We start from the raw sequence: 113,677 nt of genomic DNA, 5'->3' as shown, positions 1-113,677 counted from the left end.
CGGGCGGCCATCACCGAGGAGACGGTGGCCGAGCGCCGGTTCCAACTTGACATGCTGCCCCCCGACCTAGCCGGCCAGATCAAGGAGCTGGAGAACTATCAGTTCACCTCGTCGGAGGCCCAGCAGCGGTTTGACGACCTGGTGGAACAGCTCCGCCAGCAGCTCATGCAGAACTACGTCAACCAGATGACCGACGGCATGAACAACCTCTCGCCCGAGGACTTGGCCCGGGCCAAGGACATGATGGCCGAGCTGAACAGCCTGCTGGAGAAGCGCCAGATGGCCGATGACCAGCTTCCTCCCGACGTTTCCGATCCGGCCGAGCGCAATCGGATGCTGGACGAGCGCCTTCAATCAGACTTCGACAGCTTCATGGAGCGATTTGGCGATTTCTTTCCCGAGAACCCCCGGACGCTGACTGAGCTGCTGGAAGTAATGGCCCGGCGCATGGCGGCCATGTCGGCCATGATGGCCTCGATGACGCCCGAACAGCGGGCGCAGCTCCAAGGCCTGGCCGAGCAGCTGCTTCAGGACATGGACCTGCGCTGGCAGGTGGATCAGCTGTCACAGAATCTCCAATCCATGTTCCCCGATGCCGGCTGGGACCGGTCTTATGACTTCAGCGGGGCCGATCCGCTCGATTTCGCCTCCGCAGCCCAGATGATGCAGGAATTGGGCGACTTGGACCAGCTCGACAACCTCCTCAGAAGCGCCAACAACCCCGGAGCGCTAGCCGAGGTGGACATCGACCGGGCCCGGGAGCTGCTAGGCGACGAGGCGGCCCAAAGCCTCGAGCAAATGGCTGATCTGGCCAAGATGTTGGAAGAGGCCGGGCTGATCGAGAACCGGGAGGGGCGTCTGGAGCTCACCCCCCGGGCGATCCGCCAGATCGGCCAAAATGCCCTGTCGGACCTCTTCAAGAAACTCCAGCAAGACCGAGTGGGCCAGCACACCATGGACATGTTCGGCGGAGGTCACGAGCGGGAGTACCACACCAAGCCCTACGAATTCGGCGACCCCTTCAATCTCGACATCGAGCGAACCATCCGCAACGCCATCCAGCGCACCGGCGGCGGCACCCCGGTGGAGCTATCACCCGACGACTTCGAGGTGGAGCGCACCGAGAACATCGTGAGGTCGTCCACCGTGTTGATGCTCGATCTGTCGCTGTCGATGCCGATGAGGGACAACTTCCTGCCGGCCAAGAAAGTGGCAATGGCCCTCCACTCGCTCATCAGCTCGCAGTACCCCCGGGACTTCCTGGGTATCGTGGGCTTCAGCGAAGTCGCCCGGGAGGTCAAGCCCGAGCAGTTGCCCGAGGTGTCATGGGACTTCGTATACGGCACCAACATGCAGCACGGGTTCATGCTGGCCCGCCAGATGCTGGCCCGACACAGCGGCACCAAGCAGATCATCATGGTCACTGACGGGGAGCCCACCGCCCACGTGGACGATGACGGTCGGCCCTTCTTCTCCTACCCCCCGGCCCGGGCGACGGTGGAAAAGACCCTGGAGCAAGTGATGCGGGCCACCCGGGAGGGAATTCGCATCAACACGTTCATGCTCGACGCCACCTCCTACCTCACCAACTTCATCGAGCAGATCTCAAAGATGAACGGGGGACGGGCCTTCTTCACCACGCCCGAGACCCTGGGCGACTACGTGCTGGTGGACTTCGTGGAGCACAAGCGCAAGCTTTTGGGTGGCCGCCCCCTCTAGGCCGCGCCCTGTAGGGCAGCCCAGGAATTTATTGCCCGATTGAGAAATTTCTTCTTGCGTTTGGCGCGGTTCCATGCCAAGGTTACGTTATTGAAATTACAAGCACGTTGTTTCACGTCCCTAGGCTGATCAGGCCGAAGGCGGGAGGCGGCGAGCAGGGGGCGACACACGGCATGTCTAGGAGGGCTCAATGAGACTGGTAGAGACGACATCGAAGCAGTCGCAGACAGGCGAGGATGGCCGGGCGTGGCAAGCGCTGGCCAACTGCCTGGGGGTGGACCCCGACCTGTTCTTCCCTGAGCGGGGGGCATCCACCCGTGAGGCCAAGGAGGTCTGCCGGGCCTGCGTTGTGCGCGAGGAGTGCTTGGAGTACGCCATTGTGAACGGCGAGAAGTTCGGCATTTGGGGCGGCATGAGCGAGCGGGAGCGGCGCCGGGTCCGCCGGGCCCGGGGACTCACCCGAGTTCGGGAGCCGCTGAAAGCGGTGGCCGACACCTCAGGCGCCTGAGGCCCCCCGTGACGCGGGTAGGGCGGCTACCGGGTAGCCTTAGCCCATGAATCTCGGGGCAACGGAGTTGATCATCGTCTTGGTCATCCTGCTGGTGCTGTTCGGTGGGGCCAAGCTCCCCAAACTGGCCCGCTCGCTAGGTCAGGCCCAGAAAGAGTTCAAGCAGGGTGTCACCGATGGCAACAAGGGTGACGACAAGCCTGGAGAGCAGTCTTCGGGCGATACCGGCGAGCAGCCCAAAAACTCGTAAACTCCCCCTCTCATGAACTCAGCCTCTTCGTCCGAAGAGCTCGTGATGTCGCTGGGCACACTGTGCGTCAACCCCTTCGAGTTGTCGTTCGACGAGCTTGACTCCTCCCTTGTGGCCACCGCTGCCGCTGGTTACACCGGTATCAGTGTGTGGCCCTTCGCCTTGGGAGCAGCCGGCGTCGACGTCGCCTGGCTGGTCGACCGGCTCCAAGAACTCGGATTGAACCATCCGGTGGCCGAAGCGGCCTTCGGCTGGCTGAATCCCGACCGCGACGCGGCCGCCGGAGAGGTGGCCCATCTGAGCGAGTACGCCAGTGCGGTGGGCAGCCGGGAACTGGTGGCCGTCACCATGGAGCCCTCGCTACCGCCCATGGACGACGTGGTGGCCCGATTTCGAACCCTGTGCCAGGAAGCGGCGGAGGTCGGCTTGCTGGTGAGCATGGAGTTTCTCCCCTGGACTGGGATACCCGATCTGGCCACCGCCTGGGAGATCTTGCAGCGAGCCGACTGCGACAACAGCGGCATCATGGTCGACACCTGGCACTGGTACCGCCAGCCCGGCGGCCCCAACCCCGATCTGCTGCGCCAGATTCCCGCCGAGAAACTGCGGGTGGTCCAGCTATGCGACGCCACCGCCGAATTGCCCGACGACATGGACATCGCCACCGAGACCATGACTGCCCGCCTGCTCCCCGGCGACGGCGCAGTCGACTTTGCCGAGGTCCTCGGCATCATCACCGGGTCTGGTGCCAACCCGATCTGGTTCCCCGAGGTTTTCAGCAGCACCCTGGCCGCGGCCGGTCCCCAGACCATGGCCCCCCAAGTGCTGGACGCTTCTCGCTCGGTATTGGTGTAGCGACGCCCTCAGGCGGCGGCTTGGCGCAGCAACCGGCGGCGCTGTCGCTCGGAGCGGCCGCCCCACACTCCGTGTTTGATTCGGTTACACAGGGCGTAGGCCAGGCAAGCATCCTGCACCAAGCACTCCTGGCAGATTTTTTTGGCCTTTTCCACCCCGAGCCCATCGCTCGGGAAAAAAACGTCGGGCGACTCATCGACGCACCGGCCGTAAGCCATCCAGCTCTCGCTCATGGGACCTCCATCGGTTACATGCCCCCGCATGTATGACGCCCCACCGCAGCCAAAAGTTCCCTCCGAAGAGGAATTTCAAGAGCTATCGGCCGTCCGATAAGTCAGCATAGCGGTGGATTTGATCCCTGGGGAGTCGCCCAAGCCCAGCTCGGGAGAGCGCATTCGGGATGTCGCCGAACGGCGGCTAAACTGGAACGGCCCCAAATCCCACAGGAGCAACAAAATGATTGACACCATGGATGCCCTGCCCGAGCCGCCAGCAGGGAATGTCAAGGTGGTTTACATGGGACCAGTAGCGCCCCATTGGGACTTCATGTCCGACTTCGGCGATGCCGGCCACCTCGAGCAGTTCAAGGCCCGGGCCGAGGCTCGGCTGCTGTTGCTTCCCCCCCACGATCCGCAGTTCCGCCGGAACCGGGAGCGGATCAACCGGGACGCCGAGCGGGAGAACCTGCTCATTGAATGGGACTTGGGTTACGACGAAGAGGAAGAGGAGAGCGAAGCGGACGAGGGGTAGACCCGTGAGCAGTGGGACATGATTGCGGAATCCATCGACACCGAGGCTGAGTCTGGTCGATTCATCAACCGCGAACTGTCCTGGCTGGAATTCAACAGCCGCGTTCTGGCCCAAGCCGAAGATGCCTCGGTGCCCCTGCTGGAGCGGGTCAAGTTCTGCGGCATCTGGAGCTCCAACCTCGATGAGTTCTTCCAGGTTCGGGTGGCCGGCCTCAAAGACCAGCTGGCCGGCCAGTTCACCGGCACCACGCCTGACGGGCGCACCGCGGCCCAGCAGCTCTACGAGATCCGCATCGAGGTGGACGACCAGATGGACCGGGCGGCCCGCTGCCTGAGCGGACTGACCGTCGAGTTGGCCGACGCCGGCATCGAGATTCTGAACTGGGATGACTTGGACCACGAGGACCGAAAGTTTCTCTCCGGCGAGTTCGACGACCGCATCTACCCGGTTCTGACCCCATTGGCGGTAGATCTCGGCCATCCGTTCCCCTACATCTCCAATTTGTCGCTGAGCTTGGGCGTGCTGATGATCGACCCGGCCGACGGCCATCAGCGGTTTGCCCGCCTCAAGGTCCCGGCCACATTCGGGCGGTTCATCCAGCTCCCCGACGAGCATCGGTTCGTGCCCGTCGAGCAGGTGGTTGCCGCCCACCTCCCAACGCTGTTCCCAGGAATGGAGATCACCGAGACGGTGGCCTTCAGGGTGACCCGCAACGCCGACTTGGCCGTCGACGAGGGCGAGGCCCAAGACCTGTTGGCCGCGGTGGAGGTTGAGCTGCGCCGCCGCCGGTTCCGCAGCGTGGTCCGCCTGGAGGTGGAGCACCTGGTGTCATCGGAGATCCGCAACCTGCTCATAGAGGAGCTCGACATCGAGCGCGATGACGTGTACGAGGTGGACACCCTGTTGGAGCTGTCCAGCCTGTGGGACCTGTTCGCCGTGGACCGGCCCGATCTCAAGAACCCGTCGTGGCAGCCGGTCAATCCCCTCCCTTCCAAGGCACCGAGTGATCAGCCGATCGACCTGTTCGCCCGCATCCGCGAGGGCGACATCTTGGTCCATCACCCTTACGACTCCTTCACCGCTACCGTGCAGGAGTTCATCTGGCAGGCGGCCAACGATCCCAAGGTGCTGGCCATCAAGCTCACCTTGTACCGGACGTCGGGCGACAGCCCGATCGTGCGATCGCTCATTCGAGCCGCAGAGAGCGGCAAGCAGGTGGCGGTAGTGGTGGAGCTCAAGGCTCGCTTCGACGAGGAGGCCAACATCGAATGGGCCCGCCGATTGGAGCAGGCCGGCGTCCACGTGGCCTACGGGCTGGTGGGTCTCAAGGTCCACGCCAAGACCTGCCTGGTGGTTCGGGAGGAAGCCGACGGCGTGCGCCGCTACTGCCACATCGGCACCGGGAACTACAACTCCATCACCGCCCGGGTGTACACCGATCTCGGGCTATTCACCGCCGATCCCGAAGTCGGGGTCGACCTGACTCAGCTGTTCAACTCGCTGACCGGCTACGGCCGCGACATCCAATTCCGCCGCCTGGTGCCCGCGCCCCAGGGCCTGCGCCCGACGGTGACGGAGCTGATCCGCAACGAGGCGGCCCGCGGCCCTGAGGGTCGGATCATCATAAAGATAAACAGCCTGGCCGATGCCGAGATGGTCGAAGCCCTGTATGAGGCCTCCCAGGCCGGGGTGGAAATCGATCTGATTGTGCGGGCCATCTGCTGTCTGCGCCCCGGGGTGCCCGGCATGTCCGACACCATCAGGGTCCGCTCCCTCATCGGGCGCTATTTGGAGCACAGCCGCATCTACTACTTCGGCAACGGCGAGGGCATCGATGCCCCGGCCTACTACATCGGGTCGGCCGACCTCATGCCCCGGAACCTCAACCGCCGAATCGAGGCTCTGGTTGCGGTGGTCAACCCGGACCTGCGCCGTCGGCTCGACCAGGTGCTGGAGTTCAATCTCAGAGACGATGAATTGGCCTGGGATCTGATGGCCGACGGCAGTTGGCAGCGGGTTCCCTCCAGTACGGGATTCGAGGCCCACACCGCTTTTGAGCGCCTGGCCGCCAGTCCCGCTCCCTAACAGGGTGTTACATTAGCCCCTGGGGTATCCGCATTTTCGGCGGGTTCACGCCCTAACGTTATATTTCGTGCGTTTCGGAACGGTAGCGGTCATCCTCGGCGGCGGCGGCCTAGTCACCCGCCACAACGACGGGGAGTTGGAAGTTCTGATGGTCCATCGTCCCAAGCACCTCGACTGGTCGCTGCCCGCTGGCAAGCTTGACCCCGGTGAGACGTTGGCCGAGTGCGCGCTGCGCGAGGTTCACGAGGAAACCGGCTACGTCTGCGAGTTGGGTAGAGAGCTAGGCATGGTGGACTACACCGATCGCCGGGGTCGGACCCGCCAGGTGCACTACTGGGAAATGGACGCCATTGCCGGAAGTTTCACCCCCAATCCCGAGGTGGACGCCATCGACTGGGTACCGGTGGTGGAGTCGTTGAACTATTTCAGCAACGAACGCGACCTCAAGATGGTGAGCGCATTCTTGGCCTTAGTGGGCGACAGCGTTTTGGCCTGATCGCGGCCTCTTCAAGGATTCCTTAACTGTTCACCTTCCGTTCAGACAGTCGCGACTAGCCGGCAATCCGACTGGCCTACTGTCTTGGCGACTCAGTGGTGGGTTTCAAGGGAGAATGGTTGCGGCGTCTGAGATTCGTCATGCCAATCATCGGAATTGTGGCGGTGTTAGCTCTGGTAGCCGGGGCGTGTAGTCGCGGCAGTGGCCGAGGCGCCGGCAGCGGCATCACCGGGCGGGTGACGATCTCGGGTTCTTCGACGGTGGAGCCGATATCGGTGCGGGTGGCGGAGTTGTTCGAAGATGTGGAGTCCGGAGTGGCAGTCACGGTCGACGGCCCGGGCACCGGAGACGGATTCAAGCTGTTCTGCGCCGGGGAAACCGATATTTCCGATGCTTCTCGTCCGATCAAGGACAAGGAAATCGGCGAGTGCGCGGAGGCGGGCATCGAATTTGTCGAGCTGCGGGTGGCCATTGACGGCATCGCGGTCATGACCAACGAGAACAACCCTGTGGATTGCGTGAGCTTTGCCGACATCTATGCGCTGGTGGGCCCCGAGTCCACCGGATTCAGGAGATGGACAGACGCGCAAGCTCTGGCCTTGGAGTTGGGGTCGTCCTCCACGCTGCCCGATGGATCGCTGGACATTTATGGTCCTGGTGAGGAGTCGGGCACATTCGACAGCTTCGTAGAGATCGTGCTGGAGCACATCGCCGAAGAGCGAGGCCAGGACGCCACCACCCGTCCCGACTACAACGCCAATGCCGATGACAATGTGATCATTCAAGGGCTGCAATCCAGCGACAGCAGTCTCGGCTGGGTCGGGTATGCCTTTACCGCCAACGTTCAAGGGGTGAAGTTGCTAGACGTCGACGGTGGCGATGGTTGCAAGGCCGCCAGCCCTGATGCGATCGCCACCGGGGAATATCCGGTGGCCCGGTCGCTCTACATCTACGTGAACAAGGCCAAGGCTGAGGCCAGTCCAGCGGTGACCTCCTTTGTGGACTTCTACCTGAGCAATGGGGGCTTGGGCACCGCGGTCAGCGACGTGAAGTACGTGAACCTCACCGAAGAAGACAGGATGGCATCTCGAGCTGAATGGTCGGCCCGATGACGGATACCGGGAGGCTCACCGTCGAATCCCTGACGGCCAATCCTCGGCGGGCTCGAAAGGAGCGGGCCATCCGCAACTCCTTGGGGGTCACCGCACTGGTTTCGGTGCTCATCTCCGGCCTCATTATCTGGTCGCTGTTCTCTGAGGCATGGACGTTCATGGTCGAAGTGAACTGGGGCTCGGTTTGGGACATCGGCTGGTTCCCCCGCCGGGGCATCTACGACATCAAGACGCTGATCGTGGCCAGTTTCATCGTCACCGGTGTCGCCATGATCGTGGCCACTCCGCTGGGACTGGGGGCGGCCATTTTCCTGTCGGAATATGCCCGTCCCGGTGTCCGCCGCACGCTCAAGCCCATCCTGGAGATCTTGGCCGGGATCCCAAGTGTGGTTCTTGGATTCTTCGCCTTGGAGTGGATTGCCCCTAACGTGGTCAAGACCCTCTTCAACGGGCCGGCGGCTGGCTCGCTGCTCGCCTCGGGCATCGGAGTAGGGGTGCTCATCATTCCACTGGTGGCGTCCATCTCCGAAGACGCCATGAATGCGGTGCCCATGTCGTTGCGGGAGGCATCCTCTGGTTTGGGGGCTCGCAAGATGACCACCACCGTCCGGGTGGTGATCCCGGCCGCGATCTCCGGGTTGGTGGCCTCGTTCATCTTGGCCGTATCCCGAGCCTTGGGCGAGACCATGGTGGTATTTCTGGCCGGGGGTGCGTCCCAAACCGCCACCTATACCGACAGCGCCTTAGACGGAAGCCTCCCCATGACTGCGGCCATGGCCTCACTGGCCCGGGGCACCGACAACGTGGTAGGCGAAGGCCTCACCTTCCAGAGCCTCTTCTTTGTGGGCCTCGTGTTGTTCGTGATGACCTTCGGTTTGAACATCGTGGCCAACCGGTTCGTCCAGCGGGTGCGGGAGCAGTACTGATGGCGGTCGGCAGGCTGGTTGGCCCTCGCACCAGCAAATTGATGGTGCAGGCCATGGAGCGACGGGCATTGGACATCAGAGGACGGGTGTTCCAGGCCACCTTGTTGCTTACCTTGGCCATCTCGCTCTTCATTCTCGGCGTGTTGATCGTGGACGTAGTAGTGGACGCCTGGGGCGTGCTCACTGGCCGCCCCGGAGGGTTCTTGAACGGAACCATGCGGTCGGTCTCGCACGATCACAAGCTGGGCGTCCACCAGGCCTTGGTGGGCACGTTCTGGATCGCGGTGTTCGTGGCCGTGCTGGCCTTCCCATTCGGCATCGGCGCGGCCATCTGGTTGGAGGAATACGCCCCCAAGAACCGGTTCACCCGATTCATCGAGTTGAACATCCGCAATCTGGCCGGCGTGCCCTCGGTGGTCTACGGCCTGCTCGGCCTGTTCTACTTCGTGAACACCCTGGGCGATCTCACCGGGGGCAAGTCCATCGCGTCGGCGGGCATCACCCTGGCCATCTTGGTGCTGCCGATCGTGATCATCACCGCCCAGGAGGCCATCCGGGCGGTCCCGCAAGGACTCAAGGAGGGGGCTTACGGCGTAGGCGCCACCAAGTGGACCATGATCCGCAGCCAGGTGCTGCCCTACGCCTCACCGGGCATATTGACCGGGACGCTGTTGTCCATGTCCCGGGGTATCGGCGAAGCCGCCCCGATTCTCCTTGTCGGCGCGGTCACCGGTCGCCTGGGCACAGATCCGGCATTCTTGGACTTCAGCGCCATCAACGCCGAGGCGTTCATGGCCATGCCGGTGATCATCGTGGAGTGGGTGCAGAACTCGGGCCGCGATCCGGGCTTTGCCGAAGCCGCTGCGGCAGCCATCGTGGTGCTGTTGGTATTCGTTATTCTGATGAATGCGGCCGCCATCTTCTTGCGAAACCACTTTGAGAAGAAGAGAGGGTGATTCGTGGAAGCAGTCACTGAGACCATAGGGACCGACCAGATGGAGCAAGCAGAACCGCAAGCCGCCCCACGCCTCAGTCTGGATCTCGACCGCACAGCACAAGCCGACGAACCAGACGCTGCCGACGTGGTGTTCGAAGTCGAAGACCTGAACGTGTACTACGGCGACTTCCGAGCCGTCCAAGACGCCTCATTCACGGTGTACGAGCACGAGATCACCGCCATGATCGGCCCCTCGGGCTGTGGCAAGACCACGGTGTTGCGCTGCTTCAACCGGATGAACGATCTCATCCCCATCGCCCGCGTCGAGGGCCGGGTGGACTTCCGCAACGTGTCCATATACGACTCCCGGGTAGATCCGGTGGAGGTCCGCCGCCGCATTGGCATGGTGTTCCAAAAGCCCAACCCGTTCCCCAAGTCGATCTACGACAACGTCGCCTTCGGCCCCCGGGTCACCGGGATGGCCAAGAAGAAGGGCGATTTGGACGACATCGTGGAGCGGTCACTGCGCCGGGCCGCTCTGTGGGACGAAGTGCAAGACCGGCTGAAGGACTCTGCCCTGGGGCTGTCGGGCGGCCAGCAGCAGCGCCTGTGCATCGCCCGGGCCATCGCCGTCGATCCCGATGTGCTGCTGATGGACGAGCCGTGCTCGGCCCTCGACCCCATCGCCACCACCCGCATCGAGGATCTGATGCAGGAGATAAAGGACGACTACACCATCGTGATCGTCACCCACAACATGCAGCAGGCCGCCCGGATCAGCAATCGCACGGCGTTCTTCACTGCTCAACTCGATTCGGTCACCGATCAGCGGTGCGGGCTACTGGTGGAATACGACCGCACCGAGACCATCTTCTCGAATCCCTCCGATGAGCGGACCGAGAACTACGTCACCGGGCGGTTCGGCTGAGCTCCGGCCCGGAGCCCGAGGTGGGGGAACTGCGCAAGTCCTTCCACGATGAACTGGACGAGATCCAGGCCGGCATCGTGCGCATGGCCGCGCTGGTCACCGAGTCCGTTCCCCGGGCCACCGAGTCGCTGCTGGAATCCAATCTGGAGCTGGCCCAGCAGCTCATCACCGCAGATGACGAGCTCGACTACCTGTCGGTACACCTCGAAGAGCGATGCCATCAGGTGCTGGCCCTTCAGTCTCCGATGGCTGGCGACCTGCGGGCCCTCAGCACCGCTCTCCGCCTGAACGCCGAGTTGGAGCGGTCGGGCGATTTGGCGGTCAACATTGCCAAGGGCACCCGGCGCATTTACGGCACCCGCTACGACGCCACCCTCCGGGGCTTGCTGGTGAGGATGAGCGAGGAGGCGTGCCGGTTGGTGCGGTTGGCCATCGACTCCTATGTCGACCGCAACGCGGGGTTGGCCGCGGCCTTAGACGACATCGACGACCAACTCGACGGTCTGAACCAGGACTGCGTACAGGCGGTGTTCCAAGCCCACAACGACGGCACCATCGATCTGCAAGCCGCCGTTCAGCTCTGTCTGATCAGCCGGTACTACGAGCGCATCGGCGACCATGCGGTGAACATCGGCGAGCGGGTGGTGTACATGGTCACGGGATGGCTTCCCGAGCACACCGGGTCGGCCCGATTGAAAGACCGAGAGCACTACCGCATCGATGAGGCTGGCGACGAGGCTGGCGAAGAAACCAGCGAGGAGTGAGCATGGTGCCGCTCGTCGCCATTGGCCCAAGGCGAGGACGGACCACTAGATGATCGTCGCCATCGTTGTGGTGACTGCCGTGGTGGTCTTGGCCATAGTCGGGGCGGTGGCGTGGCGCGAGCACCGGCATTTTGTCGACGCGGAGGAGAGCCGCCGCCGCGACGACGAAATGCAGCGCCGCCATGAAGACGAGGTGGCCGACAGCGAGGCCCGACTCAGGCTTTCGCTGGACGCCATCACCCAAGGGGTGGTGATGGCCGATGCCGAGGGCAATGTGCTCTACCGCAATTCCTACGCTCGGCAGTTCACCGAAGCTCGCCATGGGGAGGCGTTGGTAGAAGCCGCCGTCGCCGAGCTGTTGATCGAGGCTGCTCAAGGAAGCGTGGTGGAGCGGGAAGTCGAGCTGTTCGGACCCCCGCGGCGCTGCCTGTTCGTGAGCGCCATGCCGCTCAAGCTCGAAGGCCGGAACTACGGCTCGGTAGCCCTGATCGACGACATCACCGAACCCCAGCGGCTCGACGCCATGCGCCGGGACTTTGTGGCCAACATCAGCCACGAGCTGCGGACCCCGATGGGGGCGCTCAGCCTGTTGGCTGAGACCCTGGCCACCGAGACCGATCCCGAGGTGGCCTCACGATTGGCCATGAGGGTGCAGGCCGAGGCCATCCGGCTGTCCGACATCATGGACGATCTGCTGGAGCTCAGCCGGATCGAGAGCGATGAGGCGTCTGAGCGGACACCGGTTGCCATACAGCACGTGATCAGTGACGCCCTCTCCCGGGCCAGGCCCACCGCCGAGGAGAAGGAGGTTCCTATCGAAACCGCCCTCCCGGCCCTGGATCTGGTGGTTCAGGCTGACCGTCGCCAGCTCACCTCAGCGGTGTTCAACCTGCTGGAAAACGCGGTCAAGTACTCAGAGGCAACCTGCCCGGTCAGGGTCATGACCCGGTTGGAAGGCGATTGGGTGGAGGTGGAGGTTCGCGACCAGGGTTACGGCATCCCGTTGCGCCACCAAGAACGTATTTTCGAGCGTTTCTATCAGGTGGACCAGTCGCGGGAGCGCACCGACGGCGGCGTGGGCTTAGGCTTGGCCATCGTGCGCCATGTGGCCACCAACCACGGGGGCGAAATCCGGGTGGAGTCCACCGAAGGAGAGGGCTCGACCTTCACGCTGGCGGTACCCATGGGAGTCCAGCCATGAGCGGTTCGATACGGGTTCTCGTCGTCGAAGACGAGGAGTCGTTCGTGGAGGCGCTGACCGTGGGGCTGTCCCGCGAAGGATTCACCGTGAACGTGGCCCGTGACGGCAAGGACGCCCTCGACTATTTCGACGCATATTCCCCCGACATCGTGCTGCTCGACGTGATGCTGCCCCTGGTGTCCGGGGTCGATGTCTGCCGCGAGATTCGGGCCCGCTCGCAGGTACCCATCATCATGGTCACCGCAAAGGGCGAGGAGATCGACGCGGTGGTGGGCCTGGAGGTGGGGGCCGACGACTACGTGACCAAGCCCTATCGCCTGCGAGAGCTGATCTCCCGCATGCGCTCTTTGCTGCGGCGGTCCCGTTGGACGGCGGAGGGCGAGGCGTTCCGGGGAGACGTCGTCGAGGTGGGCGATGTGGCGGTCGATCCCGAGCGCCATGAGGTGTTCGTGCGGGGGCAGCCGATCGAACTGCCGCTGAAGGAGTTCGACTTGTTGGAGTTGCTTTTGACCAACGCGGGCCGGGTGCTGACTCGTGACGCGCTGATCGACCAGGTGTGGGGCAGCGACTATGTGGGCGACACCAAGACGCTCGACGTCCACATCAAGCGGCTTCGGTCCAAGATCGAGGACGACCCCTCCAACCCCTGCCGCATCGTGACCATCCGCGGCCTGGGCTACAAGTACGCCACCGGCGTCTCGGCTGAGACCGCGCCGCCCTAGTGTCCACCGTTATCTTCGTAGTGTGATCAATACCCCGTTCTTGCGGCTGGTGCGGGTTCATGCCCTCGGTGCCGTGGGCGACGCCATGATCGCCATCGCATTGGCGGGTTCGCTGTTCTTCTCCATTGATCCCAGTGCGGCCCGGGTTCGGGTCACCCTCTACCTGCTGCTCACGATGGCCCCGTTCGCGGTGGTCGGGCCATTGATCGGGCCGGCACTGGACCGATTCCGGGGTGGCCGTCGCACCATGATCTTCGCCATCAACGCAGGTCGAGCGCTGGTGGCCTTCCTGATGATCTCCAACATGGATTCGCTGCTGCTGTTTCCCATCGCTTTCGCCATGTTGGTGCTTCAGAAGAGCTACGGCGTGGCCAAGGCTTCCATGGTGCCGCTCATCTTGCGGAACGAGCAGCAATTCGTGGGGGGCAATGCCCGACTGGCGCTGGTAGGGGGCGTGTGCGGCTTTATCGGCGCGGGTCCCGCGCTCTTGGCCAATTGGCTGGGAGGGGCGCCGTGGGCCGCAGGCATGGCCATGGTGGTGTACATACTGTGCGCCCTGTCGTGCTTGTCGCTGCCCCTCAGCCGGGTGGCGCCCGGCAAAGCTGACGACCAAGAGGCGACCGAACTCCGTGGCGGGGGCATCCGCAAGGCGGCGTCGGCTACCGGCACGCTTCGGGGCATCGTCGGGTTCACGACCTTTTTGGCCGCGTTCGCCTTGCGGGGTGGTGCCGATGACGTGAACCTCTCCGGGGTGGGCAAGGCATTCGGGGCCGGAGTCCGCCATGCCCTCCATGGCGATGTGGCCTCTGACGCCAACCCGGCCTGGAAGCTGGGGCTGGTGGCGGCCGCCCTGGTCTGCGGGTTCTTGATCGGTTCGCTTCTGGCCCCCAAGCTGCGGGACCGGATCCGCGAGGAGGTGATCATCGCCAGCGCGCTGTTGGCCCTGTTCCTGATCGGCCTGGTGGCCGCCTTGGGCGGGGGCTACGGGTCCACCCTGCTGCTGGCCCTGGGAGTAGGCATCACCGCCAGTGCCGGCAAGCTGTCGTTCGACTCCATCGTCCAGCGAGACGCTGAGGGCGCCGACCACGGCCGCTCGTTCGCCATTTTTGAAACCCGCTTTCAGATCTTCTGGGTGCTGGGAGCGCTCATCCCCGTGATCATCCCCATTTCTGCCCGCGTTGGGTTCATCCTGATTGCGGTTGCCGCCGCGGTCGCCGCGGTGTTCTTCTGGCTTCAGCCCGCGCCTAGAGATCTGTCTGGTCGGGCAGGTCGATCCGGGCCAGCCACAAGCCCGGAGCATCAACCTCAGCGGGGGTAGGCAGTTCCCGCTCGGAATGCCACAGCCGGGCCAGGCCGTCGGTGCCCGCCCGCTCCATTACCCCGCTGGCGAAGGCTGAACCGCGGTCGTATTGGTCTTGGGTGAGCTCGAGGCCGAACATCCTCTCTATGAAGCGATCGGCCTGGTCAGCCGTTACCCGTCGCCGCCTCAGGGCTTCGCTGAGGCGCTGGTAGGAGCCGATGAGACCGTGTCCGATGCTGTCCATTGTCCAGTCGACATAACCGGCGATCACTGTGACCAGGGCAGTGATCTGCGGAAGCAAAACCCGCTGCGCCGGCGACTGGATCGCCCCCAGAATGATCTCGGGGTTGCCCAGCACCGACTGGAGATCTCCCATGGAATCGGGATTGCCCAAGTCTAATTCGCTCAGCCGGCTCTCCAGCGCCGCCGGATCAGCCTCGAAGCCTCGTACGTAGTCGGCCAACAGCTCATCGAGGCGCCGGCTCACGTGGGGAATCGACAGCACGGCATGGTGGGTCAGCTCGCTCAAACACACCCAGAGCCGGAGGTCGGAGGCATCCAGGCTCCATTCCTCGGCCAATGAGTCGATGTTGGCCGGTACCACCATCAGCTTCGAGCCGTGGCGGGGAATTGGCAGGTCGTATTGGCCCAGGCTCCGGCGGGCGAGGTTGCCCACCATGCTTCCGGCGGTCATGCTCAGCATGACCGGGCCGATCATCTTCATGATCTGGCCGAACATGGCTTGGGCGGGGTCGAATGACGCCTCTTCGGCCTCCACTCGGCCCGACACGTCTCCGATGGGCTCTAGGAGATGCTGGTAGGCCTCCAGCGTGGCGGTTGCCCACTGGGTCCGGGTCACTGGCACGATCGTCGCCGCCTGACTGTCGCGGGTGGTGGACAGGCCGGTGGCGTTGGCCACCTGGAGTTCGGCCACCCGACCCAGCTCCCCTAGCGCGATGCGGTCGGACGGGTCGACGTTGGGCTCAGACTGCCCCTCGGTGGCCACCGCCACCGCGAACTGGCGGGCCGTCTCCCAAGTGGTCGAGGCCTGCTGAGAGAAGAGCTTGCCCAGGTCTCCGAAAATCGGCATTCCCTTGAAGGGGTTGAAGTCCTCGGGCGAGTCTGGATCGCTCACACTCTGAGGTTATCGGCCATTGTGTCGACTGCTGTCCTTCCCCGTATCCTCAATGAGTGGCCGAGTCTGCTCTGATTTCTGTGGCGGTGGCTGGTGCGTGCAGTCCGCTTGGTCGCCGAGTGGGCCGCCGTCTGGTGGACCATTGCCGGGTCGACTCGGTGGTCGGCCTCGACCTTCGCCCCGATCCCGGCATCGCCGGGTTGGATTACGTGTCGGGCGACATCGCAGAGCTGGATCTAGAAACCCTGCTGGCTGACGTGGATGTGCTGGTCCATTTGGTGTCGGCGCTGGAGCCGTGGTCGGATGGGGAGTCGGTCAGCACCCGAGATGCCGAGGTAACCCGTCGCCTCTTGGAGGCCGCCGGTGCCGCCGGGGTCGGTCGATTGGTGCTGATGTCCACGGCCATGGTGTATGGCGCCTGGCCCGACAATCCCGTGCCGCTCACCGAGGCTTCGGTGCTGCGCCCGCTTCCCGAGTGCAGCTTTGCCGTCAACAAGGCGGAGCAGGAGCGGTTTGCCGGGCAATGGGCGGAGGAGCATCCCGAAGTGGACCTAGTCACCTTGCGGCCCACGGCCAGTTTGGCCGAAGAGCATGTGGGCTGGGTGTTCCGCTCTCTGCGGTCGGCGGCCAACCTCAACGGGGAAAGCGAGGTGCCCGTTCAGTTCCTCCACATGGACGACTTGGCGGCTGCCGTGGAGTTGTGCGTGGTGGGCGACCTGACGGGGGTGTACAACGTTGCTCCCCAAGGCTGGATCAGCAGCGGTACAGCCCTCGACCTGGCGGGCCGGACCCACCGGTTCAATATGCCCGAGCAGCTCTTGCGCCGTCTGACGACGTGGTGGTGGAAGAAGGGACCCGCTCAGTCCCGCACCGGTGCTCTGTCGCTTGGCAACGGCTCGGCGCCCCCAAGCCCCGGCCTTCTCCGCTATGCCCGATTTCCTTGGGTGGTAGCCAGCGACCGGCTGCGGGCCGCCGGCTGGTCTCCCCAGTTCACCAGCGAACAGGCCTTTGTCTCCGGGCACAAAAGCCCTCCGTGGGGCATGCTGGATTCCCGCCGCCGCCAGCAGATTGCCCTGTTCGGCACGGTGGCGGGGGGTTTGGGCCTTGCATGGGGGGTGCTGGCCTTTGCCCGCCGGCTCATTCGCCGCTGATCGCGGCCGTGTTGGAAACCAACCGGAGGGATGGGTTTACACTCAGTCTGTGAACCCGCCTGAATCCGCTGAGACATGGGTCGGACTCAGCGAAACGCCGCTGCCATTGGACCGGGTTCACGCGTGGGTGGGGCGACCGGATTGCGGCGGCATCGTTGTGTTCAGCGGAACAGCCCGCGACCACTCCCAGGGCCGGCCGGGGGTGACCGTGCTGGAGTACGAGGCCTACGAGGAGCAAGTGATTCCCCGCCTGGAGACATTGATCGACGAGGCTCGGGCCCGGTGGCCCGACATCGGCCGGGTTGCGCTTTTGCATCGGGTGGGCCGCGTAGAGATCGGCGACTCGGCGGTGGTGGCCGCAGTGTCCGCGCCCCATCGGGAGGAGGCCTTTGCCGCCGCCCGATTCTGCATCGATGGTTTGAAGGCCACCGTTCCCATTTGGAAGAAGGAGGCCTGGCAAGGAGGCGAGAGTTGGGGCTTGGAGGCCCAGCACATCTCTGACGCCGCAGCCCTCCACCCATCAGGCGAATCGGTCAGCTGATCCATGGCTCGAGACCTGGCCATCGACCTAGGCACGGCCAACACGCTGGTGTATGCCCGCGGCCAGGGGATCATCTTGAACGAGCCCTCGGTGATCGCGTTGAACCGCAAGTCCAACGAGGTGCTGGCCATGGGGCGGGATGCGTGGCAGATGATCGGCCGAACCCCCGCCCACATCGTGGCCGTGCGCCCGCTACGCAAAGGGGCCATCACCGATTTCGAGGTGACCCAGCGCATGATCCGCCTCCTGCTGATGGACGCAGGTGTCAACCGGTTCAGCCGGCCCAAAGTGGTGATCTGCGTGCCCTCGGCGATCACCGCGGTGGAGCGCCGGGCGGTGGTAGAGGCCGCCCGACGGGCGGGAGCGGCCGAGACCCGGCTCATCGAGCAGCCGCTCGCCGCGGCCATCGGGGCCTCGCTGCCCATTCACGAACCCATCGGCAACATGGTGGTGGACATCGGAGGGGGTACCAGCGAGACGGCGCTGATCTCCATGGGCGGGGTGATCTCCCTCAAGGCCATCCGAGTGGGCTCGTTCGACATCGACGCCGCCATCCAGGCCTATGTGCGGCGGGAGTTCGGCATCGCCATCGGCGAGCGCACCGCCGAGGAGGTGAAGATCACCATCGGCTCAGCGGCCTACGTCCCCGGCGAGTGCAGCGCCGAGGTTCGAGGCCGCAATCTCATGAACGGCCTGCCAGAGACCATCGTCTTGTCTCCCTTTGAGGTGCGCACCGCGATCGCAGAGGTGGTCACCTCCGTGGTCGACGCAGTGGTGGACTGCTTGGTGGAAGCACCGCCGGAGCTGTCTCAAGACGTAATCACCCGCGGTATCCACTTGGTGGGCGGCGGCTCGCTATTGCGGGGCTTGGCCGACCGGCTGTCTCAGGCCGCGGAGGTCCCCGTCAGCCTGGTGGATGCTCCCCTGGAATCGGTGGTGGTGGGGGCAGGGCGTTGCCTGGAGTCCTTCGAAGACGTCCAGGCGATGTTTATGGAGTGATTTGGGTTCATGGAGTGATTTGGGGCCTAATCGGGATTAGCCAGCAACTCGGCGGCGTCCCGTGTCTGCCAATCCCGATCCTGGGAGGCCCGGTGGATAGCCGCTTCCACTTCACGACCGTCAAAGGGAGCTAGGGCCAGCACCGCTCGGCGGCGCACGGCCACCCGGTCGGTGGTCGCCGCCAATATGGCGTGGAGTCCGTCCGGGTGGCCGATGGCCCCCAACGCGGCCACCGCCGCCTCCCGCACCAGGGGGTTCGAATGGCCGGTGGCCAGTTCTGACAATCGGGCCACGGTGTCGATGCCCTCCGGCCCCCGCTCCCCGCAGGCCCAAGCCGCAGTCTCCACCACATCATCGCTGGGGTCGCCCAACAGGGGTGCGGGCGACACCTTCTTGCGTCCAACGGTCAAGGCAGCCGCCCGCATCCTCACCTTCGGCGCCGGATCGAGCAGCGCCTCGTGCAGCTCGTCATCGGCCAGCGCCCCGATCCGGGCGAGCGCTCCCAATGCCGACGCCCGCACACCGGGGTCGACATCCTCCAAGGCTGCCCTTGCTGCGGATTCGTCGCCGGAGTGCCCGGCAATCACCACGTCGCGTCGGCGCAACTCTTGGGGGCCTTCCCCGGGTTCGGTCACACCAGCGTTTCCAAAGCAATCGTGAAACCGATGAAGAAGAGTCCCACCATCATGGTCAGGCCTGCTCCCATCAGCACGACCACAAAAAACAGGCCGACGCCGGCCCGCAACCGCTGCCACCATCGAAATCGGGCCCCTTCGCCGTAGTCGGCTCGGTAGGAGGCCAGCACATCTCGCTCGGCCCGGATCTCACGCCACGCCACCCACCTGCGCTGCCACCGGCTTTTCAGCGTTGCCCAGGTATCGTCGGAGAAGGAAATCCGAATGCGCGACCAGTCGACCACAGAGTTCTCCAGGATAGTTCCACCCACCGAAGATCGGGTGCTGCTATGACCCGCGACTCCGCATCCTTTGCTGAGTTAGTGCCAGAACCGGCGCCGGGTGCTGGGCCGTCGTGGTGGCGGCGCAACGCAGCCTGGCTGGTGCCGGTGGGGGTGGTTCTCCTCTTGCTGTTGATCACCTCGTTGGTGTTCACCTTCTGGCGAACCGATCAAGTGGCGGTGCGCCCCGGTTCGGTGGAAGAAGTGCCGTCGCGAGTAACGGTGTCGGGGGCCGACGTCTACCCGCCCAACAACGAGATTTCCCTGGTCACCGTGCTGGTCAGCCAGCGGCTGACCATCTGGCAGCGGATCGGGGCCGAATTCGAGTCGGGCGTGGACATAGAGCCCGAGCGGGCCTTCACCGGCGACGGCACCCGCAGCGAGCTGCGCCGGCTCAATGAGATGAGAATGGAGACCTCCCAACACACTGCCGTGGTGGTGGCGCTGGAGCACTTGGGCTACGAGATCCCCCGCCACGCCTCGGGGGTCATCGTGTCTGAGACCCTGAGCGGGGCGCCCGCCGCGCAAGTCTTGGAACGAGGCGACGTGATCGTGGGCATCGACGGCGTACCCGTTGGCGATTTGGGGGACTTGGCCGAAGTATTGGCCCTTCGCGAAGCCGGTCAGATGGTGGAGTTGGACGTGGAGCGGGCCGACGACGGCACAGTGAAGTCGGTGGTGCTGGAACTCATCGAATCTTCCGACGAGCCCGGCCGGGCGCTCATCGGCGTTGGAGCGCGGGAGCGAACCGACTTGGGAGAGCTCCCGGTGGAGATAGAAATCGACAGCGGAACGATCGGCGGGCCGTCGGCCGGGTTGGCCCTCACCATCGGCATCATCGACCTTCTGACCCCCGGAGAGCTGACCGGCGGACGTCAGGTGGCGGCCACCGGCACGATCTCGTTTGACGGCTCCGTGGGCGCCATCGGCGAAGTGGACCAGAAGGCCATCGCGGCGGATAGGGCCGGTGTCGACTTGTTCTTGGTCCCTGTCGCCAATCTGGGTGACGCCCTCGACCACGTCAGCGGCGATTTGCGGGTGGTGGGTGTGGGCACTCTCCAAGAGGCTTTGGACGCATTGGCCGGGAACTAAACTCCCATCGATGGCCGAACGCCTCCCCAGCGAGACTCCCTTTGAGCGGTTAGACCCTGGCCAGGTGTCCGCGCAGAGCTTTGCCGTCACCCGCAAGGGGTTCGACAAGGGGCAGGTGCAGGCCTATTTGGTGTCGGTGGGCAACCAGATAAAGGCCGGCCAACAGCAGATCAGAGACCTTCGGGAGCAGGTTGCCCAGGCAGACGAAGAGCCCGAAGTCGAGTCTGAGTTCAGCTCGGAGGGGGTCAAGCTGCTGGACAGCGATGTGGAGGCATCCAGGCGCCAGACCCAGGCTGAGGCCGGCGAGATGGCTACAAGGGCCCGTCGGCTGGCTGAGCAGCTTCAGGCGACGGTGGCGGAGCTGCGATCCCAGCAGGAATTCTCGGGGGCTGAGGAGCTGGCCGATCTGTTGGAGCAGGCGTACGAGCAGGCTCAAGCGGTGGCCGGGCTGCTTCAGGAAGCCCGAGACCAGGCCGAGGCCGAGGTCGAACATGGCCGGGATCAAGGCAGGGAGATCGTGGAGCAGGCCAAGGCTCTCCGGCTCACTGTGCTGAGGGATATGGCCCGCCGCCGCCAAGCGGCCCGAGCCCAGGTCGAGCGGCTTCGTGCCGGGCGCGACAAGCTCATTTCGATTCTGAGCGACGCCCGCTCCTCCATCGACCAGTCCATTGATTCGGCCAAGCTGTCGTTGGCCGAGGCCAAGCTCTTGGCCGATGCCGCGGCCCGCCGGGTGGAGGACGAGGCCCAGCCCACCGACTTGGCCCTGCTCTCAGAGCTGGACGATGCCGAGAATGTGGGAATGATCCCCGAGCCCGACTCCACCTCCGAGTCACCGGCCCAACCAGAGCCCGTCGAGAAAAGGGAGGCGAATGCGGATCCCGATGTCAAAGAAGGTCCCGAAGCCCAAGAAGGCGTGACTCTGCTGCCCTCCACCGACCGCGATCCGGTGGAGGCCGCGGCCGAACACCCCGCACTGGCCAGTGCCGACGACAGCCACGACGTAGACGCCATTTTCGCCCGCCTTCGTTCCCAGAGAGATCAGCCTCAAGAAGATCGCGAAACCGCGCCCGACGCTGCCGAAGCTCCAGTCGGTAAAGACTAGTCTCCATTCGGTATGCGAAATCCCCGAGATGTGTTCAGGCCGCGCCCGCCATCTCGCCCGCGGTTCACGCGCCGGTCCAAGATCATCGCCGGGCTCATCCTGGTGCTGTTGCTGGCCGCCATCTTGTCCTTGCGGGGGACCGCCCGCATGTGGACCGACTACCTGTGGTTCGACTCGCTGGGCCACGGAGATGTCTGGACCGAGATCCTGGTCTACCGGATCATCTTGTCGGTCATATTCATCGTCCTCTTCTTCCTGCTGCTCTACTCCAACCTGGCCATTGCCGACCGCCTGGCCCCCCAAACCCGACCGCCGGGGCCTGAAGAGGAGCTGCTCCGCCACTACCACGATGCCGTAGGCCATCGCCGCCGGTTGGTCAGCGTGGTGTTGGCCGTGCTGTTCGCCCTCATTGTGGGCGGCGGCACCGGCGGGGAGTGGCAGAAGGCCATGCTGTTCTTCAACAGCGTGGACTTCGGCATCGAGGATCCCCAGTTCGGCTACGACATCGGCTTCTACGTCTTCCGCTTGCCGTTCATCCAGTTCCTCATCAGCTGGGTGTTCCGAGCCCTGATCATCGTGACGGTCCTCACCGCCATCGCCCACTACGTGAACGGCGGCATCCGGGTGCAGACCACCGGACAGCGGGTCACTCCCCAGGTGAAGGTCCATCTTTCGGTTCTTTTGGCCCTGATCGCCCTGGTTCGGGCCGTGGGCTATTGGTTCGACCGGTTCGGCCTCAACTTCTCTTCTCGGGGACCGGTGGACGGTGCCTCCTTCACCGATATCAACGCCCAGCTTCCCGCCATCAACCTGTTGCTGTTGATCTCGGTGCTCTCGGCGGTTCTGCTGGTGATCAACATCTGGCAGCGGGGCTGGGTGTTGCCGGTTACCGCCGTGGGTCTGTGGGTGATCGTGGCCATCGTCATGGGCGCGATCTACCCGGCCATCATCCAGCGGTTTAGGGCCGAACCGGAGGAATCCCAGAAAGAGGCCGTCTACATCGAGCGCAATATCGAGGCCACCCGCCACGCGCTGGGCTTCGACAAAAACCCCGGCGACGACAACACGGCCGACAACGTGACCACCATCGCGTTCGACCCCGACACCTCGATTACCGTCGAAGAGCTGTCCGGCAATCCCAGCGTTCGCAACATACGGCTGTTGGACCCCGACATCGTGCCCAACGCCTTCCAGGTGGAGCAGTCGGAGCGCACCTTCTACACCTTCAACAGCGAAGTCGACGTCGACCGCTACGAGATCGACGGCGAGATCACCGAGGTGGTGATCGGCGCCCGCCAGCTCAACGTGGCCGACGTCCCCCAGCAGTCGTGGGAGGGTCGCCACATCCAATACACCCACGGCTATGGCGTGGCGGTGGCGCCGGTCAACTCGGTCACCACCCAGGGGTCTCCCGACTTCACGGTCGGCGACGTTCCGGTGGTCACCAGCCCCGATTTCGAGTTGAGCCGGCCGCAGCTCTACATCGGCGAGAACCTCACCGGCTACGCCATCGTCGGGGCCTCGATTCCCGAGGTGGACTACACCGAGGCCAACGAGACGGTTCCCTTTGTCTACGACGGCGAAGCCGGAGTTGACATCGGCAGCTTCTTCCGCCAATCCGCGTTCGCCCTGCGTTTCGGCGACATAAACCCGCTTATTTCCGGCTTTGTGGACAGCGACTCCAAGATCATCTTCAATCGCGACCTGCGCCTTCGAGTCCAGAACCTGGCCCCGTTCCTGGAGCTGGACGCCGATCCCTATCCGGTGGTTTCCGAGGGCCGGGTGTTCTACATCGTCGACGCCTACACCACCAGCAACCGGTATCCCTACGGCCAGACCCCCGACATAAGCGACTTGCCGTTGGAAAGCGGGCTGCGCAAAGACTTCAACTACGTCCGCAACTCGGTGAAGGTGGTGGTCGACGCCTTCCACGGCACCACCACTTTCTATGTGATCGACCCCGAAGATCCCATCATCCAGGCCTGGCGCAAGATCTTCCCCGGATTGTTCGAGGACTTCGACAAGATGCCCCTCGATCTCAAGAACCACCTGCGCTATCCCGAGGACCTGTTCCGGGTGCAGACCTCCATGTGGGCTCGCTACTTCATCGACGACCCCGAAACCTTCTACGCCAACTCGGTGACCTGGGCCGTGGCCCAGGATCCGGGCACCCGCATCACCGCCCGGACCTTCGTCGATGAGTTGACCGAGGCCATTGCCGCCGAGGAGACGGCCACCGCCGCGGCTACCCGCCAGCTCGAGCGGAGAATCCGGCCGTTCTACCAGCTGCTCCAGCTCCCCGGTGAGGACGACTTGGACTTCGTGATCTTCCGAACGTTCGTGCCCGTGTCCGGGTCGGGCGACGACGAAGACGAGCGCAAGGAGCTGACCGCGTTCATCGCCGCCAAGAGCGATGTCGGCGAAAACGGAGACTTGGGGGAGTACGGGCAGCTTGTGGTGTACACCGTGCCGGGCACCAGCATTCCCGGCCCCAGCATCGTGGACGCCAAGATCCAAGCCGATACCGAGATCGCCGACGCCTTCACCCAGTTGAACCAGCAGGGCTCAACTGTGCTTCAGGGGAATCTGCTGATGATCCCGGTGGGCGACTCGCTGCTGTTCGTGCGCCCGGTGTATGTGCAGGCCACCGGGGAGACCGAGCTTCCCCAGGTGAAGCAGGTGATCGCCGGCGTCGGCAACGACGACGACTTCATACTCCGCATTCGCCCGACGCTCAACGAAGCACTGGCCGCCCTGACCGATCCCAACGGTCTCTCGGTGCTTCCCACCCAGCCGACGGCACCCGAACCCGACGCTGGTGAACCCGCGCCCACCGCGGTGCCAACGCCATCCGATGAGGCGCCCATCGACGACGACACCCGTCGGGCTTTGAGCGAGCTCATCTCCGAGCTGCGGGCCACCCAAGAGTCCATTGACGAGGATCGCCAAACCCTCGACGGCCTCATTGAGGAACTGGAGTCGCTGCTGGACTCCTCTGGCGGCTAGTCGAGCAGGATGTTGTCGGGGCCCGCGAAAACCAGCTAGTCGAGCAGGACGTTGTCGGGGCCCGCGAAAACCAGCTAGTCGAGCAGGACGTTGTCGGGGCCCGCGAAAACCAGCTAGTCGAGCAGGACGTTGTCGGGGCGGGGCGTGCCCTGTTCTTCCAGCAAGAAGTAGTAGCCCATCAACACGGTCTGGCCGTCGGTGATGCTCTCGATGTTGCCTTCGGCGTCCATGTTCAGGTTGGCGCCCCAGATGGCGAAGAACACCTCGGTGGTCTCGGTGTTGTCGTCGGGGGTGTACAGGGTGTGGATCGAGCCGGCCGGCTCATAGAGAAACGACCCGGCCCGGTTCAGGAAGTCGCTCTCCTTGTACCCCCAGGCCCCGGCGCTGGTGTAGGCGAACACCTGGCCGGTGTGCTTGTGGGTTTGCACCGAGTAGCCCGGCGGGAACTGGTTCTTGATAACCCACAGCCCCTCGCTCTCCTTTATCTGGAGCACCTTGAGGCCGATGCCGTCTGGTCCGTAGGCCCAGGGGAGATCGTCTTCTCCGATGTGCTGGGCGGTGGGGGCAACCATCATGTCAAGCATGGGGGAATCTTACGCCCCTGCCCCGCAAACGGCCCTAGCGTCTAGTCGATCTCGGTGCGGGTGAGCCGCCAGGAGGTGTAGATCAGCCCGGCGAAGCCTATGGCCAGCGGCACGATATAGGACGCCAGCGTGGACCGGTCGGCCAGCCGCATGCTCACGTCGGTGGCGTCAGACAGGATGCTCATCGGGTAGCTGCGCACCGAGAGGCGGGCGAACCAGTCGCCCAGTCGGGACATCAGTAGCTCCCAGATGGCGATATAGCCCAAGCCGATCAGCAGCGACCGTTTAAATCGCAGCCCGAGTGCCAGGAAAAGCCCCGAGTAGGCGAACACCGCCAGGGCAGTGGCCACCGCGGTGGCCACCAGCAAGTCGCCCACTCCGGTGATGGCCGCGGCCACGGTCATTACCGCCACCACGATGGGCCCCACCACGCTGAGCACGGCGGCGAAGGCCGCGGTGGCAACGCTGTGGCGGGGAACAGGCCGCAGCCACACGTACACCAAGGTGCGGTCTTCCACCAGGTTGCCCAGCGCCGCCGAGCCCAGCGCCAAGGCGATGAACGGGGCGAAGACATTGGTTCCGAAAGTTCCCATGCTCCGGGTGGCCACTTCTACCGGGTCGTCGGCGGCCCGGGCCACGAAGGCCAACAGGATGGCCACCCCGCTCAGCCCGGCCAAGGCCAGCAACCGGCCGGTGCTGATCTGGCTGCGAATCACCACTCGGTAGATGTGGGAGTTCACTGTATTTTCCGATGCGTTGTCACTGGGTCTCCCAATGCCTCATCACTGGCCCACCAGGTATCGGAAGACGCTCTCCAAGTCGTCGTCGAGCGGGCGCAATTCCAGCAGCGAGGCATTCTGGTCGCGGGCGGCCGGGGCCACGGCCCGACGGAACGCCGTTGGATCCGAAGTGTCGACCACCACCAAGTTGTTGGCTTCCAGACGGCATCCGGAGATCACGCCGCGGTCCAACAGCGCGATGGCCAGCGCCCGGGGCTCATCGGTGCGGATGCTGATGCGCAGCGGCCGGTCGTCCATAAGGTTGCGGATCTCGCGGAAGTCGCCTTCGGCGGCCAGCCGCCCCTGGGCCATCACCAACACCCGAGAGCCAAACCGCTCCACCTCGTCAAGCACGTGGCTCGACACGATCACGCACTTGCCCTCTGATCCCAGCCGGTGGAAGAGCTGGATCATCTCCCTCCGCTGTCGGGGGTCGAGGCCGGTGAGGGGCTCGTCCAAGGCGATCACCAGGGGATCGTGGACGATGGCCTGGGCCAGCTTGATGCGCTGGCGCATGCCCTTGGAGTATGTGGACAGCTTCCGGGGATCGTCGGGGTCGAGCTCCACCGTCTGGATGGCCTGTCGGGCGGCCTCGATGGGATTGCCGACGTGGTGCAGTTGGGCGGCCAGCTCCACAAACTCTCGACCGCTCAGGTAGTCGAGCAGCGACTCCTGCTGAGGAGCCATGCCGATACGGCCCAGAACGGCAACGTCGGCGCGGGGGTTCTGGCCCAACACGGTCACCGCTCCGTTGGAGGGCTTGGCTAGGCCGCACATCATCCGCAGCATGGTGGATTTCCCCGCGCCGTTGGGGCCCAGCAGGGCGGTAACCCCGGCGCCGATGGAAAAGCTCACGTCGGACACAGCCACCAAGTCTCCGAACCACTTGGACACGCTGGTGGCCTGCACCATGGGCGGAGGCGCGGCTTGTTTGGAACTGCTAGCACCCGGCGGTGGCGGAAGGCCGGCTTGGACCTGGCTCATCCGTTGACCTCGATCCGCTGATAGCGCCAGCGAGCGAACGCTCCGAAGGCAACGATGAGCCCGATGAGGGTCAGGTATATAGCCCAGGTGTCAACGTCGCCGATGGGCGGTCCTTCGTTGTTGGACTCGCCGAAGATGCGGTAGACGGTCTCCAAGGGCAAGGCGACCAAATTGAGCAGGGCATACGAGTCGCCGATTTCCGCGCCTTCGGAGAGCCCGTCGCCTACCGCCGAGCTGGCCAAAAGACCGACAAAAATGCCCACGCTTGCCAGAGCACGCCGGCTGGTGAGGCTGGACAGCGCCAGCGACAGTGCAGTCCAGAATGCAGCCAGCGCAACTCCCGACGCCAAGATTCGACCGAGATCGGTCAGCCAGCCGGTAACGCCGTCGGGTCCCGCGTCAGCCAGGGTGTAGGCGATCAGCATCAACAGCGGTGGCCCCAAGGTCATCGTGCCCAAGACAGCCGCAACGGCGGCAAACTTGGCCATCAGGTAGGTGTCCCGATTCAGCGGTGAGGCCAGATACAGCCCCAGCATGCCGCTCCGGCGATCGGTGCACACGGCCTCCGGGGCCACGAACGCGGTGAAAAGGAAGAGGGCGCCGGTGATGGTTCCGTAATAGTCAGCGGTGGAATCCAGCCCCAGTTCGTCGCCTCGGGGCAAAAAGGCCGCGATTCCGATGAACACGATGGCGGGTATGAACGCGATCAGCAGGGCGAGTGCGGGGAGAACCTTCTGCCAGTTGGACCGCTTCAGCCCCAGCACCCGCTGCACGGTGTGGTAGCTCAGGTTCATCATGGCCCGCCGGGTTCCGTGCCGGGGCCCGTCGTAGGCCAAGTAGCCGCGGTCGTGGATACGGGCCTCGGTCATTGGGAGGCCTCGATGAAGACGTCTTCCAGCGTGGTGCGCCGGGGCTCCAGTCGGCGCAGCCCCAGCCCCAGATCGGCCACCAGATCTCGAATCAGGTCGGCCGCGGCATCGACACCGGTCACCGTGAGGGTGTGCCCTTCCACGGCTGCCTCCGCACCCCGAGCCGCTAGTGCTGTGGCCAGCGGTTGGGGATCGGAGTCCAGTTCTATCCGTATCCCCGCGGTGGCCGACCCCAGGTCGTGCAGGGCACCGCTGTGGCCCACCACGCCGTTGGCCAGAATGACCACCGAGTCGCACACCCGCTCCACTTCCTCCAACAGGTGCGACGACAGCAGGATGTCGATGCCGAATTCGCTGCCCACCCGGCGGATGAGGGCCAGCATGTCGTCGCGCTGCACCGGGTCGAGGCCGTCGGTGGGCTCGTCGAGCAGCAGCAGGTCGGGGTCGTGGGCCAGGGCCTGGGCCATCTTCACCCGCTGGCGCTGGCCGGTTGACATGGTCCCGACGGGGCGGAACCGCTCCTCGCCCAAGCCCACCTGCCACAGGGCGTCGCTGGCCCGCTCGGTGGCCGCCCGTCGGGGCAGGCCGTGGAGTTGGGCTATGTGGCGCACCAGGTCGGAGGCCTGCACGTCGCCGGGCAGGTCATGGTGCTCGGGGGCATAGCCCAGCCGGGCTCGCAGCTCAGGCCCGCTCTGGTCGGGGTCCACCCCCAGCACGTTGAGGGTGCCGCCCTGGCGGGGGCGCAGCCCCAACACCAGCCCCATGAAAGTGCTCTTGCCTGCACCGTTGGGCCCCAGAAGCCCGGTGATGCCCCTCCCTATGTCGCAGTCCAGCCCCTGGAGAACGTGGTTCGAGCCGTAGCTCTTCTGCACCCCGCGGGCGGAGATAACGACGTCGGACACTGGGCGAAACCCTATCCCTGGTCTGACCCCGTTAGGTCGTCGGGGGTGGGGAAGTGGCAGGCAACCGGGTGTCCGACGCCCAAGTCCAACAATTCGGGGTCGTATTCGGCGCAAATCGACTGGGCTTTCCAGCACCGGGTGCGGAATCGACAGCCCGTCGGAGGGTCGGCCGGATTGGGCACATCGCCCTCGAGCACTATTCGCCGCCGCTGGCGCTCCCGGGGCGGATCGGGGACAGGCACGGCCGACAGCAGGGCCTGGGTATAGGGGTGGGCGGGAAGCTCGTAGACCTCCTGTGCAGTGCCGACTTCCACGATCCGTCCCAAGTACATGACCGCTACCCGATCAGAGATGTGGTGGACCACCGACAGGTCATGGGCCACAAACAGATAGGTGAGATCGAGCTTCTCTTGCAGGTCTTCCAGCAGATTCAGGACCCCGGCCTGCACGCTCACGTCCAGGGCCGATACCGGCTCGTCCAATATCAGCAGATCGGGCGATAGGGCCAGAGCACGAGCGATGCCTATGCGCTGGCGCTGGCCTCCGGAGAATTCGTGGGGGTAGCGATTTCCGTGTTCGGGGTTCAGGCCCACCAGTTCCAACAGTTCTGCTACCCGATCGCGGATGTCGTCGTCGGTACGGTGGACCCGGAGGGGCTCGGAGATGATCGACGACACCGTCATCCGGGGGTCCAGAGAGGCCATTGGATCTTGGAAGACGATCTGCATGGCGCGGCGGCGGCTTCGCATCTGCCGCCGGTCCAGCGATGTCAGTTCCGCTCCATCGAAAGTCACTGATCCCGACGTGGGTTCTGCGAGCCGGAGGATGCAGCGGGCCACGGTGGACTTTCCCGAGCCCGACTCGCCCACCAGCCCCAATGTCTCCCCCTTGTCGATGTGCAGCGACACTCCGTTGACGGCTTGGACCGTGCCCACCGCCCTTCGCCGTAGGCCCTTGGCTCGAATGGGAAAGTCCTTGAACAGCTCCCTCACTTGCAAGAGGGCGTTGTCAGCCGGCGTGTACTGGGGATGCCGGGGGAAGGTTCGGTCGAGCGGCTCGAGCCGAATTTCCACCGCAGTCGCAGGCTCGGCCCGCGCTTGGAAATCCTCGGTGCGGATGCAGGCCGAGGACTGTCCGTGCTCGCCAACCGCCTTCAGATCAGGCACATCATGGGTGCAGGCATCTCTAGCCCAATCGCAGCGGGGTGCGAATGCGCAACCCGGCGGAGGGGCCAGCATCGACGGCGTAGTGCCGTGGATGGGGGTGAGCCGCCGGTTGGCCGCCGAGTCCAGCCGGGGAATCGAGCCCAGCAGCCCGGCGGTGTAGGGGTGGGTCGGCTGGGCGAACAACGGGTCCACCGGGCCGGTCTCGGCCAGCCGCCCGGCGTACATAACCGCCAGGCGGTGGGCGGTTCTGGCCACTATGCCGAGGTCATGGGTGATGATGACCAGGGCCGAGCCCGTGGCCTGGCGGGCCCGCTCCAGCACTTCCAGCACCTGGGCTTGGATGGTGACGTCGAGCGCGGTGGTGGGCTCATCGGCGATCAGCAGGTCGGGGTCGTTTGCGATGGCCATGGCGATCATGGCCCGCTGGCGCATCCCTCCCGACAGCTCGTGGGGATAGGAGTCCACCCGCTGGGAGGCGTTGGGGATGCCCACCAGGTCGAGCAGCTCCACTGCCTTCGACCGGGCGATGGCCGCCTTGGTCCGCTGGTGGATGCGGACCCCTTCGGCGATCTGGGCCCCGACGGTCATCACCGGGTTCAGCGAGGTCATCGGATCTTGGAACACCATGGAGATGGCCGACCCCCGAAGCCGCTCGAGTTCCTTGTCGGCCATGGCCAGCACGTCGCGGCCTCGGTAGGAAACCGATCCGCTCACCCGGGCGTTGGGCGGCAGAAGGCCCAATGCCGCCATCACGCTCACCGACTTTCCCGAGCCCGATTCGCCCCCAATGGCCAGCACTTCGTTCTCAAAGACGTCCCAGCTCACCCCCCGAACCGCCTGCACGTTGCCGTCGGGAGTGGGGAATGTCACCTCCAGGTTCCGCACCGACAGCACCGGCACGTCGCCTCCTGAACTGGCATGGTCGGTCATCGTCGCTGCTCCCGGCGGGGGTCCAGGGCGTCGCGCAGGCCGTCGCCCACGAAGTTCACGCACAACACCAGCACCACCAGCACCGCTCCTGGCAGATAGAAGAGCCACCACCGGGTGCGGGCGGCGTCGCGCCCCTCGTCCACCAGCGATCCCAGCGACACCTCGGGGGGCTGGATGCCGAAGCCCAAGAAGGCCAGCGCGGTCTCCAGCAGGATGGCGGTGGCCACCGTGAGGGTGGCGTACACGATTATCGAGCTCATGGCGTTGGGGATGAGGTGGCGGAAGATGATGCGGGTGTTGGACGCTCCCAGGGCCTCGGCCGCCTCGATGTACTCCTTCTCCCGGATGGAGAACACCTCGCCCCGCACCACCCGGGCCAAAGGCGCCCACAGGAACAGGCCGATCACCACGGCCACGAACATGAGGGAGCTGCCCCCGCTGGCCCGAGTGCGGGTGCCCAGCACCATGAGCACCGGTAGCAGGGGAAGGATGAGCAGAAAGTCGACCAATAGCCCCAGAGCGCCGTCCACCCGGCCCCGGAACCACCCCTGTACCGCGCCCAGCACCGACCCCAGCACGGTGGCGATGCCGGCCACCACCAAGCTGACGTGGACCGACACCCGCAAACCCCGCATTGACTGGGCGAACATGTCGTGGCCGATGGTGTCGGTGCCGAACCAGTGGTCGGCCGACGGCCCCTGCGACAAATCGGGCGACAGGTCTTTGTAGCCCCATCCGGTGATGGGCTCGGCCAGGTAGCTGAACAGATAGGCCACCACCAGCACTATGGCTGCGGCCACGGCCAGCCGATGGGCGAGGAAGCGGCGAAGCACCAGCCGCCATTGCGAGCGGGCCTCCGTCTCAGCCACCGGGTCGGAGAGGAAGTTGACCGTTGCGTCAGCCATCACGCACCCTCGGATCCAAAAAGCCGTAGGTCAGATCGGTCAGCAGATTGACGATGATCACCGAGATGCCCACCGCCAGCAGCCAGCCCTGGGCCACGGCGACGTCGCCGTTCAGCAGCGAGTCCAGGAACAGGCGGCCCATGCCCTTCCAGTTGAACACCACCTCGGTGACCACCGTGCCGCCGATCAGGGTGCCGAAGGTGAGCCCGGTGTAGCTCACCACCGGGAGCAGGGCGTTGCGGAGGGCATGGTGGGTGATGACCCGCCGCCGGGGGACCCCCTTGGCTCGGGCGGTGCGGATGTAGTCGCTCTCCAGCACATCCAGCATGGCCGAGCGCTGGAATCGGCTGGTGGCGGCCAGTTGGATGGCGATCAGGGTGAGCGCCGGGAGGATGATGTGGCCGGCCCGGTCGGCCCAGGTGCCCCAGAAGTCGGCGTCGAGCCGGGGCGACTGCTCGCCGATTGTGAAGAAGATCCGCCGGCCCCACCAGTCATTGAATCGGATTCCCAGGTCTTTGAGCACTGCGCCCAGCCAGAACACCGGCATGGCGAAGAACAAGAAGGCCAAGAACGTGGAGATGTTGTCGAACGCGCCGTACTGGCGGACCGCGCTTACCACCCCCACAGCCACCCCGATGATCACCGAGACCACGGTGGCCGCTATCACCAGCCGCAGGGTGACCGGGATGGCTTCGCCCAGCAGCGTGGTGACCGGTCGGCCGTTGTCGGTGGAAGCGCCCATGTCGCCGGTGGCCAGATCGCCGAGCCAGCGGCCGTAGCGCTCGATGAGGGGCTTGTCGAGGCCCAGGCTGGCTTCCAGCCGCTGCACTTGCTCGGCGCCGCCGGGTTGGGAGAGCAAGAAGACCCGTTGCTCGGCGATGGGGTCGACCGTGGCGACTAGGAGGAAGGCCACCAGGGTGGCGAAGAATAGGACGACGACGGATATGAGCAGCTTGCGTGTCGCGAACCCGAGCATCTGATTAGAACGCTACCTATACCAGCCTCCGGCGTAGCGGCGGGCTGTTTCCAACGGGGCCGTGGTGGCGGGTCCTGTCGCCTGACGGCGGCCTGGCGTGCTTCGCGTGCGCCAGGTCCGCCTCCGGCGCCACCCCCCACCACGACCCATTTTGTGGCCCGCCGCTCCGCCTAGCGTTCTCCTGGCCCACTCTCTCTTTAGGGAGAGAGAGTCCACTCCTCGAGGTTCCAGGTGAAGCTTTCCAGGGTGGGGTTGTCTTGGATGTTCTGGATTTTGTCGTTCCAGGCCAAGAAAAAGGGCAATTGGTACACGGGTGTGTTGGGCAGGGTCTCCCACATCAGGGCGTCGGCCTGGTTCAACAGCTCGGCTTGGCGGTCGAGGTCAAGGGTGAAGGTGGCCTCTGTGAGCAGCTCGTTGACCCGGTCGTCAACGTAGGCACCAGGGTTGCTGTCGCTGCCGGTTCCGAACACTTGGAGGGCCGATGTGGCCGGCAGCGGGCCTCCCACCCAGGCGAAGATCACCAAGTCGAAGTCTCCGGGGGGACCGGGCGGGTCGTTGTTAGAGCCGAACACCGGTCCGAAGATCTCACCGCCGGGCAGGTTGTCGATGGTGATTCTGATCCCGGCTTCACCCAGCTGGTTCTGCACCAGCTCCTGGAACTGCTCCCGGCGATCATTGCCGCCGGTGGTGCGGATGCGCAGGCTTAGCTGGCGGCCGTCTTTGGCGTACACGTCGCCGTCGAGCTCCCAGCCGGCTTCTTCCAGCACGGCTCGGGCCGCGGCCACGTCTCTTTGCTGGAACTCGGACGGGGTGTTGTCGACGTACTGGGCTTGGCCGTTCATGAAGATCCGGTTGCCCAGCGGCTGGGCCGACTCCGAGAACGGCCGCATGAGCGCGGTCACAATCAGCTCACGGTCGAGCGCCAATGCGATGGCCCGGCGCGCCTCCTCAGGAACGGTGGCGGTGTTGAACGTGATGTGCTCCCAGGTGGGGCCGAAGGTGATGGAGGAATCCACCCCGCCAATGCCGCCGATCTGGGCCACGAGGTCGACCTGGGGCTGGGGGTAGATCACGTCGACCTCGCCGTTCTCCAGCGCGAGGGGCAGGTTGCCCACGTCGCTGATGAACCGGAAGGTGACCTCGTCGATGTGGGGGCCCTCGCCGAACCAGGTGGGGTTGGCCACCAAGGTCAGATCGCTGCCCGGGTTGTACTCGTCCATCACGTAGGGGCCAGCGCCCACGCCGGGGTCAGTCCGGAATCCATCGCTCCAGTCGCGGCCCAGGTGGGCAGGCGGAAACGGCCCGGAGAACAGCAGGATGTACTCCACGAAGGGCTGGCCCTCGGGCCAGCTCAGCCGGACGGCCTTGTCGTCCACCACCTCGAGCTCGGCGCTGTCGAAGCCCTGGGTGGCCGCGCAGTCGTCTTGGGGGTCGTTGCAGTTCTCGAAGTAGAACACCATGTCGTCGGAGCTCACCGGGGTACCGTCGCTCCACGTGGCGTCGGCCCGCAGCCGGTACTCCACCACCAGCGGATCCTCCTGGATGATGGTGGGGAGGGTTTCGCAGAAGTACGGCTCGAAGCTGAAGTCGGGCCGGGTGCGCACGCAGGTGGGGTAGATCGCCCGGGTGATCTGGCGGCCGGCGAGGAGGTTGTCGCCGGCGGTCAAGTTATTGAAGTTGGTGATCTCCTGCTCCAGCCCGACGACAACGCTGGTGGGCTCGTCGTCGGGAGCCGGTGCGGGGGTCGCGGTCGCCGCCGGTGCCTCTGAGGACTCTTGCTCTGCGGGCTCTTGGGACGCCGGAGTCGACGAGTCGTCGTTGCCGCAGGCGGTGGCCACCAGGGTGAGCGCCAGCAAGATGACGAGCCCGCGCCTCCAGCGGATGGTGTGTATCGGTCGCGTATTGCCTTTCACGACGTGCCACGCTATCGGGAAGGCGCAGGTAGAAGAACCTTGTTCACGGATTGTCACCGGGGCCGATAGCATGAGGCCGGAGGGAACACATCCGGGTGCCCGGCGGTTGTAACCTCAACCGGTAGCGAAGGAGAGAGCAGTGACATTGGAAACCGTCCGCAACCCAGCGGCCCTAATCGAGATCACCGAATTGGTGGATCGACTGCTGGACGCCATCGATGGGGAGCTCACCAGCCGCTCCCGCGTGGTAGACGGACTGTTGGACCTGCGCCTCGCCGCTGCCGAACTCCCTGATGTGGTCGCCCAAGTCGACGACTGCCTCGCCACGCTTCCCGGCAACACCACGGTTACGAACCTTTGGTGGATGGAGACGTTGGCCGACCTCCGCACCGCCGCTTCTAACTGATCCACCGGTTGGCGGCGGATTTAGCAGTCCTTTCGGCGTCTGGCGGGTCCTGTCACCGGAAGCGGCCTGGCCGTCGGTGCGGCCAGGTCCGCCACCGGCGCCACCCCCCAGACGCCTGGATATTGCTCTCGTCCGCTGGCACACCTCTGCCACCGTTCAGCGGTGCGGACCTCGGCTGCACTGAATGAATTTGGGGGGTACTCTCAGGTAGGGAACGGGAGGTGGCGAGATGAGTGATTCCTCTACGGCGGTGGTGGGGAGCAGGCTGCTTCGAAAGGAGGATCCCGAGCTGCTTACCGGGGAGGCCCGGTTCGTGGACGATCTCGACCTCACCGGGGCGCTTTGGGTGGCGTGTGTGCGGAGTCCTCATGCTCACGCCCGCATCAACTCGGTAGACCTCAGCGGCGCTTTGGCGGCCGATGGTGTGGTGGCCGCCTATTCGGGGGCCGATCTGGCTGAATCCTGGGGGCCGTTGCCGTGCGCGTGGCCGGTGACCGATGACATGAAGAACCCGGCCCACCTGCCCATCGCGGTAGACAAGGCCAACTACGTGGGCGACGTGGTGGCGGTGGTGCTGGCTGATGATCGCTATGGGGCGGTGGATGCTGCCGCCCTGGTGGAGGTGGACTACGAGCCGCTCGACGCGGTGGTCGACCTCGAGGACGCCCTGGCCGACAGCAACGTCATCCACGAAGACCTGGGCACCAACGCCTCCTACACCTGGGAGCTGACCCCCGATGCCGACGCGGTGGAGGCCGCGTTCTCCGCCGCGGATCATGTGGTGTCGGAGCGCTACATCCAGCAGCGGCTCATACCCGCGGCCATGGAGCCCCGAGGGGTGGTGGCCGTTCCCGCGCCGTTCGGGGGCGACATCACCATCTACTCGGCCACGCAGATCCCCCACATCCTCAAGGTCATGGTGGCCCTCACCCTGGGTCTGCCCGAACAGAAGGTGCGGGTGGTGGCCCCTTCGGTGGGAGGCGGTTTCGGCTCCAAGCTGAATGTGTACGCCGAGGAGATCATGTGTACTGCGCTGGCGCTGCGCCATGGCGTGCCGGTGCGCTGGACCGAGGGCCGATCGGAGGCCGCCGGTTCCACCATCCAGGGCCGGGGCCAGATCCAAGACATCGAGCTGGCCGCCGACGCCGAGGGCCGCATCAGCGCGGTGCGGGTGAAGCTGGTGGCCGACATGGGGGCCTACCTCCAACTCGTCACCCCCGGTGTGCCCTTGCTGGGCGCCTTCTTGTACCACGGCTGCTACGACATCCCGAACTACTCATTCGTGTGTACGGGCGTGTTCACCAACATGACCCCCACCGACGCCTACCGAGGAGCGGGCCGCCCCGAGGCCACCTATGCCATCGAGCGGGCCATGGACTCGCTGGCCGCGGCCGTGGGGGTGGACGCGGCTGAGATCCGGCGGCGCAACTTCATCGGCCCCGAGCAGTTCCCCTATTCGTCGGCCCCCGGGCTGGTGTTCGACAGCGGCAACTACCCCCAGGCCCTGGAGCAGGCCTTAGAGCTGGTGGACTACGAGGGACTGCGGGCCCAGCAGGCCGAGCGCCGGGCGGCAGGGGACAGTCGTCAACTGGGCCTGGGCCTGTCAAGCTACGTGGAGATGTGCGGTTTGGCCCCCAGCCGGGTGCTGGCCTCGCTGAACTATGCCGCTGGCGGCTGGGAGTCGGCCACCGTGCGGGTTCTGCCCACCGCCAAGGTGCAGGTGGTGACCGGCACGTCGCCCCACGGCCAAGGCCATGAGACGTGCTGGTCGATGATCGTGGCCGACCAGCTGGGCGTGGACCCCGACGACGTGGAGGTGCTGCACTCTGACACCGCTATCTCTCCGTTGGGGCTCGACTCCTACGGCTCCCGCTCGCTGTCGGTGGGCGGCACCGCGGTGTACATGGCCGCCGACAAGGTGATCGACAAGGCCAAGCTCATCGCCGCTCACCAGATGGAGGCCAATGTGGAGGACTTGGAGTTCTCCGACGGCACGTTCCGGGTGAAGGGCCAGCCCGATGCCGAGATGCCGCTGGCCGCGGTGGCCTTTGAGGCCTTCACCGCCCACAACCTGCCCGACGGCATGGAGCCCAACTTGGAGGGCCACATGACCTGGGACCCGCCCAACTTCACCTTCCCGTTCGGGACCCATGTGGCGGTAGTGGAGGTGGACACCGAGACCGGCGAGGTGGAGATGGTGGACTACGTGGCCGTGGACGACTGCGGCAACCAGATCAATCCCATGGTGGTGGAGGGCCAGATCCACGGCGGCATCCTCCAGGGAGTGGCCCAGGCGCTGTGGGAGGAGGCCGCCTTTGACGCCGAAGGCCAGCCCCGCAACGTGAGCTTCCTGGACTATCTGGTGCCGTCGCCGGCTGAGACTCCGTCATTCCGCACCGACTCCACGGTAACCCCCAGCCCCACCAACCCCATGGGAGTGAAGGGCATCGGCGAGGCCGGCACAATCGCCTCCACCCCGGCGGTGATCAACGCCATCGCCGACGCGCTGGCACCTATGGGAATTTACGACGTAGAGATGCCGGCCACGCCCGAGCGGATCTGGGAGCTGATTTCCGGGTCGCAGTTGCAGGAACCGTCTAGTAGCCGTTGGAGCCTGAGAGGGCTATTGCGGCGTTGATCAGGCCGAGGTGGGAGTAGGCCTGGGGGTGGTTGCCCAAAAGGCGCTCGCTGGCCGGGTCGTATTGCTCGGGGAGCAGGCCGGTGGGACCGCACAGGTCGAGGTAGCGGTCGAATAGAGCCCGTGCGTCTTCTAGCTGGCCGATTAGAACGTAGGCCTCGATCAGCCACGACGTGCAGATCAGAAAGCCGCCCTCGGTGCCGGGCAGCCCGTCATCGTGGCGGTAGCGATACACCGTCTGGCCATCGCGCAACTCGCTTTCCACCGCTTTGAGGGTGGACACGAACCGGGAGTCACTGGGGGGCAACAGCCCGCTCAAACCGATCCACAGCAGGCTGGCGTCGAGGTCGGTCGAGCCGTAGGCGGTGGTGTAGGAGCGGCGCTGCTCACTCCACCCGTTCAAGATCACGTCGGCGGCGATCTGGTGGCGAAGGGGGCGCCAATACGGGGCCAGCTCGGGGTCGATGCGCTCGGCGATCTTGATGGCCCGGTCCACCGCCATCCAGCACATGACTTTGGAGTGGACATGGTGGCGGGGAGGGCGGCGCTCCTCCCAGATGCCGTGGTCGGGCTCGTGCCAGCGGGTGGCCACCGCCCCCACCACTGCTTTGACCACCTCCCAGTGCCGGTCGGTGAGGGTCACTTCGGCGTCGCACAGCCGCCAGGCCAGATCGACCACTGGGCCGAACACGTCGAGCTGCACTTGGTGCTCAGCCGCGTTGCCTATCCGCACCGGGCGGCTGCCGGCGTATCCGGCCAGCTCGGGCAGCACCGCCTCGGGCAGGGCCTCGTCGCCCACCAGCGGATACACCGGACGAAGCTGCTCGGGGCTGGGGAGGTGCTCCACTCGTTCGAGGATCCAATCGAGCAGGTCGCCGGCCTCCGTGCTGCTGCCCAGGGCCAACAGGGCAGCTGCGCTCATGGCGGCGTCTCGGGGCCAGCAGTAGCGGTAGTCCCAGTTGCGGACCCCGCCCATCACCTCGGGCAGACTGGTGGTGGCTGCGGCCAGCATCGCTCCCGAGGGCTGGTGGCACAGTGCCTTGAGCACCAGCGCCGATCGCTCCACTTCCTCGCTGGCCACCGGCGGCAGCGTCAGCTTCTGTGCCCAGTTGCGCCAGTGCTGCTCGGTGGCTTGTCGGCGGTCGGTTTCGGTCAAGTCGGTGCGGAGGGGCCGGCCGTGGACGCCGAGGCGCAGCATCAACTCCAGAGGTGTCCCGTCGAGCTGGACGTCGGCGACTGCCGTCTGGTGGGGGCCTTGGTCGACGATTTCCCAGCTCACTCCGGGCGACAGCAAGACCATGGTCTCGGCCGCCCCCCACACCTCTAGGCCGCCGTCGATCACGTGCAGTCCGGTGGGGGCTCGGCCGAAGTCCAGCCGGGGGGCGAATTCGATGCGGATCCGACCGGTTCCATCGATGGCCCGGATCAGGTTGGTGCGTCCGGCCGGCTCGGTGGGGCGCTGGTCGGAGCAGTCCAGGTAGTCGGTGACCGTCACATCCGACCACCGGGTCTCGGTGATCATGGTGCCGTTGAGATAGCGGTGGGAGATGGGCGGACTGTCGTCGGGGCGGCTGACCGAGAAGTGGCCCGCTCGGGCTCCGCCCAGCAGACCGGCGAACACCGCGGGGGAGTCGGCTCTGGGATGGCACATCCAATTCACCGAGCCGTAGGCGGTGACCAGCGCCACCGTGCGCTGGTCGCTGAGCAGGCTGTGGCGCTCGATGGGCAGGGCGTGTTCGCCCATGAGCCATGCCCGGCGCCGCTCGGCCAATGAGGCGAGCATCTGAGCCACCGACTGGGGGTCGTCCAACCGAGCTCGGGCCAGGGTCTGGCCGTGGCCGACCTTGAGGCCGAGGTCGGGTCCGGCCAGTCGGGCGAATGCGTCTTCGTCGGTGGCGTCGTCGCCGGCGAAAACTACTGCTTCGGCTGACACGTCGGCCCTAAGCCGGTCTAAGGCGTCGCCCTTGTTGAGGTTGAGCACCGACAGCTCCACCACCATCTTGCCGGTCTTGAGGTGGATGCCCTTCCACTTGCCGGGGCCCTTGAGCACATCGGTGACCGCGGCCCCGGCGATCTCGGGGTCGGCCTTGCGATAGTGGAAGGCCACGCCGGCCGGCTTGGGCTCGATGATGAATCCGTGGTCGCGCCGGGCGATGTCGTTCAGTGCCTCCACCACCCGGTCGCGCAGATCCCGCTGTTCGGCAGAGAGGTGTTCGGCGAAGCCGACGTCGAACTCGGTGCCGTGGCTTCCCACCAGGTGGATCTCCTCGGGCAGGCGGCTCAGGGCGGCCAGATCCCGCAGGGCCCGCCCCGAGATCACCGCCACATGGGTGTCGGGCATGGCGGCCAGCTGGCGCAGCCCGGCCACCGACTCCCTGAGGGGTCGGGCCTCATCGGGGTTGTCGATGATGGGGGCCAGCGTGCCGTCGTAGTCGCAGGCCACCAGCAGCACAGGCACCCGGGCTAGCTCCCGCAGCCGGGCGTCCACCTCTTCGGGGGTCATTATGTAACCAGCCCGGCTGTCCTCGGTCATTCGCAGCCCTCCAGGCGGGCCAAGAACCGCTCGGCCCATCGCTGGGCGGTATTGGACCGAACGAGACGCCTCATGGTCCGCATGGCCGGCTCGGCTTCGGCTTGGGGGCGGTGGGCTGCGGCCTCCATGGCGGACTTCAGCCCCTCGACGTCGTGGGGATTGATCAGCTCCGCGGTCCGCAGCTCTTGGGCCGCCCCGGTGAACTCCGACAGCACCAGCACGCCGGAGTTGTCGGGGCGACAGGCCACGTATTCCTTGGCCACCAGGTTCATCCCGTCGCGAAGCGGGGTTACCAGCATCACATCGGCGATCAGGTACATGGCCACCAGCTCCTCGATGGGGTGGCTCTGGTGCAGATAGTGGACCACCGGGCTGCCCATGACCCCGAAGTTCCCGTTCACGTCGCCCACCAACTGCTCCACCGCTTGGCGGACCTCGGCGTAGCCGGTGACCTGAGAGCGGCTGGGCTCGGCGATCTGCACCAACACGCAGTCGTCCACCGACAGCCTCCCCTCGGCCAATAGCTCCCGGAAGGCACGCAGCCTCACCTCGATGCCCTTGGTGTAGTCGAGGCGGTCGACTCCCAGCAGCACGGTGGCGGGCGAGCCCAGGGATTGTCGGATTTCGGTCGCTCTTGCCTGTACCGCGGGGTCGGCGGCCAAGCTGGCGATCCGGTCGGTGTCGATGCCGATGGGGAAGGCGCCCACCTGGGTGGCTCGGCCGTTGTGCTGGATCAGCTTGCCGGTGGTCTTGGCGCCCGTGATCCGGGCCACCGCCCGGCAGAAGTTGTCGGCGCCCAGCGGGGTTTGCAGGCCGATCAGATCGGCGCCCAGCAGGCCGTTGATGATCTCGGCTCGCCACGGCAGCCGGATGTAGAGCTCGCGGGCCGGAAACGGGATATGGAGGAAGAACCCGATCCGCAGATCGGGCCGGGCCTCTCGCAGCAGGCCGGGAACCAGCAACAGGTGATAGTCGTGGATCCACACGGTGGCGCCGGGGGCAGCAAGGTTTGCAACGGCGGCGGCGTAGCGCTGATTGACTGTTCGATAGGCGTCCCACCAGGTGCGGTGGTACTCGGGGGGCACGAGGGCATCGTGGAACAGGGGCCACAGGGTGGCGTTGGAAAACCCCTCATAGAAGAGTTGCAGCTCTCCTTGGCTGACCCCTACCGGGTGGCACTGGAAGCCGTCGACCTCGAAGGGCTCGGTCCCCGGTCCGGGAACGCCGGTCCAGCCCGCCCACACCGCGTCGGGATTGCCCGACATGACCGGTCGCAGTGCCGATACCAGCCCTCCGGGGCTGGGAACCCACTTGGCCGTATCGCCCTCCCACACCCGCCTGACTGGGAGCCGGTTGGCCGTGACGACGAAGCTCCACTTCTGGTCTTCTGCGGCCACGAGGTCAAAATATCGCGCTGCCAACCGGCAACAGAGATTGTTATGCTGATTGGCGAGGTGGCCCCGTCCCGGGTGGCCGAGTCCGATTTTGGCGGTTCGGGACGGGGCCGCTCTTTACGTTATCGGGCAAGTGCGTCAATTCATCTAATTGACTGAAAATGGGTGACATCAGTCGAGGATCATCAGCTGGTCGGGCAGCTCTCGGTCGTCGGCCACGTCGATCACCACTCGGCTGAGGGCGCCGGTGAAGGGGAATTGGCCGCTGTAGCGGGGGCTGGGGGATGGGGCTTTGGTGAAGCCCACGCTGATACCCACGGCGTGGATGTGGGTGTTGTGGGTGACGGGCATGGCCACCGAGGCGGCTTCTTCGCCGTTTACCAATAGCCGGCCGGTGCCGGCGTAGCTGCCGGTGCGCTCGAAGGCGGCGGTGACAGTGACCGGCCCGGTGGGCAGTTCGGCCGAGGTCTCGACCACATAGTGGTCCCAGGCCATGTTGTAGTCCCACACCAGATGGCCGTTTTGGATGAATAGGGAGAATCCCGAGGCCACGTCGCCGCAGGCCAGCAGCGTGCCATCGTCGCCATCGGCCCGGGTCAGCTCCGCGGTGATCTCGTAGGACACGTTCTTGAGGTCGGGGCAGCCGTCGCTGGGGATGTAGGCCCCCGGGTAGTACACGAATCGGGAACGGCTGGTGATGGGCCGGGGCTTGGGCACGTGGAACCGCTCCAGGATGCGGTCGTCAAGGGGAAGCACCTGATAGGCCCGGGCCGCCTCCCACCACCGGCCGATGAGGGCGGCGAGTCGCTCGGGCTCGTCGTCGGCCAAGTCTTGGGCCTCGGAGAAGTCCTCGTCGAGGTGGTACAGCTCCCAGCGGTCGTCGTCGAAGCTCTCCCCCTGGATGTGGCGGGTCACCGCCTTCCATCCGTCGGCCCACATGGCCCGATGGCCCAGCATCTCGAAGTACTGCTCGGCCTTGGCGGTGGGCGCGTCGGCGTCGGCGAATGAGTACATCATGCTGGTGCCCTCCATGGGCATCTGGTGCACGCCGGCCACCTCGGCGGGCGGCTCCAGGCCGATGGCCTCCAGCAGCGTGGGGGTGATGTCGCTCACGTGGTGGTACTGGGTGCGCACCGAGCCACCGTCGGCGATCCCGTCGGCCCAGGAGATGATGAGCGGGTCGCGCACCCCGCCGGCGTGGGTGTTCTGCTTGTACCACTTCAGCGGGGTATTGCCGGCCATGGCCCACCCCATGGGATACGCCATCCAGGAGTTGGGCCCGCCGATCTCGTCGATGTCGGCTAACTGCTGGTGAATGGGGCGGGGTTCGAGGCCGTTGATGAAGCGCATGCTGTTCTCGTGGCCTGACGGACCGCCCTCCTGGGTGGCCCCGTTGTCGGACAGCAAAACGAACACGGTGTTGGTGGCCTGGCCGATCTCGTGGAGCCTGGCGACGAGCCGGCCGAGGTGCTCGTCGGTGTGGGTGAGCATCCCGGCATAGGCCTGCTGCATCCAGGTGGCCAGCCGCTGCTCGTCGGCGCTCAGCTCCTCCCACTCGGGAACGCCGGGGTTGAACGGGGGCAGGTCGGTGTCGGCGGGGATGATGCCGATGTCTTTCTGCCGGTTGTACCGCTCTTCTCGAATGGCGCCCCAGCCGGTGTCATAGCGGCCGTCGTAGCGGTTTATGTAGGGCTTGGGGACGTGGATCGGGTAGTGGCCGGTGCCGAAGCACAGATACAAGAAGAAGGGCCGCTCGGGCCACGCCGATGTCTGGGCGGTGACCATGGCGATGGCCTGGTCCACCAGATCCTCGGTGACGTGGTAGTCGGGCTGGTCGGGCCGGTCGATGTGATGGTTGTCGGCCACCAGATCGGGGTCCCATTGGTTGGTGGCACCGTCTAAGAAGCCGTAGTAGCGATCGAATCCCCGCTGGAGGGGCCACTGGTCGAAGGGACCGGCGGGGGTGGTGTCTTCGATGGGGGCCAGGTGCCACTTGCCCACCGCGAAGGTGGAGTAGCCCGCCGGTCGGAGAATCTCGGCCAGCGTGGCCGCCCGGGCGGAGATGCGCCCGGTGCAGCCGGGAAAGCCGGTGTCCCAGTTGCTCACCACCGCCATGCCCACCGAGTGGTGGTTGCGGCCGGTGAGCAGGCATGCCCGGGTGGGGGAGCAGATGGCGGTGGTGTGGAAGTTGTTGTAGCGCAGACCGGTGGCGGCGAGGGCGTCCATGGTGGGGGTGTCGATCTCGGAGCCGAAGCAGCCCAGATCGGCGAAGCCGACGTCGTCTAAGACGACCATGACGATGTTGGGGCTGTTGGGGGGCGGGGTTACTGGATCGGGCCACCAGGGGGTTGATTCAGCCACCGTGTTGCCGACGACGCCGCCGTATGTCTGAGCATCAGAAGTCATGCCAGGTTGCTAGCACATTGGGGCCGCCCCGCCTACGCTTGTGCTGCCCCCCTCTCTCATTGAGGGGGGGGTCAGAGTGGAGTGATATCTATCCTGCGTTGGCTGGCGTTTACGAGCATGTCCAGGTCGTCGGGGTCGGAGGTGATGATCTCGTCGCCGTGATCGGCCATGGCCACCAATGCGGCGTCGACGGCGTCGGAGAGGCCGCTGTGGGCCAGCAGCACCCCGGCCTGTCGTCCCAGCTCTTCATCCAGAGGGACTATCTCCACCGCTCGCAAGGCACGGGCCAGCCGGGTTTGGCCTCGGGTTCCCCCTCGCCACACCTGGGCAATGACGCCGCCGTGGGTCTTCAGCGGGATCCCCGATTGCTGAGCGTCCTTCAACCACCGGTCCATCGGCTGGTTGCCGCTCTCTATGGCAATGAACGCGCCCGCATCGAGGAGGACGCTCATTCGGCTTGCTGAGCCAGGAGCCGTTGGCGCTCGGCCATCTTTCTCTCGCCCTCCTGCCTCCAGAACTCCGCCGCCTCTAGGTCGCGCTGTCTCTGCTCAGCGATATCCTCGTCGGTGACGGGACCATGCAAGGCTTCGAATTCCGCGATCAGCTCGTCGAGTGCCACCAGTCGGTCGTCCCTGGCCAGTTGCTCTGCCATGGCCTGTGAGATCCACTCGCTCACCGACCGGCAGACGCCCGCCTGGACGGCTGCCTTGGCGTGGTTGAGAAGGTTTAATTCCACCGTGATGGTGACTCGCTCCTTCGGCATTCAATTATCATACATTTGTATGAGGAAGATGCAATAGATCTGGCTCTTGTCACCCCAATGCCAGAGCACATCGCCCTCCAAGACACCCCTGAGGTATTGGCAAAGGGAGGGGGAGGGGGTCCCAAGTAGGCTTCTTTGGTGCCCGAGCGACTGCTGAACGAACGGCTGGTGGAGTTTGGGACGACGATTTTCGCCGAGATGTCGGCGCTGGCTCTGGCCACGGGGGCCATCAACTTAGGGCAGGGATTTCCCGACACCGACGGGCCCCAGGAGGTGGCGGATGCCGCGGTGGCGGCCATTCGGGCCGGCCACAACCAGTATCCGCCGGGGCTGGGGATTGCCGATTTGCGGCTAGCGGTTTCCGAGCACCAGAAGCGGTTCTACGACCTGGATTTCGACCCCGACACCGAGGTGCTCATCACCGCTGGGGCCACCGAGGCCATCGCCGCGGTCATGCTGTCGCTGTTGGAGCCCGGCGACGAGGTGGTGTTGTTCGAGCCCTACTACGACTCCCACATCGCCGGCATCGCCATGGCCGGGGCCCAGCGGCGGTTGGTGACCCTTCGGCCTCCCCACTACCGGTTCGACCCCGACGAGCTGGCAACGGCCATCGGCCCCCGCACCCGGATGATCGTGGTGAACTCGCCCCACAATCCCACCGGCAAGGTGTTCGACCGGGGGGAGTTGGAGCTGATTGCCGAGCTGTGCCGCCGCCACGACCTGCTGGCGGTGACCGACGAGGTGTACGAGCACCTGGCCTACGACGGCGAGCACATTCCCCTGGCCACGCTGCCGGGGATGCGGGAGCGCACGATCACCGTGTCGTCGGGGGGCAAGACCTTCTCGTTCACCGGGTGGAAGATCGGCTGGGTGTGCGCGGTGCCCGAGCTGCGCGATGCAGTGACCACCACCAAGCAGTTCTTGACCTTCGTGAACGGAGCGCCGTTCCAGCACGCCATGGCGGTGGGGCTGCGGCTGGGCGACGACTACTTCGACGGTTTGCGGGCCGGACTGATGGCTCGGCGCGATCAGCTTTCTGGCGGATTGGCCGCCGCCGGGTTCGAGGTTTACCGCCCGGCGGGCACCTACTTCGTGACCGCCGATGTGCGCCCGCTGGGCTTTGACGACGGCATGGCCCTGTGCCGCAAGCTGCCCGAGCTGTGCGGCGTGGTGGCCGTGCCCAGCGTGGTTTTCTACGACAACGAGGATGAGGGGCGCCACCTGGTGCGATTCGCCTTCTGCAAGCGCCCCGAGGTGCTCGATGAAGCGGTGGAGCGGTTGGCCAAGTTGGGGGCCGGCTCATGAAAGTCGCCGCTGTGCAGCACGACATCGTGTGGGAGGACCCTGAAGCCAACTTCGAGCGATTGGGCCCCAAGGTTGCCCAGGCCGCGGCCGACGGCGCCCGGTTGGTGGTGCTGACCGAGATGTACTCCACCGGGTTCTCCATGGCCTCCGACCGGGTGGCCGAGGCTCCTGACGGCCCCAGCGTTGGCTTTTTGGCCGACCAGGCCGCGGCCCACGGCGTGTGGGTGTGCGGATCGGTGCCGGTGAGCGACCAGTCGAAGGCCGAGCTGCCCTTCAACCGGTTCGTGCTGGCCGGCCCCGAAGGGGTGGCCGCGGTCTACGACAAGATCCACCCGTTCTCTTACGGGGGCGAGCACGAGCACTACGCCGCGGGAGCCGAGCGGCTGACCGTGACCGTGGATGGGGTGAGGGTCACCCCGTTCGTGTGCTATGACCTGCGGTTTTCCGACGAGTTTTGGACGCTGGCCCACGACACCGACTGCTACGTGGTGGTGGCCAACTGGCCGGCGCCCCGTCGGTCCCACTGGTCGGCGCTGCTGATGGCCCGGGCTATCGAGAACCAGGCTTACGTGGTGGGGGTGAACCGGGTGGGCACCGGAGGCGGCATCGACTACCAGGGGGACTCGGTGGTGATCGACCCGTTCGGCGTCGAGGTGGCCAGCGCCCCTGAGGGCCAAGAGGCCGTGCTGTACGCCGACATCGACCTCGCCCGGTTGGAGCAGGTCCGATCTCGCTATCCGTTTCTCGCCGATCGGCGATAGGCCGCCGATAGCTCACCCTTGACTACCGATTCCCAGCCGCTGCTCACCGCCCGCTTCGTCGCGCTTTGTCTGTGCGGCGTCTTCTACTTCGTGGCCCTGGGGTTGGTGTATCCGGTGCTTCCCGGATTCGTGGAGAACGATTTGGGCGGAGGGCCCGTGGCAGTGGGGCTGGCTGTCGGCGGATTCGGACTGTCGGCCGCGATTTCCCGTCCAATCTTCGGTCCATTGGGCGACTCGAAAGGGCGTCGCTACGTGGTGGTGTTGGGCTGTGTGCTGGTGGGCCTCGGCATTCTCGGCAACCTCTGGGCCACATCGGTCGCAGTGGCGGTGCTATTCCGGTTGCTTACCGGACTGGGGGAGGCAGCCTTCTTCGTGGGCATCGCGGCCGCGGCCCAAGACATGGCCCCAGAGCACCGACGAGGTGAGGCCATCTCCTATTTTTCGGTGACGATCTATACCGGATTGGCTGGCGGGCCACTTATCGGTGAGCAACTGGCCGAGTCGGTGAGCACCGACGCAGTGTGGGTAACCGGTGGCGCGTTGAGCGCCATCGCCACTGTGCTGGGGGCGGCTTCAATTCACGGCCGCCCCGACGACGCCCCGACGGGGTGGCCAACTTCGTTCATTCATTGGCCCGCCACCCGGCCAGCCCTGCTGCTGGGATTTGGGCTGATGGGCTACTCCGGATTCTTGGCCTTCATCGAACTGCATGTGGTGGACATCGGCTTCGACCGATCAGGGGTGGTGTTCGCCACCTTCGCGGTGATCATCATCAGCATGCGGATTCTGCTGGCTCGCTTGCCCGACCGGCTGGGGCCGCAGCGCACCAGCACCATGTCGTATCTATGCTCGATCTCTGGCCTGTGGATCCTGGCTATTTGGCCACAGGTCCCCGGTGTTTTCATCGGCACGGTGTTCTTGGCCATGGGTCAGACGTTCCTCTTTCCCGCCCTGTTCGTGATGGCTGTGCAAACTGCGCCGGCCAACAAGCGCAGCCAGGCCATCGGCACCTTCACCATTGCGTTCGATCTTGCGATGGGCCTGGGAGGACTCGTCATGGGTGCCGTCGTGGGTCTCGCATCGCTTTCGTGGGCGTTCTTTTTCGGCGGGTCGCTATCGCTAGTGGGGCTGGTGGTGAGCCGCACCTTGGTGAGACCGCAGCCAGGAGCCTTTGTGTGAGGTCGCCTATTGACATCGGGGGCCCGGCGTAGGAGAGTTGGCCCCTTCCCCCTGAGCTTCCCCCTTCTCGCGCCGCGCGCGCCCCCGAAGGCCCGAAGGGAAGTTCAATGCGAGGCTCTGTGCTATTGGCTTCGGCTGCTGTCTGTCTTCTTGCCGCGTCGAGCCCTGCTAAGGCCGGTGCCGGGACGGTTTTTGGATGGCAGCAGCCGGACGAAGGCACCTCGGTCGAGACGGATGACGGCGAGGTGGAGATCGGGGTATGGATCGAGGTGGACGTGCCCGGGGCGTTGGACCCCGCCCCGAATCCCGCCGACCCCTCGAGGCCGCCGTGCTATTTCCGACAGGGCAGTCCCACCGAGCTGGACGCCTGGTTGGACAACGGCTACGTGGTCGCTCCCAACCCCGATGAGGTGTATGTGTTCAAGCTCTGCGAAACCGACGACCAAACGCAGCTCGTCACATTCTGGGTGTACCGGCCCGCCCCGCCGCCACAGCCCCCGCCGCCCACATTCAAAGAAACCACCCGGCTGCGCAACGAGGCCTGGGGGCAGCTGGCCATCCCCGAGCCGACCACGCTGACCGCTCCTGCTGAGATCGCCATTGTCCAGCTCCCCACCTACGTGTGGGTTTCGAACGCTGATCGCACGCCGGTGTCGGACACGGTTACCACCACCCTCGATGGCCATGAGTTGAGCCTCACCGTCACCGCCTCTCCCCGTCGACTGGGATTTCTGCGGATTGACATGGGCGACGGGAACACGCTGTGGTGCGACGCCGACGACGTGGTGGCCTTCGACCACTCCCGGGACCCGCTGGACCAGCCTTCCGATTGCTTCCACTACTACCGGCAAGCTTCAGTCAATCAGCCCGATCTCCGCTATCAGGTGGCGCTCACCGCCTTCTGGGAGGTCTCTGTGGTGTGCGTGTTCAACGGCGGATCCTGCGCCAATCCGCCTCCCGCCGTTCCCACCCAGGCGCTTGCCGCCCAGCCCCACCCCATTGGAGTGGCCGAGATCCAAGCCCTCGCCAGCCCCGGCTAGCCCCGCCTCCTAAGCGACTCGCCTGACCCCCTGGGCGACCGCCGGGTTGTCACCGACGAACCATGGAAAACCAGGTGACAGCCCGGCGGGAGGGGGGTAGAGTAATCAGTCCACTCGACGCGGGGTGGAGCAGTCTGGTAGCTCGTCGGGCTCATAACCCGAAGGTCGCGGGTTCAAATCCCGCCCCCGCCACTACGTTGTCCAGCTGACTCCTTTGGGCGAGCGGGGCCAGCAGGTGATTGTTCCGTCAGTGGTGATGGCGCAGGTGTGCTTGTCTTTGACTGTGATTGAGCTGTAGGCGCTGGTTGCGGTGTCGGGAGGGTTGCCCCGGGGGTCGCCCCAGCAGGTGATGGTGTCGTCGGTGGCGAGGGCGCAGCCGTGGCGATCTCCAACCTCGATCGCGGTGTAGTTGCCGGAGGGGGCATTGGTTCGCCCGTAGCGGTTGTGGCCCCAGCAGGAGATCGAGCCGTCGGTGGCGATGGCGCAACTGTGGAGCGAGCCCAGCGAGATCGTGGTGTAGGTGCCGGCGGGCACTCTGGTCTGTTTGTGGGAGTCGTCGCCCCAGCACGCAAGAGTGCCGTCATCGGCGATGGCGCAACTGCGGGTGTCGTCTGCGGCGATGGCCGTGTAGGTGCCAGTCGGCGCGTCGCTCTGTCCATCGGAGTCATCTCCCCAGCACGCAACGCTGCCGTCGGTGGCGAGGGCGCAGTTGTGATCCTCACCGGCCGCGATGGCGGTGTAGGTGCCGGTGGGGGCGTCGGTCTGCCCGTTGCGGTTGTAACCCCAGCAGGCGATGGTTCCATCGGCCTTGAGTGCGCAGGTGTGATCGTATCCGGCTGTGAGGGCGGTGTAGGTGCCGGTGGGGGCGTCGGTTTGGTCCAATGCATTGTCGCCCCAGCAGGTGATGGTGTCGTCGGTGGCGATGGCGCAGCCGTGGTAGGAGCCGAGAGCCATGGCCTGGTAGGTGCCGGTGGGGGCGTCGGTCTGATCATGATCGTTGTCGCCCCAGCAGGTGATGGTGTCGTCGGTGGCGATGGCGCAGCCGTGATAGTCGCCGAGGGCCACGGCGGAGTGGGGGCCTGCCGGTGCCTCCGCGATTGCGTTGGGGTCGAATCCCCAACACGTCACCGAATCGTCGGTGGCGATGGCGCAGGAGTGACTCACGTAGGCGGCGACCGCCTTGTAGGTGCCGGAGGGTGCGTTGGACTGCCCGCTGGCATTCGAACCCCAGCAGGTGATGGTGTCGTCGGTGGCGATGGCGCAGGCGTGGTTCATCCCGGTGGCGACCGTTTTGAAGGTTCCCGCCGGCGGGCTGGCTTGCCTGCTGGTGTTCTTGCCCCAGCAGGTGATGGTGTCGTCGGTGGCGATGGCACAGGAGAACGCGTGGCCGGCTCGGTACTCCTTGTAGGTTCCCGCCGGGGCCTTGGACCGCTGATGCCAGTGGTGTCCCCAGCACTTGATGGTGTCGTCGGTCCGGATGGCGCAGGTGTGGACTTCTCCGGCGTCGATGGCCTTGTAGGTTCCCCCCGGCGAGTTGGTCTCGCCCTCGTCGTTGTAGCCCCAGCAGGCGATGGTGCCGTCTGTTCGGAGGGCGCAGACATGCTCCCAACCCAAGGTCACGGCCGTGAACGTGCCCGCCGGTGCCATGGCCTGGCCGAAGGAGTTGTAGCCCCAGCAGGCCATGGTGTCGTCGGTGGCGATGGCGCACGTGGTCCGGCCATCGGCCGCGATCTGCTTGTAGGTGCCGGAGGGCGCATCGCCTTGGCCAAACGAGCCGTCCCCCCAGCAGGCGATGGTCCCATCGGTCCTTATGGCGCAGACGTGGATGGAACCGGTGGCCACCGCCTGGTAGGTGCCTGCTGGCACAACGTCTTCCCCGTGGGGAGTCGCTCCCCAGCAGGCCACGGTGGCGTCGGAGCGCAGGAGGCACGTGTAACCGGAGCCCGTGGACAGCCCCGTGAAGTCCTCGCTTTGGGGTTGGGCGGCGGGCTCTGGCATGTCATGGGCGGCGAGGTGGTTCTGGGAGTTGTCGCCGATCCACATCGTGGTGTCGTCAGACCACAACCCCCAGGGATTGCGGGAATCGGTGGTGTCGAGGCTGTCGATGTCCTTGGTGGCGTCGCGGCTGCCGTCGGCGAGGCTGTAGGCATAGACCTTGTCGTCGCCGCTATCGACCACCCAGAGCGTTGTGCCGTCGGACCAGATGCCGCGGGAGTGGGCGTTGCCCGAGGCGTCGAGGTCGTCGATTTCTTTGGAGGCGTCGCGGCTGCCGGTGGCAAGGTCGTATGCGAAGACTTTGTCTTGCCCATCGTCGGCCACCCAGAGCGTGGTGCCGTCCGACCAGATCCCCATGGGGCGGTTGTTGCCCGCCGCATCGAGGCCGTTGATGTCTTTGGTGGCGTCGCGGCTGCCGTCGGCCAGGCTGTAGGCGAAGGCTTTGTCGTCGCCGCCGTCGGCCACCCAGAGCGTGGTGCCATTGGACCAGATGCCGCGGGGGTGATTGGCTCCCGCGGCATTGAGGTCGTCGATGTCTTTGGTGGCGTCGCGGCTGCCGTCGGCCAGGCTGTAGGCGTAGATCTTGTCTTGGCTGCTGTCGGCTACCCATATGGTGGCGCCGTCGGACCAGACGCCCCGGCTGGCCCGGTTGGCCGCAGCCAACGCAATCGTGGTTTCCGCCGAATCCGAGTCGTCGGTTTCCGTCTGTATCTGCGGCTCGGGTGGCGCGGCGGGGGTGTCGGCCCGCCGGTAGACGGATCTCAAGCTGAGCCCGTGGGCGTTGCGGGCCTTTATTCGATACACGTAGGAAGTCGATGCCTCGACGGTCGAGTCGGTGTAGGTGGTGGCCGCCGAGCCGGTGTCGTCCTCGATAACAGAGAACACACCCGCCGGTTGAGTCGCCCGATGGCGCCGCAAGATCTGATAACCGGTGATGGTCGAGTCGCTGGGATCAGCCCAAGACAACGTCACCGAGTTGTGGGCAACGCTGTCAATCACCGGGCGGGCCGGTGTGGCCGGCACACTGCCGCTCTGGGCTGAAACCGGCCACGACGCCAACGCGAGCACCGAAGCCAGCAAGGCCAGCGCCAAACCCGAACGTCTAATGGGGAGCCACACCGCCACCAGAACATAGTAGCAACCACTATGTAGAGTGGCCCACGGGACCCGGACAGGTGTGGTTCTTGAAAGGCCATTAGGGTGACTCGGTGGACGATGCCGGGGCTGTCTACGACGACGGGTTCTGCTTGGACAACGGGCTGGCGGGTGAGGCGCTGGCCATCGCGTCGGCCAATCCCAAGAACTTCTACCAGGCCATTTCCGATACGGCAGCGATGCCGCGTCTCGACCTCTGGGCCAAGCTCTTTGTGCCTGATGGGGCTGGGCCGTTCCCGGTGGTGATCGTCGTTCCCGGCAGCCTGGGGCTCCAGGCTCACCACTTGGCCCACGCATCGACGATCACCGATTCGGGTATCGCAGCATGCGCCATTGATCCCTTCGGCCCTCGGAATGTCGTTTCCACGGTGGACAATCAGATCCAGTACTCGTTTGCGGCCAGCGCCTGGGATGTTCTGGCCACTGCCGAGCTTCTGGCGACCCGACCCGAAATCGACGCTTCGCGAATCGGAGCCCAAGGCCACAGCCGAGGCGGCTCCGCTGTTCTGAGCGCCGCGTCGGTGCACCTGTCATCGGCATCCGACGCCCCGCAACTCGCCGGCGTGTACGCCGCCTACCCCTGGTGCGGCCACCAGTTCCTCGATCCCGCCGTCGGGAGCACCCAGGTCCGCGCCATCATCGGTGATCTCGACGACTGGTGCTCACCCACCCAAGTCCAAGCCCACATCCACTCCATCCGGGTGGCAGGCGGCGACGCCAGCGTCCGGATCTTGCCGAACGCCCACCACAGCTTCGACCGCACAACCCCCCTGGAGCACGAACCCGATGCTGCTGTGGCCCCCAATGCACCCACCGTTTACATCGCCGACGACGGCGCCTTCATCCTCCCCACCTCCAATGTGCCTGACCCGGCCCTAGTCGATCTCGACGGCTTCCTCTACGCCGCCAAAGCCGGCTTCGGAGTCCGCGGCGCTCACATCGCCGGCACCCCCGACCTCGCCCCAGTATTCGTCGAAGACATGATGACGTTTTGGGCCAGCGTTTTGGCTCCGAACGTGGAATAGCCCTTGGGACTAGGGATTCTGGACATCAGTCACGTTTGTCTGCTGAGGAGTGCAGCCAGTCGCTCATAACGGGGGTCTTCGTCCCCGACGATCCGCCCAGTCCAGCGGAGTGCTTCGGCGACGTTGAAGTAGGTGCCAAGGGCGATCATGGATTCGATGTCGACCCAGTCCTTCGGTCGGTCGAATACCGCCTTGCAGACGCTGAGGTGAGTGGCGGAAAGCACGCGAATGGTGTGGTTGGCGAAAGGAACTGCCACGGCCGCTTGGTCGGCCGCGTCGTGGAATGGGTCGTAGGAGAAGAAGAGATCGATGGGTGTGTTGTCCCACATGATCCGGACTTGGCCATGGCTGGTCGCTGTCTCGGCCGCCTTGGTGATCTCGACTCCAAGCTGGCTGATTGGGTCGAGTACCTCAGCGGCCCGCTCAACAGGTACGAAGACGTTCACATCGATGTCGATAGTTGCTCTTGGCTCGGCGTGATAGGCGAGCGAAATCGCTCCGCCGAAGGCATGGGGGATGTCGCCTAGAGCACTGTCGATAGCGAGAACTTTGTCGGGCAGCGACAGCCGGGTCATGACGAGTCAATTCGAGGATAGGCGAGCGGCGTGCGATTGCGGTGTCCGATGGCGTCGGCCAAGAGAAGTACATCTATGAGTCGGGAAGCATGTTCTTCGAGGCTCGCGGGCGGTGGAATGTCGGGAGGCTCGGATGCCAATCGGAGTTCCAGACGGCCACCGGCAGCAGCAACCAATCGGCGGAGGGTGCGGGTGGTTGGGTCCCGTCTTCCATGCTCATAGGCAGATATCACCGGTTGGCTTGTACCGGCACGCGTCGCCAACTCCGCCTGGCTCAAGCCCTTGCGCCGCCGCGCCTCCCGAAGCAATTCCGCCGGTTTCACAACCAGCAGTATATATCGACTTGTCTATGCAAGTGCTCTTATGTGTCCTTGTGCCATTATGTTGCTCGTGGCTCCAAATTTGGAAAAGAGAGTATTCGGCATCGATATCGACGGGTTCTACAAATGGGCCATGGGGGATCTCGTCGACAACCGGAATCGGGGGATCTTCGCGGAGTGGTTGGTAGGGCAAGCGCTCGGAGCTATCGGCGATGGCGAGGTGCGCCATGAATGGGATGCGTACGATTTGCTCTACGAGGAGAAGGTCAAGGTCGAGGTCAAGGCATCGGGACTGAGTCAGACGTGGAATCTGTATGAGCCGTCGAAGCCCAATTTCAACATTGCTCCGAGATGGCGACACTGGGTGGCCGAGACTGACGATTGGATCGTGCACGATCGCCCTGTGAGGTTCGCAGATGTGTATGTGTTCTGCCTCCATGAGCCGGTGCCGGCAACAAATGAGAACGTCTTTAGCCCAACATTTTGGAAGTTCTGGGTGATCTCAACGCAGAAACTCGACGAGGAGCTTGGGGATCAGAAGACCGTTGGTCGCGCGACGCTGGATCGGTTGGTCGAATCGATCCAGTGGTCAAAAATAAAATCCAAGGTTGACCGCCTGGAATTGGCGTAAGAGTTCGGAGCGCCTACCAGAGTTCGTCGAGGTATTGGGTGGTGCCGGGGATTGTGGGGATGAAGGGGGCTAGGAGTTCGATGCGGGCGCCACGGGCGGCGACGTCGTCGGCGAGGGTGGCGAAGGCGTCCCAGCAATCTTCGGGGTCTTGGTCGCAGAAGTAGAGGCGGAGGACTTCGGGGTGCTCGCCGGTGAGGGGCGGCAGACCGCCTTCTTTGCTGACCTGGACGAAGTCGATGATCTGGCCGATGAGGCTGCCCTCGGCGAGGAGTTCGGGGTCGCGATCGGCGCGCAGGGCTGAGGCGGCAGCAAGCACAGAGTCGGTGCTGTCGCCTCGAATCCAGGCCACCACCATGCCCGCATAGGGATGGTCGAGGGCGATCTCCGGCGGAATCGGGGCGGGTCCCCGGCCCGCCGAGCCAACAAGGTCGTAGGCGGCGGTGCTGATGTGGTCGCGGTTGGGGTTCATACGTCCGGAGGCGAACAGGTCGGGGCCGACTGCAAACGAGTAGCCGAAGGTGTCGGCGTCACGCCCCTCCTCCATCCAATAGAGGGCGATGAACGAGCCGTTGTCCACCGGATCGGCCACCGCGCCATCGGCGGGGAAGCGCAGATCCTTGAGTCGCCTCGTGGCCACGTAGCGCCGATAGGCGAAGCAACCGGGAGCGGCGGTCATGGCCGCGTAGGCATGGTCGTGCTCGTACCAGCGGTTGTACTCGTGCAGTCCCTCGCCGCGATGCGGCTCGATGAAAGTGATCATCGAGTGGCCGAGATGGATCTGGCTGCCAATTGCCAGGGTCGAATCAGACATGTCGTCGCCTCCTGTCGCTGCCGAATGATACGGCCCCGCCCACGATCCCTCCGCAACATCTAGGTGCTCGCCGTTGATGTTGCAGAATGGGCCCCAATGGGAATCAAGAGTGAAGACGAGCGAATTCAGCCCGCATTGCACTCCCTGCTGTTGGGGGACGCAGAAGGGCTCCAAGCCGCTCTCATTGCCGACCCGCCGGTAGTGACCCTCAAAGTCGAGGGGAACACGCTCTTGGAATGGACCACCCAGCCGGGAGTCGCTCCGCCATCCCCACAGGTTGTTGACGTGCTCATTGGTGCTGGTGCTGAGCTGAACCGGGCCCTCAACTTGGCCGGTTGCTGGAACCTGCCGGACCTCTGCGAGCAGCTCCTGGCCGCCGGTGCCGATCCCGTAGCCAGGGCCGACGCCGACATCACACCCCTTGAATCGGCCGCAATGCACAGTTCTATTGAGGCCGCCGATGTGCTTGTTACCGCTGGTCTGCATCGGCACTCACTGTGGCTCGCTGCCGCTTGCGGTCTGCTGGACAAAGTCAAGCGCTGGGTATCTGCTGACGGGGCACTTCTCGATGATCCGGGTATCCACCGTCCGAACTGGGTCGATGTCGGCCGACCGGCTGGCAAACCTCCCACCGTTGAGCCAGAAGAGATCCTGGGTGAGGCATTCGTCTTTGCTGCGCTCAATGACCGGCGCACTGTTGTGGACTATCTCCTCGGCGCCGGTGTCCACATTGATGTGCGCCCCTACCGCAACACGACCGCACTGCACTTCGCCATTCAATTCGGCCGTCTCGAAATGGTTCGGCGCCTACTTGAACGAGGAGCATCGACGGCCCTTGTTGACGACATCTACAGCTCTGACGCTGCCGGATGGGCGCAGGCCTGCGATGACGGAAGCGAGCGAGCAGCCACCATTCGAGAGTTGGTGGGCGCCACTTGAAATCAGGCCCTCAAGGTAGAGGCATGGGAAAAAGAGGGAATCTGTCATCCAGTGGGCCGTTGTAGGGTTCCGCGGTGGTTTCTGTGAGTCCGTGGCTGCTCGAAGACGGCGTGCTGCATCTGAACCACGGGTCGTTCGGGGCAACGCCAGCTCCGGTGTTGGAGGCACAGGAGAGGATTCGCCAGCGATTTGAGGCCAATCCCACCAAGTACTTCGTGGGCGGTGAATACCAAAGCGAATTGGACGCCGCCCGCCGGGTGGTGGCCGACTTCGTGGGGGCCGATGAGGCGGGGTTGGTGTTCGTGAACAACGCCACCACCGGGGTGAACGCCGTTTTTCGGTCGCTTGAACCCAGCCTTGCCCCGGGCGACGAGATCCTGGTGGCCGACCACGAATACAACGCCTGTGTGAACGCGGCGCTGGTCTCAGCGGCGAGGGCAGACGCCCGTGTTGTCACAGCCCAGGTGCCGTTTCCGCTGGAATCCTTCCAGCAGGTAATCGATGCTGTGCTCGGAGCCGTCACCGAGCGCACCCGGGTCGTGATGATCGACTCGGTGACTTCTGCGACGGGGCTGGTGATGCCGGTGTCCGAACTCACCGCCGCCCTTGAGCCCGAGGTGGCACTGCTGGTGGACGCGGCCCATGGCCCCGGCATGTTGGACTTCGACGTCTCTGCGCTGGGGGCCTCCTATGTCACGGCCAACTGCCACAAGTGGATGTGCGCGGCCAAGGGAGCGGCGTTTCTGTGGGTGCGAGAAGACCGCCGCGAGGGCATGTACCCCCCAGTGATCAGCCACGGCTACAACGACGCCTGGCCATCGAGCGAGAGTCACTTCCACGCCCAATTCGACTGGACCGGAACACAGGACCCGAGCGCCTGGCTCACCGTCCCCGTCGCCCTCGACACAGTGGCCGCCATGCACCCCGACGGCTGGCCCGGTGTCCGAGCCGCTACCCGAGCGCTGTGTTTGACGGGCCGAAAGATCCTGCTCGACGCTCTGGCAATCGATCCGCCGGCGCCCGAGAACATGATCGGCTCCATCGCCTCGGTGCCCGTCCCGCCCGCCGACAACTCCGGCTCGGAGATCTTCGATCCGCTCATGGCCGCTCTGGCCGACAACCACAACATCCAGGTGCCGGTGTTCACCTGGCCCGAACCCCCCGAGCGCCTGCTCCGCATCTCCGCCCACCTCTACAACGAGGAATGGCACTATCAGCGCCTAGCCGACGCCCTCCTCACCGAGCTCGGTACCTAACTCAACTGGGAAAGGCGAGCCACAAAACCGAAAGCAGGACCCAGGACGAGACCACCAGCCAATACGTAACCGGTTGGTCGCGGCGGGTGACGCGTTGGACGAAGCTGCTCTCCCCGGTGGCGATATCAAATGCGGCCCAGGCCAAGAACAGCACGGCGAAGAGCCAGATCTGCTCGGTTAGCGCAAATGCCCACAAAGCGGCAACGGCGGTCCATGTGGGCCACAACCGGAGGGATCTGGTTTGAGTTGGCCGTGCAGAAATCGGGATCACTTGATCGCCTCCGTGTGGACAGCGGGCGGCTCGATGGCGTTGATCCGCCAGTTGAGGTAGTGGCCGAAGTCGGTAACTACCCGCTCCGCGGGAACAAGAAGTCCAGGCTCAAAGTCGCCGATGGCACCACGCTGGCCTCTCTCGCAGATCGCTTTGTCCTCGGGCAGGAAATCCGGGAGGGAGTAGGCCGCCGCGTTGGTGGCTAATTGGCTGGTCCAGCGCCTGAACCGGCCACTACTGCGGTCTTGGGGGTCTGCGGCGAATGCCCCGCCAGTTCGGACCGTGCAGCGCTGAGTGTCGATCGGGTGAACCGTCTGCCAATAGAAGCCGCCGGCGTTGAACACGCCTACGAAGTTGGGTGGCAGGCTGATCAGCAGGTAGTCGTCCTGGTTTTCCACCTTGCCGCCGGTGGCAGTAGCCCTGGCCGAGCCTGCGATGTAGTAGGCGTCTTTGGTTGGCGTGTAGGGATCGAGCGTCTTGGGGTGCACCTGGAACAAGTGGTAGCTCTCCATTGCATTCACTATCGCCAGCTTCCAGTTGCATTCCCACACCTGGGTGTCCTGCTGGTCTGAACGGTGGGCCATTTGGTCGATCCCGTGTGCGACCGCGTGGGGCTCGATGGCTGCGAAACGCTTGGTAAGCGGCTCAACATCAGGATTGAGGCTCACAAACACCAAGCCGTGCCAAGACTCGACTCGGTAATTCGGCAAACAGTGCGCAGCCTTGTCGATGGCGTCCTTGGGCGTGAACGGAACCGACAACAGCCGGCCGTCGTCGTTGTAGGTCCAAGCATGGTACGGACACTGGATTCGCTTGGCGTTTGACGGCCGATCAACGAGCAGAGTTCCCCGGTGAGCGCAGAGATTCGACATCGCCGCCAATTCGCCCTGCTGATTGCGCCACAGCAGGACTGGCTGGCTGCCGATGATGACCGGAAGCTGATCGCCTTGAGCGCTTACATGATCCTCGGTGGTGACGAACACCCAATCTCCGTGCCAGATGCTGTCCATCTCGGCCTTGAGGAAAGAAGGGTCCCGATAGGCGATGTTGGGCAAGGCGCGGTCGGGAGCAAACGTCAGCGTGGTGGAACTCACAGGGTTCAATATAGCAATATTGCCGTATAAGTCCAACGGTCGTTGATAATATACGACATCGTTGTAAATCTGTGGGGGAAGAGCAAAACGGCCTTATGAGCACTGTTCCAACTCGAGCCCTTGTCCTGTCGGGGATTGGCCAGGACGGTCAAGTATCAGCTGAGCCGTTGTTTGTCATGGCTTCCCTACTCGGTCATTCCGATAAGGCAATGCGCGACTGCCTGGGCCGGCTCGTCAGGGAAGGTCTCCTAGCTCAATCCGGAGGACGGGGCCGCTCGGCGGAATATCAGGTGACCGAAGTGGGACGGGCCGCGCTTGATGTGGATCTCGGCTGGTCTGCTTATGCGCACCGCGTCGATGCCGGACTCGAACCCTGGGACCGACATTGGCGGTTGGTCGGATTCGGGATTCCAGAGAGGCGTCGGGGTGCCCGTGACGCGATTCGCAATCTCCTCGTCGAATTTGGGGCTGCCCCACTCCAGTCGGGGCTCTACGTCCACGCTTACGACCTGACTGACTTCGTTTTGCAGCTTGCCAACCACCTCAAGGTGTCCGACGCCGTGACGACTTTCGCCTCCCGAACGATCCGAATTGGGGAGGAATTGTCCGACGAACTTCTTGTCGATCGGCTTTGGCCATTGACTGACTTGACGGGCCGATACGACCTGGTTGCCCGGCAATTGGGATCCATAGCCGAGCGGGCCTCAGTCACAGACGGTGACCACATCGCCGCTTCGATGCTCTCGGCCATCGTCGCCACTGAAGAGGTCATGCGCGACGATCCACAATTGCCATGCGAACTCCTTCCTGACCGTTGGTCTGGCGCTGAGGCGCGGCAGGCATTCTTGACCGCTCACTCAGCAGCCAGCGCCCATAGTGAGCTATTCCGCAATTCCCAGTTGATGCAGTCCTACATCCACGAGATTGATCGCGCCCTCACCGAGACGTCAGGCGCCTTTTGGCAACGGTGGTTCCCCCGCCTCGTCAATGCCTATCAAGCCAGACTGCCGCCAGCAGCGACCCGCTGACGTAGAGGTTCCGGGTTGCTCAGCGGTGGCGGACGAGGCCGAACGGGAAGCGACCTTCGATGAAGTACGTGGACGATAAGAACACCGGTCGCCCCTCGCCGTCTAGGTGGTTCTGCACCAGTACGAGATAGGAGGCATCTTCCGGCTGTTCCCCCCAGCCGATGTCTTCGCCGTGAGCAGCATGGAGCTCGGTTGTTGCGACGGCGACATGATGACCGTGTCGACCGAGCAACGCGAAGACCGACCCCGTGATGTCAGAGGGGTCCGGTGCACCGCCCAGGTGGTCTACCGGGATGACGTCGTACGAGAAGGCCACGACTTCGGCATCGGCGGTCAAAGCCCTCTCGATCTCCACCACCTCTGCCGACGGGCTGAGCTGTAGCTCCTCGGCTTCCTCCTTGGAGATGTCCCTGATCGAGATGCTCCGATAGCGCATGCCGGGTTCGAGGCCGCGTCGACGAATCGTCTCGGTCATGGATTCGAGACGACGGATGTCGGCCTGGTGATCATGCCCGGTCGCGACGACGACTGTGCCGGACCCATGCCGTGTCACCGTTAGCCCGCGGCTCTCCAGGTCCTGAAGAGCCGTGCGAACCGTGCTTCGGGACACCCCGTAGTGGGTGGCCAGTTGATGCTCACCCGGCAGGCGTCTACCGGTTGGCCATTCGCCGCATTCGACGCGCTCCCGCAGGTCCCGCGCTACGCGGTCCGATTGGGTCATTGCGATCCTCTATGACGTGGTTGTCGCCCGGCAGTCACACCACTCGGATGTTGCCGCCGTCGATCGGGATTTGTGCGCCGGTTGTCGCCGCGAACGTGTCGCTGCAAAGTTCGGCTACGACAGCAGCAACGGACTTCGAGCTAACCGTTGTCCCGAGCAGATTGCGGGACTTGTACTCCTCGACGGTCAGTCCATGCTGTGCCGCCCGGGCTTCGAGGGTCTCATCGTTCCAAAGCCCGGTGTCGAACACGGCGTCGGGGTGGACGACGTTCACGCGGATGCCCTCTTCGGCCCACTCGATGGCCGCGACCCGCGCTAGTTGGGTCACGGCCGACTTGGACGCGGAGTAGGCGGCTGCGCCCGGTCCGGGGGCAGGGACGTTCTTTGATCCGATTATGACCACCCGCCCACCGATGGGCGAGAGCGCCAACAGGTCGTGAGTCGACGAGAGCAGTTGCGCGATCGCGTCGACGTTCACGGCTTGGACTGATCGCCAGTCGGCGAAGTCGAGGTCTTGAATGGGCGCTGACGGGCCGAAGATGCCCGCCGCGGCAACGACGATGTCGACCCCGCCGAACCGTTCAACTGCGTCGTCGATGGCCCGTTGCTGGGCGTCTGTGTCGGTGACATCGACCTCTCGCCCGAGCCAGTTCGGGCCTTCGAAGGCGCACTCGACAGCCGGTGAGGAGTCGAAACCAGTTACGGCGCAGCCTTGTGAGAGGAGGGCGTCGGCACAAGCCCGGCCAATTCCCGATGCGGCCCCGGTGACGATGGCGGCGCAGCCGGTGAAACGGGCCTTGGGACCGTCGAGGGCGAGCTTGGCCTGCTCGAGCGACCAGTATTCGACTTCGAAGATTTCTTCGGGCGGGAGTGCGACGTAGCCGCCGAGGTGGTCTTCGGCCCGTTCGAGCACCGGCATGGTGTGGGCGTAGATCTCAGCCGAGATGGCCGATGCCTTGGCGGTGTCGCCAATACCGAGGAGGCCGATTTCGGGGTCGACCAGGACCCGGGGCGCGGGGTCAAGCATCTTGAGTGGCTCTTCGGAGCGGGCTGCGTTGTCGTTGAAGTAGCCCCGGTAGGCCTCTGCATAGGCGTCGACGTCAGTGCCGACCACTGCTGTTCGCTTGGTTCTCAACACATGGTCCGGGGTCAATGGGCCCCGGTTGGCCAGGCTGTCAAGGTCTGGTCGAGCCACGAAGCGGGCGACTTGCGGCGTCCAGTGTCGACCCACGATGAGCGGCTTTCCGGCGACCTCTGAGAGTTGCCGGCGAAGATCGGCGAGGCGAAGGCAGCTGCACGGAGGTGGCGATTCGGTCGTTGGCGCCGCCATCGGCGCGTGTTCATCGAGCCATGCTTCGGCGCGGGAGATGAGCTCCACGTGGCGCTCGTACGCCCCTCTCGTCGTGTCGGCAAAGGTGAACAGACCATGGTTGAGAAGGACTATCCCGGAGTAGCGGTCGTCATCCCACATCTGCGACACGACCTTTGCGAGGTCGAAGCCCGGCATGACGTACGGGATGATGAGCACTTCCGGTCCATAGACGTCTCTGACCGTGGCCTCCCCTTCGGCCGTGTTGGTGAGGGTGACGATCACATCGGCGTGGCTGTGCTGCACCGCCTTGTGGGGAATCAGGGCATGGAGGAGCGTCTCAACCGATGGGGCGGGTGCCGCAGGGTCCAGGCAGGCGGCCGAGAGCTCTCGCATCATGTCCACGTCGCTTAGCGAGTCGAGGGCAAGCAGCTCGAGGAGGCGGTCGTGTCGGAGCGGGGCGAAGCCCGCTCGCTCGATCGTGGCCAGATCCCAACCCGACCCCTTCACGTAGAGCGCGTCGATTTCCTGGCCTGTGAGGTCGTGGAACGGCTTTTTGACCGACGTGTTCCCGCCACCATGCAAAACGAGAGCTGGGTCGCGGCCCAGCAGCTGAGACCCATGGACGCAGGCATCGAGGTCGTCGTCGTGTTCGCCGCCAGCGCTCGCCGACGTCCATCTGTTCTCCATGAGGCCCTCGCGACCGACCAACAATGCCTACTTGTCAGACAAATTAGGCGTTCGCCTGATGTGATGTCAACATCGGGTGCGAGGCTGCTCAGCTCATGAGCAACCGAACATCGGGGTTGAGATGTCCGTGGCTGTGCGAGTACCTTGGCCGTAGTTGTCAGACAAATAAAGGGGCGGGTCTTGACGCGTACTGTGGATTGGGTTGAAGACGCGGTGGAGATCATCGACCAGACGATGCTTCCGGGCTCGGTACAAGTACTTCCCCTCGCCACAGTTGCCGATGTGGTGGCGGCCATTGAACGGCTCTCCGTTCGGGGAGCTCCCGCGCTGGGAGTCGCGGGTGGTTTCGGCGTTGCGCTCGCCCACCGTGAGTCGGCCGGTGATCCCGCGCGGCTGGAGGCCTTGCTCAACGACCTAGAGAACGCTCGCCCTACGGCAGTGAACCTCGCGCGTATGGTCCGCCGCGTCGCCGAATTTGCTCCCCAGGGCTTCGACGCAGTGCTCAATGCCGCCTTTGAAGTCCGGGACGAGGAGATCGCGGCATCTCGCGGTATGGCAAGGCGAGGCGCCGATCTCGCTGCGCAGTTTGTGGATGGCCGGCCGCTAACGGTGATGACGATCTGCAACACAGGAGCGCTCGCCGCCGTAGAGGGCGGTACGGCGCTCGCGGTCGCCGAGGAGCTACACAAGCGAGGCCTATTGGAGGAGGTTGTCGCGCTGGAGACCCGGCCACTGCTGCAAGGCGCCCGGCTGACGGCCTGGGAACTCGCCCAGATGGACGCTCCGCACCGGCTCATCGTCGACAGCGCTGCTGCATCGGTGCTGGCCAGCGGCCTTGTCGACGTTGTCTTGACCGGCGCTGACCGGATCGCCGCCAATGCCGACACCGCCAACAAGATCGGTACGTTCGGTCTTGCGCTCGCCGCCGCCGATGCTGGCGTTCCCTTTGTGGTGGTGGCTCCAGAATCGACCATCGACCTCGAAACAGCCTCGGGCGCGTCAATCCCGATCGAGGATCGAGGGGCCCGTGAAGTTATCTCCTACCCGCTTGAAGGCACGGCTCCGCCTGAGACCCAAGTGATCAATCCTGCGTTCGATGTCACTCGGGCTGAGCTCATCACGGCAATCGTCACCGAGCGACGAGTGGTGGACCTTTCCGGGGGAGAGACACTGACTGGCTAACTGCGATCCTGAACCGCCGAGGTGACGGCGTTTTGCGGTCACCTCCCTCAGTAGGTCAATACATGATGGTGCGGGTTAGGTGGTGGGGCCAGAAGGTGGCGTGGTAACTCTTCCAGAGCCGGAAGTCCACCTGGGGGATCACAAGCGACTGCGAGGGCGGGCGAATCTGATTGTTTGCGTCGGTGAGCAGGGCAGTGGCGTACAGGGTATGAGCCCGGATCTCCACTTCTTCGGGACTGTCGGCGGGGATCAGCTCGCCTCGGTTGATGGCATCTTCCAGTTCAGCGGAGTAGGACAAAATGCCCATGAGCCGCAGGGCGACGGGAACGATGTAGTCGGCGAACGCCGTCATCCGGTCCAGATCGGCGACTGCGAAGGCACCTCCGCTGGCCAGCGCCATGTGCAGTTGCCAGAGCCAAAGTTGGGCCAGCTTGTGCAACTGCACCTCATGGCCGTCGTGGGAGCTGACGTCGTTGAACCTGGGAAACTCGGCCACTAGCCGCTCCAGTAGGCCATTTCCGTTGGCGTACATGGCTGGCGCACAGTCGGCGACGAAGCGGTGGGCACTGCCGTCGTAGCGGTCGGCCAGGATGCGGCCCGCCGTGTTTAGGATCTCGACGCGCTCATCCAGCATGGGGATTTCGATGTTTCCGCTGAACACGCGGTTCAGTTCGGCCCGACTGATCTCGGCCAGGAAGGCGCCATTGGTCAACGGCACACCGTCGTCCAGCGCCTGGTTTACGCAGGCGAACATGCCCTCGCTGTCCGACCAGGTGCGGCCCCGATAATCGGCGGCGAACTTCACCTCGGAGTCGAAGTCGGTGAAGGCGAAGTTCATGACCGCATAGAAGAAGGAGGTATCGATGATCTCCGCCGGGTCAGTCCGGTCGCTGAAGGCACCGTCCACCCGGCCAGACGGAAAGGCGAACTCCTCAAAGGCCATCCATGAGGCCACTTCCTCGATGGCCTCGACCGAGGTGTGGACGTGTCGAGAGCGATCGACCACCCCGCGTACCGACCGCAACACCGGCGAGGACCATACTGGGGATTCGGGCATTTCTCGCTTCTCCTCGACGCATCAGCGTAATGCCAGTCGTTACGATTTTGACTGGTTCGCATTGAGGGACATGCATGGATTCAGTTCGCTTTAGCTTTGACGGAGATCAGGCCTTGGCCGCGGTCACGGGCCGTGAAGGTGGCGTGAGCACGGGCGAGTTGGGCAGTCTTAACCTGAGCTTTGAGGTGGGAGACGACCCGGCACGGGTCATCGCCAACCGCAAGATCGCGGGCGACGAGCTGGGCTTCGACTTCCGCAACCTCGTGGTTCCCCGTCAGGTACACGGGGTACGGGTCAAAGTTGTAAGCGAGCACGACAGAGGCCGGGGCGCCGACTCATCGGAGTCCGGAGTGGCCACCTGTGATGCGCTGGTGACGAGCACGCCGATGATCCCAATGGCCGTCTTGGTGGCCGACTGCGCGCCGGTGGTGCTCTACGACCCGGCACAACCGGCCATCGGCATCGTGCACGTGGGATGGCGGGGGGCCATCGGGCGGATTGCGCAAAAGGCGGTGGAGACGATGGCACGGGAGCTGGGATCTCGGGTGCGAGATATCCAGGCGGGCATCGGCCCGTGCCTGCAACCGCTCTCCCTCGAAGTCTCCATGAACGAGGCCATGCAGGCTGAGGGGGAGTTCCACCAACAGCCGGTGGTGCTCTACGACGCCGGGGAGAAGCCGCACCTGGACATTCCGTACATGGTCAAACAGCAGTTGCTGGATGCCGGTGTATGGCTCAAGAACATTGAGGACTCCAGAATGGACACCCTGGACGCCCAGCGCTTCTTCTCGCATCGCGGGCAGTCGGGCAGGGCGGGACGGTGCATAGGGGTGGCCATGCTGCGAGCCCCCTAGACGGACCGCGGTCAGTCTGGGATCAAGACTCCGGGGTTCATTAGGTTGTCGGGGTCGAGGGCGGCCTTGACGGAGCGCAGGACTTTGACGCCGGCGTCGCCGAGCTCGTCGGCCAGCCAGGGGCGGCGGACGCGGCCGATGCCGTGATGGTGGGAGATGCCAGCACCGCAGTCAGTGGCCGCCTGCATGGCTGCGGCCCAGCAGGCGTCGTAGACCGACTGGTACTGGTCGGGATCAGACGGCTGGGCGGCGAAGGTGAAGTAGAGGTTGGCTCCGGATTGGTAAGCGTGTGATGTGTGGGCGGTGGCAGCGATAACCGTGGGCACCGCGCTGATGGCCTCGATGACCGCTTCGTAAAGCCGAGCGAGGTGACGCCAGCTGGTGGCCACCTCGATGGTGTCGGCCACTAGGCCCTGTTCGAAGAGCTCGGTCCAGGTCGGCACGGTGTTGCGGTGCTCGAACCAGTGATCCACTGCCCCGGGATCGGCCGGTTCTCCACCGCCCGCCTGGCACAGCTCGGCCACTGCGGCGGCCTCCAGCACGGCGTGCCCGGGCGGACCCTCGTGCAGGAAGATGGCCACGCAGCGGCCCTTGGGCACGTGGTCGCGGAAGTGGCGGCGCGACTCGCCGGCGTCGTAGAGGCGCACTACCGGGGGCCGCCAGCCGGGCACGATCACAGTGCGCATCGCGTCGATCCCGGCACCAATGTCCTCGAAGTGGAAGGCTTGGCGCACTCCCGGCTCGGGAAGCCGCCGCAGCGAGAACGTCACCTCGGTGATGATGCCGAGCGTCCCCTCGCTGCCCAGCAGCAGCTCACGAAGATCAGGCCCGGCCGACGCCCGGGGAGTAGGGCGCGACCGGTAGATCGACCCGTCGGGCAACACGGCCTCAACCGCATACACGATGTCCTCGATGTTGCCGTAGGCGGTGGAGTACTGGCCTGACGCCCGGGTGGCCACCCAACCGCCCACTGAGGAGATCTCGATCGACTGGGGCCAGTGTCCGATGGTGAAGCCGTCTTGCCGCACCCGGTTCTCAGCGTCGATGCCCATCGTGCCAGCGCCGAAGGCCGCTAGGCCGTCCACCGAGTCGAGCCATGCCAGCCCGCTCAGGCGCTCGGTGCTGATCACCACCGAGTCGGATGAGGCCATCACGCCGCCCACGCAGCCCGATCCGGCCCCTCGGGGAATCATCGGCGTGCCGTGGGACCGGCACAACTGCACGGCCGCGGCCAGCTGTTCAGTGCTTGACGGTGCCGCCACCGCAGCCGGCAGCACCAACTGTCCTTGCCACTGGTCGAATTCGGAGCGGGGCCAGGTGTCGCGGGCTCGGCTGTGGCGGGCTTCGTCGTCGAGGTGGAGATCGTCGCCCAGCAGGCCGGCGAGTTCGTCAATCAGCGCCATCAGGCGTCCGCCTTGAATTTTAACTCGCTGTCAAAGCGGTCCCGAACGGCATCGATCTCTGAGATGGTGCGGTTTTCGTCCCACCCCAGCAGGTCGCCCATCAGCAAGGCCGCCGGGACGACAAGGTCGTCTCGTTCGGCGGGCGTGTACCAGGCGGCCCGGGTACGGCGATAGACCAGGTCCTCCAGGGTCAGCGCACCGTCCACCTTTACCGCCCAGACCACCTCTCCGGCTACCACCCGGCCGCTAGGGACGATGGGCTGGTGGCCCAAGGCCAGCACCTGGTTGGTTTCGTCCCCATAGAGCCGCACCAACCGGTCGGCTAGCGGCCTTTCAAGCCCTTCGGCGGCCGCTACCGATGCGGCACAGGCATCGAGGTCCGATGAGAGGTTGCCGCCGGGGATCGGATCGGGGCCCGGATTCGGTCCCAGCGATCGGCCCAACCGCTCCGCCACACAGTCGAGCACCGTCATTGCCATGGTGCGAAAGCCGGTGAGCTTTCCGCCGGCCACGGTGATCATCCCCCCGCTTCCTACCCAAACCTCTTCTTTGCGGGAGATCTCGGTGGCCTCTTTTCCCTGTTGGGCCACCAGCGGGCGCACGCCTGACCAGGCGGCCACCACGTCGTCGAAACCCAGCGGCTCGACATCGAAGTAGCGCTTGAGCGGTTGCAGCAGGTATTCGACATCTGCCTGATCGATCTCGGGCCACAGAAGCTGTTTGCCCTGGTAACTGGTGTCGGTGGTGCCGATGGCCACCGCGTCGCCCCGGGGCAGCACGAAAACGCTCCGTTTGTCGGGTGTCGACATGATCACCAAGTTCCGCACCGGCAGCCGAGCAGCGTCGACCACCACGTGCACACCCTTGGAGGGATGGAGGCGATCAGTGGCGGCCTCCTGCTCGAATCGGGCCAGGTGCTCCACCCACGGACCGGCGGCGTTCACCACCGCTTCAGCACGGATCTCCACCCGGTCGCCGCTCACTTCGCACGCCGCCGCCACCCCGTCTACTTGACCGTCCTCCCAGATCACGTCCACCACCGGCAGTCGGCTGGCCACAATGGCCCCGACCCCGACCGCGTCGCGCAGCACGGCCAACACCAGCCGGGCGTCATCGGTCATGTACTCCCGGTAGGCGCAAGCCCAGGGGTATTCGTCCCTCCTGAGACTCGGCTCTTCCTCCGCCAAATCTCCTTGATCCCAGCTGAGGTGGCGGTCGGCGTCGTCTACCGCTCCGAGCTTCTCGTAGGTACCGATACCGGCCCGGACTTTCATCAGGCTGGCCCGGTTTCGGGCGGGCACCACCATCCAGCACGGCTCAGCCAGATGGGGCGCCATCTGGTGGACGGATTGGCGCTCCCTCGCGGTCTCCCGCACCAGTCCGACCTCACCCGTAGCCAGGTACCGCAGCCCGCCATGGATCAGCTTGGACGAGCGCGATGAGGTCCCGGCGGCAAAGTCGTCCTTCTCCACCAGAGCGACCCGCAGACCCCGCCGGGCCGCATCCCGGGCCACCCCCGCCCCGGTGATTCCCCCGCCGATAATCACCAAGTCGAACCGCTCTCCTTCCAGCCCAACCAACAGAGCAGATCGCGAGCTCGGCGTGAGAGATGTCGAAGGGGCGGGCTCAGACATAGCCAGCCAAATCTATGCCGCCCCAGCGCTCACAGGGAGGTGCCGGGCCGGTAGTCCACTACCAGTTCTTCCAGTAGCGGGAGGGGATGGGGCCTTCTTGATCCTGGTACTTGGAGCCGGCCTCGGCTGATCCGTAGGGGTTCTCGGCCGGCGTGGTCATGGCGATAAAGGAGATCTGGCCGATCTTCATCCCGGCATACAGGGTGATGGGCAGGGTGGCCACGTTGGACAGCTCCAGGGTGAGGCGGCCGTTCCAGCCAGCGTCCACGAACCCGGCGGTGGAGTGGATCAGCAGCCCGAGGCGGCCCAGCGACGACTTGCCCTCCAGCCGGGCCACCAGATCGTCGGGAATCCGCACCCGCTCAAGGGTGGAGCCGAGCACGAACTCTCCGGGGTGGAGGATGAACACCCCGTCGGGCTCGATCTCCACCGGCTCAGTGAGGGCGTCCATATTCTTCTTGACGTCGATGAGCCCTTCGGTGTGGTTGCGGAACACCCGGAAAAAGCGGTCGATGCGCAGGTCCACCGACGACGGTTGGATGGCGCCGTCAGCCAATGGCTCGATCTCGATGCGGCCCTCCGCTAGCTCCTTGCGGATGGATACGTCGGAGAGGATCACGCTTTGGGGGCGAAGAAGCTCCGCACCAACGGCTCGTAGTGCTCGAGGGGCGGTGTGGGGTATGCCGGGTCGAACGCGGGCATGTCGTATTCGGCGCAGAACTCAGCGCAGCGGTCGTAGTGGGGGTGGTCGGCGTAGGCGTCACGGCTGTTGCGGTCGAGGCCCACGTGGTGCCAGAAGTAGTAGCCCTGGAAGACGCCGTGCATCTGCACCATCCAGAGGTTCTCCTCCGACACGAATGGCTTGAGGATGGCCGCGGCCAGATCGGGGTGGTTGTAGGGGTTGAGCAGGTCGCCGATGTCGTGGACCAGCGAGCACACCAGATACTCGTCGTCCCGCCCGGCCTTCTCAGCCCGATGGGCGGTCTGGATGCTGTGGGTCAACCGGTCGACGGCGAAGCCCTGGGGTCCGGTGGCCAGATCCCGCATCTCCCGAAGTACCCGGTCGGCCAGTCCTTGCTCCAGGTAGTGGTGGGCCGAAGCAGTTGCCGCCCAATCTTCGGCGGTGGACTCGTCCATGCGGGTGAACGTGGCTTGAGTCAGCGTTGCCATGCCCGAAGCCTACGCCAACTATTGCGGTTTCACTGCCCCGAATGGCGTCTCTTGACCGTTAGATTGCAGTGCTGATGAGAGCGGTGGTGTTCGAGGGCGGCCAGGCAACTGTCGGCGAGGTTGACAACCCCCAACCGGGACAGCGGCAGCTGTTGGTGGAGGTTCGGGCCGCGGGGCTGAACGGCGCCGACTTGGCTCAGGCCAAGGGCGGTTACGCCCCGCCGCCAGGAGCGCCAGCCACCGGCGGTTTGGAGATGGCCGGCGAGGTGGTGGCTGCTGGTGAGGGCTGCCAGCGGTTCTCGGCCGGCGATCGAGTCATGGCGGTGGTGCAGGGGGGCGGGCAGGCCGAACTCTGTGTGGTGGACGAGCCGCTGGCCATGTCGGTTCCCGAGTCGCTGGACTGGGAGAGCGCTGGGGGATTCCCCGAGGTGTTCGCCACCGCCCACGACGCCCTGTTCACCCAGGCCGGTCTGGCCATGGGCGAACGAGTGTGCATTCACGGCGCGGCCGGTGGGGTGGGAGTGGCCGCGGTGCAGCTGGCCGCGGCCGCTGGGGCAGAGGTGACGGCAACCGTGCGCAACCCCGATTCCCGCCGCGCAGTGGCCGAATTGGGGGCGAACGCCATCGATCCCGCCGATTTCGTAGACGCCGGGCCGTTCGACGTGATCTTGGAATTGGTAGGCGCTCCCAACTGGCCCGCCAACCTGAAGGCCCTGGCCACCGAAGGGCGCATCATGGTCATTGGTGTGGGCGCGGGAGCGGAGGTGTCGCTGAACCTGGCGCTGCTCATGGTCAAGCGAGTACGCCTGTTCGCATCCACGCTGCGCCCCCGCTCTTTGGATCAGCGGGCCGCAGTGGCCCGTGGGGTGGAGCAACACGTGCTGCCGCTGGTGGAATCCGGCCGACTCCATGTCCCCATCGCCCGGACTTTCCCGCTGGCCGAGGCGGCCGAGGCCTACGAGTACTTCGCCACCCCCGGCAAGCTCGGCAAAGTCGTCCTGGTTCCGTAGGGGGCGATCTCCGATGACAGCGGGAACTTGAGGCATCGGTGCGGCGTCTAAATCGCATGACCAAGCTGATCGGATTGCTCGCGCTGCTTTGCTGCTTTGCTGCGGCCTGCGGCTCCTCGGACTCGCCGGCTGCCGGGCCTACTCTGCAGCCGACTGCCGATTCGACACCGCTTTTGACCCCTTTGCCAGCGCCTGAACCCACGCCGACTTCAGCGTCAACGCCGGATTCGACCCCGATGTCCACGTCTACTGCGGCGCCAACAGTAATTCCAACTCCGGTGCCGACGCCGACAGCCCTTCCAACTCCGGTGCCGACTCCCACCCCGACAGCCATTTCAACCCCGGTGTCCACCCCGACGCCCGTCCCGACCCCGGTGTCCACTCCGGTGCCCACCCCGACGCCCGTCCCGACCCCGGTGCCCACCCCCATGTCGACGCCGGTACCCACGCCGATCGCGGTTGAGGAACTGGTCACCGAACGCGAGCCCGCCGATCCGAATGCGCCGACCGAGGCTTGGGTGGCGGGAGTCAACGCCGCCGGCTGGGACTTCCACCAGCACTTGGAGGGCAACGCCGTCTCCAGCCCGATGAGCATCGGGGTGGCCTTCAGCCTGAGCCGGGCAGGAGCATCGGCAGACTCGGGTGCGGCTCTTGACAGGATTTTCGGATTCCTCGAGGCGGGCACCCACCAAGCAGCCAACTCCGTCGATCTCATGCTGGCCAAAGCCTCGGTGGAGACCACCACCCTGGAGGTGGCCAACCGGCTCTTTCCCGACGACGGGTTCTCGCCTCGCCGCGAATTTCTGAACGTCGCCACCGCCCATTACGGTGCCGACCTCCAGCCCGTCGATACCTCCAATGCCGCGGCCGCCGCCGACACCATCAATGGCTGGGTCTCGGAGCGAACCCGCGGGCTCATCCCCGTCATCGTCAACCCCGGCACCGTCAAAGACCAACAACTGGTTCTGGTAAACACCGTCTACCTCAAGGCCGACTGGCTGTTCCCGTTTCCGGCCGAATACACGACTGACCGCCAGTTCACCACCGGCAGCGGCCAGACCGTAACCACGCCCTTCATGCGCGATCGAGCGCCGGTTCAGCGTCGCTTTGTCCGGATGGAGAACGCCGACGCGGTAGAGATGCCCTATCGAGACGGTGAGCTGGCCATGTGGCTTGTCGTCCCCCACGACCCCGACGGCCTCGCCGCGGTGGAAGAGTCGCTGGACGCTGAGGCGCTGACCGGGTTGGCCAGGACTGCTCAACAGGGCACGGTCGATGTGACCATGCCCAAATGGGAGCAGACCCTTCCGCCCTCCGACCTGTTCGAATGGCTTTGCCCGCTCGGATTCTGCCGGGGAGCAGGCCTGGACGGCATCGCCCCCGGCATCTTCATTTCCGCCGCACTCCATGGCGCCAAGGTGATCGTTGACGAGAAGGGCACCGAAGCGGCCGCCGCCACCGCGATAGCGGGCACGACATCGCTGCCCCCCGAACCCGAACTCACCGTTGTCGCCGACCGTCCCTTCCTGTGGGCCATCGTCCACCAACCCACCGGAGCAATCCTGTTCGTCGGCCGCCTGGTCAATCCTGCTCAGTGATCAAAATGGTCCGATCAAGCGCCGCTCTCCACAACCTCGGTTGCGGTGCTCAATTGCGACTGGACAAGTAGTCGAGCACCTCCTGCTCGGAGACGACGTCGGCGTACTTGGCGTCGAGGTCGAACAGGTTGGCCTCGTGGACGCGCTGATCTCGGTCGCCGCAGGCGTCTTTCACCACGATGGGCACAAACCCATGCTGGCAGGCGTCGAGAGCGGTGGCCCGAACGCAGCCGCTGGTTGACACGCCGGTGATGATCAAGGTGTCGGTGCCCAGGGAAGTCAGCGTGGAGGCCAGCGACGTGCCGAAGAACCCTGAGGCGTACTGCTTGACCACCACAACCTCGTCATCGGCTGGTTCCAAGCCTTCGCCGTAGTGGCCCAGGGGGTTGCCCCGAACGAAGCACTCCAATGCGCCCACCTTGCGGAAGAAGATCCCACCGTCGGCTCCGCCGGGCTGGAACTCCACCCTGGTGTGCAGCACGGGGATCTGAGCCGACCGGGTGGCGGCCAGCAATCGGATGCACGACTCTCGGGCGTCTTCCACACTGGCGTACAGCGGTGAATCGGGGTCCAGATAGGCCTGGCAGAAGTCCACCACCACAAGGGCGGGATGGTCACCGAAACCCAGTCGGTTGCTGAATCCGGCCTGGCGGTAGTCCTCAGACAGTCGGTCATCAGTCATGCCTTCCCACCCCCCATCAATCGATTATCCCATTGGCTCGGAGCTGGCCGATGGCGTCGTCGTCGAGTCCGAGAATCCCTCCGAACACCTCTTCGTTGTGCTCGCCCAGCGTCGGACCCGACCACTCGATTGCTCCAGGGGTGTCCGACAGCTTGGGCACCACGTTCTGCATGGGGATTGAGCCGAAGTCGGGGCTGTCCACCCAGGCAATGGCCTGACGGTCGGCGAAGTGCTCGTCGGCCAACATCTCAGGGGCTCGATACATCTGTCCGTTGGGAACAGCGTGCTCGTTTAGCAGCTGGTGCAGTTCTTCGGCATCAAGGGTGGCTGTCCACTCGGCGATCAGCTCGTCGAGCTCGAGTTGGTTGTCGCCGCGGGCGAGATGGGTGGCATAGCGGGGGTCGTCGCCCAACTCGGGGCGGCCCATGGCCTCGGCCAGCCGCCGCCACACGGTGTCTTGGTTGCCGGAGATCAGATGCATCTTGCCGTCCCGGGTCGGGTAGACGTTGGCCGGCGCGATGTTGGGGATCATCGACCCGGTCCGCTCGCGGATGAACCCGGCCACGTGATACTCGGTGAGCAGCGACTCCATGACCGCCATCACCGATTCGTACAGCGCCGCGTCCACCACTTGGCCCTTGCCGGTGCGCTGGCGGGCGTGGAGGGCGTTGAGGGTTCCTATGGTGGCGAACATGGCGGTGAGGGTGTCGCCGATGCTGATGCCAGTACGGCTGGGCATCTTCTCAGGATCGCCCGTGGTGTAGCGGATGCCGCCCAGTGCCTCGCCGATCGCGCCGAAGCCGGGCTGGGAGGCGTACGGCCCGCTCTGGCCATAGCCCGACACCCGGGTGATGATCAACCGGGGATTGACGGCATGGAGCTCGGCAGGGGACAGCCCCCACTTCTCCAGGGTGCCGGGTCGGAAGTTCTCCACCAGCACGTCGGCGTTGACCGCCAGTTGTCGCACCAGATCCTGTCCGGCGGCTTCACGCAGATTAATGGTGACCGACTTCTTGCCTCGTCCGACCACCGGCCACCACAGCGACTTGCCATCGGCCTTCTCCTGGCCCCACACCCGCATGGGATCGCCGGTTCCCGGCGGCTCGACCTTGATGACCTCGGCGCCGTGGTCGGCCAGCTGTTGGCCGCAGAACGGCCCGGCCAACAGGGTGCCGATCTCGATCACCCGGATGTCGGTTAGCGCCCCAGACATCGCCGTCCTCCTCTGCCGATATGCTCAGCCTTGCTGTGAAAGAACACGTTCAAATCGTCGAGGTTGCCCCCCGTGACGGATTGCAAGCCGATCCCGCCGACCTCAGTGTCGGCCAAAAGGTCGAGCTCATTGAGCGTTTGGCCGCTGCTGGCCACACCCGGATCGAGGCCACCAGCTTCGTCAGCCCCAAGGCAGTACCGAAGATGGCCGACGGCGATGCGGTCATGGCCGCAGTGCCCCGTTTGGACGGGGTGAGCTACAGCGCCCTGGCCCTCAACCAGCGGGGGGTGGAGCGGGCCGTCGAAGCCGGCGTCGACGAGGTTTGCGGGGTGGTGGTGGCCACCGAGACGTTTTCCCAGGCCAACCAGCGGGCCTCGGTGGCCGAGTCGGTGCAGCGGTGGCGCAGCATCAGCGAGGCGGCCAAGGCAGCCGGGATCAAAACGGCGGTGACGGTATCGGCGGTGTGCGGATGCCCCTATGAGGGACGGGTGGCCATTGAGAAGGTGCTCGACATCGTGGGCGAATTGGCTGAGACCAAGCCCGATGAGCTGGTGCTGGCCGACACCATCGGTGTGGGGGTGCCCACCCAGGTGGGCGCCCTTTTCGAAGGCGCCGGAGAGCGAGCTCCCGGCGTCGCCCTGCGAGGCCACTTCCACAACACCCGCAACACCGCGCTGGCCAACATCGCGGCAGCGATGGACAACGGGGTGAGGGTGTTCGACTCCAGCCTCGGCGGGGTAGGGGGCTGCCCCTTCGCCCCCAAGGCCACCGGCAACGTCGCCACCGAAGACGTGGTGTATCTGGTACACGAGATGGGCTACGACACCGGACTCGACCTCGACGCTCTCATCGAGACCACTACGTGGCTGGAAACCCAGCTCGGCCACGGCGTGCCCAGCCTGGTGGCCAAAGCCGGCGGATTCCCTCATCCCGGTTAGTGGCCCGCCTGCCGCGCTCATGTCGGCCGCTTCTGGTATTGGCCGCTGGGGCTGCCCACCACCAGTCCGTCGGCCAGGACGCGCTGGCCCCGCAGCCAGACGTGGCTGACTCTGCCGGTGAGTTCCTGGCCTTCGAACGGGGTGTAGCCCTGGCTGGACTCCGACTCGGCGGCCCGCACCACATGGCTGACCGCCGGATCGAGCAGGGCGATGTCGGCGTCGTAGCCGATCTCGATGGTGCCCTTGGTGCCCAGCCCGTAGCGCCGCGCCGGATTCCATGACAGCAGCCTGGCCATGTCAGCCAGCCCCAAGCCCCGCTTGACGCCCTCGGAATAGAGGCCGTTCAGCAGGTACTCGGTTCCCCCGAAGCCGCTCTTGGCCAGCCAGATGTCCTCGGGGTTTTCGGCGGCGACCTTGGCCTCGGTACGACAGCAGGCATGGTCGCTCACCACCCAGTCGACCTCGCCGGCCAGCACGTGCTCCCACAATGCCTCCACGTCGGACCGGGATCGGATCGGGGGGTTGACCTTGCCCCACGGATCACCCGAGGTCTCGATGTCCACCAGCAGGTGGCCGATGGTGACCTCCCGGCGGAAGTCCACGTTTTCGAAGCACCGGCTCATGCGCAGGGCGGCGTCCATGGCCTTGGCCGACGACAGGTGCAGCAAGTTGATGTTGGCCACCTCGGTCTCGTGGGCCAGATACGACGCAACGGTCACGGCTAGTCCCTCGGAGTGCGGGGGTCGAGACGCCGAGTAGGCAGCTAGACCAGCCAGGCGGCCCTCGGCCTCGACCAACTTGGTGTAGGCGGTCATGATCTCCGCCGACTCGCAGTGAAGCGAGAGCGAGAGGGCATCGGCCATATCGGGGTGGGCCTGGCGGGTCTCGGCGATTCCCCGCATGATGAACTCGAAGTGGGCGTAGTCGTAGCGCTCGCCGGGCGGGGTCATCAAGAAGCTGGCCTGGTCGTCGCTGGCCCCGTGCAGGCCGTGGCCGCCGTAGAACATGAAGATCTTAAACGAGGTGACTCCGTACTCGGTGGCCAGCATGGGGATCTCGTCGATGTGGGAGGCCTGCATGGGAGCGAGGTGGAAGGCGTAGTCCACGTAGCTGCGGCCGTCGATCAGGCGCAGCACCTCGGGGAAGAACTCGGCGTAGGGGCCGCCTCGGTTGAGGTAGTACTGGCCGGTGCGCATGTAGTTGAGCACGGTGGTGGTGCCGCCCTGGGCGGCGGCTCGGCTCTCGCTGACGGCGTCTTCGTCCAATGGGTTGTAGATTCCCATGTGGGTGTGGGCGTCCACCGATCCGGGGAAGGCGATGAGGCCGGTGGCGTCGAACACCTCGTTGGCATCGGCAGAGGCGGCCAGGCCCACAGCCAGATTGCTGATCCGTCCGTCGGTGATGGCGATGTCAACCTCGTCGACCGTGCCAGTGTCGGGGCGGACGACCTGGGCGCCGGTGATAACGGTTTCGGTCATGGCTGTTTCCCAATGGGATCGACCAGCGGCGCCAGCAGTCCGGTGACCGACGGCGCCGCGGCCAAACCGGACAAGAAATCGTAGATTCGGCTGGCGACGCTGTCGGCCACCAATCCGGCGGTGTTGTCGGCAAACTTGGTGGCCAACTCACCATCGGACAGGGGTTGGTCGGGTCCTCCCCGATTGGCCAGCCTTTCCTCGACCACGGTGTGGCCCGAAGCAGTTGTCACGGTCAGACGGGCAGGTAGCTGGCACGGATAGATGGCCATCAGTCGGGGGTCCCCCACCACATCGATCCGGGCCATCAGCTCTCGCCGAGTCGGATCGCAGGCCAGTTCGTCGGTGAAGTCGGCCAGACCGACCCCCAAGCCGTTTCCGCCGATGAGTCCGGCGGCCACGGTGTAGGGACCGCTGAACTGGGCATGGTAGCCGGATTCCGGTTTCCGCTTCGCTTCGATGGGCTCGCCGATGGTGCGCACCGTCGGTGGGGCCACCTCCAAGGTAGCGGTGGCGATGTCGTCGGGGCACAGGCCCCTTGAGCGCATGGCGATGGCGGCGTCGATGCCGGTGTGGGTGAAGTGATTGGCCGGGTAGGGCTTGTAGAAGATGTTGTCAGCCTCCCATCGATCCCCCAGATCGGCAGTTACCGCCTCGAAGTCGGCCTGGTCTCCCAGAAAGGCCTGGAACAGCCCGAACCGGCCCTCCACTGCCGTCGGAGGCCCGGTGATGCCCCGAGCGGCGAGTTGGGCCGCGGTGACCCCGGCTCGAGCCGCCCAGCCGCAGTGCAGCCGCTTGACCGTGCCCCCGGCCCGATTGGCCTCAATGATCCCGCTCCCCATGCTGCATGCGATTCCCATGGCGTGGGCGATTCCGCCGGCATCAGCGCCGAGCAGGCGGGCCGCGGCCGCCGCCGACCCCACCGCACCGCAGATCGACGTGGCGTGCTGTCCCCGCTCGAAATACACCGACTGGCGGGCTCGGTGGTCGTAACCGCCCATCCCAAGGCGAACCGTGACTTCCAGGCCCACCGCCACGGCGTCGATCAGAGTTGCGCCGGGAACCCCCTTCCATTCGGCCACGGCCAGCGAGGCGGGCACCACCGATGCGCTGGGATGGAGGATGGACGGCAGATGGGTGTCGTCGTAGTCCAGCGAATGGGCCAGCACGCCGTTGACAAACGCAGCCTCGGCCGCCGACATGGTCTGGCCGCCGCCGATGGGAGTGGCTTGGGGGGCCGACCCCTGGTCGGCGGCGAATCCGACAATCGCCCGTGATGTGTCCAGCGAGCTGGCCCGAACCGCGATTCCCACGATGTCGATGATGCGAGAGGGGATGCCCGCTCGCACCGCATCGGGGACCGGACCGCTGGCCAATGCGCCGAGTTGAGACAGGATCGATGTCATGCGATCTCCTGCCTCGCTCTTAGCATCCCTACGAATCTCATACGAGGGCCAATGGCCGGACCGGAGCGCCGGTGGCGCCATAGATGTTTAGATGGGAGAGCACGAACACGAACTGGTAGATCCCAGCGGCGGCCAGGCCATCCAGGTCCATTGCCTCGATGATGTTGATTCCCCGCTCCACCAACAGCACTCGGTGGGCCGGGAGCAGGGCATGGCCCTGGCCCGCGGGGATGCACTCGAACGCCAGAGTGTCGGCCCCCACCAGCGCCGCGCCCTGATCGGCCAGCCACTGGGCGCCGGCTTCACCCACGCCGGGCACGCCGGAGTCCTTGCCCTGATAGCGCTCGGGATCATCGAAGTGTGCTCCCCAGCCGCTGCGCACCAGTACCGCATCACCCGGACCAACCGAAGTCCCCTGGCGGGCCGCTGCACTCTCCAATTCGGCAACCGAGATCTCGTGGCCCCCCTCGCAAATCTCGACCCCGAATAGCCCGGGAATGTCCAACAGCACCCCGCGGCCCACAAACGGCGGAAGCTCGTGGATGCCCAGAACCGCGAAGCCGCCGTTGGCCTGAGCTTGGGCGGCGTCGATTCCTCCGTACAACTGCCCTTGGTGGCTGACATGGGCCAGAGCGTCGACGTGGGTTCCCACGTGACAGCCGGTAGTAAGCAGGTCAGCTGCGGCCGAGCCGCCGTCGGGCCGCATCCGATCACCGTGCAGTCGGTCCAAGCAATGGTGAAACTGCGGATGGTTGGGCGACTGGGCCATGCCGTTTTGCATGGGTCGGCCCAAGTCGTACACCGTGGCTTGGGCGACAAGATCGATCAGGGCCCCGGCCGCATCCGTGCGACTGCCGCTCATGCCACAACCTTCTTAGCTCGGAGTTCGTCGATGCGCTCGGCGCTCAGACCGGCTTCCTTCAGCACCTCGTCGGTGTCCGCTCCCAGGTCTCGGCCGGTGTACCGGACGGCACCGGGAGAAGAACACAGCCCGAACAGCACGTTCTGCATCTGAACGGGGCCCAAGTCGGGGTCGTCGACCGCGGTGATCGCCTCCCGAGCCTGCACCTGGGGATCGCCCGCGTACTGGGCCACGTCATACACCGGGGCCACTGCCACTTCAGCCGCGGCAAATGCGTCCATCACTTGGTCCAGCGGTCGTTCGCCGATCCACGAGGACAGGGCCGCATCAATCTCATCAGCGTGCTCGGCTCGACCAGACCCGGTGGCGAACCAGGGCTCGGACACCAGATCTTCCCGGCCAACCAGTTCCATAGTTCGGCGGGCCACGGCGTCAGCGCTGCTCGACACCGCCACCCAGCAGCCGTCGGCGGTGAGGTAGGTGTTGCGGGGTGCGTTATTGGACGACCGGTTGCCCGATCGCTCGGCGATGATGCCGGTCTGATCCCATGTGACTACATGGGGGCCCAGCGCGGCGGCCAGCGTCTCCAAGATGGACAGATCCACCACTTGGCCCTGACCGGTGGAGTGGCGGTGGTGGACCGCCATCATCACCGCCGCCACTCCGCTGATCCCGGCCACGCTGTCGGCCAAACCGAATGGAGGCAGCGTGGGGGGCTGGTCAGCCTCTCCGGTCATGTGGGCGAATCCGCTCATCGCCTCGATCAGCGTGCCGAATGCGGGCCGTTGGGCGTAGGGGCCGGTTTGGCCGTACCCGGTGACCCGGCACAGGATAAGGCCCGGATTTCGGCCGGACAGCTTCTCCCAGCCCAAACCCCAGCGCTCGAGCGTGCCGGGCCGGAAGTTCTCGATCACCACGTCGGCCGCGGAGGCGAGTTCCAAGAACACTTCAGCACCTTCGGGATGGCTCAGGTCCAAGCCCAAGCAGCGCTTGTTGCGGGCCACGAGCTTCCACCAGAGTCCCTGGCCGTCCTTTTGCGCCCCATGGCCCCGCAGACTGTCACCGGTGAGGGGATGCTCGACCTTGATCACGTCGGCACCGAAGTCGGCCATGATCTGACCGATAAGCGGCCCGGCCAAAACGGTGGAGGCATCGATGACCCGAAGATCGGTGAGGGGCCCGATCATGCGGAACGACGTTTCTCCCAGTGGAACATTGTCCGTAGTGTTCCCCAATTTGGCGGGGTCAAGCAACCATCGACAGGGAATTATGGTTCAAGTCAGCCGGATCGCGGTATGGTCATTCCTCTGAGCGGAACAGCAGAAAATTCGGACTCGGTGTCTGGTTCGGGTCGGGGAGTGGCGGCAATTGAGCGGGCCGTCGATGTGCTGTTCCTGTTCTCACGGTCGCCGAGCACGCTGGGCGTGACCGAGATATCCCGCGAATTGGGCGTGTCCAAGGCGGTCGTCCATCGGATACTCACCTCTCTGTGCGAGCCCGGCCTGCTTACCGTCGACCCGGAGAGCCGGCGGTACGCGCTGGGTCCGGCGGTGCTGGAGTTGGCCGGGGCCTACCGCGATCAACTCGATGTCAGAGACTTGGCCCTGGACGAGATGCGAAGGCTCAGCGCTGAGACCGACGAGACTGCCACCCTGTCGGTGCGCCACGGCAACCGACGGGTGTACGTGGCTCAGATCACGCCTCCCCGCGAGGTGAAGATGACCGTGCCCATCGGCGGTTCGTTCCCGCTGCACGCCGGGGCTTCATCGAAGGCGTTTTTGGCCTGGCTGAGCGATGGCGAGATCGACCACTACCTGGCCGAGAACCCGCTCGACTCGCTGACCGAGGCCACCATCGTGTCGGTCGACGAACTGCGGGCCGAACTGGACCGCATCCGCCAGCAGGGATTCGCCGTGTCGCTGGGAGAGCGCCAGCATGATGCCGGCTCGGTGGCGGCGCCCATCCTCGACCACAACCACCAGCCGGTGGCGGTGATCAGCATCAGCGGCCCGATTGAGCGTTTTCGCGACAAGATCGCCCGCTCAGCCGCAGCGGTGGTGGAGGCCACCCGAGGGCTCTCGACCAAGCTCGGGGCCCGCCCCAGCGGCCCGTGAGAGACCGCGTTCGAGTAGCCGCAGTTCAGTTCGCCGCCGGCACCGACCTCGACGAAAACCTGACCACCTGCGTTCGGATGTTGGACGCGGCCGCGGCCGAAGGGGCCGACCTTGTGGTGATGCCCGAGTTCTGCAACCACCTATCGGTTTACGAAAGCCAAGACCACTGCCGAACGGTGGCGGTCTCGCTCGACGGCCCCTGGTTGGGAACACTGGCCCAACGATCCGCAGAGTTTGGGGTCTACGCCTCGTTGACGGTGACCGTGCCCCGGGACGGCGGTCGAGTAACCGCCACCAATGTGCTGATCGACCCCCAAGGCGGAGTGGCTGCCACCGCAGACAAGCAGATGCTGATGGGCAACGAGCGCGCCTACCTGAACGCAGGCTCAGAAGTCAGTCCGGTGGCCGACACCGCATTCGGCCCCGTTGGTCTGTACTCATGTATGGACGGTGTGACCTTCGAGGTGCCCCGCACATTCGCAGTACGGGGCGCCCGCCTGCTGTTGAACAGCCTCAACTCGTTCGCCCTCGATGAGGCCCGGCTGCACATCCCGGTGCGGGCGGTGGAGAACGGGGTGTACGTGGTGGCCGCCAACAAGGTCGGTCCGCTTCTGCCGGCTGAGCAGGTGCCGGCGTTCAGCCAGGCGCTGGGCGTGCCTCCCGATGCGCTGAACGGTGCCGGGGAGAGCCAGGTGGTGGCCCCCGACGGCACGGTGATGGCCATGGCCTCCCGCCATGGGGAAGCGGTGGTCGTTGCCGACTTGGACCTGTCCCTGGTTGAAACCGACCGGCTGGAGGGGCGACGGCCCCAGGTGTACGGCCCGCTGGCCCAGACCCACACCACTCGGCCCGACGTGGAGCGGGACTTTGATGTGATCGTGGGATGCGTTCCCGGCGCCCGGTCAAATCCCGAACTGGTCGGGGAGGCCATCGGCACCGGAGCCTCCCTGGTGGTGCTGCCCGAGCTAACACCGCCGCCGTCCAACATCTCTCCCGGACTGCTGGTGGTGACCACCGCCCGTCGAGACGACCAGCATTTCGGCCAGGTGTGGTCGGCCGAAGGCCTCGTCCACGAACAAGCGCAGCTCCACCTCAGCGGCCGCCACCCAAATGCCACCCGGTTGGGCACCGAAGTGAGCCTGCATCCGACGCCCTTCGGCGACCTGGCCGTGGTCGTGGGCGACGACCACCGTTACCCCGAGATCTTTCGACTGGCGGCAATCGCCGGGGCCCATCTGGTCGCCGTTTGCTGGCAGCCGGAAAACCGCTGGGAGTGCGACCTGGCCCTGGTTGAGCGGGCCGCGGAGAACCGGATCAGCGTGGCGGCGTGCGGACCCCCCGGCCCGCTGGCCGCCACCATGCTGCTCGACCCACCGGCTGATTCGCTGTGGAACCCCTATCGGTCTAGCCCCTACAACGGGACCATCAACACCCCGATCTGCCAGCGGGCCGAACCCGACGACGAGCTACTTGTCGGCAAACTGCACCCCGGCCGGGCCGTCAACCGAGAGGTTTCCAAGGACACCGACCTCGTGGGTGGGAGACCATGGCAGGCTTCAGCGGTGCTTGCCGAAAGCACTTCAGGAGTCGGCGACTAGTGGGAAGGCACCCGAGCAAGCACCGCTCGGGCCCAGCGCATCACCGCGGCGTCGATGAACTCACCGTCGATCACCGCCACCGCCCGACCGTCGGCCGTTGCCTCCTCGAAGGCGGCTATGACCGCCCTAGCCCGGGCGATCTCGTCGTCTGACGGGGTGAAGGCCGCGTTCACCGCGGCCACCTGCTTGGGGTGTATCACCGACCGGCCGCCGAAGCCGTGGCGGCGAAGCGACTCGCTGGTGGCCACCAGCCCCGCGTCGTCTTTGAGGTTGGTGAACACCGGCCCACAGGGCGCTTCGAGTCCCTCGCCCACCGATGCCACCACCACACGAGTGCGGATCGGCCACATTTCCAGGGCGTCGGGCGATGGCTCCATTCCCATGTCGGCGGCCAGATCGGCCTCGCCCAAGGCCAGGCGCACCACTTCGGGGACGGCGGCGATGTCGTAGATCTGAGCAACCCCCACCGCCGACTCGATGAGCGCGGTCATCGGGCAGCCGCCGAAGTCAATCGAGCAAGCGGCGGCGTCGGCCTTGGGCACCACCACGCCGGCAAATCCCACACCGTCGGAAACCAGCGACCGCACCAGTTCGGCGTCTTCGTCCACCATGTCGGGACGGTTGTTGATTCGCACCCAAGCCGGTACGCCGGGATTGGCCCGCAGCCACCGGCCCACCGCTTCCCGGGCAGTGGCCTTGGTCGCTTCGGCCACCGCGTCCTCGAGATCGCAGATAATGGCATCAGCCCCCGACTTGAGCGCCTTGTCGAAGCGGTCGGGACGATCTCCGGGGACATAAAGCGTGGTGCGGCTCATCGAACTCTCGGCTCCTCCCGGTTGGTTGACACTGGTTTTGCCTGGCCCTACTGTCAGAATAACGAAACGTTGTTCCGCTTACCGGAACAGTGTGCCGCTGACGACACCGGAGCACCAATGCGCGAGACGCTGAAGGGCGTCCAAGACATCTTTGACGAGCGGGGCCCGACAGATGCCACGGCCACGTTCAATCGGCTGTGGTCGATCACCGAAGAGCTCATGGTCAAGATCGAGGCCCGGTTCGAGTTGGCACGCGATCCCAGTACGGAGGACTTGGAGTCGTACCGGGGCGACGCCGAATACCCCGCCGGGCGGCTGGCTGGCTACACCGGACCGGAGATGGACTGGCTGGTCCACTCATGGATCGGCAACCCCCCGCTGGGGTTCACCAACATGCACGTCACCGCCTGGCTCGGTCCCCATATCGACGTGCCCCATCTGGGCATCGCCTGGGGGACACTGCCGGACTTGTGGTTCTACATCGACTTCAATCCCCGCTCCGATCTCATGCTCGACACCGAATCGCTCGACAAGTACTGGGGTCCGCTTAACGAGGAGTTCTTGGAGTTGCGGGCCGATGAGGGGCTGGCCCCGTTCATTTCCCGGGCCCTGTACGTTCGCCAGGCCCTGAGCGAAGTGGCCATCTGCTTCACCACCCCGGGCATCGTCTACGACGAGAGCCGGCTGAACCAGGTAAGCGAACTGGCCCACCGACGGGTCGACCAGTGGCTGGCGTGGGTGGACGAGGCCGAGCCCGTGCCGCTTGAGCGCCGGGAACAGCTGGCCGACGACGATCTGGCCCGGCGGCGTAACATCGCCGAGAGAGACCCGGCCAACATCATGGGCGTTCGTTTCTTCGGAGAGGAGATGACCGACCGTCTGGTGCGTGCCCTGTGGGGCGGCGACCGGGTGTTGCCCCGACCAAGCTGAGGGAACTGGGATGTTGATCAAGAACCAGTGGTACGCCGTGGAATTCGGGCGGTGGGTGACTGACCAGCCGGTGCTGGCCCGGGTCCACGGCCACGACCTGGTGCTGTGGCGCAGCCCGAACGGCACGGTCAATGCCCAATCCGATTTGTGCGTCCACCGGGGCGGGTCGCTGGCCGGCGGCTCGGTGGTGGGCGATTGCGTGCAGTGCCCCTACCACGGCTGGCGCTACGGAGCCGATGGGGCCTGCGTGGAGATTCCGGCCAACCGCCCCGACCTGCCCATTCCCAAGAAGGCCCGGATCGACACCTATCCCTGCATCGAGCGCTACGGCTTCGTGTGGGTATTTCTCGGCGATCTGGCGCCCGAACAGAGGCCCCCGGTGCCGGAGTTGGAAGGCCTGGAGGAGCACACCGAGGCCAGGGCCGAGGGATACCGCGCGGTCATTGGCGAGTTCACCTGGCAGGCCAACTACGACCGGGTGCTAGAGAACGCGGTGGACATCGCCCATACCCCCTTCGTGCACTCCGGCTCATTCGGCAACAAAGACGAGCCCGAGATCCAAGACTTCGATCTCGACGAAACCCGCGTCAACGGCCACTTGGCGTCGGTCACCGCCACCGTGGAACTCGAACCGCCCCGCCCGTCGGGCCTATGGCGGTTCATCTCGAAGAAAGACCGGCCGCCGGTGAGCACCTCCACCGGGTTCTACCCGCCCAATGTGTCGATGCTCATCGTGCGGCTGCCCATGGGCGAGATCCGCATCTTCACCGCCGCGGTGCCCCGCGACGAGCACGTCACCGTTTCCAAGTTCTGCATGCTGCGCACCTTCTTCACCGGAGGCTGGGCCGACAAGAACTCCTACGAGCGCACCATCAAGATCTTCCTGGAGGACCAGCCCACCGTCGAGGGCCAGCGCCCAGAGCTGCTGCCGTTCGACCTGTCGGCCGAGCTCCACGTCAAGTCCGACTCCATCCAGCTGGCCTATCGTCGCTGGCGCCAGGAGCAGATCGACAAGGGCTGGGCGCTCGAGACTCCGTCGGACGAGGAGGCCATGCGGGCCGCGGCGGTGATTCCCTCTCCGGGGCGCTCCAACGACCCCGAGTTGGCCAACGCCTGGGTGTTCCCCACCGTGGGGGAGTCCCGAGCATGAGCTTGTCGGCTGACCTCTGCGTTGGCACGGTGGAGGCGATTGCCGATCGCCTGGGGTTGGAGGAGAAGGTGAACACTCCCTTGGCCTCGGCCATGGACGGCTCGCCGGTGGGTGCCCATCGGGTGTTGGCCCGCAACGAGGTGGCGGAACTGGTGTACGTAGGCATGACCGTGGAGGCCTTCGGGCTGGACAGCCACATGTGCTTCGCCTTCACCCCCGCGGCCAGCTCTGTGCCCCATTTCACCGTGGACTCGGTGCTGGTCGGACCGCACTATGCGTTCCACTTGGACTTGATCCCCCGCCTGGACCCGGGCGCCAACCTGGCCTACATCGACCACTGCTATGGCCCGCTCACCGAGGTTCACGACGAGACCACGCAGATTGAGGGGCTCACCCCGGCTCACCTGTCACCCCGCCAATGGCAGCTGATGTCGGCGTGGATGCTGGCTCACCGGGCTGACGAGGACGGCTTTCGGGCGGTGTTCGGTGCGGTGGCCTCCTATCGGGACCACTGGCTGGGCCTGGTGGCCGACGGTGTGCCCGACGAGGCCACCGGCGGGGCCACCGCCGAGCAGCTGGCTGATCGCGACGCCCGCAACCGGGCTGCCATCTTCAATCCAGAGGTCGATCCCGTGTGGGCCCGGGTCGATCAGCTGCTCGGCCCCGAGACGAGCGCCGCCATCCAGACCAGCCTCAAGACAGCGGCCCGTTCCTAGCCGATCACGAGGGAGATCACCATGAGCGAAACCGAAGCCTCCGAGTGGCAGCAGCGCATCACCGGTGAGTGGTACGGCCTGCCATCGGTGTTCGACGCCGAGGGAAACCACACCGGGTTCAACAAGGTCAGCCGGGCCAGCGTATTCGCCGACGGCAAAGTCACTTACTGGATGCAGTGCAACTTCATGAACACCGGCCCGCTTCGCAACCGGTTCGAGATCAAGGACTTCGAGTTCGGCGTGGACGACCGGGGAAACGACCGCATCTACCAGGGCCCCGACTTCTATGGTGCCGGCCATCCCTACGGCTCATTGGTTGACTCGCACTACTACGCGCCGGGGTGGCGGGCCGACCTCAACACCATGAACCAGATCCTGCCCGACGGAGTGACCCAGGTGTACTCGTCGCTGCTGTACGAGGGACCCACCATCTTCTCGGTGTTCAACGGCGTTTACCTGAACGCCCACGACTACGACACCAACCCCGAGACCAAGGCGTGGATCGACGCCCACATAGAAGCCGAACGGGAGATGGCGGCCTGGCCCCACACCGTGCCCGACCGCACCGGAGGTGAGTGGAGCGGAGAATGCGAGGTGTTCGGGGCCGACCAGCAGCGCCGCGGATCAGTGAGCGTGCGCCTGCGCCACGACCCCATCGATCTGGTGCGCGCCACCCACTCCCTAGAGCTCACCGGAGCAATCGACTACTCGCACACCTACATCCGCACCCGATCGCACGGCAACCGCTACACCTACGACGGCCCCGATCTCTGGGGCAACGCCATCGCCTACGGCCGAGCCCTGTACACCTCTCAGCACCACGTCAGCGAAGCGTTCAAGGTCAAGGGCCGAGAGTTCATCATCGACCGCGACTACACCCTGGCCGTGGCTTGGAAGCTCTACTCCGGCGACCGCATGACCGACATCGTCTTCGGTCCCCTCGCCTTCACCCCCGACGCCTAACCGACCACCACCGATACCGAGCGGTTCCCGTCGTCGACTACCTCGGTGATTTCAATGCCGGTGGCTCCGATGGGGTCTTGCATGGCCCAGAGGCGGCGGCGTTGGGAGGGGGAGGGCCAATCGGTAGCCACCAGCATGGGGCCGACGGCTCGGTGCTGTGTCCATTGGCCGCCGGGATCGGGGGGCGGGGCTGACAGGTCGAGTCGGGGCTCGATGCCGGAGGCTTCGGGGACGGCCACGCCGACGATGTCGGCTACTGATCGGCCGGCCAGGGAGAAGAATCCGCCGGTGAGTTGGCGGTCGGAGGCCACCAGCACGCTGTAGGACTCGAACTCGTAGCCGAATCGGGGCCAGAGTCCCTGTCCGGTAAGGGCGCCGGGCTGCCACACGGTGCCGACGCCCACCACGTCGGGGCCGAGATAGCGACGCTGGTCTCCGGCTGTTTCCAGGTCGAACACCCACTCGCCAGCGAAGGCGGCCATGGGGTGGTCGGCCAGTTGGGGCGAGGGCTGGCACACTTGGGTTACCAGCAGCCGACCGTCTCCGGCCTGCTCCACGATTCGGCGCTGAGCGACCTCGCCGCGAAATGTGCCGTCGGGGTCGTAGACGTACTCGACGATCAGCCAGTCACCGCTGAAGCGGTCTTTCTCGGTCATGTCGGTTCGAAGGCCAGGGCCCCGTAGGCCGCTCCGAGCCTCTGCTCGCCCCGATACCAGATGTGGAGCACCGCCTTCATGGTGCCGTCTCGCGACACCACCTCGCGTCGCCACACCCGCAGACCTTCGGAGAGGAGGTGGAACTGTCCGCTGAATCCCCGGCCGCCGCTGAGGCTGCCACTGCCCATCAGATCACCCGCCGGGGTCCACGCCGTCCAGCCGTCCGACAGCAAGGTGAACGATAATCCGGACGAGTAGTCCGCCCCCGACAGCTCCACTTCCCAAGAATTGTCCTGGGCAGCGACCGTTTCGGCGTAGTCAGCGGGGCCGGTTGGCGTGTACTCGGCGTCGAGGCGATGCAGCTGCCCCGACCAGCGGCCGGGTCGCAGCAAGAACAGCTCACCCCGTCCGGCCGATGGGTCGTCACGCAGCCCCTCGGGATCCATCTCCGCCACCGGGGGAGGCACAGGATCCGACGGGTCGACCTGGCGCTGGTATTCTCCTACCACCGTCCATTGGAGCTGATCGCCCCGGCTGAGCAGGGCCAGCGAGAGCTGATGAGAGCCGTCGGGCAGCACCATCAAGAAGAAGCGCTGCGATAGACCCAGGTCGGGCCAGTAGTTGTGGGCAGCCACCAGGCCGTCGCCCAGCGCCTCGGCATAGCCGATGTTGAGGGGCCCCTCGTAGGTTCGATGCGAGCCGTGATCGGCGATGGTGTAGACGCCCGACAGGGAGAACGGCCCGTCGAACTCGACCTCCACTGTCACCCGCCCGGCCTGGTCGTCGGCCTTGACCGATCGGGTGTCTCGCCCTATGCCGGCAAAGCGGCCGTCGCCGTTATAGACCTCAGCCGCGCCGATCCACTCCCCAACTCCCTGGGAGAAGGACCCTTGGCTCACATTCGGACCAAGCGCACCGTTTGGGTGGCCACCGGGGTGGCGGCCAGCACCGCGCCGAGGTCGGTACCGGAAGGCTGGGGGGCCAGGTACCGGCCCTCGGTGGCCAGCTCAAGCCCGTCTTCGCCAAACGGGTAGGGATCCAGGCCGTATTCCCCGCCGGGACGCTCGACCACCGAGATGGTCACATCGTCGCCCACCGCCCGGGGCACGTTGGGGAATTCGGAGGTGCCTCGCTCGCCCTCGGGTGCCAGGTGAAAGTACAGGGCGATGGTGTCGAAGAACTGGAGCTGCTTGTAGGCGTGGAACAGATACTCGTCGGTGGCGTGATCGGGATCGTCGGCGGCCAACTGCTCCTTCAGCCGGCGCTGGCGGCTCTCTTCGTTGCCCAGCATGGCGTCGACTTCGGGGCGCAGCTCGTCAGGGATCACGTCCAAGAAGATCTTGTCGCTCAACCCGTACCGCCCCCGGTACAGGCCATAGGTGTGCATCGAAGAGATGATGCCGCTGAACGGGTGATGGGTTTCATTGAACGCCGGCGAGCCCGCCGAGGTGGTCACGATCTGGGGCAGTGGGGTGGCGGTCAGGTTGTAGGGCAGGCCGGTATCGGGATTCTGGGGGGCTTGGCCGTCGAGGTCGGCCCAGCCCTGGTCGTGGTGGTCGACGATGAACTGCATCGGCTCGGCCGGTTCGAGCCCGGCGAACTCGTCGTTGCCGAAGTTGGCGGCCAGCGAGCCGGCAAAGGCGGTGTGCTGGTGCATGGCGATCACGAAATGGGGGGCGTCGGCGTTTCCTCCGGGAGCGCTTTGGACGATCATGGCCGCTTCACTCGGGTGAAGTCTTGGATCTGGAACAGGCTGGTGGCGCCGTCGCGCACCTTGTGGGTGATTATGCGGCGGGTGTCGGGGTCCAAGAAGTAGTGGTTGTTGTAGACGATGTTGTTGCTCACCCGGCTGTCGATGGTGAAGACGTAGTTGTAGGGGGTGAGCTCAGCGCCTTCGAGGCTGAGCTGATCGCTGTCGGCAAAGCACCGCTTGCCGTCGACTTGGATCGGGGTGTCGAAGATGGTCTCGCCCACGCCGTAAAGGTTCTCGAAGTGCTCGTGGAGGTGCCAGGTGTTGTCGTCGAGCCAGTAAACGTCCATGTGAACGGCGCTGGACTCGAGGAAGTCGCCATGGGGGGTGAAGCTCTTGCACAACCCCTCCCAATGGCCCATAAAGCACTGATAGGGCCGAGGTGAGGCTGGTCCGTAGTTTCTCGTTTCGCTCACGTTGGGAAGCGTAGAGTGTGCTGGAACTTGATGAAACCGTGTTCCTCTGAGCGAAACAAAGCAATGGCAATGAGCGCCGCATGATCGTCCGAGGGCTGCACTCCTCCTTCGATGCTGGCGGGGATGCCGCGTTGGCCACCCTGTTCTACCCCGGCGACGACAGCCGATTGGATGAAGCCCGCCTGACCGGGCAGGTTCCTGCCGACGACACCGATGCTCCGTGGCCAGTGGTTGTCTTGCTGCCCGGCATCAACGTGGTGCCCGATGGCTATCGGTGGCTGGCCCATCGGTTGGTGGCCGACGGATTGTGCGTCGTGACCTATGCGGCCATCGGGTCACTGGGACCGGCGGGTCGGGGCATCACTCCCGGCATCGACCTAGCCGCTTTGGCCCCCGACACCATCGGCACCCGACCGTCGGCCACTGCCCTTGGACCGCTGCTCACCCAACTGGCTGAGTTGGCCGCCGATGAGCAATGCCCGGTGGCCGGGCGGGTGAATCTGGGCCGCGTGGTCGTGGGGGGCCATTCGGCGGGGGGCACGGCCGCGTTGCACAACAGCGATCCGGGTTGGGTGCCGGGATTGCAGGGGGTGTTCGCCTACGCCGCCCACACCATGGTGGCCACGGCTTTGGGACATGGCGAGGCCGCCGTGGTGCCCATTCCGGCCCAGGTGCCGATAATGCTGCTGGGTGGTGCCGACGACGGCGTTATCGCCGCCAGCCGCGACCGCTATCGCACCGACGACGAAGCCCACGATCCCGTTCGCCGGACCTTTGCCGAGGCCATTGTTCGGCAGCAGGGAGATTCTTGGCTGGTCGAATTGGCCGATGCCGGACACTTCGCCATCTGCGACCCAGTGGACACCACCAGCGGCCGTTCCTTCTTAGAACCCGATCCCACGACGGTCGACCCAGCCATCCGCAACCTGCTCGGCGACCTCATCGCCGGGTTCGTCGCCACCAGCCTGGACCTGCCAACCGATGCGAGCCTCGACCGGTTGGTCGATCATCCATCGGTCAGGCACTGGGATCGACGTTAAGAAATAGCCTCAGGAGGGGGACACAGTGACCAAGCGCATCGTCATCACCGGCAGCACCAGGGGAATCGGCAACGGGTTGGCCCGCGAATTCTTGAAGCGCCGGTGCCAGGTGGCGCTGAGCGGCCGTTCAGCAAGTCAGGTCGACGACGTGGTGGCCGAGCTGGGCCAGTACTACGGCGAGTCCAAAGTTTGCGGCGCGGCCTGCGACATCACCGATCCCGTCCAGCTCCAGCGGCTGTGGGACCGTGCGGCAGATGCCTTTGGCGGCATCGACGTTTGGATCAACAACGCAGGCATAAGCATCACCCGCCAGCCGCTGTGGGAGCAGCCGGACGAAGATTTGGCGGCGCTGGTCAACACCAACCTCACCGGTGCGCTGCTGGCCAGCAAGACCGCTGTCGCCAATATGGTGCGCCAAGGCCATGGCCAGGTTTGGAACACCGAGGGATTCGGTTCAGATGGCGCCACCCAGCCCGGCATGGCTGCCTACGGGGCCACCAAGCGGGCGGTGCGCTATCTGCAAAAGGCCCTGCGCAAGGACACCGCCGACACCCCGGTGCAGGTGTGCACGGTGTCACCGGGCATCGTGGTGACCGAACTGCTCACCGGCGACTACGACCTCACGTCAGAGCAATGGGAGAAGTCGAAGAAGATCTTCAACATCCTGGGCGACCACGTCCATACCGTCACCCCCTGGCTGGCCGACCACATTCTGGCCGCCGACAAGTCGGGGGCCCGGGTGGTGTGGCTGACCCGGCGCAAGGCCTTCGCCCGGTTCATGACCGCCTCGTTCCGAAGGCGCGACCTCTTCAGGGAGATCGAGGGGGCGTAGCTGAGCCTGGCGCTAGGGATTCTGAGGGGGCGTAGCTAAGCCTGGCGCTAGGGATTCTGAGGGGGCGTAGCTAAGCCTGGCGCTAGGGATTCTGAGGGGGCGTGATCGAGCCGCTCCGAGCGATGGCGGTGGGGTCGCCGCCCAAATAGCTCTGGACCACTGCAGGATCGGCTTGAACCTCGGCTGGGGTTCCCTCCGCGATCACCGCACCCACCTCCAAGGCGATGAGGCGATCGCACACCGAGGCCAATAGCGGCATGTCGTGCTCGATCACCACCAGGGTGAGGCCATAGACCTCGCGGACTTGTTCAATGGCTGCCCCAAGGGCCTCCGTCTCGGCTTGGGCAATCCCCGCCGAAGGCTCGTCCATGAGCAGAAGACGGGGGCGCAGGGCCACGTTGGCAGCCAGCTCGACCAGACGCCGAGTGCCGGTGGACAGCACGCTGACCGGTTGGTCGGCCAGGCTGCTCAGGCCGAACATGGCCAGAGTCTCAGCAGTATGGTCTTCGAGTTCGCGCTCAGCGCGAGACCCTCCGACCACGAACCCATGCTGGTGCGCCCGCTGGTTGGCCAGAAAGATGATGTCGCGAGGGGTCATGGTCGGGAACAGCGGCGCGTTCTGGAAAGAGCGCACCAACCCCCGACGGCTGCGGGATTCCGGGGTCAATCGGGTGATGTCGTTCCCTTCGAAGAGCACTGTGCCGGCATGGGGCCGCAGATAGCCGCTGATCAGCTCGAACAGGGTGGTCTTGCCCGCACCGTTTGGCCCGATCAGCCCCATCGTTTCGCCGCTGTTGACTCGGAATGAGACATCGTCCACTGCGACGAGGTCCCCGAAACTCCTGGTGAGACCGCTCACCTCCAGCATGACTCCGCTTGAACTTGAAGCCTGGATTGAGGCTGCCGCCGCCACCGATGCCATGCCTGCCTCGTGGTCGTCAGCCTCACTCCGGGCTTGAATCGGATCGATGCCCCGCAGTCGGGCGATCTGGTCGATGAGGTTGCGCCGAGTGGTGGCCAGCAGGCCGTGGAAACCCCGGGGCTGCTCCAGAATCAAGATCAGCCATGCGGCATTCAAACCGGCGAGAGCCGACAGCTCGAGGTCGAAGAACTCGCGAATGCCGATCAGATAGGCCGCGCCGATGAGGGGGCCGGTCAGCTCTGAGAGCCCGCCGATGACCGCCAGCGACACCACGTTGATGCTGTCGCTGGGGGTGAAGATGCTGCGGGTGACGAAGGTGTTGCTCATGGCCAGGATCACACCGCCGACACCGGCCACGAACCCGGCGAAGGCATAGGCCTGCAACAGCAACCGCCGAGGGGCGATCTGCAACACCCGGGCCGCCGCCTCGTTGTCGCGGACCGCCACCAGCGAGCGCCCGAACGAGGATCGGCGCAGCACATTGGCGATGGCCAGCACGGCCACGAACACCGCCAGCGCTACGAAGTAGAAGCCCCGCGAGGTGGTGAGGTCGATCCCAAACACGCTGGCCGGGCGCGACGACAAACCGACGCCGAACGCCCAGTCTTGGCGAAGCAGCCAGCTGAAGGTGGCCAGGGCGAAGGCCAAGGTGGCGATGGCCAGCAGCAGGCCCCTCACCCTCAGGGCTGGCAATCCGACCGCGGCCGATGCCGCCGCGCCGACCGCCCCGCCGCACAACAGGCCTAGTACGAGGCTGCCGGTTTCGGTGGCCACTCGCACCCCGGCCACTGCGCCGAGGGCGGCAAAGGCCACTTGGCCCAGCGACAGCTGGCCGCCCAAACCGGTGAGAAAGCTCACCGAAATGCCGATGGTGGCAAAGGCCACGATGGTGGAAAGCACGAACGCCGACCGGTTGCTGATTCCCAGGGGCACCAGAGCCGCCGCCACCGCGGCTGCCCCTCCCACAACCCAGCCCAAGTTCCGGATCAACCAGACGTCGCGGTACGAGTCGGGCAGTCGCCGGCTGGGGGACAGGCTGGACCAGCGTTCCGGCAATTCACGGCCGACGCGCACTTGCAGACCCACTCCGATCAGGATGAGCAAGAACAGGGCCACTTCGAACCATCCTGTGGCTTCGGGGTTGGAGGCCAGAATCTGCTCAACCACGCCTATCCCCAAACCGGCGAGGAGGGCGATTGGCAGGTTGGCGAATCGGGCCAGGGCCGCCACGGCCAGGCCGCGGATGATGAAGTCGGGCCCAAGGGCGTCAGCGGTGACCGTCGACTGGTTGGGGATGATGAGCATGGCCGCGAACGCGGCGATGCCCCCGGCCAGCGCCCACGACAGCATGGCCATGTGCCGGGGGTCCACCCCGGCCAAAGTGGCTGAGTCGGGGTTGGCGGCCGCCCCCCGAATGGCCAGGCCGAATCGGCTCCGCTGGAGAAACAGGTAGAGCCCGCCCACCACCACTGGCGACAGGCACAGCAGCGCGGTGGCCGACGGCGACACGAACACGGTGAGGTCGAATTGGGGGAACCCCGACGGCTGGGGGAAGTTGCCCCCGCCCAAGCCCCCCTTGGAGAACGACAGAGCCAACAGCAGCAATGCCTCGGCCGCCCCGAGAGTGGCCACCATCGACAGCACTTTGGGCGCCGAAGCCAGCTTCCGCACCACGAAGGCCTCGATCCCAGCGGCAATCAGCGCAGCCACGATCAGCGCGCCGACAAAGCCCAACCAGTAGGGCACCCCGTAGTCCTTGACCACCACCGACATCATCGAAGCGGCCACCAGGCCAATCGAGCCATGGGCGAAGTTGATGAATCCGCTGGATCGGTAGGCCAACACCAAGCCGATGCCCAAGAGGGCGTAGCCGAGACCGAAGATCGTTCCCAGCAGCACCAGAGGGCCGGAGATGTCGAAGGAGCCCATCAGCGCACTCCCTGTTCACCGCCGTCGCTGCCGAGGGCTTTGGCCAATCCCTCGAGATAGGCGGCCTGCAACAGGTCGGGTCTGGACCGGAGATCCTCGGCCGGGCCCGAATAGCCGATTTCACCCTTTTCCATCACGTAAGCGTGGTCGGCAACCGACAGCGCAATGTTGACCGACTGCTCCACCAGCAGCACCGCGGCACCCTGATCGGCGATGCGTCGAACCACCGGCAACAGGTCGGCGATCACCGTCGGGGCCAAGCCCAGCGAAAACTCGTCGATCAGCAGCAGGCGGGGAGGGGCGATGATGGCCTTGGCCAACGAGAGCATCTGCTTCTCCCCGCCCGAAAGGGTGGCCGCCCGCTGGTTCGACCGCTCGGCCAAACGGGGGAATAGGTCGTAGGCCTCGGCGATGCCCTGGTCGCGTTGTGATCGGCCGACCCCGTGGCTGAAGAGGTTGAGATTCTCGGCCACGGTGAGAGGGCCGACAACCGCCTCTCCTCCGACGATCTGATGCAGCCCCATGCCCACCCGCCACGTGGGACGGGTCTTGGTGATGTCCAGCCCGGCGTACACGATGCGTCCGCCGATTGTCGGTTCGAGACCGGAGATCGAGCGCAACAGGGTGGTCTTGCCCGCGCCGTTGGTGCCCAGCAGGGCCACGACCGCGCCCTCCTCAACCTGGAGGTCCACATCGAACAGAACCTGCACCGACCCATAGGCCACCGACACCTGCTCAACCGCGAGCAGCGGCCCTTGGGAGTCGGCGCCATAGACCCGTCGAGGCACGGTGGTGGCCTGCGCTTGGGCCGCTGCTGTTTCGGCCTCGCGTGCTGGAGCTGCGAAGCGGCGAATCGCCCAACCGGCAACCAAAAGGGGCAGTCCCAGCCATCCGATCTTCCACTGATCCGACCACGATCCGATGACATGGGCGTTGACCAGCGACCCGGCCAGCCCTCCCGCCCCCGCCCAGAGCACCTGGCGGGCGGACACTGCCCGTCGAACCGCGGGGGCCAGCGATGGGAAGACGGCCGCATCCAGCCCGGAAGCGGCCAGAGCAATGGCTCCCCCAGCGAACAACCAGCACACCACTAGCCCGATGTAAGTGAACGACAACCCCCCTAGGAACACCAAGAAACCGGCCATCAGCAGCTGGGTTCCGATCGCGTCTGATCGACGGCTGCCGGTGAGCCGGTGCAGCCGGTGATACCACGGGCCGAACAGGCAGATCAGGGCGGCTGCCCCGGTTCCGGCGGCCAGCACCGCGGCATTTTGCACCGCACTGCGCTGCCATTCCCCCAGCAGGAGCGATTGGGCGGCGTCGGCCCCGCCGATGACCACCGCACCCACGGCGAAGGCCGCACCGTACGACCGACGGGCCCAAGGGACGTCGGGACGGGCAACAGTGACTTCAACCTCTTGGCCTTCGTCATGGGCCAGAGCGTGGCGGCCGACCAGGAGCGCACCCACCAGCATCAGCGCCGCACTGATCCACAGCATCGTGTCGTATCCCACCGGGTGGAATATGCGAACCAACAGCGGCCACGACGCGCCCACAGCCACCGCGGCCCAATACCACGACAAAGTGCGGAACCGATCAGCAGGGCGGGCATCGGTGGCCAGCAGGATCCGATGGGCTACCAGCCCAGGAGCTGCCCCCACCGCCAACAGCACGCCGCCGACAGTGAACAGAGCCAGCTCTACCGTCCAGGCCATCAGCCCCAGGCCCACCGCCGCCACCAGCCCGCCCAGCATGAGCATCGCCCCCGCCGGCAGCTTGTCTCGCAGCCGCGGTACTGCCAGTGCCGCCACCACGGCCGCCGCGCCGAGCAGCGCGGTCTCGCCGGTTTCCTCCCCCAATCGGTCTAGGCGCTCGGCGATCTCTTCTCGCCAGAACAGCAGGGCCGGCAGGGGCGAAGCCAGAGCCGCCCCTTGCCAGGCAACCGCAGCCAACAACCGAGGATTGCCGGGGCGCCCCTCAGCCTCGTTGTCCATGGCGGCCGATCATCCGTCGAAGTCCACCGAGTTGGCGGTCAGCGCCATGCACTCGCATCACCCGTCGAAGTCCACCGGGTCGCCGGTCAGCGCCATGCACTCGCACTCAGGGTCGAACCGGAATCGGCGATAGAGATCGCCTCCGGCATAGCTGCCCTCGGTGAACTCCACCCCGTAGACCGAAGCCGCCTCAAAGCTGTCGCCCAGGGCCCACATCGCCTCGCTGACCCCCTGGGCGCTCACCTCCGTCAGGTGAGGCTCGGCGGCCTTCAGCAAACGGAGCACGTCACAGAACATGAGCCCGGTGCGGATATTGGCCCGCTCGACGAACTCCAGACCCGCGGCGGCGAAGATGTCGGCGCACTCCTGTTCGGCTGGGCTGGCGGGGAACGAGTACTGCTCGTCGTTCACGTCGTAGCCGGGAAGCACGCTGATGCCGCTAGACCCCGGCATCATCTCCGGGTAGTTGAAGACGTTGAATTCGGGGGCGTCATAGCTGGATACTGCGTAGGCGGGGGCGTAGTTCTGGGTGATGCTGGTGTCGATGAACCACGACACCAGCCGAGATCCGCCGATGGCCACCACCTTGTCCACTCCCGCTTCCTTGAAGTTGATGATGGCTTGGAGCTGGTCGTTGTTGAACGACGTCCCGTCGGTGGGGTCGATGGTGTTGTACGAGGCGACTTCTACCCCGGCAGCGGCCAGCCGGGGGGCGAACTGCTCGTCGTAGACCCTCTGGCTCAGCTCGGATTCGATGGCGATGATGCCCAGGGTGGCCCCGTCGAACCAGCCATCCTCGATCAGTCCGGTGGCCAGTCCGGCTACGAGGTCGTCGTATGAAGGGAGCATTGGCGACCAGTAGTAGGGGGCCAGTTCTTCGAATCCGGCGTTGTCCACCGGATATAGCGCGGCGTCGAACATGAGGGTATTGGCGTTGTGGTAGCAGGGACGGGCGTTCTCCTGGAATTGACCGGTCATCACCACTGCGAATGCCTTGTCGTCTTGGGTGATGGCGTTGCAAATGGCTTCCTCCGACACCGGGCTGTCGGTGATGGCGTTGAACACCGTGACTTTGGCGTCGATCTGGCGGCCGGCGATACCGCCGGCGGCGTTGAAATGATCGACCAGCGCGGCCACCTGGGCCTCGCGGTCGCCCTCGTCGGGGGTTTCCCAGCCGAATGCAGCGGCAACCGCCGAGGTGTCGGTGATGATGAACGAGATGGTGATGGTGTCGTCGCTGACCCCAGGCGTGTCCGAGCCGACAGGCACCAGGCCGCCGGTCGTGTCCTCGGGTTCAGTTGTGGGCGCCTCCGGTTCGTCAGGTGAATCGGGAGCGGCTGCCGTTGTGGGAGCAGAAGTGGGAGCGGCGGGTGGATCGTCGGCCGCTTGCGAGCAAGCTGCGGCTACCAATCCGGCGACCAGGAGCAGCCCCAGTAGCCGAGCGCAGGCCCATAAGGAGCGGCGATTGGCGGGATAGATCATCGGACACACTCTTTCACGGGGATGGAGTTCCTGGGTTCGAAGAAGGGGTCATGTGGGCGGCCCGGATTGCCGAGCGGTAGGCCGAGCGCCGGCGATTGAGGGCGTCCAGCGTGAAGTAGGCCATCAAGGCCAGCAGGGCCAGCACCACCCCGGTCTGCCCCCAGCGACCGACGTCCAGCCACAAGTCGCCAACGATGTGCAAGAACTCGTCATTCATCCCCGTCAAGTACAAAAACGCGCCCAACCCGGGGAAGAACCAGGGGAGCTTCCGCAGAGGGTTCATTGGCCGAGCCTCAGCCGGAGGTGTCCAGCGGCGCAAATCACCGTGCGCCCCCAACGGTGCCGAATTGATCGCCTTCTTTGCCGAATACCAGATAGGAGGCTGCTTCCAAGCGCCCCCGCTCGGAGGGGAAGCCCTGCACCAGCCCCATCGACAGATCCCGTAGGCCCCTTGAAATCGCCCCCGCCATCCCGGTGTTGCCGGTGCCGCACGCCTTGAGGGCCTGCACCGCCACCTGGAAGCAGTTGTCGGCGATCTCTCCCTTGGCCACCCGCCAGTTGGCCACCACGTCGTCTTTGGGGATGACCTCGGGATCGGCCGTCTCCAGCAGGATCTGGCGACGGGCCCAGAGGTAGGCGGTGTCGAGGTGGGCTCGCATCTTGCCGATGAGCTGCCGGTGGAGGTCGCTGCCGCCGATGGGCTCATCGGTGCCGTGGTAGGTGGTGGTGGTCAAGAAGTGCAGCGCAAAGTCGTATACCGCTTGCGCGGCGCCGATGTACACCGACGACAGCGCCACCTGGTTGCCGACGAAGCTGCCCCGGCTCACCTGGGTCATCTTGACAAACGTTGCCGGCACGGTAAGCGCATTCTCATCAGGCACGAAGGCGTTTTCAAGAACGATCCCGTGGGTGGCGGTGGCCCGCATGCCGATGGCATCCCACTTGGCCCGCTCGCTCACCCCCGGCGTGTCCCGGGGAATCAAGAACACGGCCAAGTGCTCCGCGGTGTCGCCGGTGTCAAGCTTGGCCGTCACCATGTAGTCGTCCGCCACTCCGGTGGCGCAACCGAACGACTTCACGCCGTTCAGCAGCCAACCGCCATCGGAGCGCGACGCCTCAGTGGCGATGGTGACCGCAGCGTCCTTCGACCGGACTGACTCGCTGGCGAAATTGGCCACCCAGCGGCCCTCTTCACCCATGCGGCGCAAAACCTTCTCGCCGAACGACCGCACCACAGGCACCTCGTCGTCGGCGAACAGACCGGCTTCGATAGCGGCCAAGGGAAGCAATCCCCGAGATGAGCCGCTGCACTGGAAGAAGTAGGCCAGCGAGGTCGACGGACAGGCTGTGGCCATGGCGAAGGTGGCCGCCGACAGATCCCGCAGTCCTCCGCCGAGACCTCCATAGGCAACCGGAACCGTCAGTCCTAACAACCCTGCTTCAGAGATTGTGCGGACGTGCTCTAGGGGGAACTCTCCTGTCCGGTCGGCCTCTACCGCTTGCTCGGTCAACGCGGGCAGCACCTGGTCTACCCGACAGGCCCGCTCCCGCTCAGCCTCGGTCATGTCCTCGACCAGGGTCTCGCCCGTTGCCCGGATCGTGGTCTCAGCCGCCACTGCCGCTCCTCATTTTCTGGCTGCCAGCAAGCCGAGCATGAGGTCGGCCTCGCCGGCGTTGGCCCCTTCGAAAGACCCAAACGTGTGGCCGCTCCAGACAACCCATCCATCGGCAGACGCATCCAGTCCGGTGGCGTCATCGACGGCACCGGTGCCGAACTGCTGTAACTCGACCAAGTTGCCATCGAGGTCGAGCCAGACCAGCGCCGCGTCCCGCTCGCCCCGCGAGCTGCCCTCTCCGGCAAGGTCGCCGACAACGCTCCCGGTGACCACGATGTGACCTCCGGCCTGGCGAATCTCGAATGCCGAGTCGGCTCCCACCGTCCCTCCTTGCCAGCGCCATTGCTCGTTGCCATTGGGATCGAGCGACACCACGATCATGTCCCGCTCACCGGCATGGTCGGCTGCGAAGGACCCCTCGGTGGAACCGGCCAGGAGCACTCTGCCATCAGGGCCCAAACCCACTCCCTGGGTCCAGTCGAGGGCCGGAGTACCCAGCTGGGCAGCCCATACATGGCTGCCGTCGGGCCGGAGACGGACCACAAACAGGTCCTTGTCGCCGGCGTTGGTCCCAGCGAGATCACCCTCGGTGTACCCGGTGAAGTACAGCCCGCCATCGGGGGCCAGCGCCGAGCCCTGGCCCCAGTCAGTGGCGTCGGTGCCTATGTGGCGGATCCACTGCCGGTTGCCGTCGGCATCGAATTTAGCGGCAAAGCCATCGAATCCCCCTAGGTCGGTGTCGGGGTCGAGGACGCCGGCGGAGTAGCCGGTGATGTATACACCGCCGTCAAAGGCAGTTACATCGAAACCGCGGTCCCAGGCGGGCCCGCCGAACTGTCGGCGCCACAGCTCGTTGCCGTCGGCGTCGAACCGGGCCAGCCAGACGTCGGCCGATCCCTGGTTGGGGGAGGCAAAGTCGCCTTCGGTGAAGCCGCCGACGTAGATCGAACCGTCAGGGGCCACCGACACCCCCAAAGGCGAATCGTTCTGGGGCCCGCCGTCCTGCCATGACCACCGAAGCTCGCCGGTGGGCGAATACCGGGCCAGATACACATCCCGCTTACCCTGGTTTTGGCCGGCCAGGCTGCCCTCAGTGGCCGCGGCCAGTACCACATCGCCATTGGGGGCAACCGACACGCCGAAGGTTGTATCGGACATCTCGCTGCCGGATTGGATGCTCCAATCCTGCCGAGCGGCGGCTTCTGGTTCGGAATCGCTCCCGCAGGCCACCGAGGCAGCAGCGACGACCCCGACAACAGCCAGAGCCGTCTTGATGCTGATCACATCAGGCCGCAGCGCGGCCGCTCCTGCGCTGGCGGAGCCACAGTGCCAAGAGGGCGAGCACGACGACCACGATGATCACAGGAATCAGCCAGACCAAAACTGAGCTGCCGTCGTCATCATCGTCGGCCGGTGCGGCGGCTTGAACCGGGGCCTCGGTCGGCTCAGGCTCAGGCTCGGGGGCCGGGGCAGCCGCGGCCTCGGTTGGCTCCGGCTCGGGTTCTGGTGTCGGTTCGGGCTCGGGGGCCTCGGTTGGCTCCGGCTCCGGTTCTGGTTCGGGCTCGGGGGCCTCGGTTGGCTCCGGCTCCGATTCTGGTTCGGGCTCGGCCGCACTGGCGGCGGCGAAAGTGATCGGCTGGCCGGCGTAGTTGGCGTTCCCGCCAATGCCGTCTCCTGCCACGATAAAGCACGAGTTGGCCTCATCACACCGCCCTGGCACCACGGCCACCGGATAGTCGTAGGTCGCGGTGCCATCGTCACCGATCGTCACGATGTGCATCCCATAATTGCTCAGCTCGCAATCGGCCGGTCCGACGGCCGGGAAGTTGAAGCAGGTGACGATGGTGGCGGTGTTGCCTGGCAACCAACTGGTGAGGGTTACGGTAACGACCTCGCCGTCTTCGATGTCCTCGCTCTTGGAGATCTCCATGGTCTCTCCGTTGTGCCCCAAACCGTGGTCGGCCACTGCCATTGGTCCAACAAACAGACCTACAAGGGTGATAGCGACACCGGCAATCAGCAACCGTCGAATAGTGCGATCCAACATTTGTTTCCCCTCCTAGTGCCCCGTGAGCGGCAGTGGACTTCTTGGCATCTCGAATTGCGTAGCGGCCTTGCGGACAAGTGTGCCATTGCCCGCAATGACGGACTTAGGCTAGAACGAAACAGTGTTCCGGTCAACGAAACACGTGGGGCTTGCATTGGGTATCGCGTTTGCCCTGCTCATCTCGTCCTGTGGCGGCAGCAGTTCGCAGCAACCGGCCGCGGTCAGCCCTCCGCCGACTGCTCCCCCTGAGTCGGCCACGCCTCCTCCGACTGCTACTGCTGAATCCGCTGCTGAAGAGGCGGCCCCGGTGGACGAGAGCCCCGGTGAAGCAGCCCCGGTGGAGGACAGCCCCGAAGAGGCGGCCCCGGTGGACGAGAGCCCCGGTGAAGCAGCCCCGTCGGACGACCCGGTGCCCCGAGACGCCGAGGGCAACATCATTCCCCCCGATATGCCACCGACAACAGCAGCCGACCAGCGGTTTTCGATCACGGTGGTCGAGGAATTCGCCGACGGTCCGGCAGGGGCCGAAGCGGCCGACATGGACGGCGACGGCGATCTCGACCTAGTGGTCAACTCCTTCGGTTGGCGGGGGATCAACCCAACACCCCTGCAATTCCCCCCGGGTTCCCTCACGGTGTACTGGAACGGCGGCCGCGGACTGGCCGACTGGACTCCACAGCCGCTGATCACCCGTGAAGACGGGATCTACTTTCCCAATGAAGCACTGCCCCATGACATCGATGGTGATGGTGACCTCGACTTGCTGGTCAGCGGCGGCTTTTTCGTGTGCGAGTTCAACCCGGCGGTGGGCCCTTGTGGCGCGCTGTTCTGGCTGGAGAACTCCGAGGGCGACTGGATTCGCCGGGACATCGTCCCCAGCGGCTCACGACACTTCTACCACCGGGCTGAGTTTGTCGACATCGACCATGACGGCGTTGACGACTTGATCACGGTGGCCGAATTGCTGGACGACGCCGAAGCGCAGTGGTTTAAGGGAACCGAGGGACCCAACCGCTTCGAGGCGACGCCGCGAGTCATCGGCCAGGGTGGCGGGAGCCTCCCGGTGGTCCACGATGTGGATGGCGATGGCGATTTGGACTTGGCCAGCGGCCAGTATTTCTTAGAGGGCCAGTCCTACGTGTGGTTTGAGAACGTTGAGCCGCCGTCGGATGCCCTTCCCGAAGGAGTCTGGGAGCGTCACGACATCACCGATTCCCAGGGCCGCACCATCCAGCTGTCGGTGATTCCCGACCTGCACGGCGATGGCACCGAGGGCTGGGTGGGCTCAAACCACGTTCCCACTCCTGAGACCCCCGATGACCACGAAGCCGGCATCTTCATCATGGAACCGCCAGCCGATCCCCGGCTGCCCTGGGGCCAGAGGATGATTAGCCATGGCATCGAGTCACGTCCCACAGTCGGGGCCGCATTCCAGGCTGCTCCTGGGGTGTTCTCATGGGGCGACGTGGACAACGACGGCGACATCGACCTCACCGTTTCCGGAGACGGCGACGACCGGGTGTTCTGGTTCGAGCAGACAACTCCTGGCCAGTTCGTGCAGCATGTTCTGGCTGAGTCGTTCGCCCAGGCGGCCGGCGGAACGGTGGCCGACCTAGACGGCGACGGCGACAACGAAGTCGTGTTCACCAGCTATGAGACCCACGAGGTGCTGATCTTCAGCCTCTCCTGAGAATGCCGACCTCCTCGAGTTCGCCCCGCATGGCGTTCACTGCATTGATCATGCTGGCTTGGAGCATGTAGGCCCGGGCCTCATCGGGGTGGGCAGCCCGAGCCGCCATCTGGTCGAGGGCCCGTTGGCGGGCCGCGCCGTCGGGAGCGGCCAGGCTCTGGGCGTTCTCGTGGGTGTGCCGTCTGACGTAGTCGATGGCCAGGTTCCGCCGCAGCTCGGCGTGGTGAGCCAGTCGATCAGTGCCGATGTCGCCCCGCAGCACTGCGGCCAATGACGCTCCCAGCAGCACTGCATCGTGGATGCCCCCGTTCATGCCCATGCCCCCCAGCGGATTGTTGATGTGGGCGGCATCACCCATGAGGGCCACCCGGCCGACCAGGAAGCGATCGGCCACCCGCTGGTGGACCCGGTAGATGGTGCGATGGGCTACTTCGTAGGGCTCATGGCGGGCCACAATCCCCTGGAGCCTTCGTTGTGCGCTCTGGTCGCTGAGCGCCTCGGCGTCGGTCTCGTCATCGCCAACGGGAAACAGCGCCCGCCAAAGATCCAGGGTTCGCAGCAGCACCAGCCACTCATCCGGATCGGAGATGTAGTTGACGTAGGCTAGGTCGTCGAGGTGGTCGGCCATCTCGAATGGGGTGGAAAGCACCAGGTAGCGGTTTTCGTAGGTCATGCCTTCGAATCCCAGCCCCAGTGATTTGCGCACCGCGCTGGCCGCGCCGTCGGCCGCCACCACCGCATCGGCGACCAGCGTTTCGCCGGAGGCCAACTGGGCCGAGGCGGAATCGCCGCGATCGACAGCACCCACTACCTCGGCGCCGAATCTGACCGTGACATTGGCCATCGAGCGAAACCGGTCAAGCATGATCTCGCACAGCTTGTACTGCTCGCATTGCAGTCGGTACGGGTGGTTGGTCACATCGGCCAAAGTTCCGAGATCGAACTCGGCCACCACTCCCTGACGCCGGTCCCGATAGGCGAACCGGGGGGCGATCAAGCCGCGGCGGACCATCTCGTCGATAACGCCGAAGCGGTCGAGCAGATCCAGCGTGGCGGGGTGAAAGGTGGATGCCCGCAGCTCTCGGGGCAGCTCGGGAGCAGCCTCCAGCAGCGTTACATCAACCCCGCCCGACGCCAGCATGGCGCTGGCCACACACCCGACCGGGCCGGCGCCGACAACGATGGCGTGGGGCTGCGGCATGGGGGGCTAGAAGTCGCGCAACATCATCCCGTGGCCCACGAACTGGTCGTTGATGTCCAGTGTGCGCAACGCGTGCCACAGGCAAATGGCGTTGATGGCCAGCACCGGCTTGCCCAGCCAGCGTTCGGCCTGGTCGGCCACCTCGACCATGGACAAGTTTGTGCCGCACTGCACGATGGCGTCGATGTCGTCGCCATCGAGTTCCTGGAGCACCCCCACCAGAGTCTCGGGAGTCACGTCGGCGATGGATGTGGCCGACTCGCAGCGCAGGCCGTGCACCCGCTTCACCTCGTAGCCGCACTCGGTGAAGTAGCCGTACACCTGCTCGTCGGCCGCCGGCTGGTAGGGCGTCAGGCAGGCGATACGCGACACGCCAAGCCGTTCCAAAGCGGCATTGCAGGCCGCCGCGCCGGACGTGATGCCGATGTCGCCGGCGATTTCTGCCACCCGGGCCTGGAAGGCGGCGTTGCCCTCTTTGCCTCCCCAGAATGTCTCGGCCGACATCCCCATGAGCAAATGATCGGGCTTGCAGGTCATGAGGTCGTGTACGGCAGTGGGGATCGTCTGGCGGATCAGGTCCAGAAAGTGGAGGAATGCTTCGTCGGTGCTCAAGTCGGGTGCCTCCACCAAGAAGCGCCCACTGTGGAACGTGACCCCCGGGGGCCGCACCCGGGCGAAGTCGTGCTCGACGACCGTGTTGGTCGACGGCACAATGACCCCGATCTTGGCCCGGTAGCCCACTACATCAGGCATTGGCGTCCCCTTCAATCTGCGCTCTAGCGGAATGATGTTCCGCTCTAAGGAACACTAGTCCTCGCCGTTCAAGCCCAACTTATCGATCTGCATTCCCGGGTCCATTGGCTATAGTTCAGGCACCCGCGGGTGTAGTTCAGTGGTAGAACCCCAGCTTCCCAAGCTGATGACGCGAGTTCGATTCTCGTCACCCGCTCCACAATGACGGGACAGATCTACTTGGGCACGGTGGCCATCGAGCCGAACCGCTGGGGTTTGGCCGAACCCGGCGGGCACCCCTTGACCCGAGTATCGGAATGGCTGCCCGCCATCAGCGAAGCGGGATTCGACGGCTTGGAGCTGTGGGAGCGCCACGCTACGTCGGTGCCCGACGAGGAACTCGACGCGCTGCTGGCCTCGGAGGTGCCCGTCAGGATCCTGAGTTGCTATACCAGTTGGGACGAACCCGATGATGCCGACCGGGCCGAGACCGCGGCGTGGATTGAGCGGGTGGGGGCACAGGGCGTCAAGTTCAATGTGGGCAGTGACCCCGACTCCATCGCCGACTACACCGACCGGCTCCGGCGGTTTGAGGCCGAGGTTCCCGACGGCGCCCGGTTGCTGTGCGAGTGCCACTTCGGCACGGTGGCCGAGGATCCCAACGTGGCCCGCGACATGTTTGACTCCATTGCCGACGCCGATCGGCTCGGGGCCATCGTCCACGTTCATCCCGGAGCCCGTGACGAATGGTCCGAGCCGTTGGGTGTGCTCGGCGACCGGGTCCGCCACGTACACGTGCAGGTTGCCGAATACCCCCAAACCACCAGTGCCGACGAACTGGGCGAAGTGCTTCGGCCGGCTGCCGAAGCCATAAGCACCGCATCCCCCACCGCCACCTGGACCATTGAGTTCTCTTACGGCATGTGGGGCTTCGCTCGCGACGACGCCGAACTCGACAACCCGGCCTACATCCTTCAATCCGCCCAACGCGACCTTGTGGCTCTGCGAGCAGCGCTCTAAACCCAGGCGCCGAGGGAACCCGCGACGGGTCTGGGGCGTCAAACAAGTATGACCAAGCTGATCGGTTTGCTTGTCGTGCTCGGCACTATTGCGCTGGCCTGCGGTTCTTCGGACACGACGAGGACATCGGGCCCAATCGCGACCATTGAAATTCCTGCCACGGCAACCGTCGCACCTGAGCCCACGGTCTCGGCCGTGTTGGCGCCGACCGTTGCTCGGCTGCCCGCTGATCCAGAGGCCCCTACAGACGAGTGGGTTGACGGAGTCAACGCCGCCGGGTGGGAATTCCACCGGCATCTGAAGGGCAACGCGGTGTCCAGCCCATTGAGCATCGGTCTCGCGTTCAGCCTGAGCCGGGCCGGGGCCTCTGCCGATTCTGGAGCCCATCTCGACAGGATCTTCGGATTTCCGGGTCTTGGAGTACACCGTGGCGCCAACACCGTTGATCTCCGATTGGCCAGAGCCTCGGCAGAGCCCACCACCTTGGAAGTGGCCAACCGGCTCTTCCCTGATGACGGGTTCTCGCCGCTGCCCGCCTTCATAGACACAGCCTCAGCCCACTACGGAGCATCTATCCAGCCGGTCGACACTGCTGATGCTGTCAATGCAGCCAACGCCATCAACCGCTGGGTGTCGGAGGGCACCCGCGGCCTCATCCCCACCATCGTGAGCGAAAGCGTGGTCAGAGACCAGAAGCTGATCTTGGTGAACACCGTTTATCTGAAGGCCGACTGGCTCGTGCCCTTCCTGGCCGACCTCACCCGCGTCGACGAGTTCACCACCGCCGACGGCCAGCCGGTGGCGGTGCCGTTCATGCGCGACTACGACCCGGTTGAACGCCGCTTTGTCCGACTGATCCACTCCGATGTTGTGGAGCTCCCGTACCAAGGGAACGAATTGGCCATGTGGCTGATCGTCCCCCACGAATCCGTCGGACTAGGCCCGGTCGAGGAATCACTCAGCGCAGGGACACTGACTGGGCTGGAGGAAATGGCGCAAGAGGGATTGGTCCACCTCACCATGCCCAAGTGGGAGCAGACCCTCCCGCCCACCGACCTGTTCGAGTGGCTCTGTCCCCAGGGTTTCTGCGCTGGTGCGGGCTTCGACGGCATCGCCCCCGGCATCTTCATCACCGCCGCCCTCCATGGTGCCAAGGTGATCGTGGACGAGAAAGGCACTGAAGCGGCCGCCGCCACTGCCGTGGCCTTCGCCGAATCCGCGCCGCCTGAGCCCGATCTCATCGTCGTCGCCGACCGCCCCTTCCTATGGGCCATCACCCACCAGGACACCGGCGCAATCCTGTTCGTCGGCCGCCTCGTCGATCCCGCGGCATAGCAGCGGCTGGGGCCGTCAGTAGCGGATGGCGCGGCTGGGGCAGAGTGTGGCGGCTTCCTCGACTGCGTCCCGCTCGGATTCGGGCGGATGGCTGTCGATGACATGCGACAGTGTGTCGTCACCCAGTCGGAATACTCGGGGCGCAACCCGCTCGCAATAGCCGACCCCCTGGCACTGCTGGTGGTCGACGGTGACGTGCAGCCGTTCATCCTCCATAACTCGCCTACAACTTGGTCAACAGAATCGGAAAGCGGCCGTAGGCATCGTGGTGGCTGGCCTCGGTATAGGTCGGCGGGTCGTCGGGGTCGATCTCGATACCGGCCTCGTAGAGCGCGCTGGCGATGTTGACCAGGGTGCCGTCGGTTCCCTCGTCGTTGTCGGTGCGGGCCGAGAGGCCGGTGACCAGGGTGCGCCCGATGCAGATGTGCTCACCGCCGCCGAAGGTCAAACCCCAGGGCTTTACTGAGCTGACCTCCCGGAAGGGGTTGAATTCCCCGGCGTCGGGGCCGAACACCTTGGGATCGCGATTGGCCGGGGTGAACAGGCATGCGACCCGCTCGTCGGTGGCGATGGTCTTTCCGTTGCTCAACGTCACGTCCTCGTTGGCAATCCGCAGCAGAGCGGGCGACGGCAGGTGCAGCCGCAGGGCCTCGTGGGCAGCCCGCTTGATGTATTCCCGGTCGGCCACCTTGGCTCGGTCCTGCGGGTGGCTTTCGAACCACTCGTCGAGGTGGGCGATGAGATGGGGCACCGAGTGGGTAGTGGTCTGAGTGGCCGCCACCAAGAAGAGGCAGGCTTCCCGGATGGGCAGCCCCTCATCCCAGTCGTCGTTCCAATGCAGATAGAGCATGGTGATCAGATCGACCGGGAGCTCATTTCGCTCGATCTCACCTTGGTGGAAACTCTCAACGAGGACCCGGCGACGGGCCACTGATGAGGCAAAGAAGTCGCGGTCGAAGTCGTCGCGTACCGCCAAGATGCGCCTGATCACCTCGTCGTGGTCCTCGGTGGACCACTCGACGGTGGCACCCGTACCGAGCTGCTCGACGTATTCCCGGAATGCGGTGGTTCGCTCAGGAGTGTCCACCCCGTCGATGCCGGTGGTGGCGGCAGCAATGCGGGCCAGCATGGTGCGCAGCAGCACGCAGAGGTCGGCTCGCACCACCCCGTCGGCATCCCGATTGTCGCGGCACTCCTCCAGCGTCTTGTCGATCAGCGGAATCAGCTCAGTGTGCTCGTAGTACTCGAGCGCGGCTTTGGCGAACAGCGGGGCCTCCAGCCGACGGCGTTCGAAGTGCTCGTCGCCGTCGATAGTCAACAGGGAGCGCCCGAAGAACGGCTGGCTCTCCTGATGTGACCCCTGTCGGAAATTCCGCGACCGCAGAATCTCGTCGATTTCGGCATAGGTGGTGAAGTGCTGCAATCCAACAATGTGCGGCGGCGGCGGCATTTCTCGGATGGTGGGCTCTCGAGTCGGCAAAATGGGACCTCCCTGGCGAACCAGAAGATAGTCGGTGAGTAATTGGGCATCCCTTGGGCTACTAGCGTGCGGGGGGCATGCCGGTGTTGCTGGGGGCCTTGGCGTCGGCGCTGATCGGCGTTTCCGACTATTTCGGGCGGTATTGCAGTCGGCGCGCCCACGCCATGACCACGGTAGGCACCGCGTTTGTGGGCGGGTTGGGCATCACGATGGTGCTGCTGCTGATCGTGCCCAGCGCTATCACTGCCGCCGACCTCCTTCTCGGCGCGGCCTCAGGCGTGCTCATCGCCATTGCCCTTTCGGCCATGTGGCACAGCTTGGCCGTGTCCTCCTCAGCCATCGCGTCGCCCATCGTGGCCGCCTTCACCGCACTGGGGCCTCTGACCTACGGATTTGCCACCGGTGAGCGCCCCACGCAGGTGGCCAATGTCGGCATTGCCGTGGCCGTGGCCGGGCTGCTGTTGGCGGTGATCGTGCCCCAGTCCGTTACCAACGTCGGCACCGGCATCGCCTACGCCGTGCTGGGAGGCCTTGCCTTCACGGCGGTCATCGTGCTGTTGGATCGAACCAGCGTGGACAGCGGGATGTGGCCGGCGGCCACCCAGAGGGCGGCGGCCCTGGCGGCCATGTTGCTGGTCACTCGGGCCAGCCGCATCCCCCAGATCCTGCCCCGCTCTCTGCGGTTGGCCGCGCTGGCCGGGGGCATCGCTGGCGGCTTGGGCATGGCGTCGTTCATCGCCGGAGTGCAGCGCGGCCCAGTGGGGGAAGTGTCGGTAGCCGGATCGCTCTACCCGGTGGTCACCATCGCCCTGGCAGTGATCTTGGACGACGACGCCCTGCGGTGGTGGCAGGCTGTCGGCATCGCTGCCGTGCTGGCCGGCACCGCCCTGATCACCATCGGCTGACGTCAGTGTCGTAGCGGCCAACTGTCCCCGGCAGAACGCCGTGCGGAATTCGTGCTCAGCGTCTAAATTACGGCCGAGCCGGGGAGAGGAGGACGGGAGGGGGGCAATCCTCTCCCCGGCCCGAACCGCGAATCATTCCTGGTATTCATCATCCTCTCGGGGAGACCGCCCAAAAGCAACGGGATTGGCGCGCGTCTTGCGCCCATCTTGGGAGCGGGCGAGTCAAGCGATGAGAGCTTGGACCTCGGCCACTCGCTCTTCGACATCGTCGGGAGTGGGGGCTTCAAGATTCAGCCGCAGCAGGGGCTCGGTGTTGGAGGGGCGCAGGTTGAACCACCAGTCGCCGAGGTCCACGGTGAGTCCGTCGAGTTGGTCTTGGCGGGCACTTGAATAGGCGGCCGCGACCCGCTCGATAACCGCAGCGGTATCAGCCACCTTTGCGTTCAGCTCCCCCGATGCCGCGTAACGGTCGAAGCTCGAAACCAGGTCGGACAGGCCGGCGGGGTGGTGGCTGAGGGCCTCCAACACCACCAGAGCGGCGATCAGCCCACTGTCGGCCCGGTAGTTGTCCCTGAAGTAGTAGTGGCCGGAGTGCTCGCCGCCGAACACCGCACCGGTCTCGGCCATGGCCTGCTTGATGTAGGAATGGCCCACCCGAGTGCGAACAGCTTTCCCGCCTCCCTCGGCGATCACCTCGGGCACTGCCTTAGAGCAGATCAAGTTGTGAATCATGACGGCACCGGGATCGCGGTCGAGAATCGAGCGGGCGATGATGGCGGTGGTGAGCGAACCCGAGATCGGTCGGGCGTTTTCGTCGACGAGGAACATGCGATCGGCGTCGCCGTCGAAGGCCATGCCGAGGTCGGCCCCGATACCTAGCACCCGATCCTGGAGGTCCCGCAGATTCTCCGGTTGGAGAGGGTCGGCCGGGTGGTTGGGAAAGGTGCCGTCTAGTTCGGGGTACAGATGGTCGAGTGTTAAGGGCAAACCGTCGAACACCGCGGGCACCACCAAGCCGCCCATGCCGTTGGCGGTGTCGGCCACCACCAGCAGCGGAGCCAGCGCGCCAACGTCCACAAATGAGCGCACATGGCTCACATAGCCGCTCAGCAGGTCGCGGGTGGTGCGGGCTCCCCTAGCTGCGCCAGGATCGGGGCCGGAGATCGCCATGGCCTTGATGGCTTCCAAGCCGGTGTCAGAGCTGATCGGAGCGGCCCCGGCCCCGCACATCTTGATGCCGTTGTAGCCGGCGGGGTTGTGGGAGGCAGTAAACACCGCGCCGGGCAGGCCGAGGCTTCCCGAGGCGTAGTAGAGCATGTCGGTGGCACACAGCCCCACGTCCATCACGTCGATGCCGTGGTCCATCGCGCCCTCGCCGAATGCGGCGGCGAATTCCTCGCCCTCGGGACGCATGTCCCGCCCGACCAGCACTGCTTCGGCTCCCGATGAGGCCACGAATCGGGCGAATGCCCCCCCGATGGCCCGGGCGCCGTCAGCGTCGATCTGATCGCCCACGGTGCCCCGTATGTCGTAGGCCTTGAAGATTGCGTCGTAGTCGGTGGCCATGTCGGGGTGACGGGCTAGTGGTGTGGACGGGCTAGGGGCATCAACGGTTACTGGTTCTTGAGGTTCTGCTTCATCTCGTCGAGCTGCATCAAGATGGGGTAGCCGCTGACGCTGATGGCGTTGCCGTGGCCGGTGTGGTGGACGTCGAACACCGACTGGAGGGCGGTGTAGTAGCCCTGCACGTCGAGGGTCTGGTTGACCGCCCGCTTGGCCTGGGCCAGACCGAAGGCGTTGTTCGTGGCGATGTGCGCGGCCAGCTCATGGGTGCGCTCCCAGAGTTGGTCGCGTGGGACAACCTCTCGGGCCAGCCCCATCTGAAGTGCCTCTTCAGCGCCCAGCGAGCGCTGGGTGAACAGGAGATCTTTGGCCCGCCGGGCGCCCAGCTCCCAGGTGTGACCGTGGTATTCCACACCGCCAATGGCCATCAACACCACCGGGTCGGAGAACTCCACGTCGTCGGCCACCACCAGCAGGTCCAGCGGCCAGATCAGGTTCAGGGCGCCGGCGATGGCCTTGCCCTGGATGGCGCCGATGGTGGGCTTGGGGATGTTGCGCCAGTGCCACGAATATCCCAGGTATTTGCGGGCTTCCCACCGGTAGATCTTGTTCAGCTGCCAGCTGCCGTCGGACTCGGCCAGCGACACCGCGTCGGGGTCGGGGGCGCCGCCGCCCAGATCGTGGCCGGCAGAGAAGTGCCTGCCCTCGCCTCGCAGCACGATCACCTTCACATCGTCGTCGTACTCCGCGGCCAAGAAGTGGTGGTGCAGCTCATCGAGCATCCGCTCGTTTTGGGCATTGGCCTTCTCGGGCCGGGCCAGGGTGATGGTGGCCACGGCGTCAGCGGTCTCGTAATCAACGAATTTGTACTCGTCCATGTGGTGTCCTTGGGGGAAGTGGTTGTTTCAGCCAACAATTATGTGTAGGGTGCAAAAGGCAGTCGGAACCGGCACCGCCCCAGAGCATAAAGGGTTCCCCTCAGAATCGAATAGACGACGAAGGGAACCAATGGCAGTCACCGAGTTAGAGCGCACGGAGTTGGCCAACCGACTGGTTCAGGCCATCGGCACGGAGGCAACCGAGACGCTCATGCAGTGCATAATCCCCGAAGGGCGAGACCAGTTGGCGACCAAGGACGACCTACGAGTCCTCGGTGCCGAGCTGCGCGCTGAGTTTCGCACGGAGATGGCCAAGCAGACTCGATTGATCATGACCACCATGGTGGGGTTCATGCTCACCATCTGGATCACGCTGCTGGTACCAGCCATCGTGTAACGCCCGAATCCGTCACGCTTTGCTGAGGGAGGCGGCTTCGAGAACGGCGAGAGTTTGATCGGCGATGGGTTCCCAGTCGAAGGCCGGGCGGCGATCGATCAGGGCCTGACGGGAGCGGTCCAGATCTTCAGAGGTGAGCTCGTCGAGGCATCGGGTGAGGTCTTCGACGGTTGAGCCGTAGCGGATGTCGGCGCCATCGAAGGTCTCGTCGAAGAAGTCCCAGTCGCTGGTGATG

The 113,677-nt window shown here is 65.3% G+C and carries 106 protein-coding genes, 2 tRNA genes and 1 pseudogene (2 of these 109 cut by a window edge); 52 read left to right on the top strand and 57 right to left on the bottom strand.

Translation table 11 applies throughout. The annotated features are described in order from the left end of the window. The 4 genes from ACOGXH_RS15960 to ACOGXH_RS15945 form a co-directional block, all read left to right on the top strand. A protein-coding gene (locus ACOGXH_RS15960; protein WP_419930076.1) for a hypothetical protein crosses the window boundary here: on the top strand, positions 1–1,719 show its 3' portion. It extends 381 nt beyond the left edge of the window; 1,719 of the gene's 2,100 nt are visible here — the last part of the coding sequence; its start codon lies beyond the left edge, outside the window; its stop codon occupies positions 1,717–1,719. A gap of 190 nt (positions 1,720–1,909) precedes the next feature. After that, entirely contained in the window at positions 1,910–2,227 is a 318-nt protein-coding gene (locus tag ACOGXH_RS15955; protein ID WP_419930075.1) for a WhiB family transcriptional regulator, read from the top strand. Between the two features lie 46 nt (positions 2,228–2,273). Continuing rightward, positions 2,274–2,477, top strand: coding sequence for a Sec-independent protein translocase subunit TatA/TatB (locus ACOGXH_RS15950; protein WP_419930074.1), 204 nt, complete (start codon positions 2,274–2,276; stop codon positions 2,475–2,477). A 12-nt stretch (positions 2,478–2,489) separates the two neighbouring features. Beyond that, a complete protein-coding gene (locus ACOGXH_RS15945) occupies positions 2,490–3,332 on the top strand; it encodes a sugar phosphate isomerase/epimerase family protein (protein WP_419930073.1) in 843 nt (280 codons plus the stop codon). Positions 3,333–3,340: 8 nt separating this feature from the next. Here ACOGXH_RS15945 and ACOGXH_RS15940 read toward each other — a convergent pair whose 3' ends face one another. Next, positions 3,341–3,565 (bottom strand): WhiB family transcriptional regulator, encoded by a 225-nt coding sequence (locus ACOGXH_RS15940; RefSeq protein WP_419930072.1) that lies wholly within the window; start codon positions 3,563–3,565, stop codon positions 3,341–3,343. A gap of 223 nt (positions 3,566–3,788) precedes the next feature. On the opposite strand from ACOGXH_RS15940, the gene ACOGXH_RS15935 reads away from it, so the two are divergent. The 11 genes from ACOGXH_RS15935 (at position 3,789) to ACOGXH_RS15885 (ending at position 14,571) form a co-directional block, all read left to right on the top strand. Then, positions 3,789–4,082 (top strand): hypothetical protein, encoded by a 294-nt coding sequence (locus ACOGXH_RS15935; protein WP_419930071.1) that lies wholly within the window; start codon positions 3,789–3,791, stop codon positions 4,080–4,082. Positions 4,083–4,100: 18 nt separating this feature from the next. After that, complete coding sequence (gene ppk1 / locus ACOGXH_RS15930) at positions 4,101–6,167, top strand: polyphosphate kinase 1 (RefSeq protein ID WP_419930070.1); 2,067 nt, start codon at positions 4,101–4,103, stop codon at positions 6,165–6,167. 67 nt (positions 6,168–6,234) lie between these two features. Further along, positions 6,235–6,663 carry an NUDIX hydrolase gene (locus tag ACOGXH_RS15925; RefSeq protein ID WP_419930069.1) on the top strand — a complete coding sequence of 143 codons (429 nt, stop codon included), beginning with the start codon at positions 6,235–6,237 and terminating at the stop codon, positions 6,661–6,663. Between the two features lie 140 nt (positions 6,664–6,803). Further along, on the top strand, positions 6,804–7,775 hold the full coding sequence (locus tag ACOGXH_RS15920) for a substrate-binding domain-containing protein (protein ID WP_419930068.1): 972 nt from the start codon (positions 6,804–6,806) through the stop codon (positions 7,773–7,775). Then, positions 7,772–8,701 carry a phosphate ABC transporter permease subunit PstC gene (gene pstC, locus ACOGXH_RS15915; protein WP_419930067.1) on the top strand — a complete coding sequence of 310 codons (930 nt, stop codon included), beginning with the start codon at positions 7,772–7,774 and terminating at the stop codon, positions 8,699–8,701. Before ACOGXH_RS15920 ends, pstC begins: the two co-directional genes overlap by 4 nt. Next, positions 8,701–9,657: a phosphate ABC transporter permease PstA gene (gene pstA / locus ACOGXH_RS15910; RefSeq protein WP_419930066.1), complete on the top strand. Its 957-nt coding sequence runs from the start codon at positions 8,701–8,703 to the stop codon at positions 9,655–9,657. Before pstC ends, pstA begins: the two co-directional genes overlap by 1 nt. 39 nt (positions 9,658–9,696) lie before the next feature. Then, a complete protein-coding gene (gene pstB, locus ACOGXH_RS15905; protein WP_419930391.1) occupies positions 9,697–10,566 on the top strand; it encodes a phosphate ABC transporter ATP-binding protein PstB in 870 nt (289 codons plus the stop codon). A 20-nt stretch (positions 10,567–10,586) separates the two neighbouring features. Next, the gene (gene phoU / locus ACOGXH_RS15900) at positions 10,587–11,330 is read left to right on the top strand and encodes a phosphate signaling complex protein PhoU (protein WP_419930065.1); all 744 of its coding nucleotides are present in this window, start codon (positions 10,587–10,589) and stop codon (positions 11,328–11,330) included. A 49-nt stretch (positions 11,331–11,379) separates the two neighbouring features. Continuing rightward, on the top strand, positions 11,380–12,531 hold the full coding sequence (locus tag ACOGXH_RS15895) for a sensor histidine kinase (RefSeq protein WP_419930064.1): 1,152 nt from the start codon (positions 11,380–11,382) through the stop codon (positions 12,529–12,531). Then, complete coding sequence (locus ACOGXH_RS15890; RefSeq protein WP_419930063.1) at positions 12,528–13,253, top strand: response regulator; 726 nt, start codon at positions 12,528–12,530, stop codon at positions 13,251–13,253. The genes ACOGXH_RS15895 and ACOGXH_RS15890 overlap by 4 nt, the downstream gene beginning before the upstream one ends. A 22-nt stretch (positions 13,254–13,275) precedes the next feature. Continuing rightward, positions 13,276–14,571, top strand: a complete 1,296-nt coding sequence (locus ACOGXH_RS15885; protein WP_419930062.1) for a hypothetical protein — start codon at positions 13,276–13,278, stop codon at positions 14,569–14,571. Here ACOGXH_RS15885 and ACOGXH_RS15880 read toward each other — a convergent pair. Further along, positions 14,498–15,688 (bottom strand): zinc-dependent metalloprotease, encoded by a 1,191-nt coding sequence (locus ACOGXH_RS15880; RefSeq protein WP_419930061.1) that lies wholly within the window; start codon positions 15,686–15,688, stop codon positions 14,498–14,500. The two genes, ACOGXH_RS15885 and ACOGXH_RS15880, sit on opposite strands and share 74 nt — an antisense overlap. A 56-nt stretch (positions 15,689–15,744) precedes the next feature. On the opposite strand from ACOGXH_RS15880, the gene ACOGXH_RS15875 reads away from it, so the two are divergent. The 3 genes from ACOGXH_RS15875 to ACOGXH_RS15865 are packed head-to-tail and all read left to right on the top strand — an operon-like array spanning position 15,745 to position 18,379. Continuing rightward, positions 15,745–16,839 carry an NAD-dependent epimerase/dehydratase family protein gene (locus ACOGXH_RS15875; RefSeq protein ID WP_419930060.1) on the top strand — a complete coding sequence of 365 codons (1,095 nt, stop codon included), beginning with the start codon at positions 15,745–15,747 and terminating at the stop codon, positions 16,837–16,839. 49 nt (positions 16,840–16,888) lie between these two features. Beyond that, complete coding sequence (locus ACOGXH_RS15870) at positions 16,889–17,380, top strand: molybdenum cofactor biosynthesis protein MoaE (RefSeq protein WP_419930059.1); 492 nt, start codon at positions 16,889–16,891, stop codon at positions 17,378–17,380. A 3-nt stretch (positions 17,381–17,383) separates the two neighbouring features. Then, positions 17,384–18,379 carry a rod shape-determining protein gene (locus ACOGXH_RS15865; RefSeq protein ID WP_419930058.1) on the top strand — a complete coding sequence of 332 codons (996 nt, stop codon included), beginning with the start codon at positions 17,384–17,386 and terminating at the stop codon, positions 18,377–18,379. Between the two features lie 26 nt (positions 18,380–18,405). On the opposite strand, the gene ACOGXH_RS15860 is transcribed toward ACOGXH_RS15865, so the two are convergent. Continuing rightward, entirely contained in the window at positions 18,406–19,014 is a 609-nt protein-coding gene (locus ACOGXH_RS15860) for a HEAT repeat domain-containing protein (RefSeq protein ID WP_419930057.1), read from the bottom strand. Beyond that, positions 19,011–19,298: a hypothetical protein gene (locus ACOGXH_RS15855; RefSeq protein WP_419930056.1), complete on the bottom strand. Its 288-nt coding sequence runs from the start codon at positions 19,296–19,298 to the stop codon at positions 19,011–19,013. The genes ACOGXH_RS15860 and ACOGXH_RS15855 overlap by 4 nt, the downstream gene beginning before the upstream one ends. 45 nt (positions 19,299–19,343) lie before the next feature. On the opposite strand from ACOGXH_RS15855, the gene ACOGXH_RS15850 reads away from it, so the two are divergent. Genes ACOGXH_RS15850 through ACOGXH_RS15840 form a run of 3 tightly spaced genes read left to right on the top strand, consistent with a single transcriptional unit; the run spans position 19,344 to position 24,534 of the window. Beyond that, positions 19,344–20,426, top strand: coding sequence for a PDZ domain-containing protein (locus ACOGXH_RS15850; protein ID WP_419930055.1), 1,083 nt, complete (start codon positions 19,344–19,346; stop codon positions 20,424–20,426). Positions 20,427–20,436: 10 nt separating this feature from the next. Then, complete coding sequence (locus ACOGXH_RS15845; protein WP_419930054.1) at positions 20,437–21,528, top strand: hypothetical protein; 1,092 nt, start codon at positions 20,437–20,439, stop codon at positions 21,526–21,528. Between the two features lie 12 nt (positions 21,529–21,540). Further along, a complete protein-coding gene (locus ACOGXH_RS15840; protein ID WP_419930053.1) occupies positions 21,541–24,534 on the top strand; it encodes a UPF0182 family protein in 2,994 nt (997 codons plus the stop codon). 113 nt (positions 24,535–24,647) lie between these two features. On the opposite strand, the gene ACOGXH_RS15835 is transcribed toward ACOGXH_RS15840, so the two are convergent. The 9 genes from ACOGXH_RS15835 to ACOGXH_RS15795 form a co-directional block, all read right to left on the bottom strand. Continuing rightward, positions 24,648–25,118 carry a 2,4'-dihydroxyacetophenone dioxygenase family protein gene (locus ACOGXH_RS15835; RefSeq protein ID WP_419930052.1) on the bottom strand — a complete coding sequence of 157 codons (471 nt, stop codon included), beginning with the start codon at positions 25,116–25,118 and terminating at the stop codon, positions 24,648–24,650. Between the two features lie 41 nt (positions 25,119–25,159). Next, positions 25,160–25,858, bottom strand: a complete 699-nt coding sequence (locus tag ACOGXH_RS15830) for a hypothetical protein (protein ID WP_419930051.1) — start codon at positions 25,856–25,858, stop codon at positions 25,160–25,162. Positions 25,859–25,900: 42 nt separating this feature from the next. Next, the gene (locus tag ACOGXH_RS15825) at positions 25,901–26,881 is read right to left on the bottom strand and encodes an ABC transporter ATP-binding protein (protein ID WP_419930050.1); all 981 of its coding nucleotides are present in this window, start codon (positions 26,879–26,881) and stop codon (positions 25,901–25,903) included. Next, positions 26,878–27,750: an ABC transporter permease subunit gene (locus ACOGXH_RS15820; protein ID WP_419930049.1), complete on the bottom strand. Its 873-nt coding sequence runs from the start codon at positions 27,748–27,750 to the stop codon at positions 26,878–26,880. Before ACOGXH_RS15820 ends, ACOGXH_RS15825 begins: the two co-directional genes overlap by 4 nt. Continuing rightward, complete coding sequence (locus tag ACOGXH_RS15815; protein ID WP_419930048.1) at positions 27,747–28,652, bottom strand: ATP-binding cassette domain-containing protein; 906 nt, start codon at positions 28,650–28,652, stop codon at positions 27,747–27,749. The genes ACOGXH_RS15820 and ACOGXH_RS15815 overlap by 4 nt, the downstream gene beginning before the upstream one ends. Before the next feature lie 11 nt (positions 28,653–28,663). Further along, entirely contained in the window at positions 28,664–30,748 is a 2,085-nt protein-coding gene (locus ACOGXH_RS15810; RefSeq protein WP_419930047.1) for a dipeptide ABC transporter ATP-binding protein, read from the bottom strand. Next, positions 30,745–31,653, bottom strand: coding sequence for an ABC transporter permease (locus ACOGXH_RS15805; RefSeq protein ID WP_419930046.1), 909 nt, complete (start codon positions 31,651–31,653; stop codon positions 30,745–30,747). Before ACOGXH_RS15805 ends, ACOGXH_RS15810 begins: the two co-directional genes overlap by 4 nt. Beyond that, complete coding sequence (locus tag ACOGXH_RS15800) at positions 31,646–32,629, bottom strand: ABC transporter permease (protein ID WP_419930045.1); 984 nt, start codon at positions 32,627–32,629, stop codon at positions 31,646–31,648. The genes ACOGXH_RS15805 and ACOGXH_RS15800 overlap by 8 nt, the downstream gene beginning before the upstream one ends. A gap of 197 nt (positions 32,630–32,826) precedes the next feature. Next, the gene (locus ACOGXH_RS15795; RefSeq protein WP_419930044.1) at positions 32,827–34,542 is read right to left on the bottom strand and encodes an ABC transporter family substrate-binding protein; all 1,716 of its coding nucleotides are present in this window, start codon (positions 34,540–34,542) and stop codon (positions 32,827–32,829) included. A gap of 139 nt (positions 34,543–34,681) precedes the next feature. Here ACOGXH_RS15795 and ACOGXH_RS15790 point away from each other — a divergent pair, with 139 nt between their 5' ends. Continuing rightward, positions 34,682–34,948: a hypothetical protein gene (locus ACOGXH_RS15790; RefSeq protein WP_419930043.1), complete on the top strand. Its 267-nt coding sequence runs from the start codon at positions 34,682–34,684 to the stop codon at positions 34,946–34,948. Positions 34,949–35,177: 229 nt separating this feature from the next. After that, positions 35,178–37,586, top strand: coding sequence for a xanthine dehydrogenase family protein molybdopterin-binding subunit (locus ACOGXH_RS15785; protein ID WP_419930042.1), 2,409 nt, complete (start codon positions 35,178–35,180; stop codon positions 37,584–37,586). On the opposite strand, the gene otsB is transcribed toward ACOGXH_RS15785, so the two are convergent. The 5 genes from otsB to ACOGXH_RS15760 form a co-directional block, all read right to left on the bottom strand. Further along, on the bottom strand, positions 37,546–40,119 hold the full coding sequence (gene otsB, locus ACOGXH_RS15780) for a trehalose-phosphatase (RefSeq protein ID WP_419930041.1): 2,574 nt from the start codon (positions 40,117–40,119) through the stop codon (positions 37,546–37,548). The two genes, ACOGXH_RS15785 and otsB, sit on opposite strands and share 41 nt — an antisense overlap. Continuing rightward, a complete protein-coding gene (locus tag ACOGXH_RS15775; protein WP_419930040.1) occupies positions 40,116–41,516 on the bottom strand; it encodes an alpha,alpha-trehalose-phosphate synthase (UDP-forming) in 1,401 nt (466 codons plus the stop codon). Before ACOGXH_RS15775 ends, otsB begins: the two co-directional genes overlap by 4 nt. A gap of 168 nt (positions 41,517–41,684) precedes the next feature. Beyond that, positions 41,685–43,919 (bottom strand): arylsulfatase, encoded by a 2,235-nt coding sequence (locus ACOGXH_RS15770; protein WP_419930039.1) that lies wholly within the window; start codon positions 43,917–43,919, stop codon positions 41,685–41,687. A gap of 71 nt (positions 43,920–43,990) precedes the next feature. Then, positions 43,991–44,371, bottom strand: coding sequence for a PIN domain-containing protein (locus tag ACOGXH_RS15765; RefSeq protein ID WP_419930038.1), 381 nt, complete (start codon positions 44,369–44,371; stop codon positions 43,991–43,993). After that, the gene (locus ACOGXH_RS15760) at positions 44,368–44,682 is read right to left on the bottom strand and encodes a hypothetical protein (protein WP_419930037.1); all 315 of its coding nucleotides are present in this window, start codon (positions 44,680–44,682) and stop codon (positions 44,368–44,370) included. Before ACOGXH_RS15760 ends, ACOGXH_RS15765 begins: the two co-directional genes overlap by 4 nt. A 138-nt stretch (positions 44,683–44,820) precedes the next feature. Between ACOGXH_RS15760 and ACOGXH_RS15755 the strand changes: the two genes are divergently transcribed. The 5 genes from ACOGXH_RS15755 (at position 44,821) to ACOGXH_RS15735 (ending at position 49,159) form a co-directional block, all read left to right on the top strand. Continuing rightward, positions 44,821–45,987 (top strand): pyridoxal phosphate-dependent aminotransferase, encoded by a 1,167-nt coding sequence (locus tag ACOGXH_RS15755; RefSeq protein ID WP_419930036.1) that lies wholly within the window; start codon positions 44,821–44,823, stop codon positions 45,985–45,987. Continuing rightward, the gene (locus tag ACOGXH_RS15750; RefSeq protein WP_419930035.1) at positions 45,984–46,748 is read left to right on the top strand and encodes a carbon-nitrogen family hydrolase; all 765 of its coding nucleotides are present in this window, start codon (positions 45,984–45,986) and stop codon (positions 46,746–46,748) included. Before ACOGXH_RS15755 ends, ACOGXH_RS15750 begins: the two co-directional genes overlap by 4 nt. Positions 46,749–46,766: 18 nt before the next feature. Continuing rightward, positions 46,767–47,927: an MFS transporter gene (locus ACOGXH_RS15745; RefSeq protein ID WP_419930034.1), complete on the top strand. Its 1,161-nt coding sequence runs from the start codon at positions 46,767–46,769 to the stop codon at positions 47,925–47,927. A 107-nt stretch (positions 47,928–48,034) separates the two neighbouring features. Beyond that, on the top strand, positions 48,035–48,967 hold the full coding sequence (locus tag ACOGXH_RS15740; protein WP_419930033.1) for a hypothetical protein: 933 nt from the start codon (positions 48,035–48,037) through the stop codon (positions 48,965–48,967). A 118-nt stretch (positions 48,968–49,085) separates the two neighbouring features. Next, a tRNA-Met gene (locus ACOGXH_RS15735) sits at positions 49,086–49,159 on the top strand. On the opposite strand, the gene ACOGXH_RS15730 is transcribed toward ACOGXH_RS15735, so the two are convergent. Continuing rightward, a complete protein-coding gene (locus ACOGXH_RS15730; RefSeq protein WP_419930032.1) occupies positions 49,160–52,087 on the bottom strand; it encodes a fibronectin type III domain-containing protein in 2,928 nt (975 codons plus the stop codon). It abuts the tRNA gene before it with no gap. An 83-nt stretch (positions 52,088–52,170) separates the two neighbouring features. On the opposite strand from ACOGXH_RS15730, the gene ACOGXH_RS15725 reads away from it, so the two are divergent. Further along, positions 52,171–53,142, top strand: coding sequence for a dienelactone hydrolase family protein (locus ACOGXH_RS15725; RefSeq protein WP_419930031.1), 972 nt, complete (start codon positions 52,171–52,173; stop codon positions 53,140–53,142). 29 nt (positions 53,143–53,171) lie between these two features. Here the strand turns inward: ACOGXH_RS15725 and ACOGXH_RS15720 are convergent, their stop codons facing one another. Next, a complete protein-coding gene (locus ACOGXH_RS15720) occupies positions 53,172–53,717 on the bottom strand; it encodes a hypothetical protein (RefSeq protein ID WP_419930030.1) in 546 nt (181 codons plus the stop codon). Beyond that, on the bottom strand, positions 53,714–54,040 hold the full coding sequence (locus tag ACOGXH_RS15715) for a helix-turn-helix domain-containing protein (RefSeq protein WP_419930029.1): 327 nt from the start codon (positions 54,038–54,040) through the stop codon (positions 53,714–53,716). Before ACOGXH_RS15715 ends, ACOGXH_RS15720 begins: the two co-directional genes overlap by 4 nt. A 67-nt stretch (positions 54,041–54,107) precedes the next feature. Between ACOGXH_RS15715 and ACOGXH_RS15710 the strand changes: the two genes are divergently transcribed. Continuing rightward, the gene (locus ACOGXH_RS15710) at positions 54,108–54,668 is read left to right on the top strand and encodes a hypothetical protein (protein WP_419930028.1); all 561 of its coding nucleotides are present in this window, start codon (positions 54,108–54,110) and stop codon (positions 54,666–54,668) included. A 13-nt stretch (positions 54,669–54,681) separates the two neighbouring features. Here the strand turns inward: ACOGXH_RS15710 and ACOGXH_RS15705 are convergent, their stop codons facing one another. Beyond that, positions 54,682–55,479, bottom strand: a complete 798-nt coding sequence (locus ACOGXH_RS15705; RefSeq protein WP_419930027.1) for a hypothetical protein — start codon at positions 55,477–55,479, stop codon at positions 54,682–54,684. A gap of 96 nt (positions 55,480–55,575) precedes the next feature. Between ACOGXH_RS15705 and ACOGXH_RS15700 the strand changes: the two genes are divergently transcribed. Further along, the gene (locus ACOGXH_RS15700) at positions 55,576–56,418 is read left to right on the top strand and encodes an ankyrin repeat domain-containing protein (RefSeq protein ID WP_419930026.1); all 843 of its coding nucleotides are present in this window, start codon (positions 55,576–55,578) and stop codon (positions 56,416–56,418) included. 74 nt (positions 56,419–56,492) lie between these two features. Next, positions 56,493–57,674: an aminotransferase class V-fold PLP-dependent enzyme gene (locus tag ACOGXH_RS15695; RefSeq protein WP_419930025.1), complete on the top strand. Its 1,182-nt coding sequence runs from the start codon at positions 56,493–56,495 to the stop codon at positions 57,672–57,674. A 1-nt stretch (position 57,675) separates the two neighbouring features. Here ACOGXH_RS15695 and ACOGXH_RS15690 read toward each other — a convergent pair whose 3' ends face one another. Next, positions 57,676–57,900 (bottom strand): hypothetical protein, encoded by a 225-nt coding sequence (locus ACOGXH_RS15690; protein WP_419930024.1) that lies wholly within the window; start codon positions 57,898–57,900, stop codon positions 57,676–57,678. A 41-nt stretch (positions 57,901–57,941) separates the two neighbouring features. Further along, positions 57,942–59,039 carry an aromatic ring-hydroxylating oxygenase subunit alpha gene (locus ACOGXH_RS15685; protein ID WP_419930023.1) on the bottom strand — a complete coding sequence of 366 codons (1,098 nt, stop codon included), beginning with the start codon at positions 59,037–59,039 and terminating at the stop codon, positions 57,942–57,944. Between the two features lie 290 nt (positions 59,040–59,329). Here ACOGXH_RS15685 and ACOGXH_RS15680 point away from each other — a divergent pair, with 290 nt between their 5' ends. Beyond that, a complete protein-coding gene (locus tag ACOGXH_RS15680; protein WP_419930022.1) occupies positions 59,330–60,067 on the top strand; it encodes a PaaX family transcriptional regulator C-terminal domain-containing protein in 738 nt (245 codons plus the stop codon). Between the two features lie 19 nt (positions 60,068–60,086). Here ACOGXH_RS15680 and ACOGXH_RS15675 read toward each other — a convergent pair whose 3' ends face one another. From ACOGXH_RS15675 to ACOGXH_RS15665, 3 genes and pseudogenes are all read right to left on the bottom strand, one after another. Further along, positions 60,087–60,542 (bottom strand): UTRA domain-containing protein, encoded by a 456-nt coding sequence (locus ACOGXH_RS15675; protein WP_419930390.1) that lies wholly within the window; start codon positions 60,540–60,542, stop codon positions 60,087–60,089. A 60-nt stretch (positions 60,543–60,602) separates the two neighbouring features. Next, a pseudogene (locus ACOGXH_RS15670) lies at positions 60,603–60,788 on the bottom strand (winged helix-turn-helix domain-containing protein); the annotation flags it as partial. Positions 60,789–60,822: 34 nt separating this feature from the next. After that, positions 60,823–62,808, bottom strand: a complete 1,986-nt coding sequence (locus ACOGXH_RS15665) for a bifunctional aldolase/short-chain dehydrogenase (protein WP_419930021.1) — start codon at positions 62,806–62,808, stop codon at positions 60,823–60,825. A 171-nt stretch (positions 62,809–62,979) separates the two neighbouring features. On the opposite strand from ACOGXH_RS15665, the gene mtnA reads away from it, so the two are divergent. Further along, positions 62,980–63,969: an S-methyl-5-thioribose-1-phosphate isomerase gene (mtnA, locus tag ACOGXH_RS15660; protein ID WP_419930020.1), complete on the top strand. Its 990-nt coding sequence runs from the start codon at positions 62,980–62,982 to the stop codon at positions 63,967–63,969. A 55-nt stretch (positions 63,970–64,024) separates the two neighbouring features. Here mtnA and ACOGXH_RS15655 read toward each other — a convergent pair whose 3' ends face one another. Continuing rightward, positions 64,025–65,026 carry a queuosine salvage family protein gene (locus ACOGXH_RS15655; RefSeq protein ID WP_419930019.1) on the bottom strand — a complete coding sequence of 334 codons (1,002 nt, stop codon included), beginning with the start codon at positions 65,024–65,026 and terminating at the stop codon, positions 64,025–64,027. A 74-nt stretch (positions 65,027–65,100) separates the two neighbouring features. Here ACOGXH_RS15655 and ACOGXH_RS15650 point away from each other — a divergent pair, with 74 nt between their 5' ends. Next, entirely contained in the window at positions 65,101–65,880 is a 780-nt protein-coding gene (locus ACOGXH_RS15650) for a polyphenol oxidase family protein (RefSeq protein ID WP_419930018.1), read from the top strand. A gap of 11 nt (positions 65,881–65,891) precedes the next feature. Here the strand turns inward: ACOGXH_RS15650 and ACOGXH_RS15645 are convergent, their stop codons facing one another. The 4 genes from ACOGXH_RS15645 to ACOGXH_RS15630 are packed head-to-tail and all read right to left on the bottom strand — an operon-like array spanning position 65,892 to position 70,087. After that, the gene (locus ACOGXH_RS15645; RefSeq protein WP_419930017.1) at positions 65,892–67,283 is read right to left on the bottom strand and encodes an FAD-binding oxidoreductase; all 1,392 of its coding nucleotides are present in this window, start codon (positions 67,281–67,283) and stop codon (positions 65,892–65,894) included. Next, the gene (locus tag ACOGXH_RS15640; RefSeq protein WP_419930016.1) at positions 67,283–68,917 is read right to left on the bottom strand and encodes a glycerol-3-phosphate dehydrogenase/oxidase; all 1,635 of its coding nucleotides are present in this window, start codon (positions 68,915–68,917) and stop codon (positions 67,283–67,285) included. Before ACOGXH_RS15640 ends, ACOGXH_RS15645 begins: the two co-directional genes overlap by 1 nt. A 58-nt stretch (positions 68,918–68,975) precedes the next feature. Beyond that, positions 68,976–69,536 (bottom strand): dCTP deaminase, encoded by a 561-nt coding sequence (gene dcd / locus ACOGXH_RS15635; RefSeq protein ID WP_419930015.1) that lies wholly within the window; start codon positions 69,534–69,536, stop codon positions 68,976–68,978. After that, positions 69,533–70,087: an HD domain-containing protein gene (locus ACOGXH_RS15630; RefSeq protein ID WP_419930014.1), complete on the bottom strand. Its 555-nt coding sequence runs from the start codon at positions 70,085–70,087 to the stop codon at positions 69,533–69,535. Before ACOGXH_RS15630 ends, dcd begins: the two co-directional genes overlap by 4 nt. Positions 70,088–70,161: 74 nt before the next feature. Here ACOGXH_RS15630 and ACOGXH_RS15625 point away from each other — a divergent pair, with 74 nt between their 5' ends. Beyond that, positions 70,162–71,097: a zinc-binding dehydrogenase gene (locus ACOGXH_RS15625; protein ID WP_419930013.1), complete on the top strand. Its 936-nt coding sequence runs from the start codon at positions 70,162–70,164 to the stop codon at positions 71,095–71,097. 308 nt (positions 71,098–71,405) lie between these two features. Continuing rightward, entirely contained in the window at positions 71,406–72,695 is a 1,290-nt protein-coding gene (locus tag ACOGXH_RS15620; protein WP_419930012.1) for a serpin family protein, read from the top strand. Positions 72,696–72,744: 49 nt separating this feature from the next. Here the strand turns inward: ACOGXH_RS15620 and ACOGXH_RS15615 are convergent, their stop codons facing one another. Together ACOGXH_RS15615 and ACOGXH_RS15610 are read right to left on the bottom strand one after the other, a co-directional pair. Further along, entirely contained in the window at positions 72,745–73,377 is a 633-nt protein-coding gene (locus tag ACOGXH_RS15615) for an isochorismatase family protein (protein WP_419930011.1), read from the bottom strand. A gap of 16 nt (positions 73,378–73,393) precedes the next feature. Next, positions 73,394–74,590: a CaiB/BaiF CoA transferase family protein gene (locus tag ACOGXH_RS15610; RefSeq protein WP_419930010.1), complete on the bottom strand. Its 1,197-nt coding sequence runs from the start codon at positions 74,588–74,590 to the stop codon at positions 73,394–73,396. A 20-nt stretch (positions 74,591–74,610) separates the two neighbouring features. On the opposite strand from ACOGXH_RS15610, the gene ACOGXH_RS15605 reads away from it, so the two are divergent. Beyond that, positions 74,611–75,528, top strand: a complete 918-nt coding sequence (locus ACOGXH_RS15605; RefSeq protein ID WP_419930009.1) for a hydroxymethylglutaryl-CoA lyase — start codon at positions 74,611–74,613, stop codon at positions 75,526–75,528. A gap of 17 nt (positions 75,529–75,545) precedes the next feature. On the opposite strand, the gene ACOGXH_RS15600 is transcribed toward ACOGXH_RS15605, so the two are convergent. From ACOGXH_RS15600 to ACOGXH_RS15585, 4 genes are read right to left on the bottom strand one after another with little or no spacing between them, the layout of a single operon-like run. Further along, entirely contained in the window at positions 75,546–77,006 is a 1,461-nt protein-coding gene (locus ACOGXH_RS15600) for a dihydroorotase (protein WP_419930008.1), read from the bottom strand. Further along, positions 77,003–78,409 (bottom strand): MmgE/PrpD family protein, encoded by a 1,407-nt coding sequence (locus tag ACOGXH_RS15595; protein ID WP_419930007.1) that lies wholly within the window; start codon positions 78,407–78,409, stop codon positions 77,003–77,005. The genes ACOGXH_RS15600 and ACOGXH_RS15595 overlap by 4 nt, the downstream gene beginning before the upstream one ends. Positions 78,410–78,446: 37 nt before the next feature. Next, positions 78,447–79,271 (bottom strand): cyclase family protein, encoded by an 825-nt coding sequence (locus tag ACOGXH_RS15590; protein WP_419930006.1) that lies wholly within the window; start codon positions 79,269–79,271, stop codon positions 78,447–78,449. After that, positions 79,268–80,458, bottom strand: a complete 1,191-nt coding sequence (locus ACOGXH_RS15585; RefSeq protein ID WP_419930005.1) for a CaiB/BaiF CoA transferase family protein — start codon at positions 80,456–80,458, stop codon at positions 79,268–79,270. The genes ACOGXH_RS15590 and ACOGXH_RS15585 overlap by 4 nt, the downstream gene beginning before the upstream one ends. A gap of 171 nt (positions 80,459–80,629) precedes the next feature. On the opposite strand from ACOGXH_RS15585, the gene ACOGXH_RS15580 reads away from it, so the two are divergent. Next, positions 80,630–81,385 carry an IclR family transcriptional regulator gene (locus ACOGXH_RS15580; protein ID WP_419930004.1) on the top strand — a complete coding sequence of 252 codons (756 nt, stop codon included), beginning with the start codon at positions 80,630–80,632 and terminating at the stop codon, positions 81,383–81,385. Beyond that, complete coding sequence (locus ACOGXH_RS15575) at positions 81,382–82,983, top strand: nitrilase-related carbon-nitrogen hydrolase (RefSeq protein ID WP_419930003.1); 1,602 nt, start codon at positions 81,382–81,384, stop codon at positions 82,981–82,983. The genes ACOGXH_RS15580 and ACOGXH_RS15575 overlap by 4 nt, the downstream gene beginning before the upstream one ends. On the opposite strand, the gene ACOGXH_RS15570 is transcribed toward ACOGXH_RS15575, so the two are convergent. Beyond that, complete coding sequence (locus ACOGXH_RS15570) at positions 82,980–83,798, bottom strand: HpcH/HpaI aldolase/citrate lyase family protein (protein WP_419930002.1); 819 nt, start codon at positions 83,796–83,798, stop codon at positions 82,980–82,982. The genes ACOGXH_RS15575 and ACOGXH_RS15570 overlap by 4 nt on opposite strands. A gap of 117 nt (positions 83,799–83,915) precedes the next feature. On the opposite strand from ACOGXH_RS15570, the gene ACOGXH_RS15565 reads away from it, so the two are divergent. From ACOGXH_RS15565 to ACOGXH_RS15550, 4 genes are read left to right on the top strand one after another with little or no spacing between them, the layout of a single operon-like run. After that, positions 83,916–84,728 (top strand): oxidoreductase, encoded by an 813-nt coding sequence (locus ACOGXH_RS15565; protein ID WP_419930001.1) that lies wholly within the window; start codon positions 83,916–83,918, stop codon positions 84,726–84,728. A 10-nt stretch (positions 84,729–84,738) separates the two neighbouring features. Beyond that, complete coding sequence (locus ACOGXH_RS15560) at positions 84,739–85,878, top strand: Rieske 2Fe-2S domain-containing protein (RefSeq protein WP_419930000.1); 1,140 nt, start codon at positions 84,739–84,741, stop codon at positions 85,876–85,878. Next, positions 85,875–86,594 (top strand): hypothetical protein, encoded by a 720-nt coding sequence (locus ACOGXH_RS15555; protein ID WP_419929999.1) that lies wholly within the window; start codon positions 85,875–85,877, stop codon positions 86,592–86,594. Before ACOGXH_RS15560 ends, ACOGXH_RS15555 begins: the two co-directional genes overlap by 4 nt. Positions 86,595–86,615: 21 nt before the next feature. Beyond that, entirely contained in the window at positions 86,616–87,557 is a 942-nt protein-coding gene (locus ACOGXH_RS15550) for a hypothetical protein (RefSeq protein WP_419929998.1), read from the top strand. On the opposite strand, the gene ACOGXH_RS15545 is transcribed toward ACOGXH_RS15550, so the two are convergent. Genes ACOGXH_RS15545 through ACOGXH_RS15530 form a run of 4 tightly spaced genes read right to left on the bottom strand, consistent with a single transcriptional unit; the run spans position 87,554 to position 90,379 of the window. Beyond that, positions 87,554–88,213 carry a hypothetical protein gene (locus ACOGXH_RS15545; protein WP_419929997.1) on the bottom strand — a complete coding sequence of 220 codons (660 nt, stop codon included), beginning with the start codon at positions 88,211–88,213 and terminating at the stop codon, positions 87,554–87,556. The genes ACOGXH_RS15550 and ACOGXH_RS15545 overlap by 4 nt on opposite strands. Next, positions 88,210–89,112, bottom strand: coding sequence for a hypothetical protein (locus tag ACOGXH_RS15540; RefSeq protein ID WP_419929996.1), 903 nt, complete (start codon positions 89,110–89,112; stop codon positions 88,210–88,212). The genes ACOGXH_RS15545 and ACOGXH_RS15540 overlap by 4 nt, the downstream gene beginning before the upstream one ends. After that, positions 89,109–89,927: a DUF3891 family protein gene (locus ACOGXH_RS15535; RefSeq protein ID WP_419929995.1), complete on the bottom strand. Its 819-nt coding sequence runs from the start codon at positions 89,925–89,927 to the stop codon at positions 89,109–89,111. The genes ACOGXH_RS15540 and ACOGXH_RS15535 overlap by 4 nt, the downstream gene beginning before the upstream one ends. Further along, positions 89,924–90,379, bottom strand: coding sequence for a hypothetical protein (locus ACOGXH_RS15530; RefSeq protein ID WP_419929994.1), 456 nt, complete (start codon positions 90,377–90,379; stop codon positions 89,924–89,926). The genes ACOGXH_RS15535 and ACOGXH_RS15530 overlap by 4 nt, the downstream gene beginning before the upstream one ends. Positions 90,380–90,459: 80 nt before the next feature. Between ACOGXH_RS15530 and ACOGXH_RS15525 the strand changes: the two genes are divergently transcribed. Next, a complete protein-coding gene (locus tag ACOGXH_RS15525; RefSeq protein ID WP_419929993.1) occupies positions 90,460–91,419 on the top strand; it encodes an alpha/beta hydrolase in 960 nt (319 codons plus the stop codon). Between the two features lie 25 nt (positions 91,420–91,444). Next, positions 91,445–92,251, top strand: coding sequence for an SDR family NAD(P)-dependent oxidoreductase (locus ACOGXH_RS15520; protein WP_419929992.1), 807 nt, complete (start codon positions 91,445–91,447; stop codon positions 92,249–92,251). Between the two features lie 82 nt (positions 92,252–92,333). Here the strand turns inward: ACOGXH_RS15520 and ACOGXH_RS15515 are convergent, their stop codons facing one another. From ACOGXH_RS15515 to ACOGXH_RS15485, 7 genes are read right to left on the bottom strand one after another with little or no spacing between them, the layout of a single operon-like run. Next, positions 92,334–95,102: an ABC transporter permease subunit gene (locus ACOGXH_RS15515; protein WP_419929991.1), complete on the bottom strand. Its 2,769-nt coding sequence runs from the start codon at positions 95,100–95,102 to the stop codon at positions 92,334–92,336. Beyond that, on the bottom strand, positions 95,102–97,096 hold the full coding sequence (locus ACOGXH_RS15510) for an ATP-binding cassette domain-containing protein (protein ID WP_419929990.1): 1,995 nt from the start codon (positions 97,094–97,096) through the stop codon (positions 95,102–95,104). The genes ACOGXH_RS15515 and ACOGXH_RS15510 overlap by 1 nt, the downstream gene beginning before the upstream one ends. A 57-nt stretch (positions 97,097–97,153) precedes the next feature. Then, positions 97,154–98,578: a hypothetical protein gene (locus tag ACOGXH_RS15505; RefSeq protein WP_419929989.1), complete on the bottom strand. Its 1,425-nt coding sequence runs from the start codon at positions 98,576–98,578 to the stop codon at positions 97,154–97,156. Positions 98,579–98,591: 13 nt separating this feature from the next. Continuing rightward, positions 98,592–98,861: a hypothetical protein gene (locus ACOGXH_RS15500; RefSeq protein WP_419929988.1), complete on the bottom strand. Its 270-nt coding sequence runs from the start codon at positions 98,859–98,861 to the stop codon at positions 98,592–98,594. 37 nt (positions 98,862–98,898) lie between these two features. Continuing rightward, a complete protein-coding gene (locus tag ACOGXH_RS15495; RefSeq protein ID WP_419929987.1) occupies positions 98,899–100,194 on the bottom strand; it encodes an acyl-CoA dehydrogenase family protein in 1,296 nt (431 codons plus the stop codon). Positions 100,195–100,203: 9 nt separating this feature from the next. Then, on the bottom strand, positions 100,204–101,478 hold the full coding sequence (locus ACOGXH_RS15490) for a hypothetical protein (RefSeq protein ID WP_419929986.1): 1,275 nt from the start codon (positions 101,476–101,478) through the stop codon (positions 100,204–100,206). Position 101,479: 1 nt separating this feature from the next. Then, on the bottom strand, positions 101,480–102,241 hold the full coding sequence (locus ACOGXH_RS15485) for a hypothetical protein (protein ID WP_419929985.1): 762 nt from the start codon (positions 102,239–102,241) through the stop codon (positions 101,480–101,482). Positions 102,242–102,362: 121 nt separating this feature from the next. Here ACOGXH_RS15485 and ACOGXH_RS15480 point away from each other — a divergent pair, with 121 nt between their 5' ends. Beyond that, on the top strand, positions 102,363–103,931 hold the full coding sequence (locus tag ACOGXH_RS15480) for an FG-GAP-like repeat-containing protein (RefSeq protein WP_419929984.1): 1,569 nt from the start codon (positions 102,363–102,365) through the stop codon (positions 103,929–103,931). On the opposite strand, the gene ACOGXH_RS15475 is transcribed toward ACOGXH_RS15480, so the two are convergent. Next, positions 103,918–105,132, bottom strand: a complete 1,215-nt coding sequence (locus ACOGXH_RS15475; RefSeq protein ID WP_419929983.1) for an FAD-dependent oxidoreductase — start codon at positions 105,130–105,132, stop codon at positions 103,918–103,920. The genes ACOGXH_RS15480 and ACOGXH_RS15475 overlap by 14 nt on opposite strands. A 6-nt stretch (positions 105,133–105,138) precedes the next feature. Continuing rightward, positions 105,139–105,885 carry an arylmalonate decarboxylase gene (locus tag ACOGXH_RS15470; RefSeq protein ID WP_419929982.1) on the bottom strand — a complete coding sequence of 249 codons (747 nt, stop codon included), beginning with the start codon at positions 105,883–105,885 and terminating at the stop codon, positions 105,139–105,141. A 125-nt stretch (positions 105,886–106,010) separates the two neighbouring features. Here ACOGXH_RS15470 and ACOGXH_RS15465 point away from each other — a divergent pair. The 3 genes from ACOGXH_RS15465 (at position 106,011) to ACOGXH_RS15455 (ending at position 108,219) form a co-directional block, all read left to right on the top strand. Continuing rightward, positions 106,011–106,084 (top strand) — tRNA-Gly (locus tag ACOGXH_RS15465). Positions 106,085–106,086: 2 nt separating this feature from the next. Next, positions 106,087–106,884 carry a sugar phosphate isomerase/epimerase family protein gene (locus ACOGXH_RS15460; RefSeq protein ID WP_419929981.1) on the top strand — a complete coding sequence of 266 codons (798 nt, stop codon included), beginning with the start codon at positions 106,087–106,089 and terminating at the stop codon, positions 106,882–106,884. Positions 106,885–107,079: 195 nt separating this feature from the next. Next, positions 107,080–108,219 (top strand): serpin family protein, encoded by a 1,140-nt coding sequence (locus ACOGXH_RS15455; RefSeq protein ID WP_419929980.1) that lies wholly within the window; start codon positions 107,080–107,082, stop codon positions 108,217–108,219. Positions 108,220–108,234: 15 nt separating this feature from the next. Here ACOGXH_RS15455 and ACOGXH_RS15450 read toward each other — a convergent pair whose 3' ends face one another. Both ACOGXH_RS15450 and ACOGXH_RS15445 read right to left on the bottom strand, forming a co-directional pair. Further along, a complete protein-coding gene (locus ACOGXH_RS15450) occupies positions 108,235–108,435 on the bottom strand; it encodes a ferredoxin (RefSeq protein WP_419929979.1) in 201 nt (66 codons plus the stop codon). Positions 108,436–108,442: 7 nt separating this feature from the next. Next, positions 108,443–109,669: a cytochrome P450 gene (locus ACOGXH_RS15445; protein WP_419929978.1), complete on the bottom strand. Its 1,227-nt coding sequence runs from the start codon at positions 109,667–109,669 to the stop codon at positions 108,443–108,445. 107 nt (positions 109,670–109,776) lie between these two features. Here ACOGXH_RS15445 and ACOGXH_RS15440 point away from each other — a divergent pair, with 107 nt between their 5' ends. Then, positions 109,777–110,604 (top strand): EamA family transporter, encoded by an 828-nt coding sequence (locus ACOGXH_RS15440; RefSeq protein ID WP_419929977.1) that lies wholly within the window; start codon positions 109,777–109,779, stop codon positions 110,602–110,604. 222 nt (positions 110,605–110,826) lie between these two features. On the opposite strand, the gene manB is transcribed toward ACOGXH_RS15440, so the two are convergent. Both manB and ACOGXH_RS15430 read right to left on the bottom strand, forming a co-directional pair. Next, on the bottom strand, positions 110,827–112,170 hold the full coding sequence (manB, locus tag ACOGXH_RS15435) for a phosphomannomutase/phosphoglucomutase (RefSeq protein ID WP_419929976.1): 1,344 nt from the start codon (positions 112,168–112,170) through the stop codon (positions 110,827–110,829). A 47-nt stretch (positions 112,171–112,217) separates the two neighbouring features. Beyond that, on the bottom strand, positions 112,218–113,045 hold the full coding sequence (locus ACOGXH_RS15430; RefSeq protein WP_419929975.1) for an enoyl-CoA hydratase: 828 nt from the start codon (positions 113,043–113,045) through the stop codon (positions 112,218–112,220). Positions 113,046–113,175: 130 nt separating this feature from the next. Here ACOGXH_RS15430 and ACOGXH_RS15425 point away from each other — a divergent pair, with 130 nt between their 5' ends. Continuing rightward, entirely contained in the window at positions 113,176–113,442 is a 267-nt protein-coding gene (locus ACOGXH_RS15425) for a hypothetical protein (protein WP_419929974.1), read from the top strand. 12 nt (positions 113,443–113,454) lie between these two features. On the opposite strand, the gene ACOGXH_RS15420 is transcribed toward ACOGXH_RS15425, so the two are convergent. Beyond that, positions 113,455–113,677, bottom strand: partial view of a hypothetical protein gene (locus ACOGXH_RS15420; RefSeq protein WP_419929973.1) — the end only. The gene runs 2,438 nt beyond the window's last position; 223 of the gene's 2,661 nt are visible here — the last part of the coding sequence; its start codon lies beyond the right edge, outside the window; it ends in the stop codon at positions 113,455–113,457.

Origin of the sequence: Candidatus Poriferisocius sp., assembly GCF_965208355.1 — a bacterium.
Taxonomy (GTDB): domain Bacteria; phylum Actinomycetota; class Acidimicrobiia; order Acidimicrobiales; family Bin134; genus Poriferisocius.
Note: the sequence above shows the minus strand (reverse complement) of the source record. Positions and strands in the feature narration are given on the sequence as shown.

Bases quoted from the DNA above. Each gene is read 5' to 3' on its own strand.
- ACOGXH_RS15955 (WP_419930075.1), top strand. From the start codon at position 1,910: ATGAGACTGGTAGAGACGACATCGAAGCAGTCGCAGACAGGCGAGGAT.
- ACOGXH_RS15950 (WP_419930074.1), top strand. From the start codon at position 2,274: ATGAATCTCGGGGCAACGGAGTTGATCATCGTCTTGGTCATCCTGCTG.
- ACOGXH_RS15945 (WP_419930073.1), top strand. From the start codon at position 2,490: ATGAACTCAGCCTCTTCGTCCGAAGAGCTCGTGATGTCGCTGGGCACA.
- ACOGXH_RS15940 (WP_419930072.1), bottom strand. From the start codon at position 3,565: ATGAGCGAGAGCTGGATGGCTTACGGCCGGTGCGTCGATGAGTCGCCC.
- ACOGXH_RS15935 (WP_419930071.1), top strand. From the start codon at position 3,789: ATGATTGACACCATGGATGCCCTGCCCGAGCCGCCAGCAGGGAATGTC.
- ppk1 (WP_419930070.1), top strand. From the start codon at position 4,101: ATGATTGCGGAATCCATCGACACCGAGGCTGAGTCTGGTCGATTCATC.
- ACOGXH_RS15920 (WP_419930068.1), top strand. From the start codon at position 6,804: ATGCCAATCATCGGAATTGTGGCGGTGTTAGCTCTGGTAGCCGGGGCG.
- pstC (WP_419930067.1), top strand. From the start codon at position 7,772: ATGACGGATACCGGGAGGCTCACCGTCGAATCCCTGACGGCCAATCCT.
- pstA (WP_419930066.1), top strand. From the start codon at position 8,701: ATGGCGGTCGGCAGGCTGGTTGGCCCTCGCACCAGCAAATTGATGGTG.
- pstB (WP_419930391.1), top strand. From the start codon at position 9,697: ATGGAGCAAGCAGAACCGCAAGCCGCCCCACGCCTCAGTCTGGATCTC.
- ACOGXH_RS15895 (WP_419930064.1), top strand. From the start codon at position 11,380: ATGATCGTCGCCATCGTTGTGGTGACTGCCGTGGTGGTCTTGGCCATA.
- ACOGXH_RS15890 (WP_419930063.1), top strand. From the start codon at position 12,528: ATGAGCGGTTCGATACGGGTTCTCGTCGTCGAAGACGAGGAGTCGTTC.
- ACOGXH_RS15865 (WP_419930058.1), top strand. From the start codon at position 17,384: ATGGCTCGAGACCTGGCCATCGACCTAGGCACGGCCAACACGCTGGTG.
- ACOGXH_RS15850 (WP_419930055.1), top strand. From the start codon at position 19,344: ATGACCCGCGACTCCGCATCCTTTGCTGAGTTAGTGCCAGAACCGGCG.
- ACOGXH_RS15845 (WP_419930054.1), top strand. From the start codon at position 20,437: ATGGCCGAACGCCTCCCCAGCGAGACTCCCTTTGAGCGGTTAGACCCT.
- ACOGXH_RS15840 (WP_419930053.1), top strand. From the start codon at position 21,541: ATGCGAAATCCCCGAGATGTGTTCAGGCCGCGCCCGCCATCTCGCCCG.
- ACOGXH_RS15835 (WP_419930052.1), bottom strand. From the start codon at position 25,118: ATGCTTGACATGATGGTTGCCCCCACCGCCCAGCACATCGGAGAAGAC.
- ACOGXH_RS15825 (WP_419930050.1), bottom strand. From the start codon at position 26,881: ATGAGCCAGGTCCAAGCCGGCCTTCCGCCACCGCCGGGTGCTAGCAGT.
- ACOGXH_RS15820 (WP_419930049.1), bottom strand. From the start codon at position 27,750: ATGACCGAGGCCCGTATCCACGACCGCGGCTACTTGGCCTACGACGGG.
- ACOGXH_RS15810 (WP_419930047.1), bottom strand. From the start codon at position 30,748: ATGACCGACCATGCCAGTTCAGGAGGCGACGTGCCGGTGCTGTCGGTG.
- ACOGXH_RS15805 (WP_419930046.1), bottom strand. From the start codon at position 31,653: ATGGCTGACGCAACGGTCAACTTCCTCTCCGACCCGGTGGCTGAGACG.
- ACOGXH_RS15800 (WP_419930045.1), bottom strand. From the start codon at position 32,629: ATGCTCGGGTTCGCGACACGCAAGCTGCTCATATCCGTCGTCGTCCTA.
- ACOGXH_RS15785 (WP_419930042.1), top strand. From the start codon at position 35,178: ATGAGTGATTCCTCTACGGCGGTGGTGGGGAGCAGGCTGCTTCGAAAG.
- otsB (WP_419930041.1), bottom strand. From the start codon at position 40,119: ATGACCGAGGACAGCCGGGCTGGTTACATAATGACCCCCGAAGAGGTG.
- ACOGXH_RS15770 (WP_419930039.1), bottom strand. From the start codon at position 43,919: ATGACTTCTGATGCTCAGACATACGGCGGCGTCGTCGGCAACACGGTG.
- ACOGXH_RS15765 (WP_419930038.1), bottom strand. From the start codon at position 44,371: ATGAGCGTCCTCCTCGATGCGGGCGCGTTCATTGCCATAGAGAGCGGC.
- ACOGXH_RS15760 (WP_419930037.1), bottom strand. From the start codon at position 44,682: ATGCCGAAGGAGCGAGTCACCATCACGGTGGAATTAAACCTTCTCAAC.
- ACOGXH_RS15750 (WP_419930035.1), top strand. From the start codon at position 45,984: ATGAAAGTCGCCGCTGTGCAGCACGACATCGTGTGGGAGGACCCTGAA.
- ACOGXH_RS15740 (WP_419930033.1), top strand. From the start codon at position 48,035: ATGCGAGGCTCTGTGCTATTGGCTTCGGCTGCTGTCTGTCTTCTTGCC.
- ACOGXH_RS15720 (WP_419930030.1), bottom strand. From the start codon at position 53,717: ATGACCCGGCTGTCGCTGCCCGACAAAGTTCTCGCTATCGACAGTGCT.
- ACOGXH_RS15705 (WP_419930027.1), bottom strand. From the start codon at position 55,479: ATGTCTGATTCGACCCTGGCAATTGGCAGCCAGATCCATCTCGGCCAC.
- ACOGXH_RS15700 (WP_419930026.1), top strand. From the start codon at position 55,576: ATGGGAATCAAGAGTGAAGACGAGCGAATTCAGCCCGCATTGCACTCC.
- ACOGXH_RS15675 (WP_419930390.1), bottom strand. From the start codon at position 60,542: ATGACCGAGACGATTCGTCGACGCGGCCTCGAACCCGGCATGCGCTAT.
- ACOGXH_RS15655 (WP_419930019.1), bottom strand. From the start codon at position 65,026: ATGCCCGAATCCCCAGTATGGTCCTCGCCGGTGTTGCGGTCGGTACGC.
- ACOGXH_RS15650 (WP_419930018.1), top strand. From the start codon at position 65,101: ATGGATTCAGTTCGCTTTAGCTTTGACGGAGATCAGGCCTTGGCCGCG.
- ACOGXH_RS15645 (WP_419930017.1), bottom strand. From the start codon at position 67,283: ATGGCGCTGATTGACGAACTCGCCGGCCTGCTGGGCGACGATCTCCAC.
- ACOGXH_RS15640 (WP_419930016.1), bottom strand. From the start codon at position 68,917: ATGTCTGAGCCCGCCCCTTCGACATCTCTCACGCCGAGCTCGCGATCT.
- ACOGXH_RS15630 (WP_419930014.1), bottom strand. From the start codon at position 70,087: ATGGCAACGCTGACTCAAGCCACGTTCACCCGCATGGACGAGTCCACC.
- ACOGXH_RS15625 (WP_419930013.1), top strand. From the start codon at position 70,162: ATGAGAGCGGTGGTGTTCGAGGGCGGCCAGGCAACTGTCGGCGAGGTT.
- ACOGXH_RS15615 (WP_419930011.1), bottom strand. From the start codon at position 73,377: ATGACTGATGACCGACTGTCTGAGGACTACCGCCAGGCCGGATTCAGC.
- ACOGXH_RS15610 (WP_419930010.1), bottom strand. From the start codon at position 74,590: ATGTCTGGGGCGCTAACCGACATCCGGGTGATCGAGATCGGCACCCTG.
- ACOGXH_RS15605 (WP_419930009.1), top strand. From the start codon at position 74,611: ATGCTCAGCCTTGCTGTGAAAGAACACGTTCAAATCGTCGAGGTTGCC.
- ACOGXH_RS15600 (WP_419930008.1), bottom strand. From the start codon at position 77,006: ATGACCGAAACCGTTATCACCGGCGCCCAGGTCGTCCGCCCCGACACT.
- ACOGXH_RS15595 (WP_419930007.1), bottom strand. From the start codon at position 78,409: ATGACATCGATCCTGTCTCAACTCGGCGCATTGGCCAGCGGTCCGGTC.
- ACOGXH_RS15590 (WP_419930006.1), bottom strand. From the start codon at position 79,271: ATGAGCGGCAGTCGCACGGATGCGGCCGGGGCCCTGATCGATCTTGTC.
- ACOGXH_RS15585 (WP_419930005.1), bottom strand. From the start codon at position 80,458: ATGATCGGGCCCCTCACCGATCTTCGGGTCATCGATGCCTCCACCGTT.
- ACOGXH_RS15570 (WP_419930002.1), bottom strand. From the start codon at position 83,798: ATGAGCCGCACCACGCTTTATGTCCCCGGAGATCGTCCCGACCGCTTC.
- ACOGXH_RS15565 (WP_419930001.1), top strand. From the start codon at position 83,916: ATGCGCGAGACGCTGAAGGGCGTCCAAGACATCTTTGACGAGCGGGGC.
- ACOGXH_RS15560 (WP_419930000.1), top strand. From the start codon at position 84,739: ATGTTGATCAAGAACCAGTGGTACGCCGTGGAATTCGGGCGGTGGGTG.
- ACOGXH_RS15555 (WP_419929999.1), top strand. From the start codon at position 85,875: ATGAGCTTGTCGGCTGACCTCTGCGTTGGCACGGTGGAGGCGATTGCC.
- ACOGXH_RS15550 (WP_419929998.1), top strand. From the start codon at position 86,616: ATGAGCGAAACCGAAGCCTCCGAGTGGCAGCAGCGCATCACCGGTGAG.
- ACOGXH_RS15545 (WP_419929997.1), bottom strand. From the start codon at position 88,213: ATGACCGAGAAAGACCGCTTCAGCGGTGACTGGCTGATCGTCGAGTAC.
- ACOGXH_RS15535 (WP_419929995.1), bottom strand. From the start codon at position 89,927: ATGATCGTCCAAAGCGCTCCCGGAGGAAACGCCGACGCCCCCCATTTC.
- ACOGXH_RS15525 (WP_419929993.1), top strand. From the start codon at position 90,460: ATGATCGTCCGAGGGCTGCACTCCTCCTTCGATGCTGGCGGGGATGCC.
- ACOGXH_RS15515 (WP_419929991.1), bottom strand. From the start codon at position 95,102: ATGGGCTCCTTCGACATCTCCGGCCCTCTGGTGCTGCTGGGAACGATC.
- ACOGXH_RS15510 (WP_419929990.1), bottom strand. From the start codon at position 97,096: ATGGACAACGAGGCTGAGGGGCGCCCCGGCAATCCTCGGTTGTTGGCT.
- ACOGXH_RS15505 (WP_419929989.1), bottom strand. From the start codon at position 98,578: ATGATCTATCCCGCCAATCGCCGCTCCTTATGGGCCTGCGCTCGGCTA.
- ACOGXH_RS15500 (WP_419929988.1), bottom strand. From the start codon at position 98,861: ATGAACCCTCTGCGGAAGCTCCCCTGGTTCTTCCCCGGGTTGGGCGCG.
- ACOGXH_RS15485 (WP_419929985.1), bottom strand. From the start codon at position 102,241: ATGTTGGATCGCACTATTCGACGGTTGCTGATTGCCGGTGTCGCTATC.
- ACOGXH_RS15475 (WP_419929983.1), bottom strand. From the start codon at position 105,132: ATGCCGCAGCCCCACGCCATCGTTGTCGGCGCCGGCCCGGTCGGGTGT.
- ACOGXH_RS15470 (WP_419929982.1), bottom strand. From the start codon at position 105,885: ATGCCTGATGTAGTGGGCTACCGGGCCAAGATCGGGGTCATTGTGCCG.
- ACOGXH_RS15460 (WP_419929981.1), top strand. From the start codon at position 106,087: ATGACGGGACAGATCTACTTGGGCACGGTGGCCATCGAGCCGAACCGC.
- ACOGXH_RS15450 (WP_419929979.1), bottom strand. From the start codon at position 108,435: ATGGAGGATGAACGGCTGCACGTCACCGTCGACCACCAGCAGTGCCAG.
- ACOGXH_RS15445 (WP_419929978.1), bottom strand. From the start codon at position 109,669: ATGCCGCCGCCGCCGCACATTGTTGGATTGCAGCACTTCACCACCTAT.
- ACOGXH_RS15440 (WP_419929977.1), top strand. From the start codon at position 109,777: ATGCCGGTGTTGCTGGGGGCCTTGGCGTCGGCGCTGATCGGCGTTTCC.
- manB (WP_419929976.1), bottom strand. From the start codon at position 112,170: ATGGCCACCGACTACGACGCAATCTTCAAGGCCTACGACATACGGGGC.
- ACOGXH_RS15430 (WP_419929975.1), bottom strand. From the start codon at position 113,045: ATGGACGAGTACAAATTCGTTGATTACGAGACCGCTGACGCCGTGGCC.
- ACOGXH_RS15425 (WP_419929974.1), top strand. From the start codon at position 113,176: ATGGCAGTCACCGAGTTAGAGCGCACGGAGTTGGCCAACCGACTGGTT.